Source organism: Amycolatopsis sp. NPDC104863, assembly GCF_055582965.1.
The window spans coordinates 503,393-584,387 of record NZ_JBVJOW010000003.1; the positions used below are offsets into that span (position 1 = coordinate 503,393).

Sequence of the window (80,995 nt, forward strand, 5' to 3'; positions counted from 1 at the left end):
CGGCACGGCGCCGGCTGGCGGCTGCGCATCGGCGCGGCGCCCACCGCGCACGCGCCCGCGGACAACACCGTCGAAGCGGACGCGGTGGTGCTCGCGGTGCCGGCCCCGTCGGCCCGGCGGCTGCTCGCCGAACTGGTGCCGGCGGCGTCGGCGGCGTTCGGCGAGGTCGAGCTGGCCTCGATGGCCGTCGTCGCGCTGGCGCTCCCACCGGGCACGGCACTGCCCGACGCGTCCGGGATCCTCATCGGCCAGGGCGAGCGAGACTCCGCCGGAGTGCCGTACGCGGCGAAGGCGTTCACCTTCTCTTCGCGCAAGTGGGCGCACTTCGGCTCCGGGCCGGTGCTGGTCCGCGGCTCGGTCGGGCGCTTCGGCGAGCTGGGCGCGCTGCAGGCCGACGACGTCGAGCTGGTCCGCGTGGTCCGCGCCGACCTCGCGCGCCTGACCGGCATCAGGGCCGACCCGGTCGAGACCCTGGTGACGCGCTGGGGCGGCGGGCTGCCGCAGTACGGCGCCGGGCACCTGGAGCGCGTGGAGCGGATCGAGAAGGCGGTCGAAGGCGTGCCGGGCCTGGCGGTCGCCGGCGCGACGCTGCACGGCGTGGGGCTGCCGGCGTGCGTGGCGACGGCGGAAGCGGCGGCGCACCGGATCGCGGCGCACCTGACGGCTTGAGCCGCTCCTTCGCGTGAGTGCTCTCACCCGACCCTGGCGGCCGTGGCGGCCGTCGCGGTGACAGGATGGAGGCATGGCGCGGGTCAACTACAACGAGCTCAACGACACCATCCGGTACACCACCTGGTCGGTCTTCAAGATCGAGCCGGGGCGGCTGGGCGAGGACCGGGGAACGGCCGGGCGCGAGACCACCGAGTACCTCGACGGTCTGGAGACCAAGGGCGTCACGGTCCGCGGTGTTTACGACCTCTCCGCGCTGCGCGCCGACGCCGACTTCATGATCTGGTGGCACGCCGAGGAGATCGAGCAGGTCCAGGCCGCCTACGCCGGGTTCCGCCGCACTCCGCTCGGCCGCGCGTCGACGCCGGTCTGGAGCCAGACCGCGCTGCACCGGCCCGCCGAGTTCAACAAGAGCCACATCCCGGCGTTCCTGGCCGGCGAAGAGGCCCGCAAGTTCATCTGCGTGTACCCGTTCGTCCGGTCCTACGAGTGGTACCTGCTGCCGGACGCCGACCGCCGCAAGATGCTCGCCGACCACGGCAAGGAGGCCCGCGACTACCCGGACGTGCGCGCCAACACCGTCGCGTCGTTCGCGCTGGGCGACTACGAGTGGATCCTCGCCTTCGAGGCCGACGAGCTGCACCGGATCGTCGACCTGATGCGCCATCTGCGCGGCACCGAGGCGCGGCTGCACGTGCGCGAGGAGATCCCGTTCTACACCGGCACCCGCGTGCCGCCCGCCGAGCTCGTCGCGGCCCTGCCCTAGTGGACGCGATCCTGGACGGCGTCTGGCGCACCCTCACCGGGGAGAAGCCGGGACCGGTCGAGCTGACCGGCGCCGAAGACGTCCTGCCCGGCCCGTACCGGGTGGCGGCGGCCGCGACGGCCTCCGTCGCGGCGGCGACCCTGGCCGCCGGGGAGCTGCTGAAGCTGCGCGAGATCGACCCCGGCGTCGTCACGGCGGACACGCGCCACGCGGCGGCGGCGTTCGCGAGCGAGGGCCTCGGGCACGTCGAGGGGGTTTCACCCGAGCCGGTGTGGGCGCCGCTGTCGGGCAACTACCGCACGGCCGACGGCTGGGTGCGCCTGCACTGCAACTACCCGCGCCACGAAGCGGCGGTGTGCTGGGGCCTCGGAGTGCCCGGAACCCGCGAAGCCGTCGAGAAGGCGGTCGCCGGGCGGGGCGCGCGGGAGGTCGAGCACGCGGTGGTGTCGGCCGGGGGAGCGGCGGCCCAGCTGCGGTCGCCGGAGGACTGGGCGGCGCACCCACAGGGGGCGGCGGTGGCTTCGCTGCCGTTGGTTTCACTGGAACTGGTGGGAGCGGCGCCGAAGCGGACGTTGTTCTACTCGGACCGTCCGATGGGCGGCGTCCGGGTCCTGGAGCTGACGCACGTGCTCGCGGGGCCGGTGGCGGGCCGGGTCCTGGCCGCACACGGCGCCGACGTCCTGCACGTGGGCGCGGCGCACCTCCCGCGCGTCGAAGCATTGGCGCGCGACACGGGGCAGGGCAAGCGGTCGACGTTCGTCGCGCTCGACACCGAGGGCGGTCGCGCGCGGCTGAAGAAACTGATCAGCCGCGCGGACGTGCTGCTGCAGTCGTTCCGCCCGGGCGCGCTGGCCCGGATCGGGTTCGGGCCTTCGGAGTTGGCGTCACTGCGCCCGGGTTTGGTAATCGCCGATTTGAGCGCGTATGGCTGGGAGGGTCCATGGGCCCGCCGACGCGGGTTCGACAGTTTGGTCCAGATGTCGAACGGCATCGCGTGGGGCCCGGACCCGGCGCCGTTGCCGCTCCAGGCGTTGGACCACGCAACGGGTTGGCTCGCAGCGGCGGCGATCATGACTGCGGTCCGCCGGCAGGTCACCGAAGGCGGCACCTGGCGGGTTCGGCTGTCCTTGGCGGGCACGGGCCATTGGCTGGATTCCTTGGGGCGCAAGGATCCTGGGGCTGTTCAGGTGGACTTCGGGGATCTGCTGGAGGAGACGGACAGCGGTTACGGCCGGCTGACGCGGGTTCGGATGGCGGGAGGGCTGCCGGGAGCCGAGCCCCACTGGGACTTCGGGACGCGGTTGCCGGGAGTCGACAAACCGACTTGGACTCCCTGACACGGCGCAGCCGGACGCGGCCCGCCCTTCCCGGGGGATACCCCCGCACCCAGTTTACCGGCACCCCCCGACAAAAGGCCTGGTCCGAGCCCGGTAGTCCACACCCCAACGCCCCTGTGGACTACCGGCGCCTAAGCCGGGAAACCAACCCCCGCCGAGGCTTCGGCAAATGCCCACCCGCGATCAACCACTCCACAAACGCATCCGCATAAGCCCCCGACCGCTCGGTGTCCCGCTTCGGCCGCCCCGCGTTGAACTCCAGGAACAACGGCCCGAACCGCTCCCCGAGCTCGTCCGCCAGCTCGGGCCGCTGATGCGCCAGCACCCGCCCGTGCTTGCGCCGCAGCACCGAAGCCTCCACCCGCAACCGGGCGGGGTCGAAACCTTCCGGGGCCGGCCCGCCCGCCAGCAACGCCCGCAGCAGCGAGGCCTGCTGCCGGGCCAGGTCCGAGCGGCTCATACCGTCACCGCCGCCCGTAAAGCCGCCAGCTCCGCCGCCAGTTCGTCGTCGCTCGGGTAGTCGTCGTCGCGTTCCAGCAGTACCCCCGGTGGGTCCGTGCGGCGCCGCAACTCCGCCAGCAGCGCCAGGACCTCCGGCAGCACCGGGTGCGCGTGCGTGTCGTGGTAGACGCCGTCGCGCTCTACACCACCCGCCATGTGCACGTACGCCAGGCGCTCCCACGGGATGCCGTCGAGGAACGCCTCCGGGTCCGTGCCGATGTTGCGCGCGTTCGCGTACAGGTTCGCGACGTCGATGATCAGCCGGCAGTCCGTGCGCTCGGTCAGCTCGGTGAGGAACTGTTCTTCGGTGAGCTCCGAAGAAGGCCACTCCAGCACCGCCGCGATGTTCTCCAGCGCGAACGGCACGTCCACTATGGACTGAGCCAGCCGGACGTTCGCCACCAGCACGTCCAGCGCCTCGCGCGTGCGGGGGAGCGGCATCAGGTGCCCCGAGTCGAGCCCGCCCGCGCGCACGAAGCACACGTGATCGCTGACCAGCGGCGCGTCCAGTGCCCGCGCGACCTCCGCGAGGTGCTGGACGCGCCCGGTGTCGAGCGGCTCGGCCCCGCCGAGGGACAGCGAGACGGCGTGCGGCAGCACCGGCATCCCGCGCCGCCGCAGTGCCACGAGCGTCTCCGGCAGGTGGTCGTGGTGCAGGTTCTCGGCGACGACCTCGACCCAGTCGACGCCCGGCAGGCGCGCGATGGACAGGTCGAGCTCGTGCCGCCAGCCGATCCCGATGCCGAGCTCACCCACCGCAGCCACCTCCGCCGCACGACGACCCGCCACCGCAGGAAGACCCGCTGCTGCACGACGAGCTCGAGCACGACGACCCGCTGCTGCACGAAGAGCCGCCCGACGAACCGCCGCCGCCGAAGGAGCCCGCGGGCGGCATCAGCGCCGCGCTCAGCTCCTCGTCCGGGTACATCGCCCAGCCGCCGAGCGCGACCGCCGCCGCGGCGCCGCCCAGCAGCACCCCGCCGGCCAGCGCGCCGCCCGGCATCGGCCCGGACGCCGCCGTGCGTGCCTGGCCGAGGACCCGCTGCCCGGCGGCGTTCGGCTGCCGGGGTCCGGTCTTCGACCGCCGGACCGCGGCGACGATCGTCAGCACCGCCGCGACCAGCACCAGGAACACTAGCACCCCGACCGGCCGGCCGAGCGAGATGCCGTTGACCAGCCGGGCCACGCCGAGCACCAGCACGGCCAGCTGCAGGACCAGCCCGAACGTCCTGGACTGCCGCTTCGCCGCGGCCGAAACCAGCAGCCCGCGCTGCTCGAGCCCGTCCTCCAGCGCCCGCATCGCCGCCGACCGGCGGCCGTGGGCCCGCAGCGTCGCCGTCGTCTTCAGCTGCGCCGCGTCGAAGATCGCCTGCTCCAGCGGCTCACCCGGCCGGGTTCCGGCCTGGCTGATCTGCTTGTAGCTGTTGACGCGCAGCCGGCCGCGTTCGACCAGGGCGGCGATCGCGGTGTCGACCGCCCGGTCGGGTCCGCCGGCCAGGAAGGCCAGCTGGTAGACCGACGGCGGCGGCCCGGGCTGCGCCTGGTCGGACCGCAGCGCCCGGCTGGCGACGACGCCCGCGACGATGACCCTGATCAGCAGGACCGCGCCCAGCAGCGCGATGTAGAGGACCACAAAATCCGGTCCGGAGATGCCCCACGGGTCGTCCATCGCCCGTCTCCCCTCAGTGAAGTGCGCTTACCGTAGCTGTGAGACGTCGCGGCCCGCGTCGGCGTTTCAACCGCCGCAACCCCCGCCGCCACCACCACCGCAGCCGCCCCCTCCGCCACCGCAGGAGCTGCCGCCCCCGCCGCACGAGCTGCCGCCGACGTACCCGACCGCGCCGCCGCCCCCGGCGCTCGCCCAGCGCGTCCGGGTCGCGCGGCGGTGCTCTGCCACCGATCGCTGCGTCGCGCGGCTCACCGCCAGGCGGACGTCCTTGTCGGGGTGGCCCTCGAAGCCGCTCGACGCGACCGCCGCGACGGCGCCCGTGACGAAGGTGCCGACGCGGCGAGCCTCTTCGGCGGCCGCCCGGCCGGCCGCGGTGGCCTTGACCGGCGGCTGGTTCCGGGCCTTCACGGTCACGACGATCGCCACGACCAGCGCGACCGCGAGCAGGCCGAGCAGGTATCCCACCGGGTGCCCGGTGCTCGACCCGGCGATCAGCCGGACCACGCCCAGGACCACGAGCAGCCAGTACACGACCGCGGCGGCCACCCAGGCCGACCGTGCTTTCCGCGCGTCGGCGAGCAGGCCCCGGCCGATCAGCGCGGTCTCCAGCGCCCGCATCGCCGGGTGGTCGGCGACCGTCGCCCGCACCCGGTCGACCGAGCTGCCGTGCTTGCCGATCTTCAGCAGCGCGGCGCGGCCCAGGTCGTCGGACGCCGAGCCCTTGACGCGCGAAAGCCGGCCGGTGCCGTCGAGCCGGACGGCCTGCTGGTCCAGGAGCCGCGCGATGACGACCTCGCCACCCCGCGACCGGCCGCCGGTCAGGAGGGCCAGCTCTTCGGCCCGGTTCGGCGCGTCACCCACGCGGCCGCGCCGCAGCTGGACCGTGCGCAACCCGGCGTAGATCGCCGGTACGAGCAGCAGGCCCAGGTAGAGGCCCGCGAAAACCGGTCCGGGAATCCCCCACGTGTCGGTCATGACTCCGCCCTCCCTCGTCCGTGTGCGGAGATTACGTCCGAGGAAGGGCGGTGGGTTGTCGGCTTAAGGAGGATTTAGGCTGGCGGTTCTACGGCTGCGGCACCAGCTTCAGCGAAATCGAGTTGATGCAGTAGCGCTGGTCGGTCGGGGTGGCGTACCCCTCGCCCTCGAAGACGTGCCCGAGGTGGCTGTGGCAGGAGCCGCAGAGCACCTCGATGCGCTTCATGCCCATGGTCCGGTCCTCGCGCAGCAGCACGGCGTCGGAGTCGGCGGGGTCGTAGAACGACGGCCAGCCGCAGTGGCTCTCGAACTTCGTGTCGCTGCGGAAGAGCTCGGCGCCGCACGCGCGGCACTCGTAGACGCCGGTGGTCTTGGTGTCGGTGTACTCACCGGTGAACGGCCGTTCGGTGCCGGCCTGGCGGAGCACCGCGTACTCCTCCGGGCCCAGCTCCTCCCGCCATTCCTGCTCGGACTTCACGACGCGCGGGGTGGCGCCGACAACGGGTTTCATACCTTTCACCCGTTCCACGTTACGCCGCGAGCCACGCCAGGGCGTGCACCACGATGTCCCATGCGGCGACTATCACGCCGAGCACGATGAGGACCACGATCAGCGCCGACACCCAGTACCGCAGCCCGCCGAGGCGGTTGCTGGAATCGGCGAAGTCGGACACGCCGTCGAGCGCGGCTTCGATCGTGTAGTTGGGACCGGATCGCTCGATCCGGTCGAGGTGCTCCGCGAACGCGCGCGCCTCCGGGTCGTACGGGTCGAGGCCGACCAGATCCTCGTGGAAGCGAGGATTCTGGCCCGGCAGCGAAGCTCCGTCGTCGGCCATGGCTCCACGGTAGGCCATCCGCGCCCGTCAGCCCACCAGCGGCGCGTTAAGTCTCTTACAGGCCGGTGCTGGGATTCGCGTCGAGCCGGGTGTTGCTGTCGATCAGCAGCTGGCCGTTCACCAACACGATGTGGTACGGACGGCGGATGCCGTTGATCTCCATCGTCAGGTTCAGCGAGCCGTCGTTCCCGCTGCCCCCGTCCGCCTGGGCCTTGCGGTAGCCCTGGATGTTCTTCTTCTGGTCCGCCCAGTAGGCCTGGTACTCCGCCTCCGAGCCGTAGACCGCCTGCGCCGCGGGTGTCAGCAGGTTCCAGCCCGCGGCCGGGTTCGGGTAGTAGCTGTCGGTGAGCAGCCGTCCGGCCTGGCCGTAGTCGGTGATCTTGCCCTCCGACGGCGTCTTGCCCAGGTCGGCGGGCGCGGCGGGGGTGCTCGGGCTGCTGCTGTTCGGGGTGGTCTGGCCCGTGCTCGGCTGGGAGCCCGCCGACTGCCCGACCTGGTTGCCGCCCGTGCCGCCGCCGCCCGAGTTGAGCGTCAGGAAGAGGATCACCGCGGCCACCACGACCGCGGCGCCCGCGCCGGCGAAGATCGCGTACTTGCGCTTGTTGTCCGGCTTCGGGGTGCTCGACGAGTACTGCGGGGCCCGGGCCGACGGCGACGCCGCGGGCATCGGTCTGGGCGGGGTGTTCGGTGGCGCCGCCGGCGACCGCATCGGCATGAACGCCGCGGTCGGGCGCGGCGGGTTGGACGCCGCCTTGGCCGTGGGCACCGGGGTGCCGACCGGCGGTGACGACGGCGCGGGCTGGTCGGTCCGCTGCCACGGCGGCCGCTCGCCGCCCTCGGCGGGCGCGGCCGGCTTGCGGCCCGCGCCGCCGGAGAGCAGCGGCGGGGACGCCGACATGCCGCCGGGCTCGGTGCGGGCCAGCGCGGCCAGCCGTTCGCGGGCTTCGGCCATGGACGGCCGCTCGCCCGGCTCGCTGCGCAGCAGGCTCATCAGCAGCGCGGTGGCGCCGCCGGCCTGCACCGGCGGGTTGATCTGGCCGTTCGCGGCCGCGTAGAGCAGCGCGAGCTGGTTGGTCGTGTTGCCGTACGGCGTGGTGCCCTCGATCGCCTGGTAGAGGGTCGCGCCGAGGGCGAAGACGTCGGAGCTGGGCACCGGGTCGGCGCCGCGCGCCAGCTCGGGCGCCAGGTAGGCGGGGGTGCCGCCGATCAGGCCCGTCGCCGTCAGCGTCATGTCGCCGGCCGCGCGGGAGATGCCGAAGTCGGTGATCTTCGCGGTGCCGGTCTCGTCGATCAGGATGTTGCCGGGCTTGACGTCGCGGTGGACGATCCCGGCGCGGTGCGCGGCCACCAGCGCGGAGGCGACCTGCTCGCCGAGGCGGGCGACCCGGCCGAGCGGGAGCGTGCCCTCCTGGGACAGGATCGTCGAGAGGCTCGGGCCGTTCAGGTACTCCATCACCAGGCACGGGTCGCCGTTGTGCTCGGCGATGTCGAACACCACGATCGCGTTCGGGTGCTGGAACCGGGCCGCGTTCTTGGCCTCGCGCATGGCGCGCTGGCGCATGTTGTCGCGCTCGGTCTCGGAGACGCCCGGCTGGGGGAGGATCTGCTTGATCGCGACGTCGCGCTCGAGGCGCACGTCGGTCGCGCGCCACACGACTCCCATGGCACCGCTACCAATGTGCTCGACGAGGCGGTAGTGCCCGGCGATCAGCTGACCGGTGTCGATGGCGACTGCTCCTGACGAAATTCCCGGTGGTGGTGGCCCTGCTCAGCGCGTTTCCGCTTCGCGCACCCGATCGAGTGTAGCGGTCGGCCCGGTGCAGTTCGCGTCAGCCAGCCGGTCCGGCGGGCTCCGGTTCGGGCGCCGGCGCCACCGGCGTCCGTTTCCGGAACACCCGGACCAGGCCGATCGCCCCGGCCAGCGCGAAGACGCCGTAACAGACGAGCAGCGCCGGCGGCGTGTCGCCGGTCAGCGCGTCCCCGAGGACGACCACGGCGACGGTGCCGGGCACGCTGCCCAGCAGCGTACCGGCCAGGTACGGGACCAGCCGCACGGACGACACGCCGCAGAGGTAGCTGAACGGCGCGAACGGGACGACCGGGATCAGCCGCAGCGAGGTGATCGCGAGGACCCCGCCGCCGGAGAGCCGGTCGTTGACCGTCCGGACGGCCGAGCGGTGCAGGTGGCGCGTGACGAGGTCCCGGCCGAGCAGCCGGGCCAGCCCGAAGGAGAGGCCGGCCGCGATGGTGGTGGCGACCAGGCCGATCGTGATCCCGGCCGTGGTGCCGACCAGCAGGCCGGCGGCCAGGTTGAACACCGTGCGCGGGATCGGCGCCACGGTGAGCAGCGAGTAGGCGACGAGCAGCACGAGCGGCGTGGCCGGGCCGGTGGCCGCGGCCCAGGCGCGCAGGTCGGCCGGACCGGGGATCGGCAGCAGCACCGCGGCCGCCGCGAAGAGGGCGAGCACGGCGAGCGCGACGATCAGCTTGGTGCGGCCGGACACCCGGTCCAGCGTACCGGCGGCGCGTTCCTGACGGCCCGGGGGAGCGAACACCGCTAGCGTGGCCGCATGCCCAAGCACGGTGACCCGGTCGAGTACGAGGTGGGCGGGCGCACGGTCCGCGTCTCGAGCCCGGACAAGGTGTACTTCCCCCAGCGCGGCATCACCAAGCGCCAGGTCGTCGAGCACTACATCACGGTCGGCGCGCCCCTGCTGCGCGCGATCGGCGAGCGGCCGACGACGCTGAAGCGCTACGTCGACGGTGTCGAAGGCGAGTGGTTCTACGCCAAGCGCGTGCCGAAGGGCGCGCCGGACTGGCTCGAGACGGCCGAGATCACGTTCCCGTCCGGCCGGAAGGCGGCGGAGGTGTGCCCGACCGAGCCCGCCGTGTTCGCGTGGGCGGCCAACCTGGGCACGTTCGACTTCCACCCGTGGCCGGTCCGCAGCGCCGACGTCGACCACCCGGACGAGCTCCGCATCGACGTCGACCCGCCCGACCGGGCCGGCTTCGCCGACGCGGTCGAGGTGGCCCAGGTGGTCCGCGACATCCTGGCCGACGCGGGCCTGACGGGCTACCCGAAGACCTCCGGCGGGCGCGGGGTGCACGTGCTGGTCCGGATCCGCCCGGAGTGGGACTTCATCCAGGTCCGCCACGCGGTGATCGCCCTCGGCCGCGAGGTGACCCGCAGGATCCCCGAGAAGGCGACGATCGCCTGGTGGAAGGAGGAACGCGGCGGCCGCGTGTTCCTCGACTACAACCAGGCGGCCCGCGACCGCACGGTGGCCTCGAGCTGGTCGGTCCGCGGCACCCCGCGGGCCACGGTGTCGACGCCGTTGACGTGGGACCTGCTGACCGAGGTCGACGCGGACGACTTCGACGTCCTGACGATCCCGGAGTTCCTGGCTTCCCACGGCGACCTGCACGCGCCGATGGACGAGGAGCCGTTCGGGCTGGAGACGGCGCTGGAGTGGTACGAGCGTGATGAGCGGGACCACGGGCTGGGGGAGCTGCCGTATCCGCCGGACTATCCGAAGATGCCGGGGGAGCCGAAGCGGGTGCAGCCGAGCAAGGCCCGCCCGGAGAGCTGAGCGCGCCGCTCGCGGTAGGAGGAGCCGCCCGAGCCGATGCAGGCGACGGCGCGTTCCCGAGCACGGTGCTCGCGTGGAGCTTGGGCTCGACGGCCTTGCCCGCCGCCAGTCCGACGCCGACTGTCAGCGCGGGGAAGGCGATACGCACGACGTGACCCGCGGCGTTCCAGCGGGAAGCGTGCCCGCGCAGCGACTCCCGCGGTACCGATGAGCGGCATTCGAAATCCCCGCACCCCGCCCTGTGACCAACCGCATCGGGAGACGCGAATCTCCGGAATTCACCGGCTCCGGCCGGACAAACGGGAGACTCGGAACGCGGAGTGATCGCGCGTCCACTTGCTGTCGCCTTTCGGGTCACAAATGTTGCACGGCCGAGTTCGGCGTCACGATCATGGTCTCGGACGGCGTAACGTGCGGTCCCGAATCGACGACTCCCCGGGACAACGACCGGGGGCGGTTCGACGAGAGGAAGGCCCTTCGTGGACGACCTGATCGCATTCCTCGCCGCGCGCGTCGGCGCCCGGCAGGCGTTGATCATGCAGGCCGTCAACAAGGCGCAAGCCGGCGACACGATGAACCGCGGGGAGACGAAGGTCGCCGTGGAGCAGCGGATCCGCGGGCTGACCGACCTCGACCTCGACGCGGTCAACCAGATGATCAACGAGATCGAGGCGACCCGGCGGATCCTGCTCGCCCACCGCACCACCGTCTCCGAGAAGGTCCCCGGGTTTCCGCTCTACGGCAGCGAATACTGGTGTGAGACCTGCCACGTGCCCGCCGACGAGGCCGGCTCCAACTGGTGCCTCACCCTGCGCCTGCTCGCGCTGCCCTACACCGACCACCCGGACTACAGCGAGCGCTGGCGTCCCTGACGGGAATCCCGGCGCGCGCCGGGCGTTGCACCCGGGGTGAAGCTCTCCGTGCTCGACCGTTCGCCGGTGCGGCGGGACGGCGGACCCGGGCGGACCGCGCGGGCGCTGCGGGACACCGTCACCTTCGCGGCCGCCGTCGAACGGCTGGGTTACCACCGGTTCTGGGTCTCGGAGCACCACGGCGTGCCCGGGGTCGCCGGGTCCGCGCCGACCGTGCTGGCCGCCGCCGTCGCCGGGGCGACCGCGCGCATCCGCGTCGGGACCGGCGGGGTGATGCTGCCGAACCACCGGCCGCTGGTCGTCGCCGAGCAGTTCGGCGTCCTGGAAGCGCTTCATCCGGGCCGGATCGACATGGGGCTGGGCCGCTCGGTCGGCTTCACCGGCGGTGTCCGCGAGGCGCTCGGGCACGGCAAGGAGGCCGCCGACGACTTCGGCGCGCAGGTGCGGGAGCTGCTCGGGTTCTTCACCGGCGAGCACGGTTATCCGGGCGTCCACGCCTACCCCGCCGAGGGGCTGCGCGTGCCGCCGTTCCTGCTGGCCACCGGCTCGGGCGCGGACCTCGCCGCCGAGCTCGGGCTGCCGCTGGTGATCGCGCCGGTCCGCGGCGAACGCGCGCTGGCCGAAGCCGTGACGCGCTACCGCGACGGCTTCCGGCCGAGCGGCTGGGCGCGGGAGCCCTACGTCGTGGTGTCGACGGCGATCGCCGTCGCGGACTCGGCCGCGGACGCGCGGCGGCTGCTCGTCTCGGAAGCCTGGGCGACGGTCTATTCGCGCTCCCACGGCGTCTTCCCGCCGCTGGAGCCGCCCGCGGAAGTCCTGGCGCGGCCGATGACCGACCGCGAACGACGCCGGCTCGAGGACACCTTGGACGGCCAGATCTCCGGCACGCCCGCCGAGGTGGCCGACCGGCTGGGGAACCTCGTCGGGGCCGTCGACGCCGACGAAGTCCTCGCGACGACCGCCGCCTTCGACCAATCCGCACGGCTCGATTCTTTCGCGGCCCTCGCCGAACTCGCCGGGCTCCGGGTCCCCATTTCGTGAGGGACCGGCGAATTCTCCGCGCACTGGGTCGGTGATTCAATATCGGAGTGCCGCGACACCGTGTCGAATCATTACCGGTAGTGCCTTTTCCGGCCGCCGCGGTACGGTTTCCGCGTGACTGCCGGGTCGGCCTCGAGCCGTGAGCAGACGGGGTACCCGGCTGTGCCGTGACCTCCGGGCGGGCCCGTGGCCCGCCGCCTCCCGCACGTCTTCCGACATCGGAACGTGCGCGGGAAGGAGGTGAAATCGCATGTCCGAGTGGCAGGAGTTCGTCGCGGCCCACGCCGAGGGCGGGGTGCTCGACGGCGTGGTGTCCCGGGTGGTCCCGTTCGGCGCGTTTGTCGAGGTCGACGGGCAGCAGGGTCTCCTGGTGACCGACGCCGCCCCCGAGCCGGGGACGCGGCTGAGCGTCCGCATCGAGCGGATCGACGTGGAGCGCCGCCGGTTCAGCCTGGTCCCGGCCTAGCCGTGACCCGCCGGTCGCCCGCCGCGCGGCGGGCGACCGGTCCCTTCAGCGCGCTTCGTACGACTCGACGGTGCGGTGTTCGAGGACCGGCACGAGCCGCTCGAGGACGAGCTCCTTGAAGTGCGGGGTCTGCCGGTGCTCCTCGAAGGCTTCCGGCGAGGTGTACCGCTCGAGCAGGACGACGCTGCGCTCGTCGTCGAGGTCCCGGTAGATCTCGAAGGCGAGGTTGCCCGCCTCGGCGCGGCTGGCCTCGGCGAGCCGCCGGTACAGCGGCAGCAGGTCGGCGACCTTCCCCGCGGGGAGGGTGTGCCGGGCGATGACTTGCAGTTCGGGCATCGGAGACCTTCCTGGATCGGCGAGGCAGCGGGTTCACCGTAAGCCGCGGTCGCTTCGGCGCGCGGCGAAGGATCAGCGCACGGCGGCGGCGATCTCCCCGGCCACCTCGGCGGGTGTCTTCCCTTGCGTGTCCACCAAGGTGGCCGACCGGCGCAGCCACGGGAGGGCTTCGCCGTAACGCTCGACGTGGTCGAGCCGCCACTGCCGGGCCCCGGTGTCGGCGGAGCCCTCGATCCGGCGGCGCAGCTCGGCCGGCTCGGCGTGCAGCACGAAGTGCGCGACCGGGACACCACGGGCGGCGAGCCCGTCGAAGATTTCGCGGGCGTACGCCTCGACGAGAATCGTCTGCGGGACGACCAGCGTCCCGGCGTGGTCGTGCACCCGCGCGGTGTTCTCGACGACCAGCGGCCGCCACAGCGGCAGGTGCTGGAAGTCGCCCTCGGGCTCGGGGAACGCCGTGCGCAGCAGGTAGCCGACGAACTCGGTGTCGAACGTCCGCGCGCCGAGCAGGGTCGCGAGCTCGCATGCCGTTGTCGTCTTGCCGGAGCCGAACGTCCCGTTGAGCCAGGCGATCATCCGAGCACGAACGGCAGCCGCCCGGCGAGGTCGCCCAGCGCTGTGGTCTCCGCATCCGTCGGCTCACGGCGGCCCGTCGCCACCAGCAGCACGTCCTCGTCCGAGAACGACGCCGGGAACGCCGTCCCCGCGATCTTCTCCAGCGTCTCCCGGGTCCACGCCAGTCCCTCCGCGGGCGGTCCCGGCACCGAAGCCACGTGCGCCACCAGGTCGAGGTGGTGCAACGTCCACTCCAGCACGTACGCCGACAGGTAGTCGCCCGCCGTGAGGACCATGTCCTGCGTTGACACGGGCAGACCCGGGTCGGCCAGGTCCGCCGCGCGGCCCGCCGCCGCGCCGACGTCGTCGAGGTGGAACTTCAGCAGCGCCGGGTCCTCGTACGCCGCCGCCAGGCGGACGATCAGCGCGTCCAGGGGGTCGTCTCCTGAAGGCAGCTCCGAGGCCACCGCCCAGTACGTCACGGCGTTGTGCGTCACCGCCGAGGAAGCCGGGGTCACCAGCGTGATCAGCACGTCCTGCGCGTCGATCACCAGGTGGCACACCAGGTCCCGGACCAGCCACCCCCGGCAGCCCGCCGGCTCGGCGAACGCGGAGTCCGGAAGAGCGGCGACCGCGGCGCGCAACGCCGCCCACGTGCGCGAGAAGAGATCCACGCGGCGAAGCTAGCAGGGTCAGAGCCTCAGCTGCAGCTGAGTAAGAATGCGCTGCGCCGCGTCGTCGAAGTCCACTCCGGACACTTCGGCGGCGCGCCGGACGCGGTACCGGACCGTGTTGGGGTGGATGTTCAGCGCCCGCGCCGCCGCCCGGACGTCGCCGAACGCGTCCAGCCACGCCAGCACCGCCGGCACCAGGATGCCGCCGTGCTCGGCGTCGTGCGCCACCAGCGACGTCAGGCGCGGGTCGCGGATGCGGGGCTGCGAACCCAGGAACGCCAGCACCTCCGACAGCAGCACCTCCGCGCGGACGTCGGCCAGCGAGGCGACGTCGGCGGCCCAGTGCCCGCGCGCCATCGCCGCCAGGACGCGGTCGGCGTCCCCGCGCGACGCCGCCGCGTCGGACAGCCGCGGCACCACGCCACCGAGTGCCGCTCGCACCGGGACGTCGAGGTGCCGGCGGGCCGTGGCGGTGATCTCGCGGGCCAGTGCCAGCACCGCCGCATCCGAGTGCTCGGGCAGGTCCGGCAGCAGCGCGTAGACACGCCCGCCGATCACGCTCACCAGCGCGCTGCGCCGGTAGGCCGCGGTGTGCACGGCGATCAGGTGCACCAGTTCGGCGCGCCGCAGCTGCCGGTTGTCCGAGCGCTCCAAGGAAAACGCGAGCACCTGCGCGGGCCGGGCCGGGTCCGCGCCGATGTCGTCGGCGACGGACTCCGCGTCGAGCCGGCCTTCCAGCAGGCTCGCGAGGAGGTCCTCCCGTAGCCGCAGTTCCGGGCTGGGCAGCGTGCGGGCGCGGATCAGCTGCGGCGCGAGGGTGCGGCTCGCGCCGAGCAGGGCCGTCTCGGCGCGTTCGGTGAGCGGCTGGGCGCCCTCCTGGACCCAGATCGTGCCGAGCGGCTGCTTGCCCGCGTGGATGCCCGCCGCGATCCGGCGGCGGATGCCCAGCTCGGGCCGTTCGTCGATCCGGACGATCCCCTCACCGGCGCGAAGCCGCTGGTAGACGCCCCATTCGCGCAACATCGCGAGGTAGCGTTCCGGGCCTTCGCGGCCGAGGATCGACAGCCGCCGCAGCTCGTCGACCTCGTCGCCCGCCCGCGAATACGCGAGCACACGGTTGGCCGTGTCCTCGATGCTGACCAGGCCGCCGGTGAGCGTCGCGATGGTCTGGGCCAGGGCGAACAGGTCGCCGAGCACCTCACCGCTGGCCGCTTCGCCGCCCGCGCGAGCCGCGTCGACGACTTCGCGGGCCAGCGACTCGACCTGCTCCCAGCGGGCTTCGCTGCCGACGGTCAGCAGTGCGACACCCGCGTCGGCCGCGACGTCGGCGCCCGTCGCGCCCTTGACCGCCACCGCGGTCGCCCCACCCCGCCCGGCCGCGCGGATCGCGGGCGCCGCAGCCCGGCCGCGCGCGCCGATCACCAGCACCAGGTCGCCGGGTGACGCTTCCAGGGGGTCTTCGGGGTCGAGGATCACCACGTCGGTGACCGGGACGCCCAGGCCGTGCGGCGCCACGACGACCTCGACGAGCGGTTCGCCCAGGGTCGCCAGCACGTGCCGCAACGACGTTATCGGATCGGCCAAAGTCACCCGATCGATTTTAGCCGGTTGGACAAGCCGCCGGAGCGTGTCCGGAGTTACCGTTCGGGGCATCAAGAGGTGTAAGAGCCAGCAGAGGAGCCGCCGTGGACGCCGTGACCCAGACCCCCGCCCCGAAGAACGAGCCGGTGCTGACGTACGCGCCGGGCAGCGCTGAGCGCGCCGAGCTCGAGGGTGCGCTCAAGCGGCTGGGCCAGGCGGAACCCGTCGACCTCACGGTCACCGTCGGGGGCGAGCAGCGTCCCGGCGGCGGCGAGAAGATCGACGTCGTCCAGCCGCACAACCACCGGCACGTGCTGGGCACCATCCACAGCGCCACCCAGCAGGACACGACCGACGCCATCGCCGCCGCCGCGAAGGCCGCGCCGGAGTGGCGCGCGCTGTCCTACGACGACCGCGCCGCGATCCTGCTGCGTGCCGCCGACCTGCTGACCGGCCCGTGGCGCGCCACGCTCAACGCCGCCACCATGCTCGGCCAGTCCAAGACCGCGACCCAGGCCGAGATCGACTCCGCCTGCGAGCTCGCCGACTTCTGGCGCTTCAACGTCGAGTTCGGCCGCCGCGTGCTCACCGAGCAGCCGATCAGCTCGCCGGGCGTGTGGAACCGGCTGGAGCACCGCCCGCTGGAAGGCTTCGTCTACGCGATCACGCCGTTCAACTTCACCGCGATCGCCGGCAACCTGCCGACCGCGCCCGCGCTGATGGGCAACACCGTGCTGTGGAAGCCGTCGCCGACGCAGTCGTTCGCGGCGCACCTCACCATGCGGCTGCTGGAAGAGGCGGGCATGCCGCCGGGCGTCATCAACCTGCTGCCGGGGGACGGCAAGGCCGTCTCCGAGGTCGCCCTGACCCACCGCGACCTGGCGGGCATCCACTTCACCGGCTCGACCGCGACGTTCCAGCACCTCTGGGGCACGGTCGGCGCGAACATCGCCGGCTACCGCTCCTACCCGCGGCTGGTCGGCGAGACCGGCGGCAAGGACTTCATCGTCGCGCACCCGTCGGCCGACGTCGACGTCCTGCGCACGGCGATGGTCCGCGGCGCTTTCGAGTACCAGGGCCAGAAGTGCTCCGCCGCTTCGCGCGCGTACGTCCCGCGCAGCGTCTGGAACCAGGTCAAGGACGGCCTGGTCGCCGAGACCGAGGCGCTGTCCTACGGCGACGTCACCGACCTGTCGCACTTCGGCGGCGCGGTGATCGACCGGCGCGCGTTCACCAAGCACGCGGAGCTGTTCGACCGCGTCAAGGGTGACGCCTCGGTGGAGGTCCTCACCGGCGGCACGGCCGACGACGAAGACGGCTTCTTCGTCCAGCCGACGATCCTCGTCTCGGACAACCCGAAGCACGAGATCTTCTCGACCGAGTACTTCGGGCCGATCCTGTCGGTGCACGTCTACGAAGACGGCGACTTCGATGCCGTGCTCAAGCTCGTCGACGAGACGGCCGCGTACGCGCTGACCGGCGCGATCATCGCCAACGACCGCACGGCCGTGGCGAAGGCTTCCGAGGCGCTGCGGTTCGCCGCGGGCAACTTCTACGTCAACGACAAGCCGACCGGCGCCGTTGTCGGCCAGCAGCCGTTCGGCGGCGCGCGGGCCTCGGGCACCAACGACAAGGCCGGCTCGATCTTCAACCTGCAGCGGTGGACGAGCCCGCGCTCCATCAAGGAGACGTTCGTGCCGCCGACCAGCGTCCGCTACCCGCACCAGGGCTGAGAGGGAGACCGTCATGCTGCGTGCCCCGTTGCTCGCCGCCGCCCGGTCGAAGGGCATCCGGCGGCTCGTCGAAGCGGTGCCCGCCACGCGATCCGTGGTGCGCCGGTTCGTCGCCGGGTCCGAGACCGCCGAGGCCGTGCGCGTCGCGCACGAACTGGCCGCGGACGGCCGCCGGATCACCCTCGACCACCTGGGTGAGGACACCACCGACGCCGCGCAGGCGGCGGCGACCGTCGCGGCTTACGAGGCTGTGCTGACGGCGCTGGCCGCGGAAGGCCTGGCTTCGGGGGCGGACGTCTCGGTGAAGCTGTCGGCCGTCGGGCAGTTCCTGCCGTCGAACGGCGAGGACGTCGCGCTGGAGAACGCGCGGAAGATCTGCGCGGCGGCGGACGCGGTCGGCGCCACCGTGACGCTCGACATGGAGGACCACACCACCACGGACTCGACGCTCGGCATCCTGCGCGAGCTGCGCGGCGAGTACCCGTGGGTGGGCGCGGTGCTGCAGGCCTACCTGCGGCGCACCGAGCAGGACTGCCGGGAGCTGTCCGGGCCCGGGTCGCGCGTGCGGCTGTGCAAGGGCGCGTACGCCGAGCCGGAGTCGGCCGCGTTCCAGGAGAAGTCCGAAGTGGACAAGTCCTACGTCCGCTGCCTGCGGGTCCTGATGGCCGGCCAGGGCTATCCGATGGTCGCGTCGCACGACCCCCGGATGATCGAGATCGCCGCTGCACTGGCGGAGGAGAACGGGCGCACGGACGACGACCACGAGTTCCAGATGCTCTACGGCATCCGGCCGGAGGAGCAGGCGCGGATCGCGGCTTCGGGCTCGCGCATGCGCGTCTACGTGCCCTACGGCGACGAGTGGTACGGCTACTTCATGCGCCGCCTGGCCGAGCGGCCGGCGAACCTGGCGTTCTTCCTGCGCGGGCTCGCGACGCGGTCCTGAACATGACTGAGGCCGCCCCGCGGGGCGGCCTCAGTCATGTGGTGGTGGTCAGGCCTGTTCGGCCTCGGCTTCGGCGGCCTTGCGCTTGACCTCGGCCATGTCGACCTCGCGAGCCTGCTTGATGAGCTCTTCGAGGGCGGGCTCGGGCAGCGCGCCGGGCTGGGCGTAGATCAGGGTCTTGTCGCGGATGATGGCCAGCGTCGGGATGGAGCGGACGTCGAAGGCGGCGGCCAGCTGCTGCTGCGCTTCGGTGTCGACGCTCGCGAACACGAGGTCTTCGTGCTTCTCGGAGGCCTTCTCGTAGACCGGTGCGAACTGGCGGCACGGTCCGCACCAGCTCGCCCAGAAGTCGATCAGGACGAACTCGTTGTCGTTTACCGTCTGGTCGAAGTTCTCGGCAGTCAGCTCAACGGTGCTCATGAGCAGGTCAACGACGTGGGTGCGACGGGAATTCCCGGGGGCCGGGGTAGCGTCTTACGCGAGCAACCCGTAAGAGGAGGAACACGATGGCCGACGGCGAAATCCTGGGCCGGATCGACGAGCTGATCGCGGAGGAGCACGAGCTCCGGTCGCGCTCGGTCGGCGTGGGGCTGAGCGGCGGCGACAAGGATCGCCTCACCGCGGTCGAGCAGCAGCTCGACCAGTGCTGGGACCTGCTCCGGCAGCGCCGCGCGAAAACGGAGTTCCACGAGAACCCCGACGACGCCGCGGCCCGCCCCATCTCCGAGGTCGAGTCCTACCGCCAGTAACGCTCGTGAGTGGTTAGGGCGGTTCTAACCGCCCTGACCACTCACGACGGGTCAGGCGGGGCAGAGGGTGCCGTTGGCGGGGACCTTGCCGTCGATGAGGAACGCGCGGGCCGCGTCGGTGATGCACGGGGACGCGCCGACCGCGCCGTGGCCGGCGCCCTGCCAGGTGATGGTCACCGCGGACGGCATCTGGTCGGCCGCGCGGGTGCTGCCGAGCTGGGGGGTCACCGGGTCGGCCGCGGTCGCCGTGACCAGGATCGGCGGCGCGCCCGACGCGCCCGCCGGCGGCAGCGGCTCGGTCCGCACCGGCCACGGCCCGCACCAGGCCAGCTGCTGGGCGACGACCGCGCCGAACTGCGGGTACTTCGTGCGCATCCCGCCGACGACCTGGTCGAGCTGGTCGGCCGAGAGCCGGGACTGGCTGTCGTTGCAGCGGGTGGCGATGGTCGCGTCGATCCGCGACGGCTGGGCGCGCGAGTCGTGCAGCACCGGTGTGACGAAGGCCGCCAGCGGGCGGATGTTCCCCGACCGCGCCGCCGCGATCGCGTCGGCCAGCTCCGGCCACCGCGACCGCTGCGCCAGGCCCGAGTAGACGGCGTACATCGCCACCCCCGGCCCGAACGCGACGCCGTCGTCGGTCAGCGGCGCGATGTTCTGCCGCAGCTGCCCGGTGAGCGCGGTCAGGGCGGCCTTCGGGTCGCCGAGCGCGCAGCCGCGGGCCGCGCAGTCCGTGGCGAAGGCGTCCAACGTGGACTGGGCGCCGGCGGCGACCGCGTCGAGCACCGCCGCGGTGTCCGGGCCCGGGTCGGGGACGCCGTCGAGCACCATCCGCCCGACCTGGCCGGGGAACCGCACGGCGTACTGCGACAGCACCTTCGAGCCGTCCCCGCGGCCGAGCGCGTTCAGCCGCTCCAGGCCCAGCTGTTTGCGCAGCTCCTCGAGGTCGCCGGCGCCGCGCCAGCTGTCCAGCGCCGTCTGGGAGTCGTCGAGCTCGATCGCGCACTGCTGGCCGGCCTTGCGGGCCGCGTCCAGCACGCCCTGCAGGTCACCCTCGGCCGGGTCGGCGTCGATCAGGTCGTGCCGGACGTCGGCGGGCACGCACTGGACGGCGCCCGAGAGCCCGGTGCCGCGCCGGTCCAGGCCGATCAGCGAGAACTTCTCCAGGAACGCCGGTGGCAGCGTCGCCGCCAGCCGCGCGGCGTACACCGAGCCCGGCTCGCCGTCGATGTCGTTGACCACGACCAGCGGGATCGGCCCGCTGCCGACCTTCACCGCGAGCAGCCGGACGACCGAGCGCCGCGCCTCGCCGGGCGCGTCGAGCGGCGCGGTGACGCGGGCGCACGTGAAGTGCAGCGTGTCCGGGACAGCCGGGGTGCCGATCCGCTGCCGGGTGTCGTCGTCGCAGTCGGCCCACCGCAGCGACGGCGACTGCGGCTCGGTCAGCGGCGGCAGCGGCACCGACGGGCTGCCCGCGGGGGTGCCGCCGGTCGGCTTCCCGTCGTTCTCGACCAGCGCCGGGCGGACCGACGGCCCGGCGGCGCACCCCGCGGCGGCGGCCAGGCCGAGCAGCGCGACCAGGAGACGGGTACGGCGGCGGCGCACGGGCGGAGTCCTCACGTCGATCAAGGGCGGGGCACCGAGCTTCGCACGGCCGGTGTGGGACGCGGGTTAGCGGGTCCGCACGACCTGGCCGCGGAACACGGCGTCGAGGTCGTAGCGGGCGGGCTCCTCGAGCTGGCTGTAGTCGCACGACGCGGGTTCGCGGTCCGGGCGCCACCGGACGAACCGCGCGTTGTGCCGGAAGCGCGACGGCATCCCGCCCTCGGTGTTCTCGTAGGCGACCTCGACAACGCGCTCGGGCTTCAGCGGCACCCATTCGTGCTCGGTGGCACGCCAGCGCGTGATGCCGCCGGGGATCCGCTGGGCCTCGCCGGTCGCCTTGCCGCCCCACGGGTGGTCTTCGCCGTCGGTGACCAGCGGCGCCAGCTCTTCGGCCAGCTCACGACGGCGGTCCTTCGGGAACGACCCGACGGTGCCGACGTGGTGCAGCACACCGGCGTCGTCGAACAGGCCCAGGAGGAAGCTGCCGACCAGGTCGCCCGGGCCGCCGTCGACGTGCCAGCGCAGCCCGGCGAGCACGCAGTCCGCGGTGCGCAGGTGCTTGTACTTGTGGAGGACGCGCTTGCCCGGTGTGTACGGCTCGTCCAGGGGTTTGCCGATGACGCCGTCGAGCCCGGCGCCCTCGAACAGCTCGAACCAGTGCCGCGCGGTGGCGGCGTCGGTGGTCGCCGGGGTGAGCGGGAACCGGTCGCCGGCCAGCTCGACGAGCCGCTCGCGGCGGGCCGACGTCGGCTCGTCCAGCAGGGACTCGTCCTCCAGCGCCAGGACGTCGAAGGCGACGAACTCGGCGGGCTGCTCGGCGGCCAGCAGCGTGACGCGGCTTTCGGCGGGGTGGATCCGCTCGGTGAGCGCGTCGAAGTTCAGCCGCCCGTCCCGCGCGACGACGAGCTCGCCGTCCAGCACCACCCGCGGCGGCAGGATCTCCAGCAGCCGCGCGACGGCCTCCGGGAAGTACCGGTTCAACGGCTTTTCCGCGCGCGACTGCAGGTACAGCTCGTCGCCGTCCTTGAAGACGATGCAGCGGAAGCCGTCCCACTTCGGTTCGAACAGCAGGCCCCCGGAGTCCGGGATGGCCTTGGCGGGCTTGGCGAGCATCGGCTTCAGCGGCGGCTGCAGCGGTAGGGGCATGCGGGCATTCTGCGGAAAGACGCCGCTCAGCGCACGCGTTTGGCCGTGCCCGTGTCGAGTTCGAGCCGGACGGCCGTCGGCAGCACGTCGAGCCCGAGCGACTCCCGCGCCCGGGTCAGCACGCGGGAGTCCAGCTCCGCCCAGACGCTCTTGAGGTCGGTGCCCTCGTGCAGCCACAGCGTGAGGCGCAGCGCCGGGGCCGTCCGCGAGCCGACCGCGCGGACGCGGGCGCGGCTCACCCCCGTCAGCTGCTCCGCGTCGGCCTGGACCGCGTCGGAGATCGCCGACGCGGTCACCACGAGCTCCGCACCTTCCGTGCGGTCGAGGTCCAGGTCCGGGCGCGGTTCCGGGCGCAGCGACCGCAGGGCCCAGCGCAGCCCGAGCACGAACAGCAGGACACCGAGCACGATCGCGGTGATCCGGGCCGGTGTCGCGTGCCCGCCGAGCCAGCCGACGGCGATCGGGTCGAGCAGGGGACGGCGGCCGCGGAACTCGCCGAGCACCCCGAAGCCCACCACCAGGGCGAGCGCCCCGCCGAGCAGGGCGAACAGCCCGACGAGGAACGTCAGGGTGCGTTCACCCGCGTACGAGCGGGAAAGCGCCTTCGCGGAGACGGACTTGGTCATCGGCGGTCCTTCGGCGAGTCGACGACGACCGACACCTTCGGCCGCCGCACGAGCGGGACTTCGTCGAGCAGCTCCGACACCGTCGCCAGCAGCCGCGGCCGCAGCTCGCCCTCGGTTTCGAGCGTGGACTTCGCGCGGACGCGGACCCGCCGGGCGCTCGCGGTGACCGTCGCGGCCGCGACGTTGTCCTGCGCGCGCACGGTGAGCCCGACCAGCCGGGCCAGCGACCGCGGTGACGTCGAGACGCTCACGGCGGCGGCCGGGTCGGTCAGCCGGACCGCGCGGCTGCGGGCGGCCAGCGCGCACAGCAGCAGCACCAGGCCCGCCGTGGCGAGCACCCCGGCGGCGACCCGCACGGTGTAGGCGTCCCAGCCCAGTGCCGTGAGCTCCGCCTGCCAGCGCGGCCACGGCACCACCAGCGGCCCGGCCCCCGGCCGCCACCAGTGCCAGCCGACCTCGAGCGCGAGCAGCGCCCCGGCGGCGGCGAAGGCCAGGCCGAGCAGGGTGGACAGGACGCGGACGAACGGGCGCACGGCTACCGCACCCTCGGCGGCACGTCCGGCAGCAGCGCCGACACCGTCACCGCCAGCGTCCGCACGTGGTAGCCGGTGAGCAGCTCCACCTCTTCGACGACCTTCGCGCGGACGTCACCGACGACCGCCTTCACCGCGGCCGGGTAGTTCAGGGCGAGGTCCAGCGCGAGGTCGACGTCGTTGTCGAGGCCGCCGACCTTCGCCTTCGCGCCCTTCTTGCCGTCGCGGCTGGTGCCGGGCACCTGGTCGGCGGCGTGCTGGGCGACCTTGCGCACCACCGAATGCCCGATGGTGAGGGTGCCGCGCTCGGCCGGTTCGGCGAGCTCGCGCGGCACGTCGAGGACGCGGTTCACTTGTCGCGGCCCTTGCCGAAGAGCTCGCCGAGGTCGAGCTCGCCGTCGAGGACCCGGCCGGCGACCAGGCCGATGATCCCGACGGCCAGGGTCACCAGGAACGCGGTGAACCCCTGGGTCGCGGCCAGGCCGAGGATGAGCCCGGCCAGCAGCCCGGTCTGCGTTGCGTTCACATGTCCTCCTAGGACGGCTTGGACGGAAGAGAGCTTGCCCCGGCGGCGCGGTCAGCGCACCCGGGGCGGCCGGCGGCGGCGCCGGAACCGGGCCACCAGCGCGGCGAACCCGCGGCGGCGGACGGAAAAGCTCACCGGGGCGTCGAAGCGGGAGTCCGCATCGGACGGCCCGGCGCGGAACCGCGCCAGCCCGGCCGCGAACTCCGCCGGGTCGCCGCCGGCGTCGGGGTGGTGGGCGCGCACAAAAGCCCGGAAGGCCGAGCGGCCTTCCGGGTCGTCGCGCCCGGTCACTCCACCCGCGTCGATTCGGGCTCCTCCTCGCCGGGCAGGTGGATGTCGTTGACGGCGATGTTCACCTCGATCACCTCGAGGCCGGTGATCTGCTCCACCGCGGTGATCACGTTGCGCCGCACCGCGCGGGCGACGTCGGTGATGCGCGCGCCGTACTCGACGACGACGTCGAGGTCGATCGCGGTCTGCTTCTCGCCGACCTCCACCGAGACACCGGTCGTGGTGACCGTGCCGGAGCCGGGGATCCGCTCGCGCAGCGCGCCGATCGCCCGCGAGACCCCGCCGCCGCCCAGCGTGTGCACGCCGGGGACCTCACGGGTGGCCAGGCCGGCGACCTTCTGCACGACCAGTGACGAGATCGTGGTGCGGCCGGCGGCGCCCTCCTCGTTGAGCGGGGTCACCGTGCCCGGGCTTTCGGTCCGTTCCGGATGCATGCCTGAAGGCTCCTCTCGCGGCGGTCTCTCGCCCTTACGATGCCCGGCGGCGCCGGACCCTCACGCAAGATCCCCCGATCGGGGGAACCTTAACCGGGGTGGACGTCGACGACGTGCACGTTCACCGTCGTGCCGACCCCGAGCTGGCGGGACAGCTCGGCGGTGATCGCGCGCCGGAGCGCTTCGGCCGCTTCCTCGGCCGCGACGCCGAAGCGAACCGAAACCAGCACCTGCACGACGTCGTCTTCGACCGCGACGGCCGACACGCGCACCCCGCCGGGCGCGCGCTTGGCCGCGATCGTGTGGGCCAGCCGCCCCACGACGGCTTCGGTGACGCGCAGGCTGCCCGCGTCGCCGGGCACCTCCACGGCCGTCCGGCGGCTGCGCGCGACTGCCCGCAGCACCCGTTCGACCAGGCCGGGCGGGGTCGGCACCCGGCGGGCCGCCACCCGGCGCACGGCGTCCCAGCGGGGGTCCCCCTCGGGGTCCTGCGGCTCGGTCATCACCGCTCCCTCAATTCGGCGAGCAGCGCCACCCTGGCCCGGTGCAGCCGTGAGCGCAAGGCGCCGACGTTCACGTCGAGCACTTCGGCGACCTCGTCGTAGCTCAGCCCCTCCAGCTCGCGCAGCACGAGCGGCACCCGCTGGGACAGCTCCAGCCTGCCGATCGCGCGCAGCACCGCGTCGACCTCCTCGGCCCGCACCACACGGCCTTCGGGGCCCGGGTCGGCCCCGGCGAGCAACGCGCTGTCCACAGTGGACTGGCCGTCGGGTTCCGGCGAGTCGAGGGAGATCGTGGGCCGGCGCCGGCGCAGCAGGGCGAGCGCGCTGTTGGTGACGACGCGGTAGAGCCACGTCGACACCGCGGACTCGTTCCGGAAGCCGGCGAGGGCGCGCCACGCGGCCAGCCACGACTCCTGCACGACGTCCTCGGCTTCGCCCGCGCTGCCGGTGATCCGCAGCGCGACGCGGTACATCCGGGGCGTGTGCCGCCGCACGAGCGCGCCGAACGCGGCCTCGTCGCCGTCCGCGGCCCGCGCGACGAGGTCGGCGTCGTCGCTCATCCGGCGGCTCTGCGGTAACGCAGGAGCGTGAAGCCGTCCTCGACCAGGACCGACGCCAGGGCGAGCCGGCGCGGCACGGCCTCGGGACCGGTGGCGATCCGGACGGCGGGCCCGGCCACGAGCAGCGGCGCGACGGTGAGGCAGAGCTGGTCGACGCGGTCGGCGGCGACGAGCTGCCCGAACAGCCCCGGCCCGCCTTCGCAGGCGATCCGGCGCAGACCTCGGGCGGCGAGCAGGTCGAGGGCCCGCGGCACGTCGACGTCGTCGTCGCCGGCGCGCAGGATCTCCGCCCCGGCGGCTTCGAGGGGTCCGGTCGGCGCGGTCTCGGTGGTGACCACGATCGGGGGCACGGCGGTTTCGGTGAACAGCCGCGAAGCGGGGTCCAGGTCGGCGGTGCGCGTCACGACGGCGATCGGCGGGACCCCGCCGAACCCGAGGCGGTGACGGCGTTCCAGCCGCTTCGCGCTCGGCACGACCCCGCGGTAGTTCTCGGCGCGGACGGTCCCGGCGCCGACCAGGATCACGTCGGCGAGGTCGCGCCCCAGAAGGAAGACCTGGCGGTCGGCGGCGTGCGAGAGCCCCGCCGACGTCGTGTCGACCTCGGCGGCCCCGTCGGCGGACGCGACGAAGTTGACCTGCACCCAGGGGCCGGTCAAGCCGTCCGGGTAGGCGTAGATCTCCTCGAGGTCCACCCCGGTCAGTTCGCCCGTCGAAAGGGGCCACACGCTCCGCACGGGACAATCCCAGCACGGGCGTGAACCACGTCTCCACCGGGGGACAGGGCCACCCGGCCGGGGCGCGGGCGTGGCTAGGCTCTGCGACCATGCCCGCGCACCTGACCGACCGCCGCCCCGAGCTCGGCGCCGACGAGCTGATCGGCGCGCTGGTGCCACCGCCGCGCTTCGACGCCGTCCGGTTCGGGACCTACATCCCGAACCCGGACGAGCCCAGCCAGGCCGCCGCGGTCGAGGCGTGTTCGGCGTTCGCCGAAAGGGTCGGCGCCCAGCCGAAGAAGAAGCGCTTCAAGCTCTTCGGGGGCTCACCCGAGCCGGCCGGGCCGATGGGGCTCTACCTCGACGGCGGGTTCGGGGTCGGCAAGACCCACCTGCTCGCCTCGACGTGGCACGCTTCGCCGTCGCCCAAGGCGTACGGGACGTTCGTCGAGCTGACCCACCTGGTCGGCGCGCTGGGCTTCGCCGAGGCCGTGCGGCGCCTCGCGGAGCACCGGATCCTGGCCATCGACGAGTTCGAGCTGGACGACCCGGGCGACACGACCCTGGTCACCCGGCTGCTGCAGGAGCTGATGGACGCCGGTGTGCACATCGCGGCGACGTCGAACACCCTGCCGGAGAAGCTCGGCGAAGGGCGCTTCGCCGCCGAGGACTTCCTGCGCGAGATCCAGTCGCTGTCGGCCCGGTTCGGCGTGGTGCGCGTAGACGGCCCGGACTACCGCCACCGCGGCCTGCCGGACGCGCCGCCACCCGTGTCCCCGGAGGTGCTTGAGGAGTCCGTCGCCGCGCACGAAGGGTCCACTGTGGACGACTTCGACGCGCTGTGCGAGCACCTGGCCTCCCTGCACCCGTCGCGGTACGGGCGGCTGCTCGACGGCGTCACGCGCGTGCACCTGCGCGGGGTCCACCCGGCGCCGGACCAGAACGTGGCCCTGCGGCTGGTCGCCTTCGCCGACCGGCTCTACGACCGCGCCATCCCGGTGGTCGTCTCCGGCGAGCCGCTGCCGTCGCTGTTCACCGAGGAGATGGTGAACGGCGGCTACCGCAAGAAGTACCTGCGCGCGGTCAGCCGGCTGACCGCGCTGGCGCGGGACGCGGCACCGACCACGTGAGCAGCACCACGGCGACCGCGAACAGCGTCCCGCCGGCGACGTCGGTCAGGTAGTGGTAGCCGAGGCCGACCAGCCCGGCGGCCGCCGCGAGCAGCGTCAGCGCGGCGAGCACGACGACAAGCACGCGCCGGGTCACCAGCACCAGCACCGTCAGCACCGCGACGAGGCTCACGGTGTGGCCGCTGGGGTAGACCAGGGTGTCGTTCTTCCACCGGTCGTAGAGCGGCTTCAGCAGCCAGCTCGTCAGCAGGATCGCCAGCAACGGCGCGCCGAGCGCGAGCGCGGCCTCGACCCGTCTCCCGGCGCGCAGGCACAGGACGACGGCCAGGACGCCCAGCGCGATCACGACGACGGGCTCGGTCGGGAAGACCAGCGCCCGCAGCACACCGGGGCTCAGGTGCGCCGTCCAGCCCGCGGCCGTCGTGTCCACGGCGCCGGGCGCGCGCTCGCCGGCGAACGGCAGCCCGAGCAGCAGCGCGAGCACGCCGCACACCGCGGCCGGCACCCACATCGTCCTCACCCGCGCGAGGGTAGCCGCGATCTCGTGACGGCTCCGTCTGCCACCATGCGGGGAGGGAGGAACGGATGCGGATCACAGTGGCGGGGGCCGGGATCATCGGCCTGAGCTGCGCGTACCGGCTGGCCGGTGCGGGACACGACGTCACGGTCGTCGCGGCGGCCGGCCCGGGGGAGTCGACCTCGGCGGTGGCCGGCGGGGTGCTGTACCCGCCGGTGCGCCGCCCGGACAAGCGGATCGTGCGCTGGACCGCGGCGACGCTCGCGCAGCTGCGGGAGCAGGACGCGCCGGGCGTGCGGTTCCGCCGCGGCCGGGTCCTGCTGGCCCGGGGCGAGCCGGAGCCGCAGTGGCTGCCGGCGATGATCGACCCCGTGCGGGCCGGCGACCGGCTGGAGTTCACGACGGCACTGGTCGACACCCCGGTGTACCTGGCCTGGCTGCTCACGCGCGTCGAAGCGCTCGGCGTGCGCTTCGAATACCGGTCGCTGACGTCCCTTGCGGACGTCGACGCCGACGTCGTAGTCAACGCGGCGGGCCTCGGCGCGGGCCGCCTGGCCGGCGACGGCTCGATGGTCCCGGTCGGCGGGCAGGTGGTGCACCTGGCCGACCCGGGCCTGTCGGAGTTCGTGGTCGACGAGACCGGCCCGGGCGTCACGTACGTCATCCCGCACGGCGGCCACGTCGTCTGCGGCGGCACCGAGGAGCCGGGCCGCGGCGACGTCGAGCCGAACCCGGGCGTGACGGCGGACATCGTGCGCCGCTGCCGCGAGCTGGTCCCGGCGCTGGCGGGCGCGGAGGTCCTGAGGTCCGTGGTCGGCCTGCGCCCGTTCCGGCCCATCGTGCGGCTGGAACGGTCGGGCGCGATCGTGCACTGCTACGGCCACGGCGGCTCGGGGATCACCCTCGCCTGGGGCTGCGCGGCCGACGTCACCGAGCTGGTCGGCTCAGCCGGCTGAGAACTCGGCGTGGTCGGCTTCGGTCCGGTCGGCGTACCGCACGGCGTACGCGCCCATCGCTTCGTCCAGTTCGGAGTCGTCGGCGAAGTAGCCGGCCAGCAGCTTCGGGTGCAGGGACCGCGTGTGGGCCCGGGCGAGCAGGGCCCCGGCCAGCCGGCCGTAGTCGTCGAGGTGGTCCTTCTCCAGCTCCGCCGGGTCGATGTCGCCCTTGAGGTTGCGGAACTGGCGGACGATGAACGGCACCCCGTCGATCGTGGTCCAGCCGAGCAGGATGTCCGTCTCGGCCTGCACGAGCCGGGCGCCGTCGACGATCCGCTGCCCTTCGTGCGCCACCTCGGGCAGGTCGAGGTACGGCGCGAGCGCGGGCGGTTGCGCCTGTTTCACCTGCAGCACCAGGTCTTCCTCGTCGTTGCCGTGCAGCAGGACGACGTAGCTGCGCAGCCCCACGCTGCCGGTGCCGACCACACGGAACGCGACGTCGGCGATGCGGTAGCGCGAAATGAGCGTGCGCCGCGACTCGCGCAGGGTGTCCACATAGGACGTCAGCCCGGTGGCGACGGCTTCGGCGGTTCGCTCGTCGACGTGCGTGAGCACCGGCGGATCTTCGACGAACCGGTGGCGCGCCAGGCCGGTCCGGTGGTCGTCGACACGCTCGGTCCACTTCGCCGCGACCTTCGCGCTGTCGTTCTTGCGCGCCTTCTCGGCGGCGTCGGCGAAGTCGTCGATCAGCTCGTCCGCCCGCGCCTTCGAGAGCACCGACGAGTCCGGCAGCGCGTTCCACGACCGCAGGAACGGCAGCTCGGCCAGCGCCCGGATGGTCCGCCGGTACGACTTCACGGCGTCTTCGGCGGCTTCGCGGCAGCCGGACTCGCCGATGCCGCCTTCCCGGCCGGCCAGCACCAGGCTGGCCGCGAGGCGCTTGAGGTCCCACTCCCACGGCCCCGGCACGGTCTCGTCGAAGTCGTTGATGTCCATCACGATCTTGCCTTCGGGTGTGCCGTAGAGCCCGAAGTTGGCCGCGTGCGCGTCGCCGCAGAGCTGGGCGGTGAGCCCGGCGTCCGGCGTGCCCGCGAGGTCGGCGCCCATCAGCCCGGCAGCCCCGCGGAAGAAGGTGAACGGCGAGGCGAGCATGCGTTCCCGGCGCAGCTCGACCAGCTCCGGCAGCCGCCCGGTGTTGCTGGTGTCGAAGTACCGCTTCGGGCTCGGCCGGTCCTTCGCGGCGGCCTCGTGGTCGTGCGCGGCGGCGGGTGTCTTCTCCCGGAGCCGCTTCCCCTGGTCGTACAGCTCGGCCGGGGTGACACTGTCCGTGCCCGCCAGCGGCCGCTCCACCCATTCCCCTGATCCCATACCCGGCACAACGACCGAAGGGGACGTTCTGCTCCCGGACGTCACCCGGCCGGGGCGCGCCGAGGTGGGGAAAGCCGCTGGGCCGGAGTCGCGTGAGCCGCGCCGGTGTTCTGACCACGCTCGTGGTCGCCCGGTGCGGTTGTGCTCCGGATGCCGCCGGGGCGGGAGGCTCACCCGGCGGCATCCGGTGGTTCAGGGGCGGACGACCTCGGCGATCGCGTCGAGGCCGCGGTCCAGCTCCTCGCGGGTGATCACCAGCGGCGGCGCCACGCGCAGGGTGCGCTCGTGCGTCTCCTTGCACAGCACGCCGCGCGTCGCCAGCGCCTCGGACGCCTCGCGGCCCGACGGCCCGCCGGGGGCGATGTCGAGCCCGGCCCACAGGCCGCGGCCGCGGACCTCGGACAGGCCGTTCCCGATCAGCGCGGTCAGCCGTTCGTGCAGGTGGGCGCCCAGCTCCGTCGAGCGCTGCTGGAACTCGCCGGTGTTCAGCAGGCGGACGACCGCGCGCCCGACCGCGCACGCCACCGGGTTGCCGCCGAACGTCGAGCCGTGCTCACCCGGCTTCAGCACGCCCAGCACGTCACGCCGGCCGGCGACCGCCGAGACCGGCAGGATGCCGCCGCCGAGGGCCTTGCCGAGGGTGTAGACGTCGGCGCGGACGCCTTCGTGGTCGAGCGCCAGCACGGTGCCGGTGCGGGCCAGGCCGGACTGGATCTCGTCGGCGATCAAAAGCACGCCGTGCTCGTCGCACGCGGTGCGGACGTCGGCGAAGTAGCCCTCCGGCGGCACGATGACGCCGGCTTCCCCCTGCACTGGCTCCAGGAGCACGGCGGCGGTGCGCGGGGTGATCGCGTCGCGCAGCGCGGCGGCGTCGCCGTACTTCACGGTGACGAAGCCCGGGGTGAACGGGCCGAAGTCGGCGCGTGCGGTCTCGTCGGTCGAGAACGACACGATCGTGGTGGTCCGGCCGTGGAAGTTGGACCCGGCGACGATGATTTCGGCGGTGCCGTCCGGCACACCCTTGACCCGGTGCGCCCACTTGCGGGCGATCTTGACCGCCGACTCGACGGCTTCGGCGCCGGAGTTCATCGGCAGGACGAGCTCGGTGCCGGTCAGCTCGGCGAGCTCGCGGCAGAAGAGACCCAGCTGGTCGTGGTGGAACGCCCGCGACGTCAGCGTGACGCGCCCGAGCTGCGCCACCGCGGCGTTGATCAGGTCGGGGTGGCGGTGCCCGAAGTTCAGCGCCGAGTACCCGGAGAGGAAGTCGAGGTAGGACTTGCCCTCGACGTCGGTCACCGTGGCGCCTTCGGCCTCGGCGATCACGACGGGCAGCGGGTGGTAGTTGTGCGTGCTCCATTGCTCGTCGAGCTCGATGAAGCTCGCGGCGGAGGGGGCGGCGGTCTCCCGGCCGGCGAACGTCGTCATCTGTTCAGGTTAGAGGCAGAAGACGCAGAGTTCAGCCGGGAATCGTTGCTTTCACCCGTTGTTCGTTGCGCAATGCGCGGCTCCGACCCCCGAAACGCTGCGAGGCGGTTGACGCGGTCATTGGTAAGTCGTAACTTACGGTTCGTGGCGACTTACGGAAGGGACCGGCTGGCCGCCCTCGCCGACCCGTCGCGGCGCGCGATCGTCGAAGCGCTGCGCGCCGGGCCGCGCGCGGTCGGCGAGCTGGCCGCGGACCTGCCGATCAGCCGCCCGGCCGTGTCGCAGCACCTCAAGGTGCTCAAGGCGGCCGGGCTGGTCGCCGACCGGGCCGAGGGCACGAAGCGGCTGTACCGCCTCGAGCCCGACGGCATCGCCGCGGTGCGCGCCTACCTCGACCGGATGTGGTCCGACGCGCTGAAGTCCTTCGCCGACCGGGCGGAGTCCACCGAAGAGGAGCGGGAATGACGCTGGAGCCGATCCGCCGGACGATCACCGTCGCGTGCTCGCGCGAGCACGCGTTCAAGACCTACACCGAGGCCTTCGACAGCTGGTGGCCGCGCGAGCACCACCTGGGCGAGGCCGACCTCGCCGAAGCCGTCATCGAGCCGAAGCCGGGCGGCCGCTGGTACGAGAAGACCGTCGACGGCGCCGAGTGCCAGTGGGGCGAGGTGCTCGTCTGGGAGCCACCCGCCCGGGTGGTCCTGTCGTGGCGGATCGACGGCGACTGGAAGGTGGACCCGGATCCCGCGCACGCCAGCGAGATCGAGGTCCGGTTCGTCGAAGAAGGGCCGAGATCGACCCGCGTCGAGCTGGAACACCGGAACTTCGAGCGGCACGGCGAAACCGCGGCGAAGGTCCGCGACGGCGTCTCCACCGAAGGAGGACACGGCGGGCTGCTGGAACTGTTCGCCGAGAAAGCCGCCGCCTGAGTCGTTATCGTGCGCAGATGGCCAAGAAGGAAACAGCAGGGAACCGGGTCCGGAACGCGCTGCGCGTCGGCGCGGAGCTGCCGGACCCGGGCTCGACCCCGGTGGGCCCCGGCAAGAAGCCCAAGGCCGTCGCCAAGCTCGACGACGCCGCCACGCGCCTCTCCGCGCTGCAGGAAGCCCTCTACGCCGAGGGTGTCGGCGGCGGCTCGCGCAGTGTCCTGCTGGTGCTGCAGGGCATGGACACCTCGGGCAAGGGCGGCACGGTCTCGCACGTGCTCGGCCTGGTCAACCCGATGGGCGTCCGCTACGCCGGGTTCAAGGCGCCGACGGCCGCCGAGCGGCGGCACCCCTACCTCTGGCGCATCCGCAAGCAGCTGCCCTCGGCCGGCCAGATCGGCGTGTTCGACCGCTCGCACTATGAGGACATCCTGGTCCCGCGCGTGACCGGCCTGCTGACCGCGGCCGAGCGCCGCCGCCGCTACAGCGAGATCAACGCCTTCGAGAAGGAGCTGGCCGACGCCGGCACGACCGTCGTGAAGGTGTTCCTGCACATCTCGCCGGAGGAGCAGCTCAAGCGGCTGAAGGCCCGGCTGGAGACGCCCGAGAAGCACTGGAAGTACAACCCGGGCGATCTCGAAGCCCGCTCGCACTGGCCGGCCTACGCCGAGGCCTACGCCGACATCTTCAAGAAGACCTCGACGGACCACGCGCCCTGGCACGTCGTGCCCGCCGACCACAAGTGGTACCGGAACTGGGCCGTCGCCGAGCTGCTGATCGAGACGCTCGCCGAACTGGACCCCGTGTTCCCCGAACCGGGCTTCGACGTCGCCGAAGAGCTGGCGAAGCTGAAGGGTGTTGGCGTACCCGCGTGATCGTCTGAAAGAGTGCGGGCGTGACCGATGTCGACGACCTCCCGTTCCTCCGCAAGCAGGCCCGCACCCAGCGCTTCACCCTCGGCGCGCCGAAGGAGTTCCGGGTCGCGCCGGACGCCTCGCGCGTGCTGTTCCTGCGCGCGGAGTCGGGCACCGACCCCCGGCACAGCCTCTGGTCGGCCGACCTGGCGAGCGGCGCCGAGACGAAGCTCGTCGACGCCGTCGAGCTGCTGCCGGGTGAGGAGGAGCTGCCGGCCGAGGAGCGGGCGCGGCGGGAACGCGCCCGCGAGACCGGCGGCGGTGTGGTGCACTACGGCGTCGACGCGGGCTTCACCGTCGCGGCGTTCTCCCTCTCGGGGAAGCTCTACACACTCGACCTCGCGACCGGCGAGGTGACCCTGCGCGTCGACGGCTCGGTCGTCGACCCGCGCCCGAACCCGACCGGCACGCACGTCGCGTACGTCCAGAACCGGCGGCTGAACGTGATGGAGCTGGCCACCGGCGACGACCGCGTGCTGGTCGAGGAGGACGGCGAAGACATCGCCTGGGGCCTCGCCGAGTTCATCGCCGCCGAGGAGATGGACCGCACCCGCGGCTACTGGTGGGCCCCCGACGGCCGCAGCATCCTCGCCGAGCGCTCCGACCGCGGCCCCGTCCCGCGCTGGACCATCGCCGACCCCGCCAACCCGCAGCACCCGGCCAACGTCGTCGCCTACCCGGCCGCGGGCACCACAAACGCGCTCGTGTCCCTTTCCGTGCTCGGCCTGGACGGCTCCCGCGTCGACGTCGCGGACGGCGACTGGGAGTACCTCGCCTCGGTGCACTGGTCGGCCGGTGGCGCGCCGCTGCTGGCCGTGGAGCCGCGCGACCAGACGCGGATGGACGTGCTCACCGTCGACGTCACCGACGGCTCGACGTCGGTCGTGCACACCGCCACCGACCAGCACTGGATCGACATCGTCGGCGGCGTCCCGGCCTGGACGCCCGACGGCCGCCTGGTCACCGAAGGCATGGTCGACGGTGACCACCGGCTCTTCGTCGGCGGCGAGGCCGTCACGCCGCCCGGGCTGCAGCTGCGGGCCGTGCTCGACGTCGGCGACGAGATCCTCTTCAGCGCGTCCGAGGACGACCCGACGCAGATCCACGTCTTCCGCACGGAGGGGTCTTCCGTCCGTCGGCTGTCCACTGTGGACGGTGTGCACGTCGGCGCCGGGTCCGCGGCGGTCACCGTGCTTTCTTCGTGGAGCCTGGAGTACAGCGGGCCGCACGTGTCGGTGCTGCGGGACGGCTCGGCGGTCGCGTCGATCGCGACGTCCACTGTGGACCCGGACATCGTGCCCAACCTGACCTGGCTGACGCTGGGGGAGCGCGGCCTGCGCGCGGCGCTGCTCCTGCCGCGCGGCTACGAGCCGAGCGAAGGCAAGCTGCCGGTGCTGCTCGACCCGTACGGCGGCCCGCACGCGCAGCGCGTGCTGCAGAGCCGCAACGCGTTCCTGACGTCGCAGTGGCTCGCCGACCAGGGGTTCGCGGTGCTCGTCGCGGACGGCCGCGGCACGCCCGGCCGCGGCGCGGTGTGGGAGCGCGAGATCCACGGCCGCCTCGCCGACGTCACCCTGCAGGACCAGGTGGACGCCCTCCAGGCGGCCGCGGCCCGGTTCCCCGAGCTGGACGTCGAGCGGGTCGCGATCCGCGGCTGGTCCTACGGCGGGTACCTGTCCGCGCTGGCGGTGCTGCGCCGGCCGGACGTCTTCCACGCGGCGGTCGCGGGCGCGCCGGTCACCGACTGGTCGCTGTACGACACGCACTACACCGAGCGGTACCTGGGCAAGCCGCAGGACGAACCGGAAAGCTACGCGCACAACTCGCTGATCGAGAGTGCTTCGGAGCTGAGCCGGGCGTTGCTGATCGTGCACGGGCTGGCCGACGACAACGTGTTCGTCGCGCACGCGCTGCGGCTGTCGTCGGCGCTGCTGGCGAAGGGCCGCTCGCACGTCTTCCTGCCGCTGGCGGGCGCCACCCACATGACGCCGCAGGCCGAAGAGGTCGCGGAGAACCTGATGCGCACGCAGGTGGACTGGCTGCTGCGCGAGCTTTCCGCCGTCGAGAAGGAGACCGCATGAGCCGCTGGGGCCTCACGATCCCGTTGACCGGGGTGCCGCTGACGGCGCACCGCGAGCTGGTCGAGCAGCTGCCGGACCTGGGCTACACCGACGCGTGGACCGCCGAGACCGCCGGCACGGACGCGTTCACGCCGTTGGTCCTGGCGTCGCAGTGGGCGCCGCAGCTGCGGCTGGGAACCGCGATCGTCCCGGTGTACACCCGCGGGCCGGGCCTGCTGGCGATGCAGGCGGCGACGGTCGCGGAGCTGGCGCCCGGCCGGTTCGTGCTCGGCATCGGCGCGTCGTCCCCGGTGATCGTCTCGAACTGGAACGCGGCGCCCTTCGAGGAGCCGTTCGCGCGCTCGCGGGACACGCTGCGGTTCCTGCGGTCCGCGCTGGCGGGGGAGAAGGTCAGCGAGAAGTACGACACGTTCGCCGTCTCGAAGTTCCGGCTGGAGCGCCCGGCCGACCCGCCGCCGTCGATCATGCTGGCGGCCCTGCGGCCCGGCATGCTTCGCCTGGCCGCTCGTGAAGCCGACGGCGCGATCACCAACTGGCTCGCGGCCACGGACGTGCCCCAGGTGCGGTCGGTGGCCGGCCCGGACGTCGAGCTGGCGGCCCGGATCTTCGTCTGCCCCACCGAAGACGCCGAGGCGGCGCGCGGCCTGGGCCGGATGCTGATCTCGAGCTACCTGACGGTCCCGGTGTACGCGGCGTTCCACGACTGGCTCGGCCGCGGCGAGGCCCTGGCCCCGATGCACGAGGCGTGGGCCGCGGGTGACCGGCAGAAGGCCAACCAGGTGATCCCGGACTCGGTGGTGGACGAGCTGGTGATCCACGGCAGCGTGGAGTCGTGCCGGGAGCAGGTCCAGTCCTATGTGGACAACGGACTGACGACGCCGATCATCGCGCTGCTCCCGACCGGCGGGGATCCGTTCGAGCAGGTGCGGGGCCTGGCCCCGCGCTGATATTCCGTTGCCGCCGCCGGCGCCCGGGTGTTTCCTGGGCGCCGGAGGAGGACGGATGAGACGGAAGACGCCGCCGGAGAAGAAGCGGCTCAGCTACCTGAAGGACCGGCGCGACGACTACGGCGAGAACGCGAAGTCTTCACGCAAGAACTTGCCGCGCAGCAAGGCGTTCGCCCGCCGCACGAACCGGGCTCGGGACAGTCTCGCGTTGCGCTCGGCGACCGGACCCCCGGACGAGGCCCGCGCGGAGGCGGCCGAGCTGCGGTTGCTGCGCCGACGTCGCCAGGTGAAGCGCAAGGCGCCGGACACCACGCTCGCCGAGTACGTCGAGTGGAAGCTCGAGCGTCGCGCGGACCGCGAAGGCGGCCGGGCCGATCGCCTCGGCGAGGCGCTCGGCCGAGTACGGCGGCGCATGGGGCGTCCGGACCGCGACTAGGCGAAGACCGCGGTCGCGAGCAGCAGCCCCAGCGCGCCTGACGCCAGGCCCGCGACCACCGTCACCACGACGTTCACCACGGCGTACAGCCGCGTCTTCTCCAGGAACAGCCGCACGGTCTCGTAGCCGAACGTCGAGAACGTCGTCAGGCCGCCGCAGAAACCCACGGCCACCAGCGCGCGCACCGACGACGGCTCGGCCCCGTGCAGCAGCCACCCGCTCAGGAACCCCAGGATGAACGAGCCCACGACGTTCACCGTCAGCGTCCCGAACGGGAACGGCGAATCGCGCCACGCCTGCACCCGGCGATCCGTGAGATACCGCAGCACCGACCCCAAAGCGCCGCCTAGAGCCACCAGGACCAGGGTCACTCCGTCCGCCCCACGTAGCGGACCACCTCGACCTGGTCGAGCGTCACCAGCCCCTCGCCGATCAGCTCGTCCAGCTGCGGCAGGAACGCGCGCAGCTTCTCCTCCGCGTCGATGATCACGATCACCACCGGCAGGTCCTCCGACAGCGACAGGATCCGCGTCGTGTGGATCAGCGACGACGCGCCGTAACCCTCGACGCCGCGCAGCACCGACGCCCCGGCCAGGCCGGCGTCGCGCGCCCGGCGGACGATCTCGTGGTAGAGCGGCTTGTGGTGCCAGTGGTCGTCTTCGCCGATGTAGATCGTCAGGCGGGTGGCGGGTCCCTCCATCAGCGTCCCCTCCGGATCGCGCGGGTCGCGGTCAGGCCGGCCGTGACCGCGGCCAGGCACAACGCCAGCGACGCCGCCACGTACAGCAGCGAACCCAGTATCCGCCCCGTCGTGGCCGCGTCGAGGGTGTCGGTCACGAACGTGGAGAACGTCGTGAAGCCGCCGAGGATGCCGACGCCGAGGAACGGCCGCAGCAGGTGGTGCGGCCGCGCGGTGGTGGTCAGCAGCGCCATCAGGATGCCGATCAGCAGGCAGCCCAGGACGTTGGTGAGCAGCGTCGCGGCCGCGAACTCCCCGCGTGCGTGCGGGATCGCCACCGACAGCCCGTAGCGCGCGAGGCTGCCGAGCGCGCCGCCGGCGCCGATCGCGAGCAGGACGTCCCACCGGGTCGCGGGCAAGCTGATCACCTCCGCGACCGAACCTACCCCGGCCGGGGCCGGCGGCCCCCCACCGGCCGTCGGCCCCGGGAGCTCACGCGGGGCGGATGTTCTGGTTCACGTGGAAGACGTTCTCCGGGTCGTACCGCCGTTTCACCTCCGCCAGCCGCGCGTAGTTGCCGCCGTAGGACGCCCGCACCCGGTCCTGGCCCTCCTCCATCATGAAGTTGACGTACGCGCCGCCCGCCGAGGTCGGGTGCAGGTCCTCCCAGTAGTCGCGCGTCCACTGGGAAACCAGGCCCGCGTTCTCCGGCGCGGGGTCGACCCCGACGATGACGCCCGACCAGCCGCCGGAGCGGTGCGGGAACGCCGTCGCGTCCGGGGCGACCCGGCTCGCGGCGCCGTCGATCGGGTACAGGTGCATCGACGAGTGCATCGTCGGCAGCTGCTCGCCGTGCTTGAGGTGGACGGCGATCGCGTCGTCGGAGATCTCGTGGAACACGTCCGCGCGCCAGTACCACTGCAGCCCGGCGGGGTACAGCCCGTCGAACGCGCTCTGCAGCGCCGTGTACGGCATGTCGTGCAGGCCCACCACGAGCGGCGAGCCGAAGTCGCGCACCGGCGCGAGGATTTCGTCCGCTTTGTCGTGCGCGCCCGTGTAGCACCAGACGATCCCGCACGCCTTGCGGCCCCACAGCGCTTCGGGGAACGGCGGCGCGGGCGGCACGGTGATCAGCCCGAACCAGCCGCTGAGCTCCTCCGGCAGCGACGGCAGCAGCTCGCGGTACCAGCGCAGCACCTCGGGGGTGTCGTCGAGGTCGTAGAGCACGGGGCCGCCGATGACCGTGCCGCGCTCGCCGATGTCGTGGCAGCGGAAGGTGAACGACGTTACGACGCCGAAGTTGCCGCCCCCGCCGCGCAGGGCCCAGAACAGGTCGGGGTGCGACGTCTCGTCCGCGTGCACGAACGAGCCGTCCGCGAGCACGACGTCCGCGCCCAGCAGGTTGTCGACGGTGAGGCCGAACCGGCGCGCCAGGTAGCCGATGCCGCCGCCGAGCGTCAGCCCGGCGACGCCGGTGGACCCGACGATGCCCGACGGCGTCGCCATGCCGAACGCGACCGTCGCGTGGTCGACGTCGCCCCAGGTGCAGCCGGCGTCGGCGCGCACGGTGTGGTTGACCGGGTCGACGGTGGTGCTGCGCAGCCGCGACAGGTCGATGACCAGCGCGCCGTCGGCGACCCCCAGGCCGCCGGCGTTGTGGCCGCCGCCGCGCACGGCGAGGTCGAGGCCCTGCGCGCGCCCGTACCGGACACAGGCGACGACGTCGGCGGTGTCGCGGCAGTAGGCGATCACGGCCGGGCGCTTGTCGATCATGGCGTTGTAGACGGCCCGGGCTTCGTCGTAGCCGGGGTCGTCCGGGGTGACGAGGTCGCCGCGCAGGACGGCGGCCAGTTCTTCGTGCGGCAGAGCGGTGGTGGTCATGAGGTCCCTCTCGGATTTCGTGGTACCCGGGAGAACCTAGGAACGCGGCGTTCGCTCAGCGTTCGGGTCGTTCCCCGGCGCCGAGGTCCGCCTCGCAGCGCCGCAGCAGGGCGACGCTGCCCTGCGCCCGCGCCAGGTCCGCGGCCTCCCGCAGCCGGGGCGCCGGATCGGCGTCGTGCGCCGCGCGCAGCCGCAGCACCTCGGGCAGCCACCACAGGTCGTCGCGGGCGCGGCCGGCGGCGAGCGCGGCGTCCAGCGTCGCGCGGGCGGCCTCGGGCGCGGACAGCTCGGCGAGCAGCGAAAGCCAGTACGGCATCCGGGCGAACGACCCCTCGGCCTTGAGGTGCGCGACGCCGTCCTGGGCCGCGGCCAGGCCCGCCGCGCCACCCCGCGACCAGCCGCCCAGGACCAACGCCCACTCGCGGTAGTACGCGAAGCCGTAGCGGTCGCACAACGCGTGCAGCTCGGTGACGGCGGTCCAGAGCGCCGGCCGGTCGCGGCGCATCTGGTGCGTCACGCCGGCGTAGGCCAGCGAGATGGCCAGGCTGTACGGGTCGTCGACCGCCCGGGCGCGCGCGAGGGCCTCGGCCGAGCTCGCCAGTGCCGCGTCGTCGTCGCCCAGCAGCCAGTGGGCGTGCGCCGCCCAGGCCGGGCTGTGGACGTCCGGGCGGGTGCCGATGGGCCACGAAACGGCGCCTCGGATGCGTTCCGCTGCCAGCTTGAAGTGGCGCACTCCCTCCGCCGGATGGCCGAGGCTGACCGACGAGCCCGCGACGGCGAAGTGCGCCGAGCCGATCTGCTCCGCGCCGATCCCCGGCCCGGCGAGCGTGAGCGCGCGTTCCCCGACCTCGTGCGCCTGCGCGGTCCGGCCCTGGACGAACCGGGACGAGAACAGCGCCAGCAGGGCGGTCAGCGTCGCCGCGGGGTCGCCGGACGACTCCGCCAGCTCGAGCGAGCGCTCCACGGTCTGCTGCAGCTCCGGCGAGGAGTAGCCGAACCGAGCGTTGAGCGGCCCGGCGAGCGCGTCGAGCACGGCCTGCTCCGCGTGGTCACGGCTCGCGCTCGCCGGCCGCGCGCGGACGAGCGCCAGTGCCGCCTTCAGCAAGCGGATCGCCTCGGCGTGGGCGAAGGTGCGCGCCGCGACGGCCGCGGCCCGCCGGTAGTGGGCGACCGCGCGGTCGGGGTGGCCGCCGCGCGCGTGCTGCTCGGCCAGCTGCGCGGCGACGGCGTCGGTGTCGCCGGCGTGCAGCAGCTCCATGGCCTGGGCGAGCCGCCGGTGCAGCAGCCACCGCCGCGGCGGGCTGACCTGCTGGTACGCCGCCTCGCGCAGGAGGTCATGGGTGAAGGCGTACCCGCCGCGGAACTCGTGGACGAGCCGGCGCCGCCACAGCTCGTCGACCGCGTCGACCACGGTGTCCGCGTCGAGGTCGCCGGCCTCGGTGAGCAGCTCGAGGGTGAAGTCGCGGCCGACGGCGGCGGCGAGCCCGGCGACCTCGCGGGCCGCCGGACCCGGCTGCTCGAGCCGCGCGCGCAGCACCGCGTCGAGACCGCCGGAGGGCACGGACTCGTTGGTGCGCAAGGCTTCCACGACGTAGAGCGGGTAACCGCCGGTGGCCGCGTGCAGCAGCGCCCGGTCCGGCCCCGACAACGCCCGCCCGGCGACCGCTTCGGCCAGCCCCGCCGTGCCCCCGGCGTCGAACGGGCGCAACGTCAGCTCGGTGAGCGTGCCGTCTTCGCGCAGCCGCGTGACCCACGCGGTGAGTTCGGGGTCGAGGTCGCCGTCGCGCAGGGTCCCGGCGACCAGCAGCGGCGCGGCCGGTCGCAGGCCGAGGCAGAAGGCGAGGAACGCGCCCGTCTCGTGGTCGCACCACTGGACGTTGTCGAGCACGAGCAGCACCGGCCGGGTGCCGCTGGTGAGCGCCCGGGCCAGGCCTTCGAAGAACCGCAGGCGCTGCCACGCCTCGGCCGCCGGACGCTCGCCGGACGCCGTCCGCGCGGCCGGCACCAGCCGGTCGACCTCGGCGCGCCACACCGGGTCGAGTGACGCCGTCGCACGCCGCAGGTCGGGTGTGCGCAGCCAGTCCGCCACCGGCGCCAGCGCGAGCCGCCCCGGCGTCCCGAAGCACTGGCCGGTCGCGACGACCGCGCCTTCGGCCCGCGCGAGCGCCGCCAGCTCGGCCACCAGCCGCGTCTTGCCGACCCCGGCGTCCCCGCGGACCAGGACGATCCCCGCGTGCCCGGCCGCGGCCGTCCGCCACGCTTCGCCGAGCCGCGCCAGCTCCGCCGCCCGGCCGACGAGCCCGGGCGCGGCGGCGCGGCGGGGTTCGGCCTCCGCCCGGGCGAGCAGCCGGCGCAGCGCCGCCCGCGTCGCCTCGGCCGGGACGACGCCGAGCTCGCGCTCCAGGACCGACGCGCACCGGTGGTACGTGCTCACCGCGCCCGCCCGGTCGCCGGCCTCGGCCTGCAGCGCCATCAGCGTCCGGTAGCCGGTCTCTTCCAGCGGGCGCAGCGAGATCCGGCGCCGCGCCGCGGCGAGCGCGGCGGCAGGATCGCCCGAGGGCGTCCGGCAGACCAGGTCGCACAGCTCGACGCACTGGCGTTCCAACTCGGCGCGCGCGGCCAGCACCCAGTCGTCGGCCAGGCCGGGCAGCAGCTCACCGCGGTAGGCCGCGAGCGCGGCGGCCGCCTGGGCGAGCACCGCGCCGGGATCCGCGGCGGCCAGCGCGGCCCGGCGGGCGACGTCGAACTCCCGCACGTCCACCCGGCTCGACGGCGTGTCCCGCCAGCACAGGTCCTGCCCGCTGACGGCCAGCGACGGCGGGTCGCCCAGCACGCGGCGCAGCTGGTGCAGCTCGCGGCGGAGGTTGGTCAGGGCCTGCGCGTCGGTCGAGTCCGGCCAGAACACCCCCGCGATCCGCCGCCGCGGCACCGCCCGCCCGGCGTGCACGACCAGGTGGGCCACGAGCGCGACCGACCGCGGCGACCGCGTCAGCACGGCGCCGGTCCCGTCGTCGGTGATCACCTGCTCGCCCAGCAGCGTGATGCGCAGCACCCCGGCAGGCTAGCGCCGAGACTTCCCCGCGCGCGGATCTTCACCGGCAGGGGGTTGCGCCGGGCCGTCCGGGTGCGCAGGCTCGACACGTGAGCGAGCACGAGTACGACCTCATCGTCATCGGTTCGGGCCCGGGTGGGCAGAAGGCCGCCATCGCCGCGGCGAAGCTCGGCAAACGGGTGGCGGTCGTCGACAAGCACGACATGGTCGGCGGGGTGTGCGTCAACACCGGCACGATCCCGTCGAAGACGCTGCGCGAAGCCGTGCTCTACCTGACCGGGATGAACCAGCGGGAGCTGTACGGCGCGAGCTACCGCGTCAAGCAGGACATCACGATCGCCGACCTGCTGGCGCGCACCCAGCACGTGGTCGGGCGCGAGGTCCAGGTGGTGCGCGCGCAGCTGATGCGCAACCACGTCGACCTGATCGCCGGCACCGGCTCGTTCGCCGACCCGCACACCGTCCTCGTCGACGGGAAGCACCCCGGCGACCGCCGGACGCTCACCGCGGACTACGTCGTCATCGCCACCGGCACCCGGCCGGCGCGGCCCGGGCACGTCGACTTCGACGCCGCCCGCGTGCTCGACTCCGACGAGATCCTGCGGCTCGAGCAGATCCCGTCGTCGCTCGTGGTGGTCGGGGCGGGCGTGATCGGCATCGAATACGCGTCGATGTTCGCCGCGCTCGGCTCGCGGGTCACCGTGGTCGAGCAGCGCGACCAGATGCTCGACTTCTGCGACCCCGAGATCGTCGAGTCGCTCAAGTTCCAGCTGCGCGACCTCGGCGTGACGTTCCGCTTCGGCGAGAAGGTCGCCGACGTCGCGGTGTCCGACGACGCGACGATCACCACCCTGGTCAGTGGCAAGCGCATCCCGGCCGACGGCGTCATGTACTCGGCGGGCCGCCAGGGCATGACCGGCGACCTGACGCTCGAGGCGGCGGGCCTGATGGCCGACGAGCGCGGCCGGCTCGTGGTCGACGAGCACTACCGCACCGAGGTGCCGCACATCTACGCGGTCGGCGACGTGATCGGCTTCCCCGCCCTGGCGGCGACGTCGATGGACCAGGGCAGGCTGGCGGCGTACCACGCGTTCGGCGAACCGGCGAACGGCCTCGGCGCGCTGCAGCCGATCGGGATCTACACGATCCCGGAGATCTCGTACGTGGGTTCCACGGAGGCCCAGCTGACGTCGTCGTCGGTGCCGTACGAGGTCGGCATCGCGCGGTACCGCGAGCTGGCGCGCGGCCAGATCACCGGCGACAGCTACGGAATGCTGAAGCTGCTGGTGTCCACGACGGACCGCAAGCTGCTGGGCGTCCACGTGTTCGGCACGGGCGCGACGGACCTGGTCCACATCGGACAGGCGGTGATGGGCTGCGGCGGCACGGTCGACTACCTCGTCGACGCGGTGTTCAACTACCCGACGCTGTCGGAGGCGTACAAGGTGGCCGCGCTGGACGCGACGAACAAGATCCGGGCGCTGGACCGCTTCTCGTCCTGAGGCCCGCCGCTCTGGCGCGCGAGGCCCTCGGTGACGTCCGGGGACGAACAGTCCCGCCGTCGCGACATCGCGGACCGCCGGGACGGCCGGACGCGGTCGTCCCGGCCGGGCCTCACCTCGGTGCCGCGGCCGGTCGGCCGGGTTCGACGCGAGCCGCCCCACGAGTCCCACCAGCACCACCCGATTCGCTTGGGGCGAACCGGTTTGACACCCGACTAGAACATATGTTCGACTGACGCCGTGCGATGGGATCGGCAGCGAGCGGGGGAGGGTGAGCCGGCACTGCCCGGGCTGGAAGGCCTGGTGCGGTCCGTGCGGTCACCGGAGTTCGACGGCGTCACCTTTCACGAGGTGCACGCCCGCTCGGTGCTGAACAAGGTGCCCGCCGGGTCGGGGGTGCCGTTCGGCTGGACGGTGAACCCCTACCGCGGGTGCTCGCACGCCTGCACCTACTGCCTCGAAGGCGGCACCCGGATCCTGATGGCCGACGGGCGCACGAAAGCCTTGTCGGATCTGAAGATCGGCGACGAGATCTACGGCACCCGCGGCCACGGCGCCACCCGGCGGCTGGTGCCGACCCGGGTCGAAGCGCACTGGACGACCTTGCGCGCGGCCTACCGCGTCACCCTCGACGACGGCACCCGCCTCGTCGCCGGCGGCGACCACCGGTTCCTCACCTCGAAGGGCTGGAAACACGTCACCGGCAGCAAGTTCGGCGCGGCGCAGCGGCCGCGCCTGACGCCCGGCAGCGAGCTGATCGGCGTCGGCCGCTTCGAGCCGACCCCGGACGAGACGCTCGGCTACCGCGCGGGGTACCTCTGCGGGATGCTGCGCTCCGGCGGGTTCGCGGCGGAGGCGGACGCGGCCGCGCGGGCGCTCGAGTACCTGCCCGACTTCGGCGCGTCCGTCGGGTTCCTGAAGGTGCCCGCCGACCCGGACGCCCACTGGCAGCGCGGGTTCCTCGCAGGCGTCTTCGACCTGGCGGGCGGGTACGGGCGGGGCATCCTCGCGATCGCGCACGACGAACCCGACATCGCGGACGCGGTGGCGGCGGCGCTCACCCGGTTCGGCTTCGCCCACCAGCTCGACGAAGTGCCGAAGTTCCCGACGCGCCAGGAGGTCCGGCTGCTCGGCGGCGCCGCCGAGGTCCTCCGGTTCTTCCACGTGAGCAACCCGGCGGTGACGTGGAAACGGTCCCTGGACGGCGCGGTGATCGGCGCGAGCCGCCGCCGTGTCGAGGCGATCGAGCCGCTGGGGCTGCAGCTGCCGCTGTTCGACATCACCACGGGCACGGGTGACTTCGTCGCCGACGGCATGGTGTCGCACAACTGTTTCGCCCGGAACACGCACACCTACCTGGACTTCGACGCGGGCCACGACTTCGACACCCAGGTGGTGGTGAAGGTCAACGCGCCGGAGGTGCTGACGGCCCAGCTGAAGCGCCCGTCGTGGCAGCGCGAACACGTGGCGATGGGGACGAACACCGACCCGTACCAGCGCGCGGAGGGCCGCTACCGGCTGATGCCGGGGATCATCACGGCGCTGGCCCGCTCCGGAACACCGTTGTCGGTGCTGACGAAGGGCACGGTCCTGGCCCGCGACCTCCCGCTGCTGCAGGACGTCTCCCGGGACGTCCCGGTTTCGCTCGCGGTCTCCCTGGCACTGCTGGACGGCGAGCTGCAGCACCGGCTGGAACCGGGCACCCCGAGCCCCCGGGCCCGCTTGGAGTTGATCCGCAAGGCCCGCGACGCGGGTCTGCCGTGTTCGGTGCTGGTGGCACCGGTGCTGCCGTGGCTGACGGACTCCGCGGAGGCCCTCGACGCGCTGTTCGCGCAGCTGGCGGAGGTCGGGGTGTCGAGCGTGACGGTGATCCCGCTGCACCTCCGGCCGGGCGCGCGTGAGTGGTTCGGGCGGTGGCTGGCGGGTTCGTACCCGGGTCTGGTGCCGCGGTACCGGGAGCTGTACGCGCGGGGGAGCTACGTCCAGAAGGCCTACCGCGAGCGCCTGGGCGAGCGGGTGGCGCCGCTGTTGCGGCGGCACGGGTTGGCGCCCAAGACGGGGTACGAGACACGCAGTCCGGAGCCGGTGCCCGAGGCGCGCGTGGAGGCGCCGGTGGTGGAGCAGTTGCGTTTGCTGTGAGGTGGCACGCCGAAGTCGATACGTTCGGTCTTCGCCTGTCACACAACCGCAGCCGGTCGGTCCATTGTGGACTACCCGGCCCCGAAGTCAGTGATCACCCGCCGCCCCGCCGTGTGGGTGAAGCCGTCACCCCGCACCTCCCGGGCTGCGCCGTTCGCCGTAGTCGCGGCCTCCTTGCGCCGCGCAGTCGGGGGGTTGCGGGAAAATGTCCGATCGTGTCGTTGTCGTCCCACACCGCCGACGCCTAACGTCGAAGGGATCGATCCTGAAGGGAGCCGGACGTTGACGACCTCGCAGACCGACCGTGTCGCGGCCGCCCGGCTCGCCTGGGCCGCGCTGAAGCTGACCCGGGCCGGGCGGCACCCGGTGAGCGTCGACCGGTTGGCCGCGACCGTCGGCGTCGCGACCGTCGAGGCCCGCCGGCTGGTCGAGCTGATCGGTTTCACCCTGCACCGCGACCTCGTGAGCACCGGCCCGGCGCCCCGCGGCGCCCACCACCGCCTCCAGCCGGCCGAAGGCACCCTCGGCGCCGGCCCCGACGGCTCGGTCGACATGTTCCTGCTCGCCATCGCCACCGGCGAGCGCGTGCACGCCGCCGCCGTGTGCCCGGTCACCGGCACCCGCATCCGGATCGACCTCAACGACCACACGATCCTCCAGGCCGACCCGCCGACCGCCGTGGTCGCGGCCGTCGACCTCGGCTTCGGGCTGGAGAGCGCCGACGCCGTGGCCTGCGCGGGCCAGCCGTTCTTCGCGGCGGCGTCCGCGGCCGCGACCTGGCTGGTCGCCCACCCCGGCGGGCGCATCTACCCGGTCGCGGCCTACCTGGCCCAGGCCCACCGGCTGGTCGCCGCGCTGGAGGCCCGGCCGCGCTTCGTGCTCTGACCAGTTGCACCCCGGCCCGTAACTGCCGCGCGAGCGAGCCTGCCGACGTCGTACGCTGGGCGCTTCGTTAGCCTTTCAGCGGCGAGAACCCCCACGTCGAAGGAGAGCAGTCGCAGTGCTCCGCACTCACCAAGCCGGCACCCTGCGTGCCGGACAGGCCGGACAGACCGTCACCCTCACCGGATGGGTGGCCCGGCGGCGCGATCACGGCGGCGTCATCTTCATCGACCTCCGCGATGCCAGCGGCGTCGCCCAGGTCGTCTTCCGCGAGGGCGAGATGGCCGAGCGCGCCCACGCGCTGCGGTCCGAGTTCTGCGTCAAGATCGTCGGCGAGGTCGCGAAGCGCCCCGAGGGCAACGCGAACGCCGAGATCCCCACCGGCGAGATCGAGGTCCTCGCGACCGAGCTCGAGGTCCTTTCCGAGGCCGCGCCGCTGCCGTTCCCGATCGACGACCGGGTCGACGTCGGCGAGGAGATCCGCCTCAAGCACCGCTACCTCGACCTGCGCCGCAGCGGCCCGGCCGCGGCCATGCGGCTGCGCAGCGAGGTCAGCCGCGCCGCGCGCGAGGTGCTGCACAACCAGGACTTCGTCGAGATCGAGACGCCGACGATGACCCGCTCCACCCCGGAAGGCGCCCGCGACTTCCTGGTCCCGGCCCGGCTCAAGCCCGGCTCCTGGTACGCCCTGCCGCAGTCGCCGCAGCTGTTCAAGCAGCTGCTCATGGTCGGCGGCATGGAGCGGTACTACCAGATCGCGCGCTGCTACCGGGACGAGGACTTCCGCGCCGACCGCCAGCCGGAGTTCACCCAGCTCGACATCGAGATGAGCTTCGTCGAGCAGGACGACGTCATCGCCATCGGCGAGCAGATCGTCTCCGCGTTGTGGAAGCTGGTCGGGCACGAGATCCCGCGGCCGATCCCGCGCATCACCTACCACGAGGCGATGGCCAAGTACGGCTCGGACAAGCCGGACCTGCGCTTCGACCTCGAGATCACCGACATGACGGAGTTCTTCGCCGACACGCCGTTCCGCGTGTTCCAGGCGCCCTACGTCGGCTCGGTCGTGATGGCCGGCGGCGCCGACCAGCCGCGCCGCCAGCTCGACGCGTGGCAGGAGTGGGCGAAGCAGCGCGGCGCGCGCGGCCTCGCGTACATCCTGGTGAACGAGGACGGCACGCTCGGCGGCCCGGTCGCGAAGAACCTGTCCGAGACCGAGCGCGAGAACGTCGCCGCCGCGGCGGGCGCCAAGCCGGGCGACTGCATCTTCTTCTCGGCCGGCAAGGCGTCGAGCACGCAGCCGCTGCTCGGCGCGGCGCGGGACGAGATCGGCAAGCGCCTCGGCCTCATCGACGAAGACGCCTGGTCGTTCGTCTGGGTCGTCGACGCGCCGCTGTTCGCGCCGGTCGAGGACATCGGCGACGACGTCGCGGTCGGCTCCGGCAAGTGGACCGCGGTGCACCACGCGTTCACCTCGCCCACCCCGGAATGGATCGACAAGTTCGAGCAGGACCCGGGCAACGCGCTCGCCTACGCCTACGACATCGTCTGCAACGGCAACGAAATCGGCGGTGGCTCGATCCGTATCCACCGCGGTGACGTGCAGAAGCGCGTCTTCGCGCTGATGGGCCTCGGCGAAGAGGAAGCGCAGGAGAAGTTCGGCTTCCTGCTCGACGCGTTCCAGTTCGGCCCGCCGCCGCACGGCGGCATCGCGTTCGGCTGGGACCGCATCGTCATGCTGCTGGCGAAGGCCGACTCGCTGCGTGACGTCATCGCGTTCCCGAAGACCGGCGGCGGGTACGACCCGCTGACGGCGGCGCCGGCGCCGATCACGGCGCAGCAGCGCAAGGAGGCCGGCATCGACGCGAAGCCGGCGCCCCCCGCCTCGAACTAGTGCTGCACCTCAGGGCCGTGAGCCCGCAGGAGAAGACCGCCCAGGCGCTCGAGATCCTGCGGGCCCACGCCGGGACGGCGCACCTCGTGGTGCACCGCGGCGTCGCCGTGGCGCCCGAAGGCGACCTGGTCGAGGCCGACATCGCGCGTGAGGCGGCGGACGAGATCGTCGCCGCGCTGTGCGGGCTCGAGCTCGACCACACCGGCGGGATCACGCTCGAAGCGCTCGACACGGCCCTCTCGGACGCCGCCGACGCCGCGGAGGAGGCTGCGCCCGGCGAAGGCGCGGACGCCGTCGTCTGGGAGGAGCTGGTCGCCCGCTCGGGCGAGGAGTCCCGGCTCAACGTGACGTTCCTGGCGTTCCTCACCATCGCCTGCCTGCTGGCCGCGGTCGGGGTGCTCACCGACTCGCCCGTGACGATCGTCGGCGCGATGGTCGTCGGCCCGGAGTTCGGGCCGCTGGCCGCGCTGGCGGTCGGGGTGGTGCTGCGCCGCTGGGACCTCGTCCGGCTGGCCGGCGCCGCGCTGGGTGTCGGGTTCCCGCTGGCCATGGTCGTCACCCTGGGTGGCGCGCTGCTGGTCCGCGCGACCGACGTCTTCGGCGAAAAGGCGTTCGAGCTGCAGCAGCACAGCGAGGTCGACTTCGTCTTCTCCGTCGGGGTGCCGTCGCTGGTGGTCGCGATGCTCGCCGGCGCCGCCGGGATGCTGGCCATGACCTCGGCCAAGTCGGCCGCGCTGGTGGGCGTCTTCATCTCCGTCACCACGGTGCCGGCCGCGGGGTACGCGGTCGTCGCGGCGGTCGCGGGGGAGTGGAGCCGGTGTCTCCAGTCGGTCGGGCAGCTGCTCGTGAACCTTCTCGGAATCGTTGCAGCAGCGGCCATTGTGTTGATCGTGCGCCGGAATGGGCAACGTTCACCGGTGGGAACACGTCCGCTTTCACGGGGATGAATCCCATCCGGGCCGGGGGATCCTTCTTGTCCGGATGTCAGTAGTCATGGTTGCTCAGTCACGAGTAGGGTCGGTGACAATGACAGTCGACACCTCCTCCGCCGGCGACGCTGGGGTCGGGGCAGGAGCCGAGCAGCTCGCCGTCGCCGCGGCGGTCGCGGCGGGCGAGTCAGTCCTCTCGCGCCGGTTCGGCAGTGCGATCACGCTGGTCGCCCCCGAGGACCTCGCGGGAAGCGGACCGGCCACGGTCGTCCGCGCGAGAGTGGTGTCGTCGTCGTTCGCGCTGCCGCGGACGCTGGTGATCAAGCACTACCCGGAGACGCCGGAGCCGGGCGCCGCCGACCCGTTCGCCCAGGAGGCGGTCAGCTACCAGCTGTTCACCGCGCTCTCGCCGGACGAGCGGATGTGCCCGGAGCTGCTGGCCCACGACGGCCGCGACCGCGTGCTCGTGCTGGAGGACCTCGGCCGCACGGCGACGCTGGAGGACAAGCTCTACGCGCGCGAGTCCCGCGCGGCCGAGCGCGCGCTGCTGTCGTGGGCCCGGTCGCTGGGCCGCCTGCACGCGAGCACGGCGGGCCGCGAAGCGGACTTCAACGCGCTGCTGCGGCGCCTGGGAGGCCCGGCGAAGAACGATTCCCCGAGCCGCGACGACGAGCTGTTCGCCCGCGTCCCGGCGCTCATCCAGGAGCGCCTCGGCATCCCGGTGCCGGACGCGGTCCGCGAGCAGGTGGCGGAGGCCCTGGAGCAGTCCCGCTCGGCGGGCTTCCGCGCGTTCAGCCCGGTCGAGCTCAGCCCGGACAACAACCTCGTCACGGGCGAGGGCGTCCGGTTCCTCGACTTCGAGTACGGCTGCGTCCGCTCGGCCCTGGTCGACGCGGCCCACCTGCGGCTGCCGTTCGCGGCCTGGCCGGACGCGCTGGCCCTGCCGGCGGGCATGAGCGAGGCGATGGTCGCGGCGTGGCGCGCGGAGGTGGTGGGTGTCTGGCCCGGTTTCGCCGACGACGACGTCCTCGCCGGCCACCTGACGACCAGCGAGCTGCTGCGGGTCTGGCTGATCACGGGCGAGGAGCTCGGCGCACTGGACCTGTCCCACCACGCGGCCCCGGTGAGCCGCGAGTCGGCCCTGGTGACGTGGTGGCGCGACCTGGCCAAGCACGCGGGGTACGTCCGGATGACGGCGGTGTCGGAGTTCGCGGCCAAGGTGGCGGCTGGACTGGCGGCGCGGCTGGGTCCGCATGCGGACCTGGCGTTTTATCCGGCTTTCCGCTGAGGTCTGGCTGAGGTCTGGTGCGGTGGCTGGGTCTCGCCGAGCCTGGGTGCGCTCGCACGCGCTCGAAGCGGCGTTGCGGTGGCTGGATCTCGCCGAGCCGCGCGCACCAAGGCGGCTTTCGGTGGGTGGGCCCGCCACGGCGATGGAGCCCGCCCGGCTGATCCCGCCCGGCTGAGCCCGGCTGAGCTGGCCCGGCTGAGCCTGCCACCGCGGCTGAGCCCGCAACCGCGGCTGATTCCGCCTGACCGAGCCCGCCTGGCCGAGCCCGCCTGGCCGAGCCCGCCTGGCCGAGCCCGCCTGGCCGAGCCTGCCTGACCGAGCCTGCCCGGCTGAGCCTGCCACCGCGGCTGAGCCCGCAACCGCGGCTGATTCCGCCTGACCGAGCCCGCCTGACCGAGCCCGCCTGACCGAGCCCGCCCAACTGAGCCCGCGGCATCCCGGCACCCCTCCCCACCCACCCGAACAGGACTTTTCGGACCTCCGTGAGGTGAGCGTCAAAAATTAGGCCCGGTGTCGTGGGCGCGTTACCTCCTCCTCACCGCAGGTGAGCTTCCGTGGCCGATGGTCTTGAGCGTGACCGTGATCAGCCTCGAAGTCACTCCCGCACCCGAACCCTCCCGCCCCGCGCTCACGGCGGTCCCGTCGCTCAAGCGAGCGCGGCGCCTGGTGGTGCTCGGCGACTCCACCGCCGTCGGCCTGGGGGATCCCCTGCCGCGGCGGGGTGGCTGGCGTGGGGTCGGCCCGCTCGTCGCCGCCGCGCTCGGGGTCGACGCCGACGGCTACCTGAACCCGTCCTTCACCGGGGCGCGGATGCGGTGCGTGCTCACCGAGCAGGTGCCCGCCGCCGTCGCGCACCGGGCCGACGTCGCCCTGCTCGTCGCCGGCATGAACGACACCCTGCGCCCGGACTTCGACGCCGCGCGCATCGCCGAAGACCTCACCGAGGTCATCCACCGGCTGCGCGCGACCGGCACCACCGTCGTGCCGGTGCGGTTCCACGACCACAGCAAGGTGTTCCGGCTCCCGCCGTCGCTCAAGCGCGCGCTCAGTGCCCGCGTCGCCGAGCTGAACGCGGCGATCGGCGAGGTCGTCGCCCGCGAAGGCGTGCCCTGCCTCGACCTCGACCGGCTTCCCGGCGCCTACGACCTGACGTCGTGGAGCGTCGACCGGCTGCACCCCTCCGAGCTCGGCCACCGCATGCTCGCGGACGGCTTCACCGGGCTGCTCGCCGAAGCCGGGTTCGACGTGCCGGAGCCGGTCAGCCTCACCTGCAGCGGCGGCCTCGAGCCGAGCGCGGCGGGGCACCTGGGCTGGCTGGTGGTCAAGGGAATCCCGTGGCTCTGCCGCCGCGGCCGCGAATTCCTCCCTTACGCCGCCGTCATCATGTGGAATTCGGTTCGCTCCCGCTGAACACGCGAAGCGCCTCCGCGTCCGAAGCCGGGTTGCGGACGAAGAAGTCCGCCCACTCCTCGATGTCTGGGTACGCGCACTCCTCGGCGAGAAACCGGCACGCCGCTTCGACGTCGTACTCCGTGCGCCGCAGCTCGACGCCGTCGCCGAGCAGGGCCCAGTGCGCGCCCGAAGCGCCGTAAGGCATTCCGACGCTGCCGGGGTTCACGACCAGCTTCCGGTCGGCCAGCCGGACGAACGGCATGTGCGTGTGCCCGCACACGATCGTCGACGCCTCGACCCCCTCGAGCACCTCCGCCCAGCGCGCCAACGGGCTGTCGACGAGCACGATCTCGGTGTCGTCGCGCGGGGTCGCGTGGCAGAACAGCACGTCGCCCAGCGTCACCGTCAACGGGAGCGCGTCCAGGACGGGCAGGTCGGCCGGACGCAGCTGCTTCGCCGCCCACGGGAAGATCGGGTCCGGGACGAACATCCCGGCGCCGCGCGCGGACGCCGCCAGCTCGCGGTCCGCGTTGCCCCGCACCCAGACCGCGCGCGAGCCCAGGGAAACCAGCCGCTCCAGGGTTTCCACCGGCATCGGCCCGGCGAGCATGTCCCCGAGCAGCACGATCCGATCGGCCGCGACGACCTCCGGCTCGGCCAGCACCGCCTCGAGAGCCGGGAGCACGCCGTGGATGTCCGAGAGCACCGCGATGCGCATCGGCCCACTCTGCGGCACGGCTCGCGCCCCGGGCGAGGGGTTTCGCCCAGGGCGCAACCGGTTCACGCCGTGGTGAGCGGCAGCTCCCGCACGCCGGTCATGTTCGGGTTGACCTGGAACTTCGGCGGCTCACCCGGGATCGTCCGCAGCGTGGGGTAGCGGTCGAACAAGACGTTCAGCGCCACCCGTCCCTCCAGCCGCGCGAGGGGCGCCCCGATGCAGAAGTGGATCCCGCGCCCGAACGCCAGGTGCGGGTTGGGGTCGCGCAGCGGGGTGAAGGTGTCCGGGTCGGCGAACACCCGGTCGTCGCGGTTGGCGGCGGCCACCCAGACCATCAGCATCTGGTCGGCGGGCACCGTCGTCCCGCCCAGCTCCACCTCGCGCGTGGTCGCCCGGGCCACCGCCGCGAACGGCGACAGGTACCGCAGCGACTCCTCGATCATCGGCGGCACGAGCGACCGGTCGGCGCGCACCCGCTCGTCCCATCCGGGGTGCGTGTCCAGGCACAGCACGGCGTTGCCGAGCAGCATCGTCGTGGTGATGTGCCCGGCCAGCAGCAGGACGTTGGCGAAGTTGACGACCTCGTTGCGCGTCAGCTTCTCCCCGTCGACCTCGGCTTCGACGAGCTTCGTCAGCAGGTCCTCCCGGGGCTGCTTCCGCCGTTCGTCGACGTGCACGCCGAGGTACTCGACGAGCGCCTTCTGTCCCTCCAGCGACTTCTTGACCGCTTCCTGCCGCCCCTCGGTCTGCTCCTTCAGCGAGAACTGCTCCGAAGAGTCGAACAGCTTGTCCACCCAGCCCTTGAACAGGTGCCGGTCGCTCGCGGGGACCCCCAGCAGCTCCGCGATGACGATCACCGGCAACGGGTAGGCGAGGTGCTCGACCAGCTCGAGCCGGCCGGTCGAACCCGCCGCGTCGAGCATCTCGTTCGTCACCGCCGCGATGCGCGGCTCCAGGTCGGCGACGACCTTCGGCGTGAACGCCCGGCTGACGAGCTTGCGCATCTTGTTGTGCAGCGGCGGGTCCAGCTGCAGCAGGTTGCCCGCCTGCATCTCCTCGAAGTCGACGTCGGGGTCGACGCCGGCCATCATCTCCTTCGGCACCAGCCGCGTGGTGTCCGAGGAGTACGTCGCCGGGTCGCGGAGGACCTCTTCGGCCTCCGGGTGCCCGTAGACGTTCCAGAACCCGAGGTCGGCGGCGTGGTGCACGCGTGCCTCGGGCTGCTTCCCCCGCAGCCAGAACTGGGATTCGTGGAGTCCCCAGGTGTCCGCTTGTGTGGTGGTCATGTCCGCCCCTTCTTTCCCCTGTGTGGCCCGGGATCAGCCGGGCGCCTTGGCGGGATCGTGCGCGTAGATCCCTTGCCGGTAGCCCGAGACGAGCTCCTCGAGCGCCGAGCTCAGCTCCGCCGCCACGTCCGCGACCGCGCGGGGATCGGGCTCCCCGGCCGGCTCGAACGCGGTCCGGACCAGGTACGCGAGGACCTCCGCCTTCTCCTCCAGCGGAATGGCCTCGAACTCGTCGGAAAGCGTGTCGCCCAGGTAGAAGCCGAGGGTCGACGTGTTGAGCGCGTAGGTCAGGTTCGGCACGTCCGACCGGATCAGGCCGTGCCGGAGCATCGCCTCCTCGAACTGCGCGCGCAGCTGGTCCTGCTGCTTGCGCAGGGCGAGGTCGCCGAGCGAGCCGAACATGTCGGCGTTGCCGCGCAGCATCGCCATCACCAGCGGCCGCCGGTGGGTGACGAGGAACGACGCCGAGATCATCCGGTGCGGGAGGATCATCGCCGGGTCGGCCTTGATCCGGGCCAGGATCTCGTCGGTCAGGTCGGCCGACTCCCGCATCATCAGCGCCTGGAACAGCAGCTCCTTGGTGCGCCAGTGCAGGTAGACGGTGCCCTTGCCGATGCCGACCGCGCGCGCGATGTCGTCGACCGCCACCTTCCGGTAGCCCATGCGCAGCAGCAGCTCGCCCGCCGCGTCCAGGATCCGGTCGGCACGCTCGCGGTTGGGATGGCTCATGCGTCTCCACCTGCTGGTTCCTTGAACGTTTGACTTGTTGACCGGAATCGCACTTTCGGTCAACCGGTCACCACGACGGTAGCGCGGCTCCGCGGACCGGGGCAAGGGTTCTGTCGGTGGGTTCGGTTAACGTCATCGGTGTGGCACAGGACGAGCTCTTCACCGTGAACGCCGACGTGGCGCCCCCGCCCGAGCGGACGACGTCGAACGCCGACGAGCGGCAGGCGGACCCGGCGAGCTCCCCGCTGGCCGTGCGGATGCGGCCGCGCTCGCTCGACGAGGTCGTCGGCCAGCAGCACCTGCTGCGCGAAGGCGCCCCGCTGCGGCGGCTGGTCGAGGGCGCCGCGCCGGCGTCGGTGCTGCTCTACGGCCCGCCCGGCACGGGCAAGACGACGCTGGCCAACCTCGTCTCGATCGCGACGGGACGCCGGTTCGTCGCGATGTCGGCGCTGTCGGCCGGGGTCAAGGAGGTGCGCGGCGTCATCGAGGAGGCGCGGCGGCGCCGGCAGTACAACACCGAGAACACCGTGCTGTTCATCGACGAGGTGCACCGGTTCTCCAAGACCCAGCAGGACGCGCTGCTCGGCGCGGTCGAGGACCGCACGGTGCTGCTGGTCGCGGCGACCACCGAGAACCCGTCGTTCTCCGTCGTCTCGCCGCTGCTGTCCCGCTCGCTCGTGCTGCAGCTGCGCCCGCTGACCGACGAGGACATCACGCAGCTGATCGAGCGCGCGCTGGCCGACGAGCGCGGCCTCGGCGGCGAGCTGACGCTGACCGAGGACGCGCGCGCCCACCTCGTCCGGCTCGCGGGCGGGGACGCGCGCCGCGCCCTCACGGCCTTGGAAGCGGCGGCGGACGCGGCGTCGGCCACCGAGGCGAAGACCATCGACCTGGCCACCGTCGAGTCCACTGTGGACAAGGCGGCGGTGCGCTACGACCGCGACGGCGACCAGCACTACGACGTCATCAGCGCGTTCATCAAGTCGATCCGCGGGTCCGATGTGGACGCCGCGCTGCACTACCTGGCCCGGATGATCGAGGCGGGGGAGGACCCGCGCTTCCTCGCGCGACGCCTGGTCGTGCACGCGAGCGAGGACATCGGGATGGCCGACCCGACGGCGCTGCAGGCGGCGGTCGCGGCCTCGCACGCCGTCCAGCTCATCGGCATGCCCGAGGGCAGGCTGGCACTCGCGCAGGCGACGATCCACCTGGCCACGGCGCCGAAGTCGAACGCGGTCGTCACCGGCATCGACGCCGCGCTGGCCGACGTCCGCGCCGGGCTGGCGGGCAGCGTCCCGCCGCACCTGCGTGACGGCCACTACGCCGGCGCCAAGAAGCTCGGCAACGCGCAGGGCTACCGGTATCCGCACAACGTCCCGGAGGGCGTGCTGGCGCAGCAGTACCCGCCGGACGAGCTGGTCGGCAAGGACTACTACGAGCCCACCCAGCGCGGGGCGGAGCGCCCGCTCGCCGAGCGCGTCCCGAAGCTGCGCCGGACCATCCGCGGTGAGCGGTGACCACAGCCGGACGATCGCCGGGAAAGTGATCACCACCCGGGCCGGGAACTTCAAGATCATCGCGTTTCGTAAGCTTCGCGCCTGAGGTGACCCGAACCGGGTCCCGGCGACGGCAGGAGGTTTCCCCGTGCCCGCGACGCTGCAGTGCATCGTCCTGGACTGTCCGGAACCGCTCGTGCTCGCGTACTTCTACCAGGCGATCGCCGGTGGTGAGGTGGACCGGCCCGATCCGCGGTGGCGGGTCGACGAGGACTTCTCGACCCTCCACGTCGGCGGGATGGTGCTGGGGTTCCAGCGGTCGCCGGGCCACCAGGCGCCGCGCTGGCCCGATCCCGCGTTCTCGCAGCAGTTCCACTTCGACTTCGAAGTGGACGACATGCGCGAGACGCACCACCAGGTGCTGCAGCACGGCGGCCGGTTGCTCGACCCGGACCCGGACGGCCGGGGCTGGCGCGTCTACGCCGACCCGGCCGGCCATCCCTTCTGCCTGCTCGGCGACTACTGACCGCAGGTGCCCGGCCGGCCGTCTTCGACGCGGCCGGTGAGCGTGCGCAGGAACCCGGCGTCGCCGTCGGCGGTCACCCGCACGTCGTACCAGCCCTGCGAAGCCGGCCAGGCCACCGCCACCGAGCGGCGGGCCGGCACCCGGACCACCCGGGTGGTCCGACCGTGGCGCGGTGAGGTCAGCCGCAGCGTGACCGCCGAAGCGCCCGGGTTGGCACACGTGAGCTCCAGCCCGCCGCGCACGAACCGCGTCCGCACGTCGACGCGCACCCCGGCGCCGCTGCCCCGGAACTCCCACCAGCCGCGGTTCGGGCCCTGCACGACCACGCGGTGCGCCGCGCCGGGCACGGGCAGCACGACGTCCCGCGTGCCGAGGACGTCGTGGTGGGCCGGTTCCGCGAGCTCTCCCGCGTAGGCGTAGATCGCGAAGTGCGCCGCCGCGCGGCCGCTGTTGGCCAGCTTCAGCGCGAGCTTCCCGGACGCGTCGAGCGTGCCGGAAACCGAGGCCTGGTAAGGCAGTGCGCGGGCGGGCCGGGTGCCCGGCTCGACCGCCGGCGGCTCCGGCTGGGCCGGCGCGGCGGGGTGCCAGCGCGCGATCGGCGCCGGGACCGGGCCCGGCTTGGCGACCCGCGGCGGGCGGCCGGCGCGGCCGAAGTCGAACGCGCCCGTGAGGTCACCCGCGGCGGTCCGCCGCCACGCGCTGATGTTCGGCTCCGCGACGCCGGTCCAGCGCTCCAGCAGGCGCAGCACCGACGTGTGGTCGTACACGGTCGAGTCGGCGAACCCGCCGATCGTCCACGGCGAGACGACCGTCATCGGCACCCGCGGCCCGAACCCGAGCGGCTGCCCGGCGAAGTGGTCGTCGGCGGCGTCGGCGGGCGGGACCGGCGGTGGCACGTGGTCGAAGTAGCCGTCGTTCTCGTCGAAGTTGACGAGCAGCACCGTCTTCGACCACGTGTCGTGGTCCTGCGCGAGCGCGTCGAGCACGTCGTAGATCAGGTTCGCGCTGCCGACCGGCGTGGACGCGCCGGGGTGCTCTGAGTCGACCGCCGAGGGGACCAGCCAGCTGACCCGGGGGAGCCGGCGGGCCCGGATGTCCGCGCGCAGGCGCGGGACGAGCGTTTCCGGCTCACTGCGGTACATCGCGCGCTGGAACAGCCGCCGCTCGGCCGGGGTCAGCGCGGCGACACCCGCGTCGAACTCGGCGCGCAGCTTCTGTTGCTCTTCCGGGGTCTTCTTGAAGAGCGTGTCGTAGAACTCTTCGGTGGTGCGGAACTTCTCGCTCACCGACGCGAGGATCCTGGTGCCGATCTTCTTGAACGGCAGGAAGTATTCGACGGCGTTGTCGGTGAAGTTGTCCCACTCCTGGTAGATCTGCCACGAGACGCCCGCTTTCTCGAGGCGTTCCGGGTAGGTCGTCCAGTCGTAACCGGCGTGGTCGTAGGAGTACGCGGCGTTCGTGACGGCGCGCGCGGTGCTGTTCGGCTCGTAGCCGACCGTGCCGGTCCAGAGGAAGTTCCGGTTCGGGTTGGTGGAGCCGAAGATCGAGCAGTGGTAGGCGTCGCAGAGGGTGAAGGTGTCGGCGAGCTCGTACTGCAGCGCGATGTCGCGGCGGTCGTAGTAGGTCATGGTCGCCGGGCTCTTGACGCCGATCCAGCCGTCGTTCCAGCCGCGGGCCCAGGCCTTGCCGGTGCCGGTCCAGCTGTGGTCGAGGTCGCCGAGGTACTGGATGTCACCGGCGGCGCGGCCTTCGCGCTCGGCCTCCTTGCGCAGCGAGAACGGCAGCACGGTGCCGCCCGCCGGGTTCGGCTGCTCGAACACCGAGCGCCCGGAGGGCAGCTCCAGGGGATGCGCGTCGCCGAAGCCGCGGATCCCGCGCAGCGTGCCGAAGTAGTGGTCGAACGAGCGGTTCTCCTGCATCAGCACCACGACGTGCTCGACGGCGTCGAGGCCGCCGCGGCGCATGGGCTCGGCCATCGCCGAGTGCAGGGACGGGGGCAGCAGCGAGCCGGCGAGGGCCGCTCCGGACACGCCGAGCAGGCGGCGGCGGGACAGTTCGGGCATGGTTTCCGACCATCGTCGGCCCAGGTGAACGGGACAAGGTCCGTTTGATGGCTTTTCGCGGACTGCGAGGCGGCCGCGCGTTCGGCACGATGGGGACATGAGCATCGGATTTCTCGGCACCGGGATCATGGGCGCGCCGATGGCGGCCAACCTCGCGAAGGCGGGCCTCGACGTCCGGGTGTGGAACCGGACCCGGGAGAAGGCCGAGCACCTCGCCGACGTCGCGACAGTGGCCGATTCGGCGGCCTCGGCGGCCGAGGGCGCGGACATCCTGGTGACGATGCTCGCCGACGGTCCCGCGGTCGCTTCGGCGTTCGAAGCCGCGTCGCCCGCTTCGGGGACGTTGTGGCTGCAGATGAGCACGGTCGGCCTCGAGTGGACCGACCGCCTGGCCGAGCTGGCGGAGAAGGCGGGCGTGGTGTTCGTCGACGCACCGGTGCTCGGCACCCGCCAGCCCGCGGAGCAGGCCCAGCTGCAGGTGCTGGCGTCCGGCCCGGAGGAGGCCCGGCCCGCGGCGACCCCGGTGTTCGACGCGGTAGCGGCGAAGACACGCTGGCTCGGCCCGGCCGGCCAGGGCAGCCGGCTCAAGCTGGTGGTGAACGCGTGGGTCCTGGCGCTGACCAACGGCACGGCCGAGAGCCTGGGCCTGGCGACCGCGCTGGGTCTGGACCCGGCATTGTTCCTGGAGACGATCAAGGGCGGCGGCCTCGACGTGGGCTACGCGCATGTCAAGGGCGGCGCGATGCTGGCCGGCGAGTACCCCCCGGCGTTCCCGGCTGGCCTGGCGGCGAAGGACGCCCGGCTGGTGGTGGAGGCGGCGGGGCCCGAGGTCGATATGGCGGGGGCGAAGGCGACTCTGGCCCACCTGGAGGCCGCGGTCGAAGCAGGCCACGGCGAAGAGGACATGGCGGCGCTGTACCGCGCGGTGCTCAAGAAGCGCGACTAGCCCGGGAGGAGCGTAGCGAGCCGGTCGACGCCCAGGCCGCTGGTCATCAACCGTTCCTTCGCGTTCCCCAACAGCCGGCGCGTCCACGGCGTGAAGCCGCCATCGCCGACATCGGCCAGCTCTCCCCCAAAGGACGCGTACACCTTGAAACACAGCCCCTCGTAATACCCGCCCCGCCCGCCTTCGCGTTCCGGGTACGGATGGGTCGGCACGTCCACCGCACCGAGCACGTCCTCGAACCGCGGATCCAGCACCGTCACCCCGAGCGACACCGACGTGGCGCCCAGCGCCCGGCACCCCGCGACGACGAGCCGCGCGTGCTCGGCCACCGCCGCCCGCTCGAACGCCAGATTGCCGGTGTCGCGACCGGCCGTCACCGCGCCGAACAGCGAGAAGTGCGCGAACAACCCCGCCGGGACCGGCTGGGCGCGCACCACCCGCTGCACTGTCGCCAGCCGCACCGGAGCAGCCCCGGACCGCCGGACCGCCGCTTCCAGCGCCAGCCCGGTCGTCGGGTCCGCCGCGACCTCGGTGCCGCGGCCGGTTGGCACCACGCGGTGCTGGGCCAGGCCCGTCACCACCGAGTGGGTCCCGAGCGGGGTCAACGGCGCGAGCGTCACCGGCTCGAAGTCCGGCGCCGCCGCCAGCAGCGTGTCCTCGACGTGCCGCAGCAGGGCGAACGGCAGCGGGCTCGGTGCGACGAACCGGTCGGTCCGGTGGCGGCGCAGCACGTCCGCCGCGGACAGCCGTGCCGCGCGTCGGCGGGCCACCTCCAGCTGGACCGTCGTCAGGTCCGCGCCCGGCAGCGCGGCCAGCACGTCGGCCGCCGGGCCGCCCGGCCCGGCGAGCACCCGCCGGGCGGGCCCGTCGTCGTGTCCCATCGCCCAGGTGTACCGCGTCGCGGGGGCGGGCGGCGACGCGTTTTCCGGCCCGCGCGGGGTGACACGGTCGGGGACCCGGCCAGGCGGTAACCTCAGGCCCACTTGACCGCTGAACCGAGGAGGGCCCGTGTCGGCAGGGCAGATCGCCGCGTTGATCGCCGCAGGAGCATTCGTGGTGCTGGTCGTCCTGCTGGCGATCCCGCTGATCAAGCTCGGCAAGACGCTGGACGCGGCCACCGAGGCGATCGAGCGCACCAACAGCAACACCGACCCGCTGCTGATCGGCGCGAACCAGACGATCACCCACGTCAACACCCAGCTCGAGCGGGTGGACGGGATCACGTCGAACGCGCAGGCGGTCACCGGCAACGTCTCCGCGCTGACCTCGGTGTTCACCGCGACGCTGGGCGGCCCGCTCGTCAAGACGGCGGCGCTGTCCTACGGCCTGAGCAAGGCGATCCGCGCGCGCAAGAAGAAGAGCGCCGCGAAAGCCGCGAAGAAGGCGGCGAAGTGAAGCGGCTGTTCTGGCTCGGCGTCGGCGTGGTCGCCGGTGTCGCGCTGTCCCGCAAGGCCGCCGAAACCGCTCGTCAGGCCACTCCCGCGGGGTTAGCATCGAACCTGGGCGACGCCGTGCGCGAGCTGGCGGGCGCCGTGGGTTCGTTCGGCGCCGAGGTGCGCGCGGGCATGAACGAGCGGGAGCAGGAGTTGCACGACATGGTCGAGGAGCGGACGGGCGTGGTGACGCCGCAGGCGTCCGGCCGGCACGCCGCCGACCGCCGCCCCGTCCGGCGAGCTCGCCGGGCGGAGCGCTGACCGGTCGCGCCCGCGCGACCCGGGGCCGCTCCGCCGCCGTCGTCACCCTGTACTCCAGCACCAGCCAAGGACTTGACCCGTGGACACACACGAAATCACCGACCGTTTCCTGCGCCATTTCGAGAGCAAGGGCCACACGCGCGTGCCGAGCGCGCCGCTGATCCTCGACGACCCGAACCTGCTGTTCGTCAACGCCGGCATGGTCCAGTTCAAGCCGTACTTCCTCGGTGAGGCGCCGCCGCCGTACCCGCGCGCGACGTCGGTCCAGAAGTGCGTGCGCACCCCGGACATCGACGAGGTCGGCAAGACCACCCGGCACAACACGTTCTTCCAGATGGCCGGCAACTTCTCCTTCGGCGACTACTTCAAGGAAGGCGCCATCGAGTACGCCTGGGAGCTGATCACCAAGCCCCAGAGCGAAGGCGGCTTCGGCCTCGACCCGGACCGCATCTGGGCGACCGTCTACGAGGACGACTCCGAGGCGGCCGGCCTGTGGCGCAAGCTCACCGGCCTGCCGGGCGAGCGCATCCAGGCGCGCGACATGGTCGACAACTTCTGGTCGATGGGCATCCCCGGCCCCTGCGGCCCGTGCTCGGAGATCTACTACGACCGCGGCCCGGAGTACGGCCGCGAGGGCGGCCCGGTCGTCGACGAGGACCGCTACATCGAGATCTGGAACCTGGTGTTCATGCAGAACATCCGGGGCGAGGGCAGCGGCAAGAAGGACTTCCCGATCCTCGGTGAGCTGCCCGCGAAGAACATCGACACGGGCATGGGCGTCGAGCGCGTGGCGACGATCCTGCAGGGCGTCGAGAACGTCTACGAGACCGACCTCGTGCGTCCGGTCATCGGCCGCGCGGAGGAGTTCTCCGGCCGCCGTTACGGCGGCAACCACGCCGACGACGTCCGCTTCCGCGTCATCGCCGACCACGCCCGCACCGGCGTGCTGCTGATCGGCGACGGCGTCACCCCGGGCAACGACGGCCGCGGGTACGTCCTGCGCCGGCTCCTGCGCCGCATCGTCCGCTCCACGCGCCTGCTCGGCGTGCACGAGCCGGTGCTGCAGGAGTTCGCGAAGGTCGTCCGCGACACCATGGGCCCGACCTACCCCGAGCTGGTCGAGGGCTTCGACCGCATCAACGAGGTCGTCCGGATCGAGGAGGAGGCGTTCCTCTCCACCCTCACCAGCGGCTCGCGCATCTTCGACCTCGCGGCCGAGGAGACCAAGCGCGGCGGCGGGGACGTGCTGGCCGGCGACAAGGCGTTCCAGCTGCACGACACCTACGGCTTCCCGATCGACCTCACCCTCGAGATGGCGGCCGAGCAGGGCCTGTCCGTCGACGAGGACGGCTTCCGCACGCTCATGAACGAGCAGCGCACCCGCGCGAAGGCGGACGCGGCGGCGCGCAAGACCGGCCACGGCGACCTCTCGGAGTACCGGAAGGTCCTGGAGCAGCACGGCGAGACCGAGTTCCTCGGCTACACCGACCTGCAGGCCGAGGCGAAGGTCGTCGCCCTGCTCGAAGACGGGCAGCCGGTCCGCAGCGTCTCCGCGGGCAAGAAGGCGGAGCTGGTCCTCGACCGCACGCCGTTCTACGCCGAGAGCGGTGGCCAGGTCGCCGACACCGGCGTGCTGCTCGGTGACGGCGTCGAGCTGAAGGTCCTGGACGTCCAGAAGATCGTCCCGGGGCTGTTCGTGCACCGCGTCGAGGTCACCGAGGGCGAGGTCGGGCTCGACACGAAGCTCACCGGCTCGGTCGACGCGCACCGCCGGCTGTCCATCGAGCGCTCGCACTCCGCGACGCACCTGGTGCACGCGGCCGTCCGCGGCGCGTACGGCAAGCGCGCGGCGCAGGCGGGCTCGCTGAACTCGCCGGGCCGCATGCGGTTCGACTTCACCACGCCGGGCTCGGTGTCGGCGGACGTGCTGACCGAGGTCGAGCAGGAGGTCAACGACTACCTGCAGACCAACGTCGAGGTGCAGAGCTTCACCACGACCAAGGACAAGGCGCTCGAGCTGGGCGCGGTCGCGCTGTTCGGCGAGAAGTACGGCAACGACGTCCGCGTGGTCGACATGGGCGAGTACTCCCGCGAGCTCTGCGGTGGCACGCACGTCGACCGGATCGGCCAGCTCGGCCTGGTCAAGCTGGTCTCCGACGCCTCCATCGGCTCCGGTGTGCACCGCGTCGAGGCGCTCGTCGGCTCGGACGCGCTGAAGTACGTCCGCAAGGAGCAGCTGCTGGTCTCGCAGCTGGCGAACACCTTCAAGGTGCCCTCGGACGAGCTGCCGGGCCGCATCGAGGACGTCCTGACCCGGCTGAAGAACGCCGAGAAGGAGATCACCCAGCTGAAGACCCAGCAGGTGCTGGGCTCGGCGGGCTCGCTGCTCGACAAGGCGCAGGAGATCGGCGGCGTCACGGTCGTGGCCGAGGTCGTCCCGGACGTCGACGGCAACGGCCTGCGCGCGCTCGCCTCGGACATCCGCGGCCGGCTCGGCACACGGCCCGGCGTCGTGGCGCTGTTCTCGCCGGCCGGCGAGAAGCTGAGCTTCGTCGTCGCGACGACGAAGGCGGCCCAGGACAAGGGCATCGCGGCGGGCAAGCTGGTGCCGTCGTTCGCCGAGAAGATCGGCGGCCGCGGCGGCGGCAAGCCCGACATGGCCCAGGGTGGCGGCACGAACCCGGCGGGCGCGGCGGACGCGGTCACGGCGCTGCGTTCGGCGATTGCCGGCATTGGTTAACCGCGGAAACCGCGGCCCGGACCGGCCCGGTGTGGCCGATCCGGGGCGCGGCCGTCGCCTCGGTGTTGATGTCGGATCCGTCCGGGTCGGCGTCGCGCTCAGCGATCCGGCCCCGATGCTCGCTTCGCCATTGGTTACCCTCTCCCGCGATGCGACCGACGACAGTGATCTGGACCAGCTGGCCACCCTCGTCACCGAGCACGAGGTGGTCGAGGTGATCGTGGGCCTGCCGAGAACGCTCGCCAACCGGCAGGGTCCGGCGGCCGAGTTGGCGATCGCGTACGCTGAGAGCCTGGCCGGGCGCGTTGCGCCCGTGCCGGTCCGGCTGGGCGACGAGCGGCTGACCACGGTCACCGCATCCCGCATCCTCTCCCAGCGCGGGGTCAAAGGCCGCAAGCAGCGTGCGGTGGTCGACCAGGCCGCCGCCGTCGAGATCCTGCAGGCCTGGATCGACGCCGCCGCTGCGCACCGCGCCCGGGAGGGAGACCGATGAACGACGAGCAGCCACCTGAGCCCCCTCGCGGGCGCAGGCGACTCCGCGAGCCGGAACCGGCGGCCCCGCCGCCGTCCCGGCCCTCGCCGCGTCGCGCCGACCCGCGTGACCCCCGCGCGAGCGGGTACCAGGAGCTTCCGCAGCCTTCGCGGCAGAGCGGCTCGCACGAGCTGCCCCAGCCGTCCCGCCGCGCGCGGCCCGAGCCGGGCTACGACCCGCGCCGGGACGCGCCGCAGACCGGCCGTCGTCGCCGGCTCGAGCCGCCGGGCACGCTGCCCCCGGCCGAGGACGGCTTCGACCCGCAGGAGGTCGAGCGCTCGGCTTCGGCCCGCGCCCGCCACGGCCTCGACCAGGGCGCCGACGCGCCGCCCCCGCCCGCACGCCGTCGCGGCGCTCCGGATCCCGGCGAAGCCGTGGAACCCCGGCGCCGCCGTCGCGCGGTCCCGCCCGAGGACGAGGCGCCCCGCCGTCGCCGTCCGGCGCCGGAGCGGGACGAGCCGGTGGACCCCCGCCGTCGCCGTCCCAGCCCCGAAGAGCTGGCCGAAGCCGACGCGGCCCGCCGTCACCAGGCGATGCTCGACCTGGAAGAGGCCGCCGAAGCCCAGGCGGCCCGGATGCGTGCCGACGAGCCGGCCGAAGCACCCCGCCTCCGAGCCGTCCCGCCTCCCGACGAGACCGGCGAGGCGCCGGTTTCGCGCCGCCGCCGTCCCGCCCCCGAGCCCCCGCGACGGCCCGTCCAGCCGGGTGACCGCTCTGTCGGCGTGCCCGAAACCGGTGCGGAGCCGCCGCGGCGTCGCCGTCCGCCGCCCCCGCCGGTGCGCGAAGAGCCGGTGACCGACATCATCCCGGCGCAGCCCCCGGCCCCGCCGCAGGACGAGCCCGAAGACGACGGCTTCTTCGCCGAGGACGACGAGTACGCCGACTACGACGAGTACGACGGCGACTACGACGAGGACGCCTACGAAGAGGACTACGACGAGTACGAGGAAGAGCCGAAGAAGCCGCGCAAGAAGAAGGGCAAGCGCGCCCTCGGCTGGGTGGCCGCGATCGCGGTGATCGCCCTGCTCGCGGGCGGTGCCTACTTCGGCTTCACCAAGTTCTTCGGCTACGAGGACTTCGAAGGCTCCGGTGACGGGGACGTCCTGTTCCAGGTCGACGACGGCGACTCGACGTCGGCGATCGGCGCGAAGCTCGCTACGGCGGGCGTGGTCGCCAGCGGCAAGGCGTTCGTGAAGGCCGGCGAGGACAACCCGAAGCTGTCGCGGATCCAGCACGGCTTCTACGTGATGAAGTCGCACATGTCCGGGGCCAGCGCGGTCGACCGGATCCTCGAGGCCGGCTCGCGCGTCGGCCAGCTGGAGGTCCGGCCGTACACGCAGTTCGACGACATCACCCAGCCCGACGGCAAGGTGACCCCCGGCGTCTACAGCCTGATGGCGAAGGCGTCGTGCGCGCAGATCAACGGCAAGAGCACCTGCGTCTCGGCCGACGACCTGCGCAAGTTCGTCGACGGCGCCGACCTCAAGACGCTCGGCGTGCCGGACTGGGCGATCGAGCCCGCGAACAAGGCCGACCGCAAGGACCGCAGGCTCGAAGGGCTGATCGCGCCTGGGCTCTACGACGTCCGGCCCGGGGCGACCGCGCAGGAGATCGTCGGCCAGCTGGTGCGCAGCTCGACCGAGGCGATCCAGAACGCCGGGCTGAGCCCGCAGTCGACCGGCCCGGAGATGACCCCGTACCAGACGCTGATCATCGCCTCGATCATCGAGCGCGAGGCCGTGAAGGCCGACTTCGGCAAGCTGTCCCGGGTGATCTACAACCGGCTCGCGATCGACATGCGGCTGCAGATGGACTCCACGGTCAACTACGTGCTCGACCGGCCGACCCTGGCGACCAACGACGCCGACCGGACGAAGGCCGGGGCGTACAACACGTACAAGATCAACGGGCTGCCGCCGACGCCGATCTCGGTGCCGAGCCCCGACGCGATCCAGGCGGCGGTGCACCCGGCGGCGGGCGACTGGGTCTACTTCGTCAAGTGCGAGAAGAACGGCCTGTCCTGCTTCGCGGTCTCGTTCGACGACCACCGCAAGAACGTCGACCTGGCCCATGCCCGCGGTATCTTCTGAGCCTCGGCGGGCCGCGGTGCTGGGCAAGCCGGTGGCCCACTCGCTGTCGCCGGTGCTGCACGGCGCCGCGTTCGCCGCGCTCGGCCTGACCGGCTGGACGTACGAGCGGATCGAGACGAGCGCCGAGGAGCTGCCCGGCCTCGTCGACGGCCTCGGCCCGGAATGGGCCGGGCTCTCGGTGACCATGCCGGGCAAGCGCGCGGCGCTGGACCACGCGGACGAGGTGACACCGCGCGCGGCCGCCGTCGGCGCGGCCAACACCCTGGTCCGCACCGCGAAGGGCTGGCTGGCGGACTGCACCGACGTCGACGGGGTCACCGGCGCCCTGCGCGCGGCGGGCGGGTACACGCCGACGCCGTCGGACACCGCGATCGTGCTCGGCGCGGGTGGTACCGCGGCCGCGGCGGTCGTCGGGCTGGCCGCGCTGGGCGTGCGTCAGGTCCGCCTGGTCGTGCGGGAACCCGCGCGGGCGGCCGAAACCCTCGACGCGGCGAAGCGCGCTTCGCTCGACGTCGACGTGCTGCGGTGGGCCGAAACGGACTTCGCGGCGCTGGCGGCCGAAGCCGCGGTGCTCGTGAACACCGTGCCGCCGGACGCGGTCCGGCCGCACGTGGCCGACCTCGCGGCGGTCGCGCACGTCCTCGACGTTATCTACCACCCGTGGCCGACACCGCTGGCCGAAGCGGTCGCGGCGCGCGGAGGCCGGCTCGCGACCGGGCTGGACATGCTGCTGCACCAAGCGTTCGGCCAGGCCGAACACTTCACCGGCCGCCCGGCCCCGCGCGCGGCAATGCGCGACGCGCTGCGCGAGGCGACCGGGAACATCCTGCCGCTCCCGATCGGGTAATCCGCTTGCCCCGGGTTGATATTCTGGCCGACTGCCTTCAGTAAGGGGGGTCTACCGGAATGACCAGCCAAGAAGCACTCGACGACAGCCAGCTGGAGAACGCCTGGGTCGGCGGCGAGCCGCCGAAGCTCGACTCGACCGTCACCCTCGTCGACTACGACCCGGAGTGGCCGAAGGTCTTCGAACACGAGGCCGAGCGGATCCGCGGCGTGCTCGGGGAGACGGTGCTCGTCCTCGAGCACGTCGGCTCGACGTCGGTGCCGGGCCTGTGCGCCAAGCCCTGCGTCGACATCCTCCTCGAGGTGCCGGACTCCGACGACGAGGACGCCTACCTGCCGGCGCTGGAAGGCGCGGGCTACCAGCTCGTCATCCGCGAGCCGGACTGGGAGAAGCACCGCTGCTTCAAGGGCCCGGACACGAACATCAACCTGCACGTCTACTCACCCGGCAACGGCCAGACGCCGCGCTATCGGCTCTTCCGCGAACGCCTGCGCTCGCACCCGGAGGAGCTGGCGCTGTACGCGGCGAAGAAGCGTGAGCTGGCCACGCGGGAGTGGAAGTACGTCCAGAACTACGCCGACGCCAAGACCGAGGTGATCGAGGAGATCATCGGCCGGGCGCGGGCCGAGCAGTACGACGCCTACAGCGAGGCCTACGCCGAGCACGCCGGGAAGTCCGTCACCAACGCCCTCTACGACCGGCCCGCGATCGTGGAGCTGGCCGGCGACGTCGAGGGCCGGCGCGTGCTGGACGTCGGCTGCGCGGCCGGGCACCTGAGCGCGCTGCTGGCCGCGCGGGGCGCCGACGTCCTCGGGGTCGACGCCAGCGCGGGCATGATCGCCGTCGCCCGCCGCAAGTTCGGCGACGTCGCCCGCTTCGAGCAGGCGGACGTCACCCGGCCCCTCGACGTCGAGGACGGCTCGGTCGACGTCATCACGGCGTCACTCGTGCTGCACTACCTGAAGGACTGGGGCGCCACCCTCGCCGAGTTCCGGCGGGTGCTCAAGCCCGGCGGGGCGCTCGTCTTCTCGGTGCACCACCCCGGTGAGGACTGGCACTGGTTCGAGAAGGACGACTACTTCCGGCTCGAGCTGCTCGAGGACGACTTCGGGCTGGGCGGCCTGGAACACCCGGTCCAGTTCTACCGGCGCCCGCTGAGCTGGACGTTCGGCGCGGTCCGCGACGCCGGGTTCGCGGTCGACCGCCTGGAGGAGCCGATGCCGGTGCCCGAGGCGGCGGAGGCCGATCCGAAGTGGACGGAGAAGCTGCGGACCACCCCGCGGTTCCTGTACTTCCGCGCGGTCAGTCCCGCTTAGCCAGATCCTGGATCAGGTCGACGATCTCCCGGCTGACGGGGCGGAACACCCGCAGCCGGGAGAGCGCGGCCAGCCGGGCCAGCAGCGGGACGCTGCGCTCGACCAGCATCCGGCTGCGCCTCTCCCCGGCCGAGCGGTCGTGCACCCAGAACAGCACCACGCCCATCTGGAACAGCCACAGCAGCTCCGGCAGCTGGGCGCGCAGCTCCGGGTCGAGCTTGACGTCGGAGCCGTCGACGACCTCGCGCATTAGCTCGATCGACGCGTCGCGGGCGGCCGAGGACTCCGGGCTGAACGGGCTCAGCGGGGACTCCGGGTCGGCCGCGTTGACGAAGAACTGCGTGCCGAAGCGGTGGTAGGGCTCGGCGAGGTCGAGCCAGCACAGCAGCACGGCCTTCAGCCGCTGCGCGAACCCCGGCTCGTTCGCCAGCAGCTCGCGGGCGGCGTCGAGGTGCAGCCGCGCGATCTCGTCGTAGAACCCCTGGATCAGCTGGTCCTTCGAAGAGAAGTAGTAGTACGCGTTCCCGACCGAGACACCGGCCTCGGTGGCGATCGCGCGCATCGTCGTGCGGTCGTAGCCGTTCTCGGTGAACAGCCGCATGGCGGTGGTGACGATCAGGGACCGCGTTTCCTCGCTCTTCGGCACGCTCTGCACGTTAGCGCCGGGCACGTCAGGGCGCGGGGAAGGGCGGGACCGGCTGGCCCGGCGCGCCGGGGTAGGGGACGGGACGGCCGGCCAGCACCGGCTGCGGCGCCGGCTTGGGGGCCAAGTGGCGGCGCCGGATGCCGTTGAACACCAGGACGTTGAACAGGTGCATGACCCCGAGGACGAGCGCGACGACGCCGACCTTCACCGACAGCAGCTCGAACACCTCCCGGGCGGTGCCGACGGCGGCGTGGCTGGTCAGGAACAGCGTCACGAAGCCGAGGCTGATCAGGTAGAAGCCGACGACCAGCAGCTGGTTGACGGCGTTGGCCAGGCCGGGGCTGTCCTCGAAGACCTCGGTGAGGAAGGTGCGGCCGTGCTTGCTGAGCGTCCGGGCGACGAGCACCGTCAGCGGGATGCTGATCAGCAGGTAGAGCGCGTAGGCGACAACAACGGGTTCCATGGTCCCTCCTTGTTTTGAACGTGTTCAAGAGGAACGGTAGCGCTCTTTTTGAACGCGTTCAAGAGGGCTGGGTCACGTTGTCCGTTCACCTGGCGCTCACCCGGGACGGGTTTTCGCCGCATAGGGTGTCGCCCGACTGGGAGGTATTCACCGTGAAACGCATCGCCGCCGGGCTGACCGTCGCCGCGCTCGTCGCGCTCTTCGTGCCCGCCACCGCTGAAGCGAGCTTCGGGACCAACGTCCGCTTCGCCACCTTCAACGCGTCGCTGAACCGCGCGGCCGCCGGGCAGCTGGTCACCGACCTCTCGACGCCGGGCAACGCCCAGGCGCAGGAGGTCGCCGAGGTCGTGCAGCGCAACCGCGCCGACGTCCAGCTGATCAACGAGTTCGACTACGTGCCGGGCAACAAGGCCGCGGACCTGTTCCGCAAGAACTACCTGGCGGTGGGCCGGCACGGCGCGAAGCCGATCGACTACCCGTACGCCTACACCGCGCCGGTGAACACGGGCGTCCCGACCGGCTTCGACCTCGACCGCGACGGCACGGTCGGCCTCGGCAACGACGCGCAGGGCTTCGGCACGTTCGAAGGCCAGTACGGGCTGCTCGTGCTCTCGAAGTACCCGATCGACTTCGCGCACGCGCGGACGTTCCAGAAGTTCCTCTGGAAGGACATGCCGGGCGCGCTCCTGCCGGACGACCCCGCGACACCGGCGCCGCACGACTGGTACAGCCCCGCGGAGCTGAACGTGCTGCGGCTGTCGTCGAAGTCCCACTGGGACCTGCCGCTGAAGATCGGCCGCTCGACGGTGCACTTCCTCGTCTCGCACCCGACACCGCCGAGCTTCGACGGCCCGGAGGACCGCAACGGCACCCGCAACAACGACGAGATCCGCTTCTGGGCCGACTACGTCACGCCGGGCAAGGGCGGCTACATCTACGACGACCGCGGCCACCGCGGCGGCCTGGGCGCGTCGGAACGCTTCGTCGTCGCGGGTGACAACAACTCCGACCCGCTCGACGGCGACAGCGTCCCAGGCGCGATCGAGCAGCTGCTGAACGCGCGCCGAGTGATCCAGACGCACCCGGGCAGCCGCGGCGCGGTGCTGGCGTCCCAGGCCCAGGGCGGCGCGAACGCAGGCCAGAAGAGCAACCCGTTCTACGACACGGGCGACTTCAACGACGTCGCGCCGGGCAACCTCCGCACGGACTACGTGCTGCCGTCGAAGGGACTGCTGCCCTGGCACGCGGAGGTGTTCTGGCCGGTGCCGTCCGACCCGCTGTCCCGGCTCAACGACGCCTCCGACCACCACTTGGTCCGCGTGGACGTGCTCGTGCCACTACGGTGAGATCATGCGGATCGCCATCCTCGACGACTACCAGGACGTCGCCCTGACCTTCGGTGACTGGGACTCGCTGAAGGCCGACATCACGGTCTTCACCGAGCCCCTCACCGACGTCGTGGGGCAGCTGCAGGGCTTCGACGCCGTCGTCGCGATGCGCGAACGCACCCGGTTCCCGGCCGACGTGCTCGACCGGCTGCCCGACCTGAAGCTGCTCGTCAGCACCGGTCCGCGCAACGCCGCCATCGACGTGCCCGCCGCGCAGCGCAACGGCGTTGTCGTGTGCAAGACCGGCTACCTCGGCGAGCCGACCGCCGAACACACCTGGGCGCTCATCCTCGCCGCGTCGCGGAACCTGCCGCAGGAGTTCCGGTCCATGCGCGAGGGCGGCTGGCAGACCGGCGTCGGCACCATGCTGCACGGCAAGACCCTCGGGCTGCTCGGCCTGGGCCGGCTCGGCTCGGGCGCGGCGAAGATCGGGCAGGCCTTCGGGATGGAGACCATCGCCTGGAGCCAGAACCTCACGCCGGAGAAGGCGGAGCCGCACGGCGTCACGGCGGTGTCGAAGGACGAGCTGTTCGCCCGCTCGGACGTCCTGTCCGTCCACCTCGTGCTGAGCGGGCGCACCCGCGGCCTGGTCGGCGCGGCGGAGCTGGCGGCGATGAAACCGGGCGCGCTCCTGGTGAACACTTCGCGCGGCCCGGTCGTCGACGAGGACGCGTTGGTGGACGCTTTGCGGCGCAAGGCGATCCGCGCCGCGCTCGACGTCTACGACATCGAGCCCTTCCCGGCCGACCATCCACTGAGGACACTCGACAACGCGACCCTGACCCCGCACATCGGCTTCGTCGCGCGGGAGGTCTACGAGATCTTCTACGGTGACGCCGTCGAGGACATCGCGGCTTTCCAGGCGGGGGAACCGATCCGCGTCATGGCGCAGTAGTGGTGTGCGGCCCGCCGGGGCCCGAGGTCCCCGCACCGGCCCGGCGGCGGGCCCGCACCCCTAGATGACACCACCCGCGCAGTGCCTCCGGCAGGGTCCAAAGACCCTGCCGGCGTCGGCCGTTAGGCTGAACGACCCGCGCTCGCGGGGAGTGAGTGAGAAACCGGGCCGGAAAACGGTTTCTCCCTCACGGGAACGGGACCGCGTCCGGCGGGCACGTCGTCCCCGCCGCCGGCGCGGCCAGATCGGTCAGGTAGCGCACCACGGCCGCCGACGCGCACGCGCTCGGCGCGTCCAGCGAGGTGTGCCCGTACCCGTCGACGACCAGCACCCGGCCGTCACCCAGCTCCGCCGCCGTCGCCTGCGCGTTGTGCAGCGGGGTCGCCGGGTCGAACCGGTTGTTCAGCACCAGGACCGGGTTCTTCCGCGCCCGGTTCCACGGCCCGGTGTACCGGTCTTCGTCGTGGGCGGGCCAGCCGACGCACTGCGCCATCGAAAACACCGAGCCCAGCCCGAAATAGGGCTGCCGCGCGCTCTCCCGGATCGCCAGTGCGGCGTAGTCCGCCGGCGAGGACGGGTTGTCGCTGTCGACGCACTGGACGGCCAGGAAGCCGGGGGAGTGCGTCGGCACGTACGGGTCGAGCACCGGCGAAGCGGGCGCTGGATCCGCCGGCATCGCCGCGAGGGTCTGCGCGAGCCGCTTCCACCGCCCGGACTGGTACAGCGCGCTGTCGACCGTCTTCATCAGGCCGCCGACACCCGTGGTGCGCGACGCCCGCGCGAAGACCCCGGCGAACCTCGCCTTCGGGTCGCCGCCGGAGAACGCGCACTTCGGCCCGGCCGCGGCGCACACCGTGAAGAACTGGTCCAGCTCCTGCTGCTGGGCCCCGGCGACGTCGGCGCGGACGTCGACCGGCTGCTTCTCCTGGCCCGGCTTCCCGGTGGCGTTGGCGACCAGGTCGAGCGTGCCGTCGAGGGTCATCGAGCGGACCTTGTCCGGGAACAGGTTCGCGTACGTGCCGCCGAGGTACGTGCCGTAGGAGTAGCCGTAGAAGTTCAGGGCCGGGTCGCCGACGGCCTGGCGCAGCAGCTCCAGGTCCCGCGCCACGTTCGCCGTCGACAGGTGGGCCAGGAGGTCGCCGGAGCCCGCCGCGCAGGCCTTGCCCGGCGCCGCGCTCGCCGCGAAGAAGGCGTCCGGCTGCCGCAGCGGTGACCCGGGCGGCGGCGCGTGGTCGGCGCCGGGGCAGCTGATCGGCGCGGACCCGCCGATCCCGCGCGGGTCGAAGCTCACCAGGTCGAAGCGGGCCTTGAGCTCGGCGGGGTAGCGCGCCGCGAACCGCGTCAGCTCGCCGACCCCGTCGGTGCCCGGGCCGCCGAAGTTGAAGAACAGCGAACCGAGCCGCCGTCCCGGATCGGTCGCCGGCAGCCGGATCACCGACAGCGTGACGGCCGTGCCCTTCGGCTCGCGGTAGCTCAGCGGCACGGCCGCGGGCGCGCACTGGAAACCGCCGTGGCAGGGCGTCCAGCGCAGCGCGGGCACGGCGGCGCCGTTCGTGCCGAGGGCCGGGGGAGCTTCGGCGGCGGCCGGCGACGGCGAAGGAGACGGCGGGGCGGCCGTGGGCGCGCTGCAGGCGGCGAGCAGGAGCGGCAGCGCGGCGAGAAGGCGCTTCACGCGCTCAATTCCGCCAGCACGGCGTCGGTGTACCGCGGCCAGACCTCGGCCGCCCACGGGCCGAACGCGCGGTCGCTCAGCGCGACGCAGGCAGCGCCGGCGTCCGGGTCGACCCAGAGGAACGTGCCCGACTGGCCGAAGTGCCCGAAGGTCCGCGGTGAGCTGGCCGAGCCCGTCCAGTGCGGGCTCTTGTGGTCGCGGATCTCGAAGCCGAGGCCCCAGTCGTTGGGCTTCTGGTGGCCGAACCCGGGCAGCACGCCGGACAGGCCGGGGAACACGACGTTCGTGGCCGCGGTCACCGTGGCCGGGTCGAGGAGCTTGGGCGCCTGCAGCTCGGCGGCGAAGGCCACCAGGTCGTCCACAGTGGACACCGCGCCGGACGCGGGCGAGCCGTCGAGGGTGGTCGCGCCCATGCCCAGCGGCGCGAACAGCGCCTCGGCCTGGTACTGCGCGAACGGGATGCCGGAGTGCTCGGCCAGCGCGTCGGCGAGCTGCTCGAAGCCGGCGTTGGAGTAGAGGCGGCGGGTGCCCGGCGCGGCCATCGCCTTGTGCGCGTCGAAGGCGAGCCCGGAGGTGTGCGCGAGCAGGTGCCGCACGGTCGAGCCCTCGGGCCCGGCCGGGGTGTCGAGCTCGACGACGCCCTCTTCGACCGCGATGAGCGCGGCGTAGGCGGTCAGCGGCTTGCTGACCGAGGCCAGCCGGAACTGCCGCGCGGTGTCGCCGTGGCGGCCCACGACACTCCCGCCGGCGGTCACCACGGCCGTCGCGGCGTTGTCCACCGGCCACTCGTCGATCAGGCGCACGCTGTCCATGCGTTCACCCTACGAAACGCCACGAAGGCCTCCGCACCGGTGTCGGGGGACCGGTGCGAAGGCCTTCGCGGTGTGTTCTACCTCAGGCGTCGAGGTCGGTGGCGACCAGCTGGGCGACCGCTTCCACGGCCTCCTCGGCGCCCTCGCCCTCGGCGCTGATGACGACCTCGTCGCCGTACCCGGCGGCGAGCGTCATCAGGTTGAGCACGCTGCCGGCAGCGACCGGGCTCCCGCCCGCCTTGGCGATCTGCACCGCGACGGGTTGCGCCGCGGCCGCCTTCGCCACCAGCGCGGCCGGCCTGGCGTGCAGGCCCACCTTGCTTGCCACGGCGACGCGTTTCTCCGGCATGTTCGTCCTCTCACTACAGGGGTTTACGTCGTACCGATCTTACTTCGCGGCCGTGCGGTCGAGGTCCGACTCGATCGAGTCGTCCTCGCGGCCCGGCGTCCGCAGGTTCCACTTCGTGATGACGATCCGGAACACGAAGTAGTAGATCACCGCGAACACGAGCCCGATCGGGATGAGCAGCCACGCCTTGTGCGCGGTGTCCAGGCTCGAGTTGAGCGCGAAGTCGATCGCGCCACCGGAGAAGGAGAACCCGAGCTTGATGCCCAGCGCGTTCACCACCGCCAGCGACACACCGGTCATGACCGCGTGGAAGATGTAGAGCGGCCACGCCACGAACATGAACGAGAACTCGATCGGCTCGGTGACACCGGTGATGAACGAGGTCAGCGCGGCCGCGATCATCACACCGCCGACAACCTTCTTCTGCGCCGGGCGCGCGGTCTGCCAGATCGCGAGCGCGGCGGCGGGCAGGGCGAACATGAAGATCGGGAAGAACCCGGTCATGAACGTGCCCGAGCCCTGGACGTGGTTGAAGAAGTTGGTCAGGTCGCCACCGTTGAAGATGAACCACACCGGGACGTTCAGCAGCTGGTGCAGACCGACCGGGATGAGCAGCCGGTTGAAGAAGCCGTAGATGCCGCCACCGACGACCGGCTGGCCGACGATCGCCTCGCCGAGGTTCTGGATGCCGGCGTCGACGTACTTGAAGACCAGGCCGAGCAGGACGCCCAGGATGATCATGGCGAAAGCGGTGATGATCGGGACGAACCGGCGGCCACCGAAGAACGCCAGCCACGCCGGCAGCTTGATCCGGTAGTAGCGCTGCCACAGCACCGCGGCGACGAGACCGGCGATGATGCCGGTCAGGACGCTGTAGGGCCAGTGCAGCGGCGAGCCGTCCCAGCTCGGCTTGTACCCGGTCTGGCTGCTGATCGGCGCGATCGCCTGGATCACGCGGTTGAGCACGACCCAGCCGACGGCCGCGGCGACGGCGGTCGAACCGTCACCCTTGCGGGCGAAGCCGACCGCGATGCCGATCGCGAAGAGCAGGGGCAGGAAGTCGAAGAGCGCGTTGCCCGCCCCGCCGACGACGGCGGCGACCTTGTCCCAGCCCAGGCCGGTCTTGCCGAGAATGTCGTCCTGGCCGAACCGGTTCAGCAGGCCGGCCGCGGGGAGCGTGGCGATGGGGAGCATGAGGCTACGGCCGAAGCGCTGAAGACCGGCGAGGCCTCCGCCGCCCTTCTTGGTCGCCCCTTCCGCGGTGGTGGAGCTCATCTGGATCCTCCATAGTGGGGTGGTTGACCGGGCTCCGGGGTGTTCCGGTCCAACTGCATGGTCACCTGGTAGTGATCTCCCCGGTACCAGGACGTGATGTCTTCGATGGGGTCGCCGTTCGCGCTGGAGACCCGGCGGAACACGAGCAGGGGGCTGCCGGCGCGCATGCCGAGCAGCCGGGCCGTCTCGCGATCCGCTCCTTCGGCCCAGACGGTCTGCCACGCCTGGTCGGGACGCACGTCGTACGTCTCGGCCAGCTGCGCGTAGATCGACTGGGTCAGGTCGAGCTCGAGCAGGCCGGGAGCCCGGCCCGCGTGGTACCAGCCCCGTTCGACGGCCAGGGGCACGCCGTCGGCGTGGCGCAGCCGCACCAGGTGGTGCGCCGGGGCGCCCTCGGTCAGGCCGAGGGCGTGGGCCGAGGCGGTGGGTGGGACCTCGGTGGCGGCCGACACCACCTCGGTCGTCGGGGTCAGCCCCCGCCTCCGCATGTCGTCGGTGAACGACATCAGGTATAGCTGCAGCTCCATCCGCCGGGCCGCGGTGAACGTGCCTTTGCCGCGGACCCGGGCGAGCAGGCCCTCCTCGACCAGCTTGCCGATCGCCGATCTGACCGTGAGCCGCGACACGCCGTAGCGCTGGGCCAACTCGCGTTCCGACGGGATCGGCGCACCCGGCGGGAGCTCTCGCTCCACCGTGCGGCGGAGGATTTCCCGCAGCTGGGCGTGCTTGGGCGTGGGCCCGTTTACGACCCGGTCGGGTGGCGGGACGTGCGCGGCCGCGCTCATCGGCGTCACCCTCCTCGTTCTCGGTTCACCGGGGGACCGGTGCTCGCGTCCGGACCGGAACATTGGTACGTTCCGGTCTAGACCAATGAATCTGATGGGGCAGGATGCTCCGCCGCGCGGACGGGTGTCAACCACCGTTATCCGTTCGTGGCCCGCGGCGGGGTGCATGCCGACGAACGGCGTAGTACAGGTGGACACGCGGTTCGCGTCAGGTTGGGAACAAACAGCGATCAAGGAGACCGCGATGGCGGATGACAGGCCCGAACAGATCCTCGCGGCACTCGGCGGCGCGGGCAACCTCACCGAGATCGAGGGCTGCATCACGCGGCTGCGCTGCGAGGTCGACGACATGGGTCTCGTCGACGAGGCGGCGCTGAAGAAGGCCGGCGCCATGGGCGTCGTCAAGATGGGGTCCACGGCCCTGCAGGTGATCGTCGGGCCGGAGGCGGACACGATCGCCAGCGACATCGAGGACCTGCTGTGAGCCTCGAGATCCTCAGCCCGGTCGCCGGGCGCGTGGTGTCGATCACCGAGGTCCCCGACCCGGTGTTCGCGGAGGCGATGGTCGGCCCGGGTCTCGCGGTGCAGCCCTCGGGCGGCCGGTCCGACGCGGTCGCGCCGGTCGACGGCACGGTCGCGACGCTGCACCCGCACGCCTACGTCGTCGCGACCGACGACGGCAAGGCCGTGCTGGTGCACCTGGGCATCGACACGGTCAAGGAGAAGGGCGAGGGCTTCACGCTGCACGTCGTCAAGGGCGAGCAGGTGCGGGCCGGCCAGCCGATCGTCAGCTGGGACCCGGAAGCCGTGACCGCGGCGGGGTATTCGGCGATCGTCCCGGTCGTGGCGCTGGACGCCTCGGCGGACGTGCTGTCCGGTTTGGACGGCGAGCGCGACGTCACCGCCGGCGAGCGGCTGTTCGCCTGGGACGCCTGAGTTCTTTCTGTCACACGAAGGGCCCTTGCGGACGACCGTCCACAAGGGCCCTTCGTGCCGACCGGCCCGTCAGCCGGTGACGACCTTCCCGTTCTCGACCTTGACCGCCACCGACGGCAGCGGCTTGTTCGCCGGGCCCTGCTTGACCTCCCCGGTGAGCGCGTTGAAGACCGAGCCGTGGCACGGGCACACGAGGTCGGCGCCCTTCGGCGCGACCGTGCAGCCCTGGTGCGTGCAGATCGCGCTGAAGGCGGCGCACGCCGATTCGGACGTCCGGGCCACGATCACGTCGGAGCCGTCCGGGGCCTTGGCGGCCTTCGCCTGCCCGACCGGGACCTCGGAGAGCGCGACCAGCGGCGTGCCCGCGGCGATCGGGGCCTGGGCGGTGCCGGACTTGGCGTCGTCCGACGAGCCACAGGCGGTGAGCGCGACGGCGCCGACGGCGGCGCCGGCGACGGCGGCACCGGTGGTGAGGACGGTGCGGCGGGAGTGCAGTTCGGCAGTCATGCCCTAATGAACGAGATCGACACCGCATCGGTTCAATCCGCGGTGAACCGGATCGGCCCCTGTTCCGTGTATCTACCCGAGTGGGTGTGGAGCGGAGGAAAGATCATGGTGGGTTGGGTTCTGCGCATCGTCGTGGCGGCCGCGTTGCTGGGTTCGGCGGGCGTGCACTACTTCCTGTGGACCGAGGACTACCCGGGCATCGTCGGCCCGTTGTTCCTGCTGGACGCGATCGGCGGGCTGGTCATCGCCATCGCGGTGCTGGCCTGGCGGCACTGGCTGCCCGCGCTGGGCGCGGTCGGCTTCGGGGTGCTGACGCTCGGCGCGTACGTGCTGGCCGCGACGGTCGGCTTCGCCGGCAACCACGACCAGTTCAACAGCCAGCCGGAGTACTGGGGCGTGATCACCGAGGCGGTCTGCATCGTCGGCGGTCTCGCCCTGATGTTCGTGAAGGACCGGCGTCGAGTAGCGGCCTGAGTTCGTGGGGGAAGTCGCCGAAGACGCGCTGATGCGCGCCCTGCACGAGGAGCACGCGGGCGCGCTGTGGTCCTACGCGCTCCACCTGACCTCCGGCGACCGGATCCGCGCCGAGGACGTCGTCCAGGAGACGCTGCTGCGGGCCTGGCGGTCGACGACGGTGCTGGACCAGTCGACGGGCTCGGCGCGGGCGTGGCTGTTCACCGTCGCGCGGCGCATCGCGATCGACGGCTGGCGCTCGGCGTCGGCCCGCTCGGAGGTGGTCACCGACCAGCCGCCGGAGCGGGCCGTGGCGGACGGGACCGACCGTGCGGTGCAGGGCTGGCTCGTCGCGGAGGCGCTCGCGGAGCTGTCGGAACGGCACCGCGAGGTGCTGCTGCTGTGCTACTTCCAGGGGTACTCCGTCGCCGACGCGGCGGAACGGCTCGGCGTGGCCGAGGGGACGGTCAAGTCGCGCACGCACTACGCGTTGCGCGCGCTGCGCCTGGTGTTGGAGGAGAGGGGGGTGACCCAGTGAGCGAGGACCCGTTCGCGACGTTCGACGCGGCGTACGTGCTGGGGGCGCTCGCCCCCGAGGACCGCCAGCGCTTCGAGCAGCACCTGCGGGAGTGCGACCGGTGCGCGGCTTCGGTGCGCGAGCTGGCGGGCCTGCCGGGGCTGCTGGCCAGGGTGGACACGCCGGCCGCGGTCTTCGACGCCGGGCCGCCTCCGCCGGAGCTGCTGCCTTCGGTGCTGCGCCGCGTCCGGCGCGGGCGGCGGATCCGGTTCGCGGTGACGTCGGTGTCGGCCGCGCTCGCGGTTTCGGCGTGCGTCGCGCTCGGCGTGGTGGCCGCGTGGCCGGCGCCGTCGGGCCCGCCGGCGATCCAGATGACGGCATTGGGCCAGTTCCCGGTCCGCGCGGACGCCCGCCTCGACACGTTCGACTGGGGCACCCAGGTCGACATGTCGTGCAGCTACACGGGCGGCCGCAGCGGCGGCGACTACCTGCTGGTGGCGATCGCCCGCAACGGCACGGAGACGGTCCTGGCGACGTGGAAGGCGGTCCCGGACAACACGGCCCGCATCGTGATCGGCACGGCCCTGCAACGCTCGGACCTGACGGCGCTGGAGGTCCGCGGCGGAAGCGGCCGCCCCCTGCTCCGCCTGCCCCTCTAGTCCCGCTCGTCCGGCTCGGGGGGGGGGGGGGGGGGGGGGGGGGGGGGGGGGGGGGGGGGGAGGGGGAGGGGGGGGGGGGGGGGTGGGGGGGGGGGGGGGGGGGGGCGGCAG

88 protein-coding genes (1 of these 88 only partly in view) are annotated in these 80,995 nt (G+C 72.7%); 43 read left to right on the forward strand and 45 right to left on the reverse strand.

Annotation, left to right across the window (positions count from 1 at the left end):
- The 3 genes from hemG to ACZ63J_RS18975 form a co-directional block, all read left to right on the forward strand.
- Nucleotides 1-669, forward strand: the 3' portion of a protein-coding gene (gene hemG / locus ACZ63J_RS18965; protein WP_465406127.1) for a protoporphyrinogen oxidase. It extends 732 nt beyond the left edge of the window; only the last 669 of its 1,401 coding nucleotides appear in the window; its start codon lies beyond the left edge, outside the window; the stop codon is at nucleotides 667-669.
- Nucleotides 670-742: 73 nt separating this feature from the next.
- Nucleotides 743-1,435, forward strand: coding sequence for a hydrogen peroxide-dependent heme synthase (gene hemQ / locus ACZ63J_RS18970; protein WP_465406129.1), 693 nt, complete (start codon nucleotides 743-745; stop codon nucleotides 1,433-1,435).
- 8 nt (nucleotides 1,436-1,443) lie between these two features.
- Complete coding sequence (locus ACZ63J_RS18975) at nucleotides 1,444-2,772, forward strand: CoA transferase (RefSeq protein WP_465406252.1); 1,329 nt, start codon at nucleotides 1,444-1,446, stop codon at nucleotides 2,770-2,772.
- A gap of 121 nt (nucleotides 2,773-2,893) precedes the next feature.
- Here the strand turns inward: ACZ63J_RS18975 and ACZ63J_RS18980 are convergent, their stop codons facing one another.
- The 8 genes from ACZ63J_RS18980 to ACZ63J_RS19015 all read right to left on the reverse strand — a co-directional run bounded on the left by ACZ63J_RS18980 (nucleotide 2,894) and on the right by ACZ63J_RS19015 (nucleotide 9,257).
- On the reverse strand, nucleotides 2,894-3,232 hold the full coding sequence (locus tag ACZ63J_RS18980) for an SCO6045 C-terminal-like domain-containing protein (protein ID WP_465406131.1): 339 nt from the start codon (nucleotides 3,230-3,232) through the stop codon (nucleotides 2,894-2,896).
- Entirely contained in the window at nucleotides 3,229-4,029 is an 801-nt protein-coding gene (locus ACZ63J_RS18985) for an MbnB/TglH/ChrH family RiPP precursor modification enzyme (protein ID WP_465307276.1), read from the reverse strand. Before ACZ63J_RS18985 ends, ACZ63J_RS18980 begins: the two co-directional genes overlap by 4 nt.
- Nucleotides 4,022-4,942, reverse strand: coding sequence for a TIGR04222 domain-containing membrane protein (locus tag ACZ63J_RS18990; RefSeq protein ID WP_465406133.1), 921 nt, complete (start codon nucleotides 4,940-4,942; stop codon nucleotides 4,022-4,024). Before ACZ63J_RS18990 ends, ACZ63J_RS18985 begins: the two co-directional genes overlap by 8 nt.
- Before the next feature lie 66 nt (nucleotides 4,943-5,008).
- Nucleotides 5,009-5,917, reverse strand: a complete 909-nt coding sequence (locus ACZ63J_RS18995) for a TIGR04222 domain-containing membrane protein (RefSeq protein WP_465406134.1) — start codon at nucleotides 5,915-5,917, stop codon at nucleotides 5,009-5,011.
- Nucleotides 5,918-6,005: 88 nt separating this feature from the next.
- Nucleotides 6,006-6,428: a peptide-methionine (R)-S-oxide reductase MsrB gene (gene msrB, locus ACZ63J_RS19000; protein WP_465406136.1), complete on the reverse strand. Its 423-nt coding sequence runs from the start codon at nucleotides 6,426-6,428 to the stop codon at nucleotides 6,006-6,008.
- A gap of 19 nt (nucleotides 6,429-6,447) precedes the next feature.
- Nucleotides 6,448-6,753, reverse strand: coding sequence for an aminotransferase class IV (locus ACZ63J_RS19005; protein ID WP_285994244.1), 306 nt, complete (start codon nucleotides 6,751-6,753; stop codon nucleotides 6,448-6,450).
- Between the two features lie 55 nt (nucleotides 6,754-6,808).
- Nucleotides 6,809-8,464: a serine/threonine-protein kinase gene (locus tag ACZ63J_RS19010; protein WP_465406254.1), complete on the reverse strand. Its 1,656-nt coding sequence runs from the start codon at nucleotides 8,462-8,464 to the stop codon at nucleotides 6,809-6,811.
- A gap of 118 nt (nucleotides 8,465-8,582) precedes the next feature.
- Nucleotides 8,583-9,257, reverse strand: coding sequence for a TVP38/TMEM64 family protein (locus ACZ63J_RS19015; protein WP_465337835.1), 675 nt, complete (start codon nucleotides 9,255-9,257; stop codon nucleotides 8,583-8,585).
- A gap of 66 nt (nucleotides 9,258-9,323) precedes the next feature.
- Here ACZ63J_RS19015 and ACZ63J_RS19020 point away from each other — a divergent pair, with 66 nt between their 5' ends.
- From ACZ63J_RS19020 to ACZ63J_RS19035, 4 genes are all read left to right on the forward strand, one after another.
- On the forward strand, nucleotides 9,324-10,343 hold the full coding sequence (locus tag ACZ63J_RS19020; protein WP_465406138.1) for a DNA polymerase domain-containing protein: 1,020 nt from the start codon (nucleotides 9,324-9,326) through the stop codon (nucleotides 10,341-10,343).
- Between the two features lie 479 nt (nucleotides 10,344-10,822).
- A complete protein-coding gene (locus tag ACZ63J_RS19025) occupies nucleotides 10,823-11,215 on the forward strand; it encodes a DUF6221 family protein (RefSeq protein WP_465307262.1) in 393 nt (130 codons plus the stop codon).
- Nucleotides 11,216-11,263: 48 nt separating this feature from the next.
- Nucleotides 11,264-12,256, forward strand: coding sequence for an LLM class flavin-dependent oxidoreductase (locus tag ACZ63J_RS19030; RefSeq protein ID WP_465406140.1), 993 nt, complete (start codon nucleotides 11,264-11,266; stop codon nucleotides 12,254-12,256).
- A gap of 250 nt (nucleotides 12,257-12,506) precedes the next feature.
- Nucleotides 12,507-12,722: a S1 RNA-binding domain-containing protein gene (locus ACZ63J_RS19035; RefSeq protein WP_465406142.1), complete on the forward strand. Its 216-nt coding sequence runs from the start codon at nucleotides 12,507-12,509 to the stop codon at nucleotides 12,720-12,722.
- A 45-nt stretch (nucleotides 12,723-12,767) separates the two neighbouring features.
- Here the strand turns inward: ACZ63J_RS19035 and ACZ63J_RS19040 are convergent, their stop codons facing one another.
- From ACZ63J_RS19040 to ACZ63J_RS19055, 4 genes are all read right to left on the reverse strand, one after another.
- A complete protein-coding gene (locus tag ACZ63J_RS19040) occupies nucleotides 12,768-13,058 on the reverse strand; it encodes a putative quinol monooxygenase (protein ID WP_465406143.1) in 291 nt (96 codons plus the stop codon).
- 72 nt (nucleotides 13,059-13,130) lie between these two features.
- Nucleotides 13,131-13,634 (reverse strand): AAA family ATPase, encoded by a 504-nt coding sequence (locus tag ACZ63J_RS19045; RefSeq protein WP_465406144.1) that lies wholly within the window; start codon nucleotides 13,632-13,634, stop codon nucleotides 13,131-13,133.
- Entirely contained in the window at nucleotides 13,631-14,287 is a 657-nt protein-coding gene (locus ACZ63J_RS19050; RefSeq protein WP_465406146.1) for a maleylpyruvate isomerase N-terminal domain-containing protein, read from the reverse strand. The genes ACZ63J_RS19045 and ACZ63J_RS19050 overlap by 4 nt, the downstream gene beginning before the upstream one ends.
- A gap of 18 nt (nucleotides 14,288-14,305) precedes the next feature.
- Nucleotides 14,306-15,859 carry a PucR family transcriptional regulator gene (locus ACZ63J_RS19055; RefSeq protein WP_465406256.1) on the reverse strand — a complete coding sequence of 518 codons (1,554 nt, stop codon included), beginning with the start codon at nucleotides 15,857-15,859 and terminating at the stop codon, nucleotides 14,306-14,308.
- A 113-nt stretch (nucleotides 15,860-15,972) separates the two neighbouring features.
- On the opposite strand from ACZ63J_RS19055, the gene pruA reads away from it, so the two are divergent.
- Both pruA and ACZ63J_RS19065 read left to right on the forward strand, forming a co-directional pair.
- Nucleotides 15,973-17,601, forward strand: a complete 1,629-nt coding sequence (gene pruA / locus ACZ63J_RS19060; protein ID WP_465406148.1) for an L-glutamate gamma-semialdehyde dehydrogenase — start codon at nucleotides 15,973-15,975, stop codon at nucleotides 17,599-17,601.
- A 13-nt stretch (nucleotides 17,602-17,614) separates the two neighbouring features.
- On the forward strand, nucleotides 17,615-18,544 hold the full coding sequence (locus tag ACZ63J_RS19065; RefSeq protein ID WP_465406149.1) for a proline dehydrogenase family protein: 930 nt from the start codon (nucleotides 17,615-17,617) through the stop codon (nucleotides 18,542-18,544).
- Nucleotides 18,545-18,592: 48 nt separating this feature from the next.
- Here the strand turns inward: ACZ63J_RS19065 and trxA are convergent, their stop codons facing one another.
- Nucleotides 18,593-18,964: a thioredoxin gene (gene trxA, locus ACZ63J_RS19070; protein WP_020645142.1), complete on the reverse strand. Its 372-nt coding sequence runs from the start codon at nucleotides 18,962-18,964 to the stop codon at nucleotides 18,593-18,595.
- An 86-nt stretch (nucleotides 18,965-19,050) separates the two neighbouring features.
- On the opposite strand from trxA, the gene ACZ63J_RS19075 reads away from it, so the two are divergent.
- Nucleotides 19,051-19,293, forward strand: a complete 243-nt coding sequence (locus ACZ63J_RS19075; protein ID WP_465307248.1) for a DUF2630 family protein — start codon at nucleotides 19,051-19,053, stop codon at nucleotides 19,291-19,293.
- A gap of 51 nt (nucleotides 19,294-19,344) precedes the next feature.
- On the opposite strand, the gene ACZ63J_RS19080 is transcribed toward ACZ63J_RS19075, so the two are convergent.
- The 11 genes from ACZ63J_RS19080 to ACZ63J_RS19130 form a co-directional block, all read right to left on the reverse strand.
- Complete coding sequence (locus ACZ63J_RS19080) at nucleotides 19,345-20,895, reverse strand: alpha/beta hydrolase (RefSeq protein ID WP_465406152.1); 1,551 nt, start codon at nucleotides 20,893-20,895, stop codon at nucleotides 19,345-19,347.
- 66 nt (nucleotides 20,896-20,961) lie between these two features.
- On the reverse strand, nucleotides 20,962-22,041 hold the full coding sequence (locus ACZ63J_RS19085; protein ID WP_465406154.1) for an ATP-dependent DNA ligase: 1,080 nt from the start codon (nucleotides 22,039-22,041) through the stop codon (nucleotides 20,962-20,964).
- 26 nt (nucleotides 22,042-22,067) lie between these two features.
- A complete protein-coding gene (locus ACZ63J_RS19090) occupies nucleotides 22,068-22,667 on the reverse strand; it encodes an alkaline shock response membrane anchor protein AmaP (RefSeq protein ID WP_465406156.1) in 600 nt (199 codons plus the stop codon).
- Entirely contained in the window at nucleotides 22,664-23,200 is a 537-nt protein-coding gene (locus ACZ63J_RS19095; protein ID WP_465406158.1) for a DUF6286 domain-containing protein, read from the reverse strand. Before ACZ63J_RS19095 ends, ACZ63J_RS19090 begins: the two co-directional genes overlap by 4 nt.
- 2 nt (nucleotides 23,201-23,202) lie before the next feature.
- Nucleotides 23,203-23,553: an Asp23/Gls24 family envelope stress response protein gene (locus ACZ63J_RS19100; RefSeq protein ID WP_465406160.1), complete on the reverse strand. Its 351-nt coding sequence runs from the start codon at nucleotides 23,551-23,553 to the stop codon at nucleotides 23,203-23,205.
- Nucleotides 23,550-23,726, reverse strand: a complete 177-nt coding sequence (locus tag ACZ63J_RS19105) for a hypothetical protein (RefSeq protein WP_013224542.1) — start codon at nucleotides 23,724-23,726, stop codon at nucleotides 23,550-23,552. The genes ACZ63J_RS19100 and ACZ63J_RS19105 overlap by 4 nt, the downstream gene beginning before the upstream one ends.
- 51 nt (nucleotides 23,727-23,777) lie before the next feature.
- Nucleotides 23,778-24,017 (reverse strand): hypothetical protein, encoded by a 240-nt coding sequence (locus ACZ63J_RS19110; RefSeq protein WP_465406162.1) that lies wholly within the window; start codon nucleotides 24,015-24,017, stop codon nucleotides 23,778-23,780.
- Nucleotides 24,014-24,451: an Asp23/Gls24 family envelope stress response protein gene (locus tag ACZ63J_RS19115; RefSeq protein WP_465337820.1), complete on the reverse strand. Its 438-nt coding sequence runs from the start codon at nucleotides 24,449-24,451 to the stop codon at nucleotides 24,014-24,016. The genes ACZ63J_RS19110 and ACZ63J_RS19115 overlap by 4 nt, the downstream gene beginning before the upstream one ends.
- Nucleotides 24,452-24,540: 89 nt before the next feature.
- Complete coding sequence (locus ACZ63J_RS19120) at nucleotides 24,541-24,954, reverse strand: Asp23/Gls24 family envelope stress response protein (RefSeq protein WP_465337819.1); 414 nt, start codon at nucleotides 24,952-24,954, stop codon at nucleotides 24,541-24,543.
- The gene (locus tag ACZ63J_RS19125) at nucleotides 24,954-25,514 is read right to left on the reverse strand and encodes an RNA polymerase sigma factor (protein WP_465307230.1); all 561 of its coding nucleotides are present in this window, start codon (nucleotides 25,512-25,514) and stop codon (nucleotides 24,954-24,956) included. Before ACZ63J_RS19125 ends, ACZ63J_RS19120 begins: the two co-directional genes overlap by 1 nt.
- The gene (locus ACZ63J_RS19130) at nucleotides 25,511-26,248 is read right to left on the reverse strand and encodes a pyrimidine reductase family protein (RefSeq protein WP_465406164.1); all 738 of its coding nucleotides are present in this window, start codon (nucleotides 26,246-26,248) and stop codon (nucleotides 25,511-25,513) included. The genes ACZ63J_RS19125 and ACZ63J_RS19130 overlap by 4 nt, the downstream gene beginning before the upstream one ends.
- Before the next feature lie 89 nt (nucleotides 26,249-26,337).
- Between ACZ63J_RS19130 and zapE the strand changes: the two genes are divergently transcribed.
- Nucleotides 26,338-27,357: a cell division protein ZapE gene (gene zapE / locus ACZ63J_RS19135; protein WP_465406166.1), complete on the forward strand. Its 1,020-nt coding sequence runs from the start codon at nucleotides 26,338-26,340 to the stop codon at nucleotides 27,355-27,357.
- Here zapE and ACZ63J_RS19140 read toward each other — a convergent pair.
- On the reverse strand, nucleotides 27,311-27,862 hold the full coding sequence (locus tag ACZ63J_RS19140) for a phosphatase PAP2 family protein (protein ID WP_465406258.1): 552 nt from the start codon (nucleotides 27,860-27,862) through the stop codon (nucleotides 27,311-27,313). The two genes, zapE and ACZ63J_RS19140, sit on opposite strands and share 47 nt — an antisense overlap.
- Before the next feature lie 80 nt (nucleotides 27,863-27,942).
- Here ACZ63J_RS19140 and ACZ63J_RS19145 point away from each other — a divergent pair, with 80 nt between their 5' ends.
- The gene (locus tag ACZ63J_RS19145; RefSeq protein WP_465406168.1) at nucleotides 27,943-28,830 is read left to right on the forward strand and encodes an FAD-dependent oxidoreductase; all 888 of its coding nucleotides are present in this window, start codon (nucleotides 27,943-27,945) and stop codon (nucleotides 28,828-28,830) included.
- Here ACZ63J_RS19145 and ACZ63J_RS19150 read toward each other — a convergent pair.
- Both ACZ63J_RS19150 and rocD read right to left on the reverse strand, forming a co-directional pair.
- Complete coding sequence (locus ACZ63J_RS19150) at nucleotides 28,819-30,177, reverse strand: DUF2252 domain-containing protein (RefSeq protein ID WP_465406170.1); 1,359 nt, start codon at nucleotides 30,175-30,177, stop codon at nucleotides 28,819-28,821. The two genes, ACZ63J_RS19145 and ACZ63J_RS19150, sit on opposite strands and share 12 nt — an antisense overlap.
- 192 nt (nucleotides 30,178-30,369) lie before the next feature.
- The gene (gene rocD / locus ACZ63J_RS19155; RefSeq protein ID WP_465406172.1) at nucleotides 30,370-31,602 is read right to left on the reverse strand and encodes an ornithine--oxo-acid transaminase; all 1,233 of its coding nucleotides are present in this window, start codon (nucleotides 31,600-31,602) and stop codon (nucleotides 30,370-30,372) included.
- Nucleotides 31,603-31,746: 144 nt separating this feature from the next.
- On the opposite strand from rocD, the gene ACZ63J_RS19160 reads away from it, so the two are divergent.
- From ACZ63J_RS19160 to ACZ63J_RS19185, 6 genes are read left to right on the forward strand one after another with little or no spacing between them, the layout of a single operon-like run.
- Nucleotides 31,747-32,067: an ArsR/SmtB family transcription factor gene (locus ACZ63J_RS19160; protein WP_465406174.1), complete on the forward strand. Its 321-nt coding sequence runs from the start codon at nucleotides 31,747-31,749 to the stop codon at nucleotides 32,065-32,067.
- Complete coding sequence (locus tag ACZ63J_RS19165) at nucleotides 32,064-32,531, forward strand: SRPBCC family protein (protein ID WP_465406176.1); 468 nt, start codon at nucleotides 32,064-32,066, stop codon at nucleotides 32,529-32,531. Before ACZ63J_RS19160 ends, ACZ63J_RS19165 begins: the two co-directional genes overlap by 4 nt.
- A 17-nt stretch (nucleotides 32,532-32,548) precedes the next feature.
- Entirely contained in the window at nucleotides 32,549-33,403 is an 855-nt protein-coding gene (locus ACZ63J_RS19170) for a PPK2 family polyphosphate kinase (RefSeq protein WP_465406178.1), read from the forward strand.
- 20 nt (nucleotides 33,404-33,423) lie between these two features.
- Nucleotides 33,424-35,523, forward strand: coding sequence for a S9 family peptidase (locus ACZ63J_RS19175; protein WP_465406180.1), 2,100 nt, complete (start codon nucleotides 33,424-33,426; stop codon nucleotides 35,521-35,523).
- The gene (locus ACZ63J_RS19180) at nucleotides 35,520-36,470 is read left to right on the forward strand and encodes an LLM class F420-dependent oxidoreductase (protein WP_465406182.1); all 951 of its coding nucleotides are present in this window, start codon (nucleotides 35,520-35,522) and stop codon (nucleotides 36,468-36,470) included. Before ACZ63J_RS19175 ends, ACZ63J_RS19180 begins: the two co-directional genes overlap by 4 nt.
- Before the next feature lie 55 nt (nucleotides 36,471-36,525).
- Entirely contained in the window at nucleotides 36,526-36,906 is a 381-nt protein-coding gene (locus ACZ63J_RS19185) for a hypothetical protein (protein WP_465406184.1), read from the forward strand.
- Here the strand turns inward: ACZ63J_RS19185 and crcB are convergent.
- The 5 genes from crcB to ACZ63J_RS19210 form a co-directional block, all read right to left on the reverse strand.
- Complete coding sequence (gene crcB, locus ACZ63J_RS19190) at nucleotides 36,903-37,277, reverse strand: fluoride efflux transporter CrcB (RefSeq protein WP_465406186.1); 375 nt, start codon at nucleotides 37,275-37,277, stop codon at nucleotides 36,903-36,905. The two genes, ACZ63J_RS19185 and crcB, sit on opposite strands and share 4 nt — an antisense overlap.
- Entirely contained in the window at nucleotides 37,274-37,606 is a 333-nt protein-coding gene (locus tag ACZ63J_RS19195) for a DUF190 domain-containing protein (protein WP_465337807.1), read from the reverse strand. The genes crcB and ACZ63J_RS19195 overlap by 4 nt, the downstream gene beginning before the upstream one ends.
- A complete protein-coding gene (locus ACZ63J_RS19200) occupies nucleotides 37,606-38,013 on the reverse strand; it encodes a fluoride efflux transporter FluC (RefSeq protein ID WP_465406188.1) in 408 nt (135 codons plus the stop codon). The genes ACZ63J_RS19195 and ACZ63J_RS19200 overlap by 1 nt, the downstream gene beginning before the upstream one ends.
- 64 nt (nucleotides 38,014-38,077) lie before the next feature.
- The gene (locus tag ACZ63J_RS19205; RefSeq protein ID WP_465406190.1) at nucleotides 38,078-39,466 is read right to left on the reverse strand and encodes an FAD-binding oxidoreductase; all 1,389 of its coding nucleotides are present in this window, start codon (nucleotides 39,464-39,466) and stop codon (nucleotides 38,078-38,080) included.
- Nucleotides 39,467-39,521: 55 nt separating this feature from the next.
- Nucleotides 39,522-42,518 (reverse strand): ATP-binding protein, encoded by a 2,997-nt coding sequence (locus ACZ63J_RS19210; protein WP_465406192.1) that lies wholly within the window; start codon nucleotides 42,516-42,518, stop codon nucleotides 39,522-39,524.
- 89 nt (nucleotides 42,519-42,607) lie between these two features.
- Here ACZ63J_RS19210 and sthA point away from each other — a divergent pair, with 89 nt between their 5' ends.
- From sthA to ACZ63J_RS19250, 8 genes are all read left to right on the forward strand, one after another.
- Nucleotides 42,608-44,020 (forward strand): Si-specific NAD(P)(+) transhydrogenase, encoded by a 1,413-nt coding sequence (sthA, locus tag ACZ63J_RS19215; protein WP_465337805.1) that lies wholly within the window; start codon nucleotides 42,608-42,610, stop codon nucleotides 44,018-44,020.
- A gap of 240 nt (nucleotides 44,021-44,260) precedes the next feature.
- The gene (locus ACZ63J_RS19220; protein ID WP_465406194.1) at nucleotides 44,261-46,159 is read left to right on the forward strand and encodes an intein-containing Rv2578c family radical SAM protein; all 1,899 of its coding nucleotides are present in this window, start codon (nucleotides 44,261-44,263) and stop codon (nucleotides 46,157-46,159) included.
- Between the two features lie 282 nt (nucleotides 46,160-46,441).
- On the forward strand, nucleotides 46,442-47,044 hold the full coding sequence (merB, locus tag ACZ63J_RS19225; protein WP_465307194.1) for an organomercurial lyase: 603 nt from the start codon (nucleotides 46,442-46,444) through the stop codon (nucleotides 47,042-47,044).
- A gap of 115 nt (nucleotides 47,045-47,159) precedes the next feature.
- The gene (gene aspS / locus ACZ63J_RS19230; RefSeq protein WP_465406195.1) at nucleotides 47,160-48,935 is read left to right on the forward strand and encodes an aspartate--tRNA ligase; all 1,776 of its coding nucleotides are present in this window, start codon (nucleotides 47,160-47,162) and stop codon (nucleotides 48,933-48,935) included.
- Nucleotides 48,935-49,882, forward strand: coding sequence for a DUF389 domain-containing protein (locus ACZ63J_RS19235; RefSeq protein ID WP_465406197.1), 948 nt, complete (start codon nucleotides 48,935-48,937; stop codon nucleotides 49,880-49,882). Before aspS ends, ACZ63J_RS19235 begins: the two co-directional genes overlap by 1 nt.
- A gap of 79 nt (nucleotides 49,883-49,961) precedes the next feature.
- Complete coding sequence (locus ACZ63J_RS19240; RefSeq protein ID WP_465406199.1) at nucleotides 49,962-51,152, forward strand: phosphotransferase; 1,191 nt, start codon at nucleotides 49,962-49,964, stop codon at nucleotides 51,150-51,152.
- Between the two features lie 22 nt (nucleotides 51,153-51,174).
- Nucleotides 51,175-51,327, forward strand: coding sequence for a hypothetical protein (locus tag ACZ63J_RS19245; RefSeq protein ID WP_465406201.1), 153 nt, complete (start codon nucleotides 51,175-51,177; stop codon nucleotides 51,325-51,327).
- 386 nt (nucleotides 51,328-51,713) lie between these two features.
- The gene (locus ACZ63J_RS19250) at nucleotides 51,714-52,562 is read left to right on the forward strand and encodes an SGNH/GDSL hydrolase family protein (RefSeq protein ID WP_465406203.1); all 849 of its coding nucleotides are present in this window, start codon (nucleotides 51,714-51,716) and stop codon (nucleotides 52,560-52,562) included.
- Here ACZ63J_RS19250 and ACZ63J_RS19255 read toward each other — a convergent pair.
- The 3 genes from ACZ63J_RS19255 to ACZ63J_RS19265 all read right to left on the reverse strand — a co-directional run bounded on the left by ACZ63J_RS19255 (nucleotide 52,534) and on the right by ACZ63J_RS19265 (nucleotide 55,277).
- Entirely contained in the window at nucleotides 52,534-53,262 is a 729-nt protein-coding gene (locus ACZ63J_RS19255) for a metallophosphoesterase family protein (protein WP_465406205.1), read from the reverse strand. The genes ACZ63J_RS19250 and ACZ63J_RS19255 overlap by 29 nt on opposite strands.
- A gap of 62 nt (nucleotides 53,263-53,324) precedes the next feature.
- The gene (locus tag ACZ63J_RS19260; protein ID WP_465406207.1) at nucleotides 53,325-54,548 is read right to left on the reverse strand and encodes a cytochrome P450; all 1,224 of its coding nucleotides are present in this window, start codon (nucleotides 54,546-54,548) and stop codon (nucleotides 53,325-53,327) included.
- A gap of 33 nt (nucleotides 54,549-54,581) precedes the next feature.
- The gene (locus tag ACZ63J_RS19265) at nucleotides 54,582-55,277 is read right to left on the reverse strand and encodes a TetR/AcrR family transcriptional regulator (RefSeq protein ID WP_465406209.1); all 696 of its coding nucleotides are present in this window, start codon (nucleotides 55,275-55,277) and stop codon (nucleotides 54,582-54,584) included.
- A gap of 140 nt (nucleotides 55,278-55,417) precedes the next feature.
- Between ACZ63J_RS19265 and ACZ63J_RS19270 the strand changes: the two genes are divergently transcribed.
- Together ACZ63J_RS19270 and ACZ63J_RS19275 are read left to right on the forward strand one after the other, a co-directional pair.
- Nucleotides 55,418-56,794, forward strand: coding sequence for a replication-associated recombination protein A (locus ACZ63J_RS19270; RefSeq protein ID WP_465406211.1), 1,377 nt, complete (start codon nucleotides 55,418-55,420; stop codon nucleotides 56,792-56,794).
- A gap of 127 nt (nucleotides 56,795-56,921) precedes the next feature.
- On the forward strand, nucleotides 56,922-57,299 hold the full coding sequence (locus tag ACZ63J_RS19275; protein ID WP_465406212.1) for a VOC family protein: 378 nt from the start codon (nucleotides 56,922-56,924) through the stop codon (nucleotides 57,297-57,299).
- Here the strand turns inward: ACZ63J_RS19275 and ACZ63J_RS19280 are convergent.
- On the reverse strand, nucleotides 57,293-59,362 hold the full coding sequence (locus ACZ63J_RS19280; RefSeq protein ID WP_465406214.1) for a phosphocholine-specific phospholipase C: 2,070 nt from the start codon (nucleotides 59,360-59,362) through the stop codon (nucleotides 57,293-57,295). The genes ACZ63J_RS19275 and ACZ63J_RS19280 overlap by 7 nt on opposite strands.
- A gap of 97 nt (nucleotides 59,363-59,459) precedes the next feature.
- Here ACZ63J_RS19280 and ACZ63J_RS19285 point away from each other — a divergent pair, with 97 nt between their 5' ends.
- Nucleotides 59,460-60,308: an NAD(P)-dependent oxidoreductase gene (locus ACZ63J_RS19285; RefSeq protein WP_465406216.1), complete on the forward strand. Its 849-nt coding sequence runs from the start codon at nucleotides 59,460-59,462 to the stop codon at nucleotides 60,306-60,308.
- On the opposite strand, the gene ACZ63J_RS19290 is transcribed toward ACZ63J_RS19285, so the two are convergent.
- The gene (locus ACZ63J_RS19290; RefSeq protein ID WP_465406218.1) at nucleotides 60,305-61,189 is read right to left on the reverse strand and encodes a hypothetical protein; all 885 of its coding nucleotides are present in this window, start codon (nucleotides 61,187-61,189) and stop codon (nucleotides 60,305-60,307) included. The genes ACZ63J_RS19285 and ACZ63J_RS19290 overlap by 4 nt on opposite strands.
- A 127-nt stretch (nucleotides 61,190-61,316) precedes the next feature.
- On the opposite strand from ACZ63J_RS19290, the gene ACZ63J_RS19295 reads away from it, so the two are divergent.
- From ACZ63J_RS19295 to ACZ63J_RS19325, 7 genes are all read left to right on the forward strand, one after another.
- Nucleotides 61,317-61,703 carry a DUF948 domain-containing protein gene (locus ACZ63J_RS19295; RefSeq protein ID WP_370961356.1) on the forward strand — a complete coding sequence of 129 codons (387 nt, stop codon included), beginning with the start codon at nucleotides 61,317-61,319 and terminating at the stop codon, nucleotides 61,701-61,703.
- Entirely contained in the window at nucleotides 61,700-62,002 is a 303-nt protein-coding gene (locus ACZ63J_RS19300) for a hypothetical protein (protein WP_323335219.1), read from the forward strand. Before ACZ63J_RS19295 ends, ACZ63J_RS19300 begins: the two co-directional genes overlap by 4 nt.
- Before the next feature lie 79 nt (nucleotides 62,003-62,081).
- On the forward strand, nucleotides 62,082-64,742 hold the full coding sequence (gene alaS, locus ACZ63J_RS19305; protein ID WP_465406220.1) for an alanine--tRNA ligase: 2,661 nt from the start codon (nucleotides 62,082-62,084) through the stop codon (nucleotides 64,740-64,742).
- Between the two features lie 31 nt (nucleotides 64,743-64,773).
- Complete coding sequence (ruvX, locus tag ACZ63J_RS19310; protein ID WP_465406222.1) at nucleotides 64,774-65,235, forward strand: Holliday junction resolvase RuvX; 462 nt, start codon at nucleotides 64,774-64,776, stop codon at nucleotides 65,233-65,235.
- Complete coding sequence (gene mltG / locus ACZ63J_RS19315) at nucleotides 65,232-67,364, forward strand: endolytic transglycosylase MltG (protein WP_465406224.1); 2,133 nt, start codon at nucleotides 65,232-65,234, stop codon at nucleotides 67,362-67,364. Before ruvX ends, mltG begins: the two co-directional genes overlap by 4 nt.
- Nucleotides 67,345-68,211 carry a shikimate dehydrogenase gene (locus ACZ63J_RS19320; RefSeq protein WP_465406226.1) on the forward strand — a complete coding sequence of 289 codons (867 nt, stop codon included), beginning with the start codon at nucleotides 67,345-67,347 and terminating at the stop codon, nucleotides 68,209-68,211. Before mltG ends, ACZ63J_RS19320 begins: the two co-directional genes overlap by 20 nt.
- Before the next feature lie 59 nt (nucleotides 68,212-68,270).
- Complete coding sequence (locus ACZ63J_RS19325) at nucleotides 68,271-69,527, forward strand: GrpB family protein (protein ID WP_465406228.1); 1,257 nt, start codon at nucleotides 68,271-68,273, stop codon at nucleotides 69,525-69,527.
- On the opposite strand, the gene ACZ63J_RS19330 is transcribed toward ACZ63J_RS19325, so the two are convergent.
- Nucleotides 69,514-70,173, reverse strand: coding sequence for a TetR/AcrR family transcriptional regulator (locus ACZ63J_RS19330; protein ID WP_465406230.1), 660 nt, complete (start codon nucleotides 70,171-70,173; stop codon nucleotides 69,514-69,516). The genes ACZ63J_RS19325 and ACZ63J_RS19330 overlap by 14 nt on opposite strands.
- Before the next feature lie 25 nt (nucleotides 70,174-70,198).
- Nucleotides 70,199-70,636, reverse strand: coding sequence for a hypothetical protein (locus ACZ63J_RS19335; protein ID WP_465307155.1), 438 nt, complete (start codon nucleotides 70,634-70,636; stop codon nucleotides 70,199-70,201).
- 152 nt (nucleotides 70,637-70,788) lie between these two features.
- Between ACZ63J_RS19335 and ACZ63J_RS19340 the strand changes: the two genes are divergently transcribed.
- Both ACZ63J_RS19340 and ACZ63J_RS19345 read left to right on the forward strand, forming a co-directional pair.
- Nucleotides 70,789-71,982, forward strand: coding sequence for an endonuclease/exonuclease/phosphatase family protein (locus ACZ63J_RS19340; RefSeq protein WP_465406232.1), 1,194 nt, complete (start codon nucleotides 70,789-70,791; stop codon nucleotides 71,980-71,982).
- A gap of 4 nt (nucleotides 71,983-71,986) precedes the next feature.
- A complete protein-coding gene (locus tag ACZ63J_RS19345) occupies nucleotides 71,987-72,919 on the forward strand; it encodes a D-2-hydroxyacid dehydrogenase family protein (protein ID WP_465406234.1) in 933 nt (310 codons plus the stop codon).
- A 187-nt stretch (nucleotides 72,920-73,106) separates the two neighbouring features.
- On the opposite strand, the gene ACZ63J_RS19350 is transcribed toward ACZ63J_RS19345, so the two are convergent.
- The 5 genes from ACZ63J_RS19350 to ACZ63J_RS19370 all read right to left on the reverse strand — a co-directional run bounded on the left by ACZ63J_RS19350 (nucleotide 73,107) and on the right by ACZ63J_RS19370 (nucleotide 77,812).
- On the reverse strand, nucleotides 73,107-74,591 hold the full coding sequence (locus tag ACZ63J_RS19350; protein WP_465406236.1) for an alpha/beta hydrolase: 1,485 nt from the start codon (nucleotides 74,589-74,591) through the stop codon (nucleotides 73,107-73,109).
- A complete protein-coding gene (locus ACZ63J_RS19355) occupies nucleotides 74,588-75,403 on the reverse strand; it encodes a serine hydrolase domain-containing protein (protein WP_465406237.1) in 816 nt (271 codons plus the stop codon). Before ACZ63J_RS19355 ends, ACZ63J_RS19350 begins: the two co-directional genes overlap by 4 nt.
- Nucleotides 75,404-75,485: 82 nt before the next feature.
- Entirely contained in the window at nucleotides 75,486-75,752 is a 267-nt protein-coding gene (locus ACZ63J_RS19360) for an HPr family phosphocarrier protein (RefSeq protein WP_013224593.1), read from the reverse strand.
- Nucleotides 75,753-75,791: 39 nt separating this feature from the next.
- The gene (locus ACZ63J_RS19365; RefSeq protein WP_465406239.1) at nucleotides 75,792-77,027 is read right to left on the reverse strand and encodes a PTS transporter subunit EIIC; all 1,236 of its coding nucleotides are present in this window, start codon (nucleotides 77,025-77,027) and stop codon (nucleotides 75,792-75,794) included.
- A complete protein-coding gene (locus ACZ63J_RS19370) occupies nucleotides 77,024-77,812 on the reverse strand; it encodes a GntR family transcriptional regulator (protein WP_364529260.1) in 789 nt (262 codons plus the stop codon). The genes ACZ63J_RS19365 and ACZ63J_RS19370 overlap by 4 nt, the downstream gene beginning before the upstream one ends.
- Nucleotides 77,813-77,978: 166 nt before the next feature.
- On the opposite strand from ACZ63J_RS19370, the gene ACZ63J_RS19375 reads away from it, so the two are divergent.
- Together ACZ63J_RS19375 and ACZ63J_RS19380 are read left to right on the forward strand one after the other, a co-directional pair.
- Nucleotides 77,979-78,296, forward strand: coding sequence for a PTS sugar transporter subunit IIB (locus ACZ63J_RS19375; RefSeq protein WP_465406241.1), 318 nt, complete (start codon nucleotides 77,979-77,981; stop codon nucleotides 78,294-78,296).
- On the forward strand, nucleotides 78,293-78,748 hold the full coding sequence (locus tag ACZ63J_RS19380) for a PTS sugar transporter subunit IIA (protein WP_465406243.1): 456 nt from the start codon (nucleotides 78,293-78,295) through the stop codon (nucleotides 78,746-78,748). Before ACZ63J_RS19375 ends, ACZ63J_RS19380 begins: the two co-directional genes overlap by 4 nt.
- 69 nt (nucleotides 78,749-78,817) lie before the next feature.
- Here ACZ63J_RS19380 and ACZ63J_RS19385 read toward each other — a convergent pair whose 3' ends face one another.
- A complete protein-coding gene (locus ACZ63J_RS19385) occupies nucleotides 78,818-79,255 on the reverse strand; it encodes a QcrA and Rieske domain-containing protein (protein WP_465406245.1) in 438 nt (145 codons plus the stop codon).
- Between the two features lie 105 nt (nucleotides 79,256-79,360).
- Between ACZ63J_RS19385 and ACZ63J_RS19390 the strand changes: the two genes are divergently transcribed.
- From ACZ63J_RS19390 to ACZ63J_RS19400, 3 genes are read left to right on the forward strand one after another with little or no spacing between them, the layout of a single operon-like run.
- Nucleotides 79,361-79,729 (forward strand): hypothetical protein, encoded by a 369-nt coding sequence (locus ACZ63J_RS19390; protein ID WP_465406247.1) that lies wholly within the window; start codon nucleotides 79,361-79,363, stop codon nucleotides 79,727-79,729.
- 4 nt (nucleotides 79,730-79,733) lie between these two features.
- Entirely contained in the window at nucleotides 79,734-80,246 is a 513-nt protein-coding gene (locus ACZ63J_RS19395) for a sigma-70 family RNA polymerase sigma factor (protein WP_465307135.1), read from the forward strand.
- Complete coding sequence (locus tag ACZ63J_RS19400; protein WP_465406249.1) at nucleotides 80,243-80,884, forward strand: anti-sigma factor family protein; 642 nt, start codon at nucleotides 80,243-80,245, stop codon at nucleotides 80,882-80,884. The genes ACZ63J_RS19395 and ACZ63J_RS19400 overlap by 4 nt, the downstream gene beginning before the upstream one ends.
- The last annotated feature ends 111 nt before the right edge of the window (nucleotides 80,885-80,995 follow it).

What these genes read in the sequence shown, in the direction of transcription:
- ACZ63J_RS19240 (WP_465406199.1), top strand. Translation starts at nt 49,962, where the DNA reads ATGACAGTCGACACCTCCTCCGCCGGCGACGCTGGGGTCGGGGCAGGA.
- ACZ63J_RS19065 (WP_465406149.1), top strand. Translation starts at nt 17,615, where the DNA reads ATGCTGCGTGCCCCGTTGCTCGCCGCCGCCCGGTCGAAGGGCATCCGG.
- ACZ63J_RS19365 (WP_465406239.1), bottom strand. Translation starts at nt 77,027, where the DNA reads ATGAGCTCCACCACCGCGGAAGGGGCGACCAAGAAGGGCGGCGGAGGC.
- ACZ63J_RS19035 (WP_465406142.1), top strand. Translation starts at nt 12,507, where the DNA reads ATGTCCGAGTGGCAGGAGTTCGTCGCGGCCCACGCCGAGGGCGGGGTG.
- ACZ63J_RS18980 (WP_465406131.1), bottom strand. Translation starts at nt 3,232, where the DNA reads ATGAGCCGCTCGGACCTGGCCCGGCAGCAGGCCTCGCTGCTGCGGGCG.
- hemQ (WP_465406129.1), top strand. Translation starts at nt 743, where the DNA reads ATGGCGCGGGTCAACTACAACGAGCTCAACGACACCATCCGGTACACC.
- mltG (WP_465406224.1), top strand. Translation starts at nt 65,232, where the DNA reads ATGAACGACGAGCAGCCACCTGAGCCCCCTCGCGGGCGCAGGCGACTC.
- ACZ63J_RS19360 (WP_013224593.1), bottom strand. Translation starts at nt 75,752, where the DNA reads ATGCCGGAGAAACGCGTCGCCGTGGCAAGCAAGGTGGGCCTGCACGCC.
- ACZ63J_RS19325 (WP_465406228.1), top strand. Translation starts at nt 68,271, where the DNA reads ATGACCAGCCAAGAAGCACTCGACGACAGCCAGCTGGAGAACGCCTGG.
- ACZ63J_RS19375 (WP_465406241.1), top strand. Translation starts at nt 77,979, where the DNA reads ATGCCGACGAACGGCGTAGTACAGGTGGACACGCGGTTCGCGTCAGGT.
- ACZ63J_RS19250 (WP_465406203.1), top strand. Translation starts at nt 51,714, where the DNA reads ATGGTCTTGAGCGTGACCGTGATCAGCCTCGAAGTCACTCCCGCACCC.
- ACZ63J_RS19205 (WP_465406190.1), bottom strand. Translation starts at nt 39,466, where the DNA reads ATGACCACCACCGCTCTGCCGCACGAAGAACTGGCCGCCGTCCTGCGC.
- ACZ63J_RS19320 (WP_465406226.1), top strand. Translation starts at nt 67,345, where the DNA reads ATGCCCGCGGTATCTTCTGAGCCTCGGCGGGCCGCGGTGCTGGGCAAG.
- ACZ63J_RS19260 (WP_465406207.1), bottom strand. Translation starts at nt 54,548, where the DNA reads ATGACCACCACACAAGCGGACACCTGGGGACTCCACGAATCCCAGTTC.
- ACZ63J_RS19185 (WP_465406184.1), top strand. Translation starts at nt 36,526, where the DNA reads ATGAGACGGAAGACGCCGCCGGAGAAGAAGCGGCTCAGCTACCTGAAG.
- ACZ63J_RS19075 (WP_465307248.1), top strand. Translation starts at nt 19,051, where the DNA reads ATGGCCGACGGCGAAATCCTGGGCCGGATCGACGAGCTGATCGCGGAG.
- ACZ63J_RS18990 (WP_465406133.1), bottom strand. Translation starts at nt 4,942, where the DNA reads ATGGACGACCCGTGGGGCATCTCCGGACCGGATTTTGTGGTCCTCTAC.
- ACZ63J_RS19040 (WP_465406143.1), bottom strand. Translation starts at nt 13,058, where the DNA reads ATGCCCGAACTGCAAGTCATCGCCCGGCACACCCTCCCCGCGGGGAAG.
- ACZ63J_RS19170 (WP_465406178.1), top strand. Translation starts at nt 32,549, where the DNA reads ATGGCCAAGAAGGAAACAGCAGGGAACCGGGTCCGGAACGCGCTGCGC.
- rocD (WP_465406172.1), bottom strand. Translation starts at nt 31,602, where the DNA reads ATGACGACGTTCGCCGGCCGGGAGACCGCCGCCCCCTCCGCCGCGAGC.
- ACZ63J_RS18995 (WP_465406134.1), bottom strand. Translation starts at nt 5,917, where the DNA reads ATGACCGACACGTGGGGGATTCCCGGACCGGTTTTCGCGGGCCTCTAC.
- ACZ63J_RS19045 (WP_465406144.1), bottom strand. Translation starts at nt 13,634, where the DNA reads ATGATCGCCTGGCTCAACGGGACGTTCGGCTCCGGCAAGACGACAACG.
- ACZ63J_RS19145 (WP_465406168.1), top strand. Translation starts at nt 27,943, where the DNA reads ATGCGGATCACAGTGGCGGGGGCCGGGATCATCGGCCTGAGCTGCGCG.
- ACZ63J_RS19280 (WP_465406214.1), bottom strand. Translation starts at nt 59,362, where the DNA reads ATGCCCGAACTGTCCCGCCGCCGCCTGCTCGGCGTGTCCGGAGCGGCC.
- ACZ63J_RS19115 (WP_465337820.1), bottom strand. Translation starts at nt 24,451, where the DNA reads ATGCATCCGGAACGGACCGAAAGCCCGGGCACGGTGACCCCGCTCAAC.
- ACZ63J_RS19180 (WP_465406182.1), top strand. Translation starts at nt 35,520, where the DNA reads ATGAGCCGCTGGGGCCTCACGATCCCGTTGACCGGGGTGCCGCTGACG.
- ACZ63J_RS19290 (WP_465406218.1), bottom strand. Translation starts at nt 61,189, where the DNA reads ATGGGACACGACGACGGGCCCGCCCGGCGGGTGCTCGCCGGGCCGGGC.
- ACZ63J_RS19390 (WP_465406247.1), top strand. Translation starts at nt 79,361, where the DNA reads ATGGTGGGTTGGGTTCTGCGCATCGTCGTGGCGGCCGCGTTGCTGGGT.
- ACZ63J_RS19150 (WP_465406170.1), bottom strand. Translation starts at nt 30,177, where the DNA reads ATGGGATCAGGGGAATGGGTGGAGCGGCCGCTGGCGGGCACGGACAGT.
- ACZ63J_RS19020 (WP_465406138.1), top strand. Translation starts at nt 9,324, where the DNA reads ATGCCCAAGCACGGTGACCCGGTCGAGTACGAGGTGGGCGGGCGCACG.
- ACZ63J_RS19120 (WP_465337819.1), bottom strand. Translation starts at nt 24,954, where the DNA reads ATGACCGAGCCGCAGGACCCCGAGGGGGACCCCCGCTGGGACGCCGTG.
- ACZ63J_RS19385 (WP_465406245.1), bottom strand. Translation starts at nt 79,255, where the DNA reads ATGACTGCCGAACTGCACTCCCGCCGCACCGTCCTCACCACCGGTGCC.
- ACZ63J_RS19265 (WP_465406209.1), bottom strand. Translation starts at nt 55,277, where the DNA reads ATGAGCCATCCCAACCGCGAGCGTGCCGACCGGATCCTGGACGCGGCG.
- ACZ63J_RS19345 (WP_465406234.1), top strand. Translation starts at nt 71,987, where the DNA reads ATGCGGATCGCCATCCTCGACGACTACCAGGACGTCGCCCTGACCTTC.
- msrB (WP_465406136.1), bottom strand. Translation starts at nt 6,428, where the DNA reads ATGAAACCCGTTGTCGGCGCCACCCCGCGCGTCGTGAAGTCCGAGCAG.
- ACZ63J_RS19005 (WP_285994244.1), bottom strand. Translation starts at nt 6,753, where the DNA reads ATGGCCGACGACGGAGCTTCGCTGCCGGGCCAGAATCCTCGCTTCCAC.
- ACZ63J_RS19195 (WP_465337807.1), bottom strand. Translation starts at nt 37,606, where the DNA reads ATGGAGGGACCCGCCACCCGCCTGACGATCTACATCGGCGAAGACGAC.
- ACZ63J_RS19090 (WP_465406156.1), bottom strand. Translation starts at nt 22,667, where the DNA reads ATGACCAAGTCCGTCTCCGCGAAGGCGCTTTCCCGCTCGTACGCGGGT.
- ACZ63J_RS19165 (WP_465406176.1), top strand. Translation starts at nt 32,064, where the DNA reads ATGACGCTGGAGCCGATCCGCCGGACGATCACCGTCGCGTGCTCGCGC.
- ACZ63J_RS19335 (WP_465307155.1), bottom strand. Translation starts at nt 70,636, where the DNA reads ATGGAACCCGTTGTTGTCGCCTACGCGCTCTACCTGCTGATCAGCATC.
- ACZ63J_RS19255 (WP_465406205.1), bottom strand. Translation starts at nt 53,262, where the DNA reads ATGCGCATCGCGGTGCTCTCGGACATCCACGGCGTGCTCCCGGCTCTC.
- ACZ63J_RS19370 (WP_364529260.1), bottom strand. Translation starts at nt 77,812, where the DNA reads ATGAGCGCGGCCGCGCACGTCCCGCCACCCGACCGGGTCGTAAACGGG.
- trxA (WP_020645142.1), bottom strand. Translation starts at nt 18,964, where the DNA reads ATGAGCACCGTTGAGCTGACTGCCGAGAACTTCGACCAGACGGTAAAC.
- ACZ63J_RS19125 (WP_465307230.1), bottom strand. Translation starts at nt 25,514, where the DNA reads ATGAGCGACGACGCCGACCTCGTCGCGCGGGCCGCGGACGGCGACGAG.
- zapE (WP_465406166.1), top strand. Translation starts at nt 26,338, where the DNA reads ATGCCCGCGCACCTGACCGACCGCCGCCCCGAGCTCGGCGCCGACGAG.
- ACZ63J_RS19085 (WP_465406154.1), bottom strand. Translation starts at nt 22,041, where the DNA reads ATGCCCCTACCGCTGCAGCCGCCGCTGAAGCCGATGCTCGCCAAGCCC.
- ACZ63J_RS19285 (WP_465406216.1), top strand. Translation starts at nt 59,460, where the DNA reads ATGAGCATCGGATTTCTCGGCACCGGGATCATGGGCGCGCCGATGGCG.
- ACZ63J_RS19355 (WP_465406237.1), bottom strand. Translation starts at nt 75,403, where the DNA reads ATGGACAGCGTGCGCCTGATCGACGAGTGGCCGGTGGACAACGCCGCG.